This window comes from Micromonospora sp. CNZ303 (genome assembly GCF_004345505.1).
In genome coordinates, this window is record NZ_SLVT01000005.1 from 1 (window position 1) to 115,343 (window position 115,343).

Sequence of the window (115,343 nt, forward strand, 5' to 3'; positions counted from 1 at the left end):
CACCCCCCGGATCATCCAAACGACAGGGGCAGGAAGTCATACCGGGCCGGGCGACCGAGGAGTCCCCGGCTGGGGACGATCAAAAAGGTAACGGGGTCCCGTCCGTACGGGATCCCGGCCCCGGCGGCGGTCACGCTTGGCGTGCCGGGGGTGGCAGCCGCAGCCCGGCGGGCACCCGGACCCCCACCGGCCACAGCGCCGACGCCGGCGGCCGGTGCTCCGCGTCGATCCTCGACAGGTCGACCAGGCCCCCGCTGAAGGTGGCGCCCGCGAAGGAGATGCTGCCTCCGGCGAAGCGGGCACCGTCGAACGAGACGGTTCCGCCGGCGAACGTGGCACCGGCGAACGACAGCGGGCCGGTGATGGTCGCGTCGGCGAAGGTGACGCTGCCCTCGCCGGTGAAGGTCGCCCCGCTGAAGTCCCCGCCGTCCAGGACCATTCCCGTGAAGTCGAAGTCGTGGCCGCGCCAGGTGCGCGGGTCGTCGTCGGGCAGGTGGAGGTTGTCGCGGACGAGCCGGACGACGGTGTGCCTGAGTTGGCGTTCCTGCCTCGGATCCGCGGCGTCCGCCGCCGGGTGCGCGGCGCCGGGGCACTGCTCGGCCCGGTCCTGCCGGTCGGCGCCCACGCCGGGAGCCTCCGGTCGCGGAACCCAGGGCTGGCGAAGGTAGGCGCAGAGCACGTCGATGCTGCCCTGGCGGCTCTCGGGCGCGTCGTTGGCCAGCGCCGCGAAGGCGTAGACGCCAGCGGTGCGGACGGCGACGTCCCGCGCCCCGAGCATTTCGGCCGCCTTGCAGAAGCGGTCGAGCAGGGTCCTGGTCTCCTCGCGGTACGCCTCCACCTCGCTGAGGCGCTGCCGCCGGTAGGCCGCCGTCAGCGCCACCACGGCGCCGACGCCACCGACCAGGGTCAGCACGACCTTCACCGCGTCGAGCGCGTCCCGGGCACTCCACGTCGTGGCCGCCGGTGCGCCCGGCGTCGACCCCGCGTCGGGGCCGGCACCGACCGTCGGCTGCCCGAGGACGTGCCACAGCAGCACCCCGACCACCGACGCGATGGCCGCCGCCAGCACGAGCAGCAGCACGACGTGCACGAGGAACGGCATCGCGGGGGTGCGGGGCCGTCTTCCCACGGCCGTGGTGATCCCCCGGCGTCGACCGTGGCCCCACACCGCCGCCGCCAGCACCACCAGGGCCGCCACCAGCCAGAACCGGCCGACCCAGCGGGCGGCCGAGAGCGCCACGTCGGCCCACCACACCGGCGCGACGAGCACCACCGCGACGACGAGCAGGACCGCCGCCAGCACCTGCCGAACGGGAGGCGTACGGGGGAATCCTCGCACCGCCCGGCTCACCTGCAACCCTGCACGCACCACGCCATCGTGACCGGGCGGCGCCACCCGGCCACCCGGCGCGGCCGGCCGTCGGGGCCGGAGGGCGCCGACGGCGGGGCGTCGTCCCCGCCGACCACCACCGGGCAGGCCGGACGGACCGGTTCGCAGCGGCGGAGGGCCTGGCGGCGGACCTGTCTCAGCCGGCCCGCTCGGCGCGGCGCAGCAGCGCGGCGGCCACGCAGCCGCCCGCGAAGACGGCCACGGCGCCGACCGTCTGCCCGGTCTCCAGGGCGGAACGGAACGCGTCGGAGACGAGCGCGCGCTCCGGCTCGCTCCGCGCGGCGGCCAGCGCGGCGGGGAACGAGCCGGCGCCGGCCACGGCGGCGGGCAGCAGCGCGGCGAAGCGGGCGTTGAGGATCGCGCCCAGCACGGCGACGCCGAGGCTGCTGCCGACCTCCGTCATGGTGCCGTCCACGCCCGCGCCCGCCCCGGCCTTCTCCGGCGGGATGGCGCTCATCACGGCCTCGACGATGGCCGGGTTGGCCACGGCGCAGCCGGCGCCCATCACCAGCAGGCCCGGCAGCAGCACCCCGTAGCCGTCCGACGGGGCGTGGGTGATCAGAGCGAGACCGGCGGCGAGCAGCGTCATGCCGAGGGCGATCGAGTACGCCAGCCCGAGCCGGCGGATCACCCGCGCGGCGACGCCGCCCACGTTCAGCAGGACGATGGAGAGCGCGAACGGCATCATCCGCAGCCCCGCCTCCCAGGCCGGGTAGCCGCGGACGAACTGGAGGTGCTGGGTGAGCAGGAACAGCGCGCCGGTGGCGCCGAAGGTGATCAGGACGACGCCGGAGACCGCGCCCACGAAGCGGGGGTTGCGGAAGAAGTGCATGTCCAGCATGGGGTCGGCGACCCGCCGTTCCCAGGCCACGAAGGCGGCGAGCAGGAGCACCCCGGCGACCGCCGCGCCGAGCACCGGGGTGGCGCCCCAGCCGTGTTCCGGCCCGGCGATGATCGCGTAGACGACCGCGGTCAGGCCGGCAGTGGAGAGCAGCACCCCGCCCAGGTCGAGTCGGCCGCCGGCCGGCTGGCGCGACTCGGGCACCAGCGCCCACGCCGCCACCAGGCAGACCAGCACGATCGGGACGTTGACCAGGAAGATCGCCCCCCACGGCAGGTGGGCTAGGACGAGCCCGCCGAAGGGCGGCCCGGCCGCGAAGCCCAGCGCGCTCGCCGCCGCCCAGAGGCCGATCGCCCGGGACCGCTCGGCGTCGTCGAAGACCTGCATCGCCACCGCGAGGGTGGCGGTGACCAGCAGCGCGCCGCCGATCCCCATGCCGGCGCGGGCCGCGATGAGCTGGCCGCTGGACTGGGCGAGCCCGGCGGCCAGCGACCCGAGCCCGAACAGCACGAGGCCGGCCAGCAGCATCCGGCGGCGGCCGTACCGGTCGGCGGCGCTGCCCGCGGTGAGCAGCAGTCCGCACTGGACCAGCGCGTACGCGTTGATCATCCACTGCACGTCGGCGGTGCTGGCAGCCAGCTCGGTCGTGAGCACGGGGATCGCCACGGTCAGCACCGTGTTGTCGAGCACCACGGTGACCTGCGCGAGGCAGAGCACGGCGAGGATCAGCCACCGGCCCCGCACCCGAGCGTCCGCGCCGCCGGCCGGTGCCCCGGCGGGGGGCGCGAGCGTCGTGCTCGTCATCGGGCGGCCGGGGCGAAGCGGGCGATGGGGTTGGTCAGGGCGCCGACGAGTTGCAGCGCGGCCGACGGGTCGGCGAGGTCGACCATCTGCTGGTTGTTGCGCAGCTGGAGCCGGTTCAGGCAGGACAGCGCGAACTCCGGGGCGAACAGGTCGTAGCGCCGCAGCCGCTCGGCCAGGTGCGGGACGCTGTCGGCGTAGTCGGCGGCGCACCCGGCGACCGTCCGCCAGAAGGTCTCCTCGTCCAGGACGCCCTCGGTGACGAGGATGGCGCTGAGGTAGCGCAGGAAGCCGTCGAAGACGTCGGTGAAGATGGACAGCAGCTTCATGTCCTCCGGCACGTCGGCCCTGACCCGTTCGACCAGCGGGGGCAGGTCGGCGTCCGGGTCCATCACCACGATCTCCTCGGCGATGTCCTTGAAGATCGCCCGCTCGACCGTCCCGCCGTCCAGGACGAGGATGACGTTCTCGCCGTGCGGCATGAACGCCAGGTCGTGGGCGTAGAAGCTGTGCAGCAGCGGGGTGAGGTAGGCGTCGAGGTAGCGGCGCAGCCACACCTGCGGCGCCAACCCCGACCGGGCGATGAGCGCAGCGGCGAACGAGCGGCCCTCGCGGTCGGTGTGCAGCAGGGACGCCATGGTGGCCAGTCGCCGGCCCGGCTCCAGCGCGGGCACCGGGCTCTCCCGCCACAGGGCCGCCAGCATCTTGCGGTACGGGGAGTACCGGTCGGTGGCCGCCTCGTACTCCAGGTGCCGGTACCCGACGGCAGCCCGCTCGCGGATGATCGTCAGCCCGGTGCGCTTGAGGACCTCGTCGCCGTCGATCAGGTCGGCGAGCCAGTCGTTGATGGCCGGGGTGGCCGCCATGTACGCGGCCGACAGCCCCCGCATGAAGCCCATGTTCAGCACGGACAGCGCGGTCTTGACGTAGTGCCGCGACGGGTCGGTGACGTTGAAGAAGGTGCGGATGGACTGCTGGGCCAGGTATTCGTCGGGGCCGGGGCCGAGGCACACGAGGCGGCGCTGCGCCACCTCGGCGGCGAACGTGACGGAGATCCGGTTCCACCACTGCCACGGGTGCACCGGGATGAGCAGGTAGTCGGCCGGGTCGAGACCGAGCCCGGTCAGGGTGTCGGCGAACCCGGCGCGGGTCTCCTCGTCGAGTTCGGCGCGGATCAGGGTGTCGTAGTCGAGGTCGGCGGCGCAGCTGAAGCTCGTCCGGTCCCGGTGCCCGGCCACCCAGAGCAGCCGCAGTGGCTGGCCCGCCTCCGGGGCGTACGCCCGGTATTCGTCGATGCCGAAGCCGATGCGGCCGTTGTTGGCGACGAAGCCCGGGTGGCCCTCGGTCATCTGGGTCTCGATGGCCTGGAAGTCGGCGTCGGCGAGCTCGGCGGCGCTGACCGCCGGCTTGTCGAGCTTGTACGCGGTGCTGGCCAGCGTGGAGCTGATCTCCTCCAGGTAGACGGGGAGGATCTCATCGCTCAGCCCGAGCGCCCGGCGCAGGTCGAGGCAGAACTCCAGGGCGTCGAGCGGCAGCTCGGCGTCGCCGCGGTGGCGGGTGATGCTGTCGGCGTCGATGCGCCAGTGGTCCAGGGCCAGCAGGCTCGCGGTGAACCGGTAGACGACCTCGCCGTCGTCGCCGCGCACCTGGTACTGCCGCTCCCCCGTCGAGGGTGCCGCCTGGTCGGCGGGGACGGGCTCGGGCGCGAGCAGGCGCTCGTGGGCGAACTCGGCCAGCGCCTTGCGGACCAGCAGCCGGTTGGCGTGCGCCCAGTTGGCGGGCGTCAGGTGGGCCACGGATGCGAGCGGGTTCACGCGGGCACGTCTCCTCGGGTTGCGGCGTGGAACTGGTCACGGGTGCAGACGCTGAGCAGCGCGTCCTTCTCGGGCTTGCGGATCGGGCCGACCACGGTGAAGCCGACGGCCGCGTTGAGCGCGTGCACCGCCGTGTTGCGCACGTCGGGCTCCACGACGACCCGCCGGGTGGCCGGGTCGGCGAAGAGCCACGCCATCACGGTGGTGATCACCGCCCGGGTGAAGCCGTGCACGGGGGCGTCGGCGGGGGCGCAGAGGAAGTGCATGCCGACGTCGCCGTCGGCCGCGTCGTACAGGCCGACGAGTTCGACGTGGGCGGGGTCGTACCGCTCGGCGAGGAAGGCCGGCCGGCCCTCGTGCAGGCCGAGGAACGCGTCGTGGTGCGGGTGCGCGGCGATCCGCCGGTACTCCTCGGCGACCCGGGCCACGTCGGCGTCCTGCATGAGCCAGAACGCCGCCTTCGGGTGGGTCACCCAGCGGTGCAGCAGCGGCGCGTCGGCGTCCGGGTCGAGCGTACGCAGGGCGAACTCGCCGAGCCGGTCGTCGACGCGGCGGTGCACGACCTCGGTCACGACGCGGCCCCGGCCGGCGCGCCGAACTCCTGGAAGGCGATGCCCTTCTCGATCGGGTAGTGCTCGCGGCCCAGCAGCTCGCGGATGATCCACGAGTTGCGGTACGGGCCCATGCCCAGGTCGGGCGAGGTGACGCTGTGCGTGTGGGTGCCGGCGTTCTGGAGGAAGATGCCCCGGCCGGTGTGGTCGATGCTGTAGTTGCGGGCCACGTCGAAGCGCCCGTGCGCGTCCCAGCGGATCCGGTCGCGCACCGGCTCCAGGAACTCCGGCGCCCGGTAGTGGTAGCCGGTGGCCAGCACCAGCCCCTCGGTGTCCAGCGTGAAGTCGCGCTCCTGCTCGACGTTGCGCAGGCCGAGCGTGTACGTCCCGCTCGCCTCGTCGTGGGTGGCGGTGGTCAGCGCGGTGTTGGTCAGCAGCCGGGTGCGGACCGGGCCGGGGATGCTCTTGGCGTAGAGCAGGTCGTAGATCTCGTTGATCAGGTCGGCGTTGATGCCCTTGAACAGCCCCTTCTGCTCGGACTCCAGCCGGTAGCGGGTGGGCTCCGGCAGGGCGTGGAAGTAGTCCACGTAGTCCGGCGAGGTCATCTCGAGGGTGAGCTTGGTGTATTCGAGGGGGAAGAACCGGGGCGAGCGGGTCACCCAGTTGAGCTGGTAGCCGCACGTGTCGATGTCGCCGAGCAGGTCGTGGTAGATCTCGGCCGCGCTCTGCCCGCTGCCGACGACGGTGATGCTCCGCTTCGCGCGCAGCGCCGCCCGGTGCTCCAGGTACCGCGAGTTGTGGATCGCGTCGCCGCCGAGGCCCGCGCAGGCCTCCGGCACGTACGGCGGGGTGCCGGTGCCGAGCACCAGGTGCCGGGCCCGGTAGGTGACCGGCTCCCCCGTGGCCGCCACCGTGGCCGTGACGGTGTAGTGCTCGTCGGCCGGGTCGAATTCGACCGCCGTGACCTGCTGCCCGAACCGGACGCTGCCCAGCTTGCCGGCGGCCCAGCGGCAGTAGTCGTCGTACTCGCTGCGCAGCGGGAAGAAGCTCTCCCGGATGTAGAACGGGTACAGCCGCCCGGACTCCTTCAGGTAACTCAGGAAGGAGTACGGCGAGGTCGGGTCGGCGAGCGTGACCAGGTCGGCGATGAACGGCGTCTGGAGCCGGGTCGACTCCAGCAGCATCCCGGGATGCCAGCTGAAGGACTCCCGCGCCTCCAGGAAGATGCCGTCGAGCCCGTCGATCGGCTCGGTCAGGCAGGCCAGGCCCAGGTTGTACGGGCCGAGCCCGACGGCGATGAAGTCGTGCGTCGACATGCGGTTCTCCAGAGCGGGGGGCGGATCGTCAGCCGACGGGGCAGGACAGCTCGGCGGTGGCCCTGGTCTGGGCGTACCAGCCGGCGTGTTCGGCGATGAGGTCGAGGACGTGGGCGATGTCGTCCATCGTGGTCTCGGGGTTGAGCAGGGTGAGCTTGAGGTAGTGCGCGCCGTCGACCTTGGTCCCGGCGACGAGCCCGGCGCCGGAGGCGGCCAGCGCCTCGCGGGCGTACAGGTTGGCGTCGTCGACGACCTCCCGGCCGGCGGCGGCCGGCAGGTAGCGGAAGACCACGGTGCTCAGCTGCGAGCGGGTCACCACCTCGAAGCGGGGGTCCCCGCTGAGCAGCTGCCATGCGGCGGCGGCCCGGTCGACCACCTCGTCGAAGAGCTCGCCGACCGCGTCCGGCCCCATGATCCGCAGGGTCAGCCAGAGCTTGAGGGCGTCGAAGCGGCGGGTGGTCTGGATGCTCTTGTCGACCTGGTTGGGGATGCGCTGCTCGACCATCCGCGCCGGGTTGAGGTAGTCGGCGTGCCAGGTGGCGTGCCGCAGCACGCGCCGGTCGCGCACCAGCAGCGCGCTGGAGCTGACCGGCTGGAAGAAGGACTTGTGGTAGTCGACGGTGACCGAGTCGGCCCGCTCGATGCCGTCGAGCAGGTGCCGCCGGGTCGGCGACACCAGCAGCCCGCAGCCGTACGCGGCGTCGACGTGCAGCCAGACGCCGGCGGCGGCGCAGATGTCGGCGATCTGCGGCAGCGGGTCGATGGTGCCGAAGTCGGTGGTGCCGGCGGTGGCGACGACGGCCATCACCGCCAGCCCCTCCTCCCGGCACCGGGCGATCTCCCGGGCCAGGTCGGCGGTGCGCATCCGCCGGTCGGCGTCCGTGGGCACGGTGACGACCGCGTCGGCGCCGAGGCCGAGCAGCTTGGCCGCCTTCTGCACGCTGAAGTGGCCGGCCGCCGAGGTGATGATGCGCAGTCGCGACAGCAGCTCCGGGCGGGACTGCCGCTCGGTCGTCCGGCCGACGAGGTTCGCGCAGGTCTCCTCGCGGGCCAGCAGCATCGCCTGGAGGTTGGACTGGGTGCCGCCGCTGGTGAAGATGCCGTCGGCGGCCGGCCCCAGGCCGATCCGGTCGGCCGTCCAGTCGATGAGCCGGCGCTCGATCAGGGTGCCGCCGGCGCTCTGGTCCCAGGTGTCCAGCGAGGAGTTGACGGCGGTGAGCACCGCCTCGCCGAGCAGCGCGGGGATGACCACCGGGCAGTTGAGGTGCGCGAGGTAGCGGGGGTGGTGGAAGTAGACGGCGTCGCGCAGGTAGACGTCGTGCAGCTCGTCGAGCGCGGCGCCGCTGTCGCCCAGCGGCCGGTCCAGGTCGATGCCGGCGATCCGCGGCACCAGCTCGTCCGGTGTCACGCCGGTGAACGGCCGGTCCACCTCGGCCATCCGGGTCGCGACCCGGCCGATCCCCTCGGCCAGCACGCGCCGGTAGTCCTCCACCGTGCCGGCGGTGAAGAGGTGGGCGCGGGCGCCGTGGGAGGCGGGGGTCACCCCGGTCGTAGGCACCTGGACGGTGGGTCCGGGCAGGCTCATGCGGGTCCTCAACGGTCGGGAATGGACGGTACGGCGAGATGGCGGGACGTCACCATCCGCCCGCAGTCGGTGATCGAGCGAGCTTAGGTTACCCTAACCTAAGGATGTGTCAACATCGTTGCCCACATTGAGCGATATCACTCAACCCGGCACCTTCGACAACTCGCGCTCCCCCGGCGCCGCAACGGATCGGGGCGGGAACCGCCGCTGGTGCCCGAGGCCCAGCGCGACGCCGAGCGCCACCAGGACGACGGAGGCCACCGCGACCGCGGGATAGCCGAACACCTCGGCCGCGGCCAGCGCGACGGAGGCCGCCACGAACGAGCAGACCAGCCCGAACGACGACAGCACCGTGAAGTCCGTACCGCCCGTGCCGGGCCGGGAGTAGTCCATGTTGACCGTGTAGAGCACGACGTTGGCGATCGTGTAGGCGGCCATGAAGCAGCAGAGCGCGGCGACCGTCCCGGCGAGCGGGGCCCGGCCGTTCAGCAACGGCAGCAGCATCGCCGTGGACAGCGCGAGCGCCACTCCCCCGGCGACGAGCACGCGACCCCGCCCGAACCGGCCGATCGCGGCCCCGGAGACCAGACCGGCCACGATGGCCGGCAGGCTGGTCACCACGCCGGTCACCACGCCGATACGCGCCAGCGACCAGTCCGCGTCCACCAGGGCCGGTGTCACCAGGGCGTACGTCGCGCCCGCGCCGATGTAGACCAGCGGCACCACGCCGAAGGTCCACCGGCGGCAGCCGGGCTGACCCAGCACCGACAGCAGCGCCCGGTACGCCGCACCGGCGCTGGCGACGCGGTCGGTGCGGTCCGGCTCGCGGAACCGCCACACCACCAGCAGGCCGACGGCGGTCAGGGCGGCGAGCAGCAGGATCGCGGGCGCCCAGCCGAACCGGTCGTAGACGACCACGCAGGCGCCGCCGCCGAGCAGGTTGCCGACGTAGCTCGCGGCGACCTGGATGCCGTTGCCGGTGCCCCGCGAGCGCTCGGAGAGCAGCCGGACGGCGACGGCGTCGACGGCGATGTCCTGCGTCGCGGAGAGGAACACGTACGCCACGCAGATCGCGACGACCGGGCCGAGCTGCGCGGCCGGGCGGTCGAACGGCAGCAGGGCCAGCAGGGCCAGCACCAGGCCGGCCTGGAGCACGAGCAGCCAGGACCGGTAGTGACCACGGTGGCGGGAGCCGTACCGGTCGAGGACGGGCGCCCAGAGGAACTTGATCGGCCAGACCAGGCCGACGAACTGCAACAGCGCCAGCGTGTCGAGGGAGGTGCCGCCGTCGCGCAGGATGGCGGTCAGCCCGACGGTGATGAAGCCGATGCCGAGGTACTGCGTGACGTAGAGCGCGGTCAGCGTGCCGAGCCGACCTCTCACCGGGCGCTCCAGTAGGCCAGCGAGGTGAGCTGGTGCTTGCCGACGCCCAGGGTCCGCCGTACGTGCTTGGTGATGCCGCGCGTGCTGGCCGCCTCGCAGGCCACCCAGTAGTGCGCGTCCTCGGCGGCGGGCAGGGCCGCGCAGACCGTCTCGACCAGGTGCTGGCCCTCGTCGCGGCGCGGCACCCAGGTGACCTGGTGCCTGGCGTGGGCGCGCGGCGCCAACTCCTTCTCGCCCTCGTGGGCGTACTCCAGCCAGACCGTCGCCGGGGTGTCGGGGGCCGCGGCGAGCAGGCTGTTCACCGCCGGAAGCGAGGCGGCGTCGCCCACCAGGTACAGGTGCTGCGGGGCGGGGTCCGGCAGGTTGAAGGCGGTGCCCTGCACGGTGGCCTCGATCGTGTCGCCGACCTGGGCGGCGGCGGCCCACCGGGCGGCGCATCCGTCGTGGATGGCGAACTCCAGGTCGAAGCGGCCGGTCTCCGGGTCGGGGTCGACGAGGGTGTACGCGCGCTGGTGCGGCTTGCCGTCGTTGTCGAACCACAGCCGCGCCCACATGGTGGGGTGCACACCGCACGCCTCCAGCAGCCCGCCGCCGTCCATGCGCAGTCGACGGTAGTGCTCGCCGACGGCCTCGGTGCCGAGCACGGTCAGCCGGAAGTCACGGCCGCCCATCGCCTTGAGCACCAGGGCTTCCCAGTTTCGCTTCACGCACCCCTCCAGGTAAGGTCTGCCTCAGTTAGGGGAGGGTAGCCTAAGTTGACATTCCTGTGGCAGGCGGGACGACCGCCCATCCGCCCGGCGCGACGATGACCGGCGTCCATCGCGACCGGTGGGGGGTCCCGCACCTGAGCGCCGACAGCGTCGACGGCCTCGCCCGGTTGCAGGGGCGGGTCGCCGCGGTCGACCGGGCCTGGCAGATCGAAGTGGAACGGTGGCGCTCCGAGGGCCGGCTCGCCGAGCACGTCGGCCCCGCCGAACTGGGCTGGGACCGCTTCGCCCGCCGGGCCCGCCTCGACGACACCGCCCGGCGCTGCTTCGAGCGGCTCGCCCCCGCCACCCGGCAGTGGGTCGGCGCCTACGTCGACGGGGTCAACGAGGGACTCGCCGAGGGCGCCGCCGCGGCACCCGAGTTCGCGGCGGCCGGCTGCGCCCCGGGCCGGTGGCGGCCGTGGTCGCCGCTGGGGGTCTTCCTCGTCCAGCACGTGCTCTTCTCCACCTTCCCCAACAAGCTGTGGCACGCCCACGTCGCCGCCACCCTCGGCCCGTCCGCGACGGACCTGTTCGCCGTCGAGGGCCCCGACGGGTCGGGCAGCAACGCCTGGGCCGTGCCCGGCGACCCCGGCACCGGACGGGCGCCCGTCATCGCCGGCGACCCGCACCGCATCCTCGAACTGCCCGGCATCTACCACCAGGTGCGCCTCGCCTGCCCCGAGTTCGACGTGTTCGGCTTCGCGTTCCCCGGCGTGCCCGGCCTCCCCCACTTCGGACACGCCGGCGAGGTCGCCTGGGCCGTCACCAACGCGATGGCCGACTACCAGGACCTCTACCGCGAACAGCTGCGCCGCGACGGCGACCGGGTGCTGGTCCGCGAGGCGGACGGCTGGGGGCCGGCGCACCGGCACGTCGAGCGGATCGAGGTCCGTGGCGGCGAACCGGAGTCCGTCGAGGTGATCGAGACGCCGCGCGGACCGGTCGTCGACCACGACCGGAACACCGGCGAGGCGATCAGCCTGCGTACCCCCAGCCGGGTCGAGCAGCGGCTGGGCTTCGACGCGCTGCTACCGCTGCTGCGGGCCCGCAGCGCCGACGACGTCGCCGACGCGCTGCGCGACTGGGTCGAGCCGGTCAACAGCGTCCTGGTCGCCGACCGGCGCGGAACGGTCCACCAGTTGGTCGCCGGCCTCGTCCCGCTGCGCGACGACCGGTGCCGCCGGGAGCCGGTGCCCGGCGACGATCCCCGGTACCGGTGGCACGGCGGCTACGCCGGGCCACGCCGGAGCGCCGTCGACGGGTTCGCGGTCTGCGCCAACGACCGCCGCCCCGACGTGGCGGACCTCGGCACCGGCTTCGCCCCGCCGCACCGGGCCCGCCGCATCCGCGCCCTGCTCGCCGACGGCGCCCGGGCGGAGGCCGTACACATGGACACCCGGCTGGCGGCCGGGGCGCTGCGCGGCCTGCTCGACCGGCTCGACCCGGTCGCGCTCAGCGAACCGGCCCGGCGGCTGCGGGACCGGCTGACCACGTGGGACGGGCACATGCGGGCCGAGAGCGCCGACGCCGGCGCCTGGGCCGCCTGGCGCGCGGCCCTGGCCCGCCGGCTGTACGACCACCCGTGCCTGCGCCCGCTGCGCGAGACCCCGAGCGCGTTCGACGGCCTGTTCGCGCCGTGGACCGACCCGCTGTCCCGCATCGGCCACGCCCTCGACGGGGTGGCCACCGGGCTGCACCGCCTCGGCGGCGAAATCGGTCCCGTGGCGGCCGGGGCGCTCGAGGACGTCGCGGCGGGCGACCCGCCGGCGCCGTGGGGCCGGCGGCACGTGCTGCACCCCGTCCACCTCGGCGTGGCGGCGGCCACCGACGAGGCGGTACGGGGCATGCGGGAGCGGGTCGCGCTGGCCGGCGACGCCGACTGCGTGCTGGCCACGTCGAGCGTGCCCGGCGTGTCCGACGCGTGCTGGCGGGGCCCGGTGGCCCGCTACGTGTGGGACCTGACCGACCGCGCCGAGAGCCGCTGGATCGTCCCCTTCGGCGCGTCCGGGCGACCCGGCGACCCGCACTTCGACGACCAACTGCCACTGTGGGCCGGCGGCGAGCTGGTTCCGGTGGTCACCGACTGGCGAGAACTCACCCCAGAACCAGGAGACGCGACACCGTGACATATCAGGAGAACATCCCCGGCTTCGGCGAGCTGTCGCTCGTCGCGCTGGACCCCAAGGCCCACGCCGAGCTGGTGCACGGCTGGGTGACCGAGCCCCGGGCGGCGTTCTGGGGCATGGGTTCGCACTCGGTCGACGAGGTGCGGGAGGTCTACGAGTTCGTCGACGGCCTCGACACCCACCACGCGTACCTGATCATGCTCGACGGCGCGCCGATCGGCCTGTTCCAGACCTACCAGCCGGAGGCGGACCCGGTCGGCGAGCGCTACACCGTGCGGCCCGGCGACGTCGGCATGCACCTGCTGCTCGCTCCCGGGAGGCGCCCGCCGAAGGGCCTCACCACCGCCATCGGCCCCGCCCTCGCCCGCTACCTGTTCGCCGATCCCACCCGGCTCCGGATCGTCGTCGAGCCCGACGTCCGCAACGAGCGCGCGCTCGACCGGCTGCGGCGGGAGGGCTTCACCTTCGCCGACGAGATCGACATGCCCGACAAGCGGGCCCAGCTGGCGTTCCTGACCCGGGAGCGGTTCGAGGCGGACCACGCCGTACCCGCCTGAGCAGAACGGCCCGGACCCCGCCCGACGACGCGGCGAGGCCCCGCCGGGTGCGGCGGGGCCTCGCGAAACGGGATCAGGCGGTCGGGAAGTTGTCCGGCGTACGGATGCGGTCGCGGATCAGGGCGCCCGACTCGGTGAGCACGCCCGGGCCGGTGTAGGTGCTCCCGGCACAGGTGCCCGGCCGCAGTGCGGCGCTGCCCTCGGCCTTGTCCGAGTAGGTCCAGTTCGCGTAGCTGATCTTCAGGCGGTCCAGCAGGTCGAGCCAGGCGTTGCTGCTGGCGACGTCGACCCCGCCGTCACCGGTGTAGTCCACCGTGCCGAACTCGGTGACGAACAGCGGCAACCGGGCGGCGGCCCGCTCCACCTCGGCCCGGTAGTTGTCCCGGTGGGACGCGGCGTAGAAGTGGAACGTGTACATCACGTTGGTCGCGTTCACCGGGTTGTTGATGACCTCGTTGGCGTTGGAGCCGTCGGAGACGCCCAGCGAGGACCAGCCGCGGGTGCCGACCACGACCACCGCGTCCGGGTCGTTGGCGCGGATCACCGGGATGACCTGCTCGGCGTAGCTCTTGATGGTCGCCCAGCTGACGCCGTTGGGCTCGTTGGCGATCTCGTAGATGACGTTCTTCTTGGCGGCGTTGCGGGCGGAGACGGCGGCGAAGAAGGTCTTGGCCCGGGCGAGGTTGTGCATCGGGTCGCCCGGCGTCAGGGTGTGGAAGTCGATAAGCGCGTACATGCCGCGCTGCTCGGCCTCGTCGACCAGGGCGTTGACCCGGTTGGTGAAGCCGGCCGGGTCGGTCTCGTAGCCGTCCTCCTGGACGTACATGGCGATCCGCAGCAGGTCGGCCCGCCAGTCGTCGGCCAGCGCGTCGAGGGAGGCGTCGTTGTAGCAGCGGGCGAACCACTGGATGCCGTGGGTGCTCATGCCACGCAACTGGATCGGCCGGCCGTACTGGTTGCACAGGTTGGCCCCACACACCCGCAGCTGGCCGTTGATCGCGACCGGCGTCTGACCGCCCGGCGGCGGGGTCGTGGGCGGCGGGGTGGTCGGTGGCGGGGTCGTGGGCGGCGGCGTGGTGGGCGCCGGCGGGGTGGTCGGCGTGGTCGCGCCCGTGCAGGCGGTGCCGTTCAGGGTGAACGCCGTCGGCGCAGGGTTGGCGGCGCTCCAGGTGCCGTTGAACCCGATGCTGGTCGACGCGCCGGTCGCCAGCGCGCCGTTCCAGCTCACGTTGCGCGCGGTGACGGCGGCGCCGGCCTGGCTCCAGGTCGCCGACCAGCCCTGGCCGACCCGTTGGCCGGCGTCGGGGAAGGCGAAGCCGAGCGTCCAGCCGTCGACCGCGTCGCCCAGGTTCTTGATCGTGATGTTGGCGGTGAAGCCACCGGACCAGCTGCTGGTGGTGTAGGTGACGGCGCAGCCGGTGGCGGCCTGGGCGCTGGCGACCGGGACGGCGGCCGACGCCGCGACGGTCAGCGCACCGACCGCGCCGGCCATGACCAGGGTGCGCCGGGACGGGCGCGGTAGGAGCTTCATGCGGGTGCCTTCGCTTCCGATCGGTGGTGGGGGTGCCGGCAGCGCAGGGCGGCGGGACGCCACGTCCGCCCGACGGGTACGGCAGTTCGTACGCCGACGGCCCGCAGGCGGGTCGTCGCGCCGGGAGCCTCGCGACAGATCCCCGCCCACAGGCCCGGGAGCGCTCCCACTGACGGCAGCTTAGGCGCGCCCCGGGCTCCCCGCAACATGGACACCCGTCGACCTCTTACGCACGCGCGCCGGCCCCGGGGCGCGGACGCCCCGGGGCCGGTGTGCCGACGGTGTCGGTCAGAAGGTGGGAGCCAGGTAGAGCAGGCGGTTCGGGGAACCGGTGCCGGGGCTGGTGATCACGTTCGGGGTGGCCTGGCTGACGATGTACGAGTGGACCTGGGCGGGCGTCCAGCTCGGGTTGACGCTGAGCACCCGGGCGGCCGCGCCCGCGACGTGCGGCGAGGCCATCGACGTGCCGCTGATGGACGAGGTGGCGGTGTCGCTGGTGGACCAGGCCGACAGGACGCCCACGCCGGGCGCGAACAGGTCGGTGCAGGTGCCCCAGTTGGAGAACGACGCGCGGGCGTCGTTGCTCTGCGACGCGTTGACGGTCAGCGCCGTCGGGACGGAGGCCGGCGAGAAGTTGCAGGCGTTGGCGTTCGAGTTGCCGGAGGCCACCGCGTAGGTGATGCCGTCGGCGATCGAGTTCGCCACGGCGGTGTTCAGGGAGGCGTTGGTCGAACCGCCGAGGCTCATGTTCGCCACCGCCGGCTGGCCCGCCTGGTGGTTCGAGGTCACCCAGTTGATGCCGGCGATGACCTGCGCCCAGGTGCCGCTGCCCTGGCAGTTCAGCACGCGGACGGCCACCAGCCGGACGTCCTTCGCCACGCCGTAGGTGTTGCCGCCGACGGTGCCGGCGACGTGGGTGCCGTGGCCGTTGCAGTCGGCGGCCGGCAGCGCGTTGTCGATCGCGTCGTAGCCGTCGACGGCCTGGCCGGCGAAGTCGACGTGGGTGGTCCGGATGCCGGTGTCGATGATGTACGCCGTCACGCCGGCGCCGCTGCTGTTCCAGGTGTAGGTGCGGCTCAGCGGGAGGTTCCGCTGGTCGATGCGGTCCAGGCCCCACGGCGGGTTGTTCTGGGTGGCCGTCATCGTCACGGTGTGGTTCTGCTCGACGTAGGCGACGTCGGGGTGCGCGGCGAGGCGCTTGGCGGCCCGCTCGGAGAGCTTCACCTCGAAGCCGTTGAGCGCGTCTCCGTAGACGTGCCCGACACTGCCGCCGAAGCGGGCGGCGAGCGAACCGGCGGTGCTCTTCACCTCGCCCTGCCGGGTGCCGGCGCGGCCGCCGACGCTGGTGTCCTTGAGTACCACGATGTAGCTGTCGGCCACGGCGGTCGCGCCACCGGCGCTGAGGATCTCGCCGGTGGCCGAGGCCGCCGCCGGTGCGCCGAGCATGGTGGTGACCATGGCGGCGCTGGCGAACACGCTGGCCGCAGCGGCGAGGGTACGCCGATGAGTGCGAGGGAGTGTCATCTCCCGGTCCTCCTACTGTGGTGGCCCCCGGGTGGCTCGTGGCGCACCCGACAGGCGGTCTGGACGATGAGCAAACCTTAGCCGCCACATTCATGATCGTGAATTTTGTTGATGTTCACGATATGAGGAAGATGTTGAGAAGCATTGGTCGTGAATGCCTTGCGTGAAAAGGGATTCCATTGAGATACGTCGACTTTGCTGGTTGACTGTCGGGGGAGCACCGGGCCGTCACACATTGACCTCTACCTGTGACAGGAGTTCCTCCACCATGCTCCGAAGGCCCCTGCTCCACGCCCTGCTCGCCGCCCTGGCGGCGGTCCCCCTCACCCTCGCCGCCGGGCTCACCGCCCCCTCCCCCGCGCTGCCGGCGGTCGCCGCGCCCGTACGGGTGATGCCGCTGGGCGACTCGATCACCGGCTCTCCCGGCTGCTGGCGCTCCGTGCTCTGGAACCGCCTCCAGGCCACCGGCCACACCGACGTCGACTTCGTCGGCACGCTCGGCCCGCAGGGCTGCGGTCAGCCCCACGACGGCGACAACGAGGGGCACGGCGGCTACCTGGTGACCAACGTGGCCAACCAGAACCTGCTGCCGGGCTGGCTCGCCGCCACCCGGCCCGACATCGTGCTGATGCACTTCGGCACCAACGACGTGTGGAGCAACATCCCGCCCGCCACGATCCTCGCCGCGTACGGCAGGCTGGTGGACCAGATGCGGGCCAGCAACCCGGCGATGAGGGTCCTCGTCGCAAAGATCATCCCCATGGCGCCGCCCACGTGCCCGGAGTGCGGCCAGCGGGTGACCGCCCTCAACGGCGCGATCGACGGCTGGGCGGCGGCGACCGGCACCCCCGCCTCGCCGGTGGTGGTGGTCGACCAGTGGACCGGGTTCAGCACGGCCACCGACACCTACGACGGCGTGCACCCGAACGCGGCCGGCGACCAGAAGATGGCCGACCGCTGGTACCCGGCCCTGGCCGCGGCGCTGGGCGGCGTCACTCCGACGCCCACCGCCAGCCCGACGCCCACCGCCAGCCCGACGCCGACGCCCACCGGTCCGGCCGGCGGCTGCGCCGCGAGCCATCGCGTGGTGGGCCAGTGGCAGGGCGGCTTCCAGGGCGAGGTGACGGTACGCAACTCCGGCGCCGCGCCGATCTCCGGATGGACCGTCCGCTTCGCGTTCACCGACGGCCAGCGGATCAGCCAGTCCTGGAACACCCGGCTGACGCAGGACGGCGCCGAGGTCACCGCCCGCCACGTCGACTGGAACGGCGCCCTCGCCCCCGGCGCGCAGGCCACCTTCGGCTTCCTCGGCAGCACCACCGGGGGCGCCGCCACCACGACGGTGACCTGCGCGCCCGCCTGACCACCGCCACACCCGTACGCCGCACCGGCGCGGTCGGCCCGGACGCCTGAACAGGCGTCCGGGCCGGCAGTCGCCGTCTTCCTAGCCGAATGTCGGCTACATCTCGGCTCACAAATGAGTGACCTTGATCACACTCCCGGGCGCGGCACGCCCAGCGGGCCACACCCGGGGCGGCACAACGGAATTCCCTTCCGGCGGCCCGGATCCACGCGGTCCGCACCCCCCGGACGTTCGGGCATCTCGCCACGTACTGACCCGTAACTCGTACGTAGAGTCACGCGTGACGCCGTCGGTACCGAACTGTGCCTCTATCGAATTCAGCCGCCCATCGTCACGGTTTGCGGCGCTCACTACCCTGATCCCTGATCCCGTGCCTGGGCACACGTCGACAGCGATAAGGGCTTCACATGAGCGACAGTTACCCTCCGTACGGAGGGCAGCAGCCGGACCCGAACGTCACCCCCTGGAGCGGGCCGCCGGCCCCGCAGCAGGGCGGGTACCCGGGTTACGGGCAGCCAGCGCAGGCGCCGCAGTTCGGCGCTCCCTTCCCGCCGCCGAAGAAGTCGAACAAGGGCCTGGTCATCGGACTGGTCGCCGGCGCGGTGGTCCTCGTGCTCGCCATCTGCGGCGCCGGCATCGGCCTCGTGCTCGTCAACGGTGACGACGACGAGCCCACCATCGTCGCGACCGGCGGTCCCAGCCCCGACGCCGGCACCAGCAGCACGCCGGGCACGGACGCCTCCCCCACCCCCGGGCAGCAGGAGACGCAGGAGCCGAGCAACAACGCGGTCACCGCCCGCTACTCCAGCGACCTGTCCAACGTCTGCGACGGCGGCCAGATCCTGAACGCGGCCACCTACAACGGCCCGTCCGGCGCCAAGGCGTACACGTTCTCGAACAACCCCGACCGGCCGAACTTCTGGTCGTCGAAGTCGGTCGCCTCGAACAAGCCGTACTACGCCAAGAGCGCCGACTTCCAGACGGTGTCCGTGGTCGGCTGCCTCAAGTTCGTCGAGGGCAGCGAGGGCGCGCCGAAGAAGTGCCAGTACAAGGACAGCGCCGGCAAGCAGGTCACCATCGACTACATCTCGTCGCGCTACACCCTGACCTTCTACGCCGCGAAGACCGGCGAGAAGATCGGCGACGGCGGCACCATCAGCGCCCCGGCGGCGCGCTGCCCGAGCTTCATCTCGTACAACAAGACCACCATGAAGTCGCACGCGGCGCCGGACTCCGGCAGCATCGAGGCGGCCCTGGACAAGTTCCTGTCCTGAGCGGCACGGTCGACGGTGGGGAGGGACGGTGATCCGTCCCTCCCCACCGTCGTCCGCGCGGGGACGAGCCGTCGTCAGTCCGCGCCGGTGACGTCGAGGACCAGCTCGCTGACGTGATGGTCCGGGCCGGTGCCCGGCGCCATCGGGTCGGGCAGCGCCTCGTCGAAGGAGATCCCGGTGGTACCGGGCCGACGGACCGCGGCGACGAGACCCTGGACCAGGAACCAGCTGTCGAAGTCGAGATAGATCGGCTTGTGCCACTTGTTCCCCGCCCAGTAGGCCCCGGCCGGTCCGACCGCCGGGAGGGGCTCGTCGCCGGAGTCGTCGCGGGAGACCCGGAAGAAGACCCGCCGGGGCAGCTGCTCCGCCCGCCGCCACTGCGCCAGCCGTAGCAGGAAGCGGCCGTCGCTCTCGTGGGGCCGCGGCACGGGTACCCGGTCGGCGGTCAGATGGGTCCGGGACCGGCGGAGGGTGAGCCGGCCCGCGACGAGCCGGGGCCAGTCGCGCCGCCCGTCCCCGGTGCCCACCGTCCGCACCCCGACGACCGGCGGCACGGGCAGGTGCGACGGAAACTCGCCGGAGAGCGTCATCAACAGTTGGGCGAACATCGGCAGGTAGGCCGTCGCCCCCATGCCGGTGTGCACGACACGCACGAAGCGCCGGTGCGCCACCGACCAGAGCGCCAGCAGCCCGCTCTCCTCGTCGTGCCGCACGACCAGGTCACCGACCGCCAACCGTCGGGGCGCGCCCGGCCCGGGCGGCAGGTACGGAACGTCGACGATCTCGTACGGCAGCCGGGGACGGTGATCGTTGATCGACATCCCGAACCGGTTGCGCAGGCCGGCGTAGATCGGGCCGCTGCCGTCGTCGGCGATCAGCCCCGTTCCGGGCACACCGGCGAGGTGATCGATGCGGGCCCGCAGCGAACCGAATCCGGTCCGGACCGAGTTGACCACCGCCCTGGGCCCGCCGGCGTCCTCGCCGGTGAACTGGAGCAGCACGCCGATCGATCGCAGCGGCGGGATCCAGGCGGGGTAGGCAGCGGCTGCCTCCCGCAGCGCCTGCGGCTCGACGTTGACCTGCGATCGGGCCACGCCCGGCTCGCCCGACGCCAGCGGGAAGGGGGCGAGGGCACCGGCGGCGGAGCGCAGCACGCCGCCCAGGCGTCGCACCGACGCGAACGGGCTCTGCCCCCGCCAGGAGGGCATCGTCGGGGCGAGCCAGCGACGCAGCTCCTCGCCGGCCTCACCGTCGGCGCCGAGGGTCGCCTGGAAGTCGCGGTAGACCTCGAGCACCGGCACGGCTCCCCGGGCGGCGACGCGGTCACCGAAGATCTCGGTGAGCGCCAGCCTGACCGGGAGCAGGGGCGACCAGGGGGCGAGCCACCGCCGCAGCGCGTCGAGGTCGTCGAGGACGGGTTGCCAGGCGGCGACGGAACAGGTCCCCAGCGGCTCCGCCGAGACCACCGTGTCGCGCACGTGGATGCCGGCGACACTGGTGAACACCGCCTGTCGCCGGTCGTCCGCGCCAACGTGCGCCGTGAGCCCGTGGATCCGAGCGACCAGCCCCGCGCGGTGGTCACCGTAGGCCACCGGGTCGTCGGTGGACGGCCGTACCGCCAGGGCGTCGGCGAGGGCGGTCAGGTCGGCGGCCAAGGCGGCCCCGGCGCCGGCATGCTCGGCCACGGCGCTGCCGACGGTGCGCTCGGCGAGCCAGGCGGCCGGCGCGGCGGGCACGTCCTCGATGCACGGGACCGGCAGGGCCCGCACGACGAGGCCGTTGCGGAACAGGTGGTCGAGGAAGGTGTCGACCTGGTCGTGCAGGCGGGCGTCGCCGTCGGCGAGGCGGTTCCGCAGCTCCCGGCGGGGCAGCCCGTGCGGTTCCGGGCCGAGCAACGCGAACAGTCTCCGCACCGACGGGCGGGCGGGCACCGCGCAGAGCGCCTCCGAGCCTGCGGAGGGGAGGTAGAGGACGCGCTCGTCGGAGACGTGGGCGGTCGGGTTGAGCGTCAGTGGCGCCTCGTCCCGCACGGCGGGGTGCCCGACGACGAGATTGGCGATCTCCTCGCGCAGGTAGGCGTAGGACAACTCGAACGCGCCGCGACCGGCTCCCGGCCGGACGGCCAGGGCGGGCCCGTACGGGACCCACTCGACCGGCCCGCTGGTCAGGAAGGCACTGAGCGGGCTGGTCTTCGCCGACGCGCGGGCCAGGTAACGGGCGATGCTCAGCGTGGTCCTGGCCCGGGGGATCCGGTGCGGCTGACCGGTCCACTTCTCCAGTTCGGCGGCGAGGGTCGGGCTCGTGCCCCCGAGCGCGACCCGGAAGGCCGGGTCGGTGGCGGCCTTCACCAGGGCGGCCCGCCGCTGCTCGTGCTCGGCGGCGAGGAGCGCGTCGACGGCCTCCTCGGCGGCCCCGAGGGCCGCGAGGTCGCCCGACCAGCGTGAGACCGCCGCCGCGAGTGCCGCCGGCAGGTGGCCGACGACCTCGGGCGTCCACTCCCGGCCGGCCGGGCGCCGGCCGGCGTGCAGGGCGCGGCGCAGGCCGACGATCCGCGGTCGCAGGGCGGACCCGGCCGGAAGCTGACCGACCACCGCGTGCAGCGCGTCGGCGAGGTCCCGGCCCCGCCGGGCGACGTCGGCCCCCAGTCGTACGGCCTCGTCGACCCCCCGCGCCGTACGGGGAAACCGCAACGCGTCGAGGACGGCGACCGGCAGCGCGGCGCGGCGCAGGACCGCGGATGTCCGCGCCGGTGCCGCGCGCCGGCTCACCGCGACTCCCGCCGAACGGTGCCGGGAACGGCTCCGGGCCGGTGAGAGACCGCCGTGATGTGTGCTGTCATCAGTACTGGAAGTAGCACGCGGAACCGCAGCTGCATGCCTGGATCACCGGGGAGTAGTGCCCGGAGGCGCCGTGCTCGGGCATACCGTGCCCGGCGGTCAGGGATTCCACCTCCAGTCCTTCGGTCGACAATTCAAAGACGTCGACCGGCAGGTCGCTGATCGCGTAATCCGGACCGCTCATCTCTTTTTTCATCTTGCCTCCTCCTGATTGTTTTCCGGCCATGACGGGCCCCGGCCCGGCGAGGGTGATACGAAGCCTCCGGGGCGTCCAGGACTGGCGTTGCACACCCGGCGGGCACCGGCGGAACGGGTCCGGTCGAGCGAACTCCCGCCCGACCGGACCCGCCTCAGCGCGTCACCGGCGCACTGTCGGTGCACCGTCGGCGAAGCGGACGACCCGATGCGGTCACCAGACCTCGTGACACGAGCCCGAGCTGCACGCGCACTGCCCGCAGCTGCACGCCAGCACCATGGAGTTGCACGCGTTCGATCCGCCGTGCTCCACCATGCCGTGACCGGCCGTCAGCGACTCGACCTCCAGGCCGGCGGTCGACAGCTCGAAGACGTCCACCGGCAGGTCGCTGATCGCGAACTCCGGCGAGTGCTCGTTCATCGCCATTTCATTCCCCTTTCCCACTTCCGGGAATCCGTAGCCGATTCCGGTGCGCACATCCTGGCAGCCGACCTCACGGTCGTCCATGCGCGCGTTGAACGCCGGAAGGAAACCGCCGGACACGCCGAAGAAAGGGCCCCCGATATCGAATGGGAGCCCTTCCAGGGTGATTCCGGCCGTCAGGGAAAGGGGTGCGGATGCGGATTGATGTCGTCGTCGGCGAGGAGCTTGTCCGTGAGCCCCCACCGGCGGCGGGCCTCCCGCAGGCGCGGCAGATCCGTACGGCGGTAGCGGTGACCGAAGGTCATCGACAGCGTGCCCGGGACGAGGACCTTCGCCGCGTGCAGGCCCGTGTGCCGCAACTCCTCCGGCGTCTGGTCGAAGACGACCACGTCCATCCCGAGCCGGACGTAACGGTCGACGACGGCGCGCGTCAACGCCCCGATGTCGTCGTGGTCGAAGTCGCCGGTGTCGACGCCGACCGCGCCGATGCCCCGGGTGGGCGTACGTCCGGTGAGGAACGACAGCCGCGACGCGGCCCCCGGGTCGTAGTAGAGCACCTGGTGGTCCTCCATCTCCCGCACCGCCGCGGGATCGTCGACCATGCGGGCCGCCCGCGCCAGGACGTCCGGGTCGGCGGACTGCTGCACGGCCCCGATCAGGGTGCCGCCGAGCTCCGCCAGCGCGGCCCGGGTCGCCCGTTCGCCGCTCACGTGGGCACCCGCCGTGCAGACCAGGGCCGCGCCGGTGGACCCGGCCGGGGCGGTGGCCAGCGCCCAGACCGCCGGGATGCCCTGCTCGGCCGTCATGTCGAACAGCCGGATCCGGTAGCCGGTCTCCGCCCGCAGCGACGCCACCTGCAACGCCGCCTCGACGTCCAGCGTGCCGAGGTCGATCTCGGGCAGGGGCAGCCGCGCGTACCAGGCCAGCAGGAAGGCGTCGCGCTCGGCGACCTCCAGCGTCCCGTAGAGGACTGCCTCCTCCAGGCTGCTGCCCAGGGCGCAGCCGTTGGAGATCTCGTAGACGAAGCCGTGGCCGTCCGGCCCGTGCGGGTAGTTGCCGTAGTAGGCGAGCGTCTCGGGGATGAGCAGGGGACCCTGCCGCAGGAACGACCAGCCCCAGGTCCAGCGGTAGGCGCGATCCGGGTCGAAGGGCTCGAACACGACGTCGGGTTCGGCGTACGCCTCGGCCGGGTGCAGCCCGAGGGTACGCGGGTCCAGGGCCCGGTCGGCGAGGTCGTGGTACGAACCCACCGTGACCGACCGGCGGTCCCCCGGCACGGCCGAGAAGCGTTCCAGGGCCTCCAGCAGTGCGGTGGCCCGGCTCGCCCGGCGTTGCGGCGCCCGCCCGTAGCCGTTGCGGTCGCCGACGCTGCCCGCCAGCTCCGCCACGGTGAGGATCTGCCCGCCGATGGTGTGGTCGGCGAGCTTGCGCACGACGCCGGTACGCGGGTCGACGTAGGTGTCCACCAGGGCGTCCAGCTCGGCGACGAGGTCGCGACCCCGAGGGCTGCCCGGCCGGTGGGTCGGGATCACGCGCCGGTCGGCGAGCGCGTGGTCCGGCTCGTCGACCCACTCCGGCCCGCACACCTCGCACCGGGGGTACGGCAGCATCCGGTGCACCGTGACCGTCAGCTCGCGCAGGTCGACCTCCACGATCGCGGCGCGGCTGCGCGGCACCCGCCCCTCGGCGTGGGCGCGCAGGTCGTCGGCGACCAGCGCCGCCGCCACGGTGGCCGCCTCCCGGGTGAGCAGCGGGGACGGCTCGGCCAGCCGCGCGGCGTGCCGGTGCCGGACCTCGATCTCGCCGCGCTGCGTGGGGTTGGCCAGCCCTCGACGCCGCTCGGCGCAGCGGGCGCAGCCCCGTTCCCCCGCGACCTCCCACGGCCCGATGACGAGCCGGTTCAGCTCGGCCCGGACCGGCAGGACCGGTCCTCCGGCCCGCCGCCGCAACTCGTCGGTGACCAGGGGCACCCAGCCGTCCGCCGTGACGACGACCGGCCCGGCCGGCAGCCTCCCGTCCGGTCCGGCCACCCGGGGCGTCACCCCGGCACCGGCGGCGACCGCCTCCGCGATCAGCCCGGTGCCGAGCACCGACACCGTCGTCCGGTCAGCCATTGACGATCACCACCTTCATCGGGTTGGCGGCGATCGCGGCGACCGCCGGGTCGTGGTCGAGCGGCACGACGACCGCGCGTCGTCCGGTCGCGGCGAGGCCGGCCACGGCGGCGGCGACGTCGAACCCGACGTCCACCGGCACCGGCGTCCCCGCACGGGTAGCGTCGGCGGCCGGTGGCCGGTAGCGGCCACCGTGGACCAGTTCCTGCACCACGAACGCCACCTCCAGCAGCCCCTGCCGCCAGGCGTCCACCCCGACGCCGCTGGCGCGGGCCACCGTGACGCCGTCGCGACGGAAGGAGAGTGCGGTGACGCCGTACCGACCGCCGTGGTCGTGCACCTGCGGCACCTCACCGAACTCCGTCAGGAGCGTGAGACACCGTCGGCCGACGTCGTCGAGGTCCGTGGCCTCGACGCCGACGGGCCGCCCCGCCGCGTCATCGGTCAGCTCCGGGTCGTACGACCAGTGGCTGGCCAGGCCGCGGGCGACCGCCGCGTCCCACGAGGGCCCGAAGCCCTCACCGAGCCCGACCGGCGCCGCCCCGGCGCCCGCCACCCGCGTGAAGACCGTGGCGACCGGCACCGGCAGCACGGTCCCGCTGGCGAGGTCGAGCCCGTACACGTGGCCGTCCGGCAGCCCCGCGCGGAGCAGCCGGTGCAGGTCGTCCGCCTCGGCGTCGCCGGGCGCGAGCGGGCGGCCGGCCCCGTCGACCAGCCGGCGCGGGTCGACCATCAGGCCGGCGTACCGGGTCAGGGCGCGCCGGGCCGCCTCGACGCGGGCGGTCGGATAGTCGAAGGCCACGGCGCGGACCGCCGCGCCGGCGGCGTCGCATCCCAGCCCCCGGGCCAGCGGGTCGCGGGCCTGCGCCCGCGCGACCGTGAGCGGGCTCTGCGCGACGGCGTCGTCGGGCAGGTACCGGAAGGGGCCGAGGGTGTCGTCGGCCGCGCGCACGGCGGACGTGGAGAAGTCGCCGTCGGCGACGGCCGGCGATCCGCGCAGCGCGGCGACCCGGGCGAGGAGACCGTCGGGGTCGGGCGCGGCGACGGGGGCGCAGAACGGGTGCGGCAGGCAGTGCAGCCGGCGGGTGACCAGGTCGGGGCCGAGCCGGGCGACCTTCCCGGCCCGCCGCGGGTCGCCGGTGTCGGTCACCCAGCCGAACGCGGCGCGGACGAGTTGGGCGACCGCCACCGTCCGGTGCACCTCGGCGATCGGGGTCGCGGTCTCCGGGGCCTCGGGCAGCCGGGCCAGCAGCGAGGACGGCGCCGGGGCGGCGTCCCCGCCGGAGTCGGGCAGCAGCACCGGCGTCAGCCACACGTCCGCCCCGTCGAGCAGGGCGTACGCGGCGACCGCGCCCCGCCGCCGGGCCAGCCGCTCGACCCGCCGGTGGCTCTCCACGTCGGCGGCGCCGGTCACGTGCAGCAGCAGGTCGACCGGGAGGTCGTCGGCGGGCGGGTCGTCGACAGCGGTGTGCGTGCGCACGTTCACGGCGCCGCAGCGGCGCAGCGCGTCCGCGACCGCCGTCGCCCAGTCGTCGTCGGCGACCACCACGACGGCGAGCCGACGGAACCGGGCCAGCGCGGCCCCGGCGGGTACGCCGTGGGCAGCCAGGTAGGACAGCTCGGCGGCGTCGGCGCTCGGCGGGTCCGCGATCGCCGGGCTGTCGCCGTCCGACACCTCCCGGACCAGGCCGGCCTCGCACAGGCGGGTAATCAGCGACGTCGCCATCGCGGCGTGCGCCTCGGGCAGCCCCGAGGTGATCTCCTCGACGGAGAACCGCCCGTCCAGCCGGGGCGCCAGCGCCTCGATCCAGCGGGCGACGGACGGGCCGGTCAGCGAGACCGGTCCGTCCAGCGTCAGGATGTGCGCCCCGGAGGGGGTCGGTGCCACGTAGACGTGGTCGCGCAGCCGTAGTTTCCGCACACGGGCTCCTATCGCGATGGCTGGGCGACGGTGCCCAGGGTGAACTCGCCGACGACGTCCTCGACGAGCGGGTCGACGCCGGTGAGGTGGGTGAAGGCGTGCGGCGCACCGGCGCCGAGGGCGCAGCCGCCGAGCCCCATGGCGGTCGCCGCGAGGTACATCGTCTGGACGAGCACGCCGAGGTTCTTGAGCACGAGCGCGTACGCCATGCCCTCGTACTTCCACATGAGCCGGCCGAACCGGGCGGTGACGACGAGCAGTGCCTGCGGGGTGCGCTCGGCCCCGGCGCTGTCCCGGGCGGCGTGCAGCAGCCGGCGGGAGGCGCCGTCGGGCGGCCGGACCAGACCGAGCGCGTGGTCGTGCCCGTCGTAGTGGTAGGTGCCCGCCGCCAACCCCGCCACCCGGTCGGCGACCAGGTACACCTCCAGCTCGTGCAGGCCACCACCGCTCGGGTACGGGCGGGCGCGAAGGTCCACCCCGTCCAGGCCGCCGGCCCCCACGGTCCGCGCGCAGCGGAACAGGAACTCGGCGAGCTGCTCGATGGTGATCGGCTGCCCGTCGTGGTGTTCCCGCGCGGAGCGGCGCGCCTCCAGGACGGCCGTCAGGGTCGGGTCGTCGCGCCGCAGCCGGTCCAGGTCGGGGCGGGGCAGCGCGACGACGGGCCGGCGCGCGGGGGGCCGGGCGGGCGGTGGCGGCGCGTACGCCCGGCCCCAGTAGGTGGCCCCGTAGCGCTGCCCGACGCCGATGCCCCGGCTGCGCCGGTGGAACTCCAGGTCCACCGGCGACCACTGCCGGACGTGGAAGTCGTGGTCCTCGTCGCCGGCCACCACGAGGCCGGCCCAGCACAGGTCACGCCGCAGCCGCTGCCACGCGGCGGCGTCCACGCCGGGTGCGGGCCGCTCCGTCGCGGGGTCGGCCAGCACGGCGGCCGTCGCCGGCTCCCGCACGAGCACCTCGGCCCACGCGCGGGGCGAGGTGACCCGCAGCCCGCCGTCGGACGCGGCGGTGATCGAGGTGAACCGGGACAGCCGCAGCCCCGGGGGCACGTCGTCCGGCTCCGGCCGGTCAGGGCGGTGCCGCGGGTCCAGGGTGTGCACGGGGCCGCCGGGACCGTGGGTCGTCACCCGCAGCCAGCCCTCTCGGCGCAGCCGGGCGATCAGCGGGGCGGCGGACGGGGCGAGCGCGTCGGCACGCTGCTCCACCGCCGCCAGCGCGCGCACCACCCCGATTTCCTGCGCGGTCACCGGCTCGTGGTCGGGCAGCCCGACCAGGTGGGTGCCCGCGGCGGTACGCACCATGGACACCCCGGCGCGCAGCCGCAGCGTCTCCCACCGGTCCTGGCTCACGCCGGGCTGCCCAGCGCCCGGACCACGTCCACGGCGGTGCGGCCGGCCCGGGCCTCCGCCGCGCCGGCGACCAGGTGGCAGAGGAAGTAGCGGTTCTCCGGAGTCAGTCCCATCCTGGTGAACTGCAGGTACATCAGGTTCAGCGAGAGCCGGAAGAGCGCGAACTCCACGGACGGCCGCACCACGGTGAGCCAGTGGTCGTTCTCGGCGAGGGCGCGGTGGAACTGGCTGAGCTCGCGGAACCGGGTCCTCACCTCGTCGGTTGCCGTGCTGTCGTCCGCGCCCGCGCCGAGCGGCAGCAGGCCCCGCTCGTGCAGCCCGCGGCCCCGCGCCTGGTAGCGCTCCAGCACCGCGACGAACGACGCCGGGCCGTACGGAGCCGACGCGTCGGCCCCGGCCAGGACGGCGGCGAGGCGGGCCTCCAGCGCCGCCGCGTTCGCCCGGTAGTGCGCGTCCCACGCCCGGCGCCGTCGCCCGCCGTCGGCGGCCTGGGCCAGGTGCGCCTCGGCGTGGGAGCGGTAGCTGAGGTGTCCCGCTCCGGGGCCGTCGATCCCGGGCCCGATCAGCGTGACCATGGTGTCGAAGACCGCCGCGTGCAGGTTCCCGCCGGCCACCACGTCGGCGAGGACCGCGAACGCGTGGTCGTTCGTGTCGGTCAGGAAGTCCGCCGTCAGCGCCGACGCCTCGGCGGTGCCGTGCACGGCCACCCGGTCGTCGTAGCGGTCGACGTGCCACGAGTTGTCGGGACGCCAGGGCGTCAGTGGCCCGTCCTCCAGTTCGAGCCGGGCCAGCCGGCGGTGCAGGGGAAGCACCGCCTCGACGTCGACCTCGACCGTCGGCAGCCCCGGCAGGTACGGGTCGAGCACCGATGCGGTGAGCGGGACGACGACCTCGCGCAGGGCGCGGTCGTCGGCGTCGACGTGCAGCCGGACGTGCGGCCCCCGGCGCCAGTGCCGGGTGAACCAGCTGCGGTGGCCGTGCACGGCGAGCGCGCGGGACAGGGGCCGGGCGGCCTCGACGAGCAGCCGGTCGGTCGCCGTGCCGTGGTGGTGCACGTGGATGCTCTGCCACGACGTCGCGGTCACGCCGGTCTCCCCTGGGTCGTGCGGTCGACGAACGCGCGGTCGACGAGATGCCGCAGCTCCCGCTCCCCGGGCACGGCCACGCCGAGGCGGTTGCAGGTCAGGTGGGCGCAGGTGTCGACGACGCGCCACCGGAGGGTCGGGTCCTCGATCCGCGCGGCCAGGGTGGCGATCGCCCCGGCCCACGTGCCGAGGGTGCCGGTAGGCCCGTCGGGCGGCGCCTGGGCGAGCAGCCCCATCCGGCCGACCAGTTCGCCCAGCACGTGCCGCTGCCGGTGGTAGCGCTCGGCCACGGCGCTCGACGGGGTGCCGGTGGCGTCCGTCGCGGCGACGCCGTCCGCCGCCAGCGGAGCGGCCGTGGGGCAGAGCCACCTGCTCAGCGCCAGCACGGCGACCGCCGCCGTGGTGCGCTGGTTCGCGGTCGCGCCGGCGGTCAGCAGCCGCAGGACGGTGTCGCTGCACGTGACGAAGTGGTCCTCGGCGGCGTGCAGCGAGGCACCCGTGCCGTACCGGTGCGTCTCGGGCCGGTACGGCACGTGCGCGAAGGAGTTGTTCGGCCGGCGGGTCCGCTCGTAGTCGGCCATGCCCTCCGCCGCCGCCAGACCTGGCGCGTACCGGGCGTACTCCTCCTGGGTGAGCAGCGCCGGGGCCGGACGGCGGACGAGGAACGTCGCGGCCTCGTGCTCGACGATGGCGCGCACGTCGTCCTCCCGTCCGGCCCTGGGCAGGACCCGGATCCGCAGGTGCGGCCCGCCCTCCCAGTACCGCAGAAAGAACGTCCCGGCCGAGGCCCCTTCCGCGTCGAGCCGGGTCCGCAGCGCCGCGACCAGGTCGGTGACGACGACGTCGAGGTCGCCGTCGTGGAACACGTGCAGGCTCGTCCAGCGCCGCGGCGCCGGCTCCGCCCGGTCACCCCGCATGCGCCGTACGCTCCGGGTCGGCGAGGTGCTCGGCGAACGCCCGCCAGCTTCCGGCGCAGGCCACCGCGACGGCGTGCAGGGAGCCGCGGCAGTGGCCCGGCACCGCCTCCGCGATGGGTTCCGCCCGGGGAGCGAAGGCGAGTGTCGCGGACGCCAGCCGGAGCAGCGCCCGGCCCTGGTCCGTGTAGCGCAGCGACGGGTCCCGCGCGAGCACCGCCAGCCGCTCCCGGGCGGCGGAGGCCGGCTCGGCTCCCGGGCGCGCGGCACCCACTGCGGCGGTCGGCGCCGGATGCGCGTCGGCGGTGTCGCCCGCGGCGAGTTTGCGGCGCACGTCGAACGCCGTACCCACGGAGATGCCGGTGCGCCGCGCCACCTCGCGCAGGCTGACGTCGGGATGCCGCCGCATGATCTCCGCGGCCAGCCGCCGGCCGGCCGCCGCGGAGACCGGGTGGGAGCGGCCGTCGCGCCCCAGCCGGGCGTTCAGCCGACCATCGTCGTCGGTTGAACCCCGCCGCAGGGCGGCGACGGTCCGTGGGGCCACCCGGCACACCGAGGCGATCCACCGGTCGGACCAGTGTGGATGGGTGGCGAGGATGCGCCGCGCCGCCGCGGCGCGGTCCTGTGCCGGCAGCGGCATGCCGTGTGCGGCGTTGAGCCGTACCGCCGCCACGAAGGCGTCCGCGTCCGAGCCGTCGAAGTACACGACGGGCACGATCCGTTCGCCCCGGGTGCGGGCGGCAGCGAGCCGGTGCGCACCGTCGATCACCCGTCGCGACGACCGGTGCACCACGATCGGCGGAAGGTCGTCGGTGAGACCGGCGAGCCGCTGGACGTGGGCCGGGCTGATCCCGGTGAGGCGGGGAGACAGTCCGTCGCGCAGCGACTCGACCTCCGCCTGCTCGACCTCTTCCGACCTGACGGCGAACAGGTCCGCCGAGCGGCCCGCTCCCCCGTCGTGCCCGCGTTCTGGCTGTCCCGACATCGATGTCGCTCCGATTTCCTCGTCCTCGGCGGCTGGACGGCGGAACGATACGGCGGGCGGCGTACAGGCCCCGTACACGCGAGGTACAGCCGCCGGTCGGACGGGTCCGGAGCGGCGTCGCGGAATCGGCGGGCGCGGCCCCGCCCGGCCGCCGTCCTCGTCCCGGTGACCGGCGACGTCCCCGCCGCGGCTGCCCGGAACCGGCATGTACCCGCCTTGTATCCGCGCGCCCGGCCCGGTCGGGCCCGGCGGCCCGGTCGTCCCGCCGGTCTCCGCGGCGCCCGCGCCCCACGCGGGCCCGCCGTCCAGCCGATCGGCGCACGCGCCCGCACGGCGACCGGTCTGGCACAGCGGAGCGCGGAAGGCCGACGCCCGCGACCCGCGGCGCGGCCGGGGTCCCGCAGGCTCAGAGTCGGCCGAAGTACTCGGCGTACTGCGGCTCCCGGTAGCCGGGCACCGAACCGAGCAGGTCCCGCGCCTCGGCCTCCAGGACGGACGCGGCACTGCGGTCCCCGGCCTCGCGGGCGATCCGGCCCTGTGCCTGCCGCGCGACGGCCCGCAGGTAGCGGTCGCCGATCCGGACGGCCACCGTCCCCGCCTCGTCGGCGTCGCGGGCGGCGGCGGCGTGGTCGGCGAGCCCGAGGTGGGCCGCCGCGCGGGACAGCAACGCGGCGCAGCGCGACGGCAGGTCCTCGGACCACTCGGCGATGGCCAGCGCCTCGTCGAGGCACTCGCGGGCCTCCGACCAGTGCCCGGTGCGGCACAGCAGTTGGCCCCGCGTGCCGAGGGCGGCGCCCCGCAGAGCGACGGCGCCGACGTCGCGGGCGATGCGCACCGCCTCCTCGACGTCCGCGAGCGCCTCCTTCTCGGCTCCCGCGGACAGGCGCACCGGAGCGCCGCTGCTCAGAGCCGCGCCGATCATGAGCGGTTGGCCCGACTCCCGGCGCAGCGCGAGCGCCTCGTCGTGGTGGCGGAGCGCGCGCGGTACGTCGCCCATCCGGTGGCGCAGGTTGCCGAGCGCCTCCAGGCAGATGGAGATCTGCTCCCGGTCACCGAGCGGCCGGAGCAGCTCGAGGCAGCGCAGCAGATCCGCTTCGACCACCGACGGGTCGGCGCTGCCCGTGTGCAACGTCGCCCGGTAGAACAGCGCTGCACAGTGTTCGAGCGTGAGACCGAGCTGCCCGGTGGTGGCGATCGCGCCGTCGATGAGGGTGAGCGCCTCCTGGCGGTAGCCGTACCGCCGCAACGCGGCGACGCTCGCCCAGGCCAGCGCGGCGGCGAGCGTCGCGGTGCCGGTGGAGGAGGTGGACGCCTGCCGGAAGGCGGCCAGGACGTTGAGGTGTTCCTCGGCCAGCCACCGCGCCGCCTGCGCGGGGTTCTCCGGCAGGTCCTGCCAGGCGGGTCGGTCCTGGTCGCCGACGCCGGCCGGAGTCCACCCGCACGCCGGTGTCCCCGCCGGTCCGAAACAGTGCCCGGCGTTGGTCATCCGCTCGAGTTCCCGGGCGCCCTGCACGTACGTCTCCAGCAGCCGCCGCAGCGCGGCCTCCCGGTCGTCCGCCGGCTCGTCCTCGGCCCGTTCGGCGGCGTACAGCCGGACCAGGTCGTGGATGCCGTAGACGCCCGGTTCCCGGGGCTCCACCAACCGCTCGTCGGCGAGCCGTTCCAGGAGGCTCTCGGCGAGCGTGGGTGGCTCGCCGAGGAGGGCGGCGACGGCGCGGGCGGTGACGGTGGGCAGGCGGGTGCTGCCGATCAGCCGGAAGGCCCGGGCGCAGAGCTGCCCCCGGGCGCCGCCGTCGGACAGGGCGGCGTAGGTGAGCGCGATGGACGGCCGGACGCTGAGGTCGTCGAACTCCAGCTCGCTGAGGCGCAGCCCGGGATCGGCCAGGCGCTCCACCAGGCGGGCGATCGGCCACCCCGGCCGGCTGGCCAGGCGGGCGCCGACGATCCGGATCGCCAGCGGCAGCATGCCGCAGAGCTCCACCAGGCGGGCGGCCGCGTCCGGCTCGGCCGCCACCCGGTCGGCGCCGCACTCGCCCGCGAGCAGCCCGACCGCCTCCGTGCGGGACAGCAGCCCCACGGCCAGGTGCCGGCCGTTGGGCAGGGTCGCGAGCATCCGCCGGCTCGTCACCACGACACCGCACGAACCGCCCGCCGGCAGCAGTGCCCTGACCTGGGCGGCGTCCCGGGCGTTGTCGAGGACGACGAGCACGCCCCGGCCAGCGATCTCGGACCGGTAGGCGACGGTGGCCTCGCCGACGTCGGACGGCACCGCACCGCCCGGCACACCGAGCGCGCGGAGGAACCGGCCGAGGACGTCGATCGGCCGCAGGGGTGGCAGGTCGGCGTCCGCACCCTGCAGGTCCACGTAGAGCGTGCCGCCCGGGTACCGGTCGGCGAGTTGGTGCGCGATCCGGACGGCCAGCGCCGACTTGCCGGCCCCTCCCGGGCCGTGCAGGGCGACGACCGGGCTCGCCACGGATCCGTCGAGCCAGCCGCACACGGCGTCGGTCTCGGCCCGCCGGCCGACGAAGGTGTCGACGGCGGGAGGCAGTCCGCGGACCACGATCCGCGCGGGCGGCGGACGCTGCGGCTCGCCGACCAGGTGCGGGCGGTGGTCGAGGATGTCGCGGTAGAGCGCCTCCAGCGAGGGGCTGGGATCGATGCCGAGCTGGTCGGCCAGCACCCGCCGGGCCCGCAGGTACGCGTCGACGGCGCCGGCCACGTCGCCCGTACGGTAGAGCGCGGTCATCAGCTGACCCCAGCCGCGTTCCCGCAGCGGGTGGGTCTCGACGTGCTCGCGCAGCCGACCGACCAGTTCGGCGGAGGCGCCCAGGTCGAGTTTGGCCTGGACGTGTTCCTCCTCGACCATCAGGCGTTGCTCGTGCAGGCGCGTCAGGCGTGCCGCCATCGCACGGGGCAGGGGCAGCCCGGCGAGCGGCGAGTCGCGCCAGAGGGTCAGCGCGTGGGCCAGACTCGCCTCGGCCTGCCGCAGGTCGCCCCGGGCGCGGGCGTCGCGGCCCTGTTGCGCCGACTCCTCGAACTCGTCCAGGTCGCGCTCACCGGGGCGCACCGCGAGCAGGTAGCCGCCGGTGCCGGTGTGCAGCCGGCTCGCGCCGTCCGGCTGGTCGCGCAGCGTCTGGCGCAGCCCGTGGGCGTACGTCCTCAGGTTGGCCGCCGCAGAGGCCGGTCGCGGCTCGTCCCACAGCGTCTCGGCGAGATGTTCGGTGTGCAGCACCTCGTTCGGGTCCAGCAGGAGGGTGGCGCAGAGTAGCCGTTGCTTCACCGTGCCGAGCGGCACGGGCCGGTCGTCGACCTGCACCTCGAGCGGTCCCAGAAGCTGGAATCGCATGCCGGACATCCGGCATTTCTACCACAGGGACACGTCGGCCTCCGATCGTCGCCCGCCGGTCGCGGGATGCCCGCTGACGGCGGGGCCGGCACCGTCCGAGGAAGGTGCCGGCCCCGCCGTCGTGGGTAGCGCGTCAGCGGCGCGCCGGCGCCTCCCGATCGGCGGCGTCCACCGTGACCTGGTCGAAGGCCGGAGCACCGTCGACGGCGTCGGCGGCCACGGCCGTCGACCTGGCGGGATCGGGCAGGTCCAGGCTGCTGCGCAGGCCGACCGGCTTCAACAGGACCGCGGCGATGATGCCGACGACGGCGATCGCGGCGGAGATGAGGAAGATGTGGCCGGTGGCGTCCCCGTACGCCGCGCGGACGATCTGCTGGACCGCGCCGGGCATGGCGTCGAGGTTCAGGCTGCCCGCTCCCGCGCTGCCGGAAGCGGGGATGCCGGCGGCGGAGAGGTCGGCGGTGATCTGGTCGGTCACCCGGCGGGCGAGGATCGCGCCGAGCACCGACACGCCGATCGTGCCGCCGAGCGAGCGGAAGAACGCGACGGTCGAGCTGGCCGCGCCGATGTCCCGGAGCGAGACGGTGTTCTGCACGGCGAGGACGAGGTTCTGCATCGTCATGCCGACCCCGACGCCGACGATGAACATGGCCGCACCGACCAGCACCAGCGAGGTCTCGTGGTCGATGGTGCCGAGCAGGGCGAACCCGATGACGAGCACGACCGCGCCGAACACGATGTACGGCTTGATCTTCCCGGTCTTCGTGATCAGCCGGCCCGCGATGATCGACGATCCGAGGACGCCGGCCATCATCGGGATGGTGAGCAGCCCGGCCTCGGTCGGGCTGTAGCCGCGGCCGATCTGGAAGTACTGGCCGAGGAAGACGGCGCCGCCGAACATCGCCATGCCGACCGCCAGGCTGCCCAGGATGGCCAGGGCGGTGGTCCGCTGGCGGACGAGATCGAGCGGGACGACCGGCTCGTCGGCCCGCGACTCCACCCAGACGGCCAGGGCGAGCAGCGCGACCGCGCCGCCGACCATGGCGGCCGTCTGCCAGGAGGCCCAGGCGAACGAGTCGTCGACGAAGGAGATCCAGATGAGCAGCACGCTGACTCCGGCGGCGATCAGGGCCGCGCCCAGGTAGTCGATCTTGACGTTCTCGCGGCGGACCGTCGGCAGGCGCAGGGTGAACTGGAGGAGGACCAGCGCGATGGCGGCGACGGGGACCCCGACGAAGAAGCACCAGCGCCAGCCGAGCCAGGACGTGTCGACGATGAGCCCGCCCAGCAGCGGGCCACCGACCGTCGCCACCGCCATGACGCCACCGAGGTAACCGTTGTACCTGCCGCGCTCCCGGGGCGGGATCATCGCGGCGATGGCGACCTGGACGAGGGCCTGGAGGCCGCCGACGCCGATGCCCTGGAACGCGCGGGCGGCGATGAGCTGGCCGGCCGTCTGGGCGAAGCCGGCGATCACCGAGCCGACCAGGAAGACGACGATGGCGATCTGGACCAGGAGCTTCTTGTTGAACAGGTCGGCGAGCTTGCCCCAGATCGGGGTGGTCGCGGTCGCGGTGAGCAGGGTGGCGGTGACCACCCAGGTGTACTGGGTCTGCGACCCGTTCAGCGCGCCGATGATGTTCGGCAGCGCCGTCGAGACGACGGTGCCGCTGAGCATGGCGACGAACAGCACCAGCAGCAGGCCGCTGAGGGCCTCCAGCGTCTGCCGGTGTGTCATCGGCGCGTCGCCGGCCGTGGTGGTGGGTGCGCTCATCGCGCGGCCTCCAGGTTGTCGTGGTGTCCGAGGGCGGTCTCGATGTCGCGGGTGAACCGGCCGAGCGCGGTGGCGAACGCCGCCACCTCCGCGGGGGTCCAGTCGGCGAGCGCGGTGTCGAGGATCCGGCCGTACCAGTCGTAGGTGTCGGTCAGGGCGGCCCGCCCGGCCGGGGTGACGGTCAGCAGGCTGGCCCGCTTGTCGGTGGGGTCGGCGCGCCGCTCGACCAGGCCGTGGCTGACGAGCGAGGCGACGGCGCGGCTGACGGTCGACGGGTCGAGCCCGCTGCGGGCCGCCAGCTCCCGGGCGTGGCAGTCGGCGGGCAGCTTCTCGATCTGCATGAGGAGGCCGGCGAGGCCGACCGGCACCGTCGGCCGGACGTCGGCCCGGTGCCGCTTGATGAGCCGTACGCTCCGGATCAGCTCGGAGAGCCTCGCACCGAGCTCGCGGCCGGCAGTTTCCACGCCGCCTCCCCTGTCGCAGATGGTTGCCGCACACAAGCATCTGCCGATCTTGCTCACAGTGCAAGTTTGCGCGATGAGAACTGAGTCACGGCCCCGTAGGCTGTCGCCCATGGAGGAGACCACCGGGCTGCGGGAGCGCAAGAAGGCGGCCACCCGCCTCGCCCTGCACGAGGCCGCCCTGCGCCTCGCCACGGAACACGGGCTCGACCGGGTCACCGTGGAGGCCATCGCCGACGCCGCGAACGTCTCCCGCAGGACGTTCTCCAACTACTTCTCCAGCAAGGAGGAGGCGGTCTTCCACGGCGACGCCGTACGGCTGCGCCGGCTGCTGGAACTGGTTCGCCGGCAGCCGGCCGACGCGCCGCCGTGGGCCGTGCTGAGCGCGGCCGCCGAACGCCTCGCCGTCGAGGCGTACGGCAACGCCCCACCCTCCTGGCTGCTGCACCGCCGCCAGCTCCGCGGGCACCCGGGCCTCGTCGCGCACCAGATCGCGGCCTACACCGCCATCGAACGCGATCTCGCGGACGACGTCGCCCAGCGGTTGACCGGCCCCGACCGGGCGCTGCGGTCCCGGGTCGTGGCGGCGACCTTCCTGGCCTCCCTGCGCGTCGCCATCCAGCACTGGATCGACCACCCCGACGGGCCGCTGCACGACGTCCTGCGCACCGCGCTCGCGGAGACCGCCACCACCCCGCCCGGCACCGCCGCCGCGCAGACGGCCGGCTGACGCCGGACGGCGCCGGGGGATGACGCGGCACGGCCGCGCACCGTCTGCACCGGTACGCGGCCGTCGTTCGGGCGGGGCCGCCGATCACCGGCGGCCCCGCCATCGGGGTTCAGCAGGGACCGTTGTCGGTCCAGACGCCCTGGGCGCCGGCTCCCGGCACTTCACCCTGGGTCCACCACCGGGCGGTCCACCGGTGGCCCTCGTGGGACACCACCGCGCCGCCGGAGTAGGGGGTGCCCGCCGACCAGGCCGGCGCGGCGCAGGCGCCGCCGGTCGGGGTCGGGTCGACCGTCGGCGAGACCGTGGGCGAGACCGTCGGGGACGGCGGGGAGGCGCAGGCCCCCTCGTCCGCCCAGACGGCCGCGCTGCCCGGGGTGTCGCCCTGCGTCCACCACTTCGCACTCCAGGTACGCCCGGCGTGCGACACCCTCGCGCCACCGGAGTACGCGGTGCCCGCCGACCAGGCCGGCGCGGCGCAGGTCCCGCCGCCCGGCGGGGTGCTCGGGCTGGGCGTCGGGTCGACCGGCACGGCCCCACGGGCGTGGTCGCTGGCCAGCGAGTACGTCTGCCCGCCGAAGGAGAGGGTGAAGTTGGCCGGCCCGGCGATCGGCAGCTGGTAGTTGAGGGTCACCTCCGCGTACGCGCCCGGGGCGATGGCGGCCGGTACGGTGAGCCGTACCCGGTTGTAGTCGCCCCTGAGCCCGCCCACGTTGCTGCCGGTGTGCCCGGTGGACACTGTGGTCAGGGCCCAGCCGGACTGCTGGGTGAGGGTCGGTGTGGTGGTCGGGTAGTCGAACTCCAGCTGCGCCCCGGCCGGGACCGGGCTGGCGGTGTTGTTGGTGAGCCGCAGTTCGGGGTTGATCGGGTAGTTGTTGTCGCCGAGAGCGAAGCCCCCGACCGTGGCGGTCACGTCGATGGTCCGGGCCGGCAGGGTGACGGCGGCCCGCCGTGCACCGTACGCGGGCGCCGTGCGGAACTTGTCGTAGAGCAAGGTGGTGAGCGTCTCGCCCATGCCGTACTGGCCCTTGGCCTGGTCGTACGCGTAGTCACCGGCGAGTTCCCAGATCATCACGCCGCCGATGCCCTTGTCCACCACGTAGTCCGCCTTGGCGCCGAGGGACTGCTCATCCTCGGTGGAGAGGAAGACGCCCTTCTGCGCGTTCCACAGCCAGGGTGCGACCAGCGCGGCGGAGTAGTGGCGGGCGTAGCTGCCGCTGATCCGGTCGGTCGGGTCGGTGGCCGGCGTGAGGCCGTACGCGGACAGGTAGTCCGGGGTGATGCCGCGTTCCAGGTTCTTGGCGTGCCACATCGGGTTCGCCCCGGCGGGCACCTCCCCGCCGGCGCCGTCCAGGTCGTGCCAGAGGTTGTCGATCCCGACCGCGCCGTTCCCACAGGGGGTGGTGGAGCCGATCGAGGAGCCGGTGCCCGGCGGGCACTTGGTCTGGTCCGGCAGTGCGGCGCGGCCCCACAGCCCGTTGGTGCCGCCGGTGACACCCTGCCAGCCGCGCGTGTAGTAGGGGACGCCGATGTTGACCCGCCCGCTGGGCAGCGCGCCCCGGAAGTAGTGGTAGGCCCAGTCGGTGTTCAGGTACCCGATGTTGCCGTACGCGCCGTAGACGCCGCCGGCGGCGAGTTCGGCGTCGTCGCCGTTGTCGAAGAGGGCGGCGTTCGGGCCGACATGGTGGTTCCAGGACCCGTGCAGGTCGTACGACATGATGTTGACGTAGTCCAGGTACTGGAGCGCCTGCGAGGACTCCATCCCCCGCAGCAGCCATCCGGAGGCGGGTGCGGCCACCGTGAGCAGGTAGTGCTTGCCGTCCGTGGCGGCGGCCGCGTCGAGCTTCTCCCGCAGCGTCTTCATCAGCACCTGGTAGGAGGCGTTGAGCCCCGCCCGCTTGGCGTCCGCCTGGGCGAAGTCGAGCGGGTTGCCGGCCTTGTTGTTGGAGGTCGGGTACTCGTAGTCGATGTCCACGCCGTCGAAGCCGTAGGTGCGCAGGAAGGCGACCACGGAGTCGGCGAAGGTGGCGATGCCGGCGGTGTTGACGGTGTTGCTGCCGGTGGTGGTCATCCGGTAGAAGCCGCCGGCGTCGACCCGGTCGCCGTTGTCGTCGAGGTAGCCGCCGGTCTCGGCCCAGCCGCCGACGCTGATCAGGGTACGCACGTTCGGGTTCTGCTTCTTGTACTTGTTGAGCAGGTTGAAGTGCCCGGTGTAGGCGTACTGCGGATCCATCTCGGCGCCGGCGACGCCCGGCCAGGTCATGTTGGTGGCCGGATTGTCCGCCGCCTTCGGGTTGCCGACCGAGATCTTGTTGGCGGCGTCGACGTGGGCGAAGGCGTAGTTGATGTGGGTGACCTTGTCCCAGGGGATCTGGTTGGCCAGGTACGCCGGGGCGCCGTTGCGTCCGGTGCGCCAACTGGTGAAGTAGCCGATGATGCGCCGGTTGTGGTCGGCGCCCAGCTTCTCCCGGCCGTCGGTGTCGTAGACGGTGCAGTACGGCACCGCCACGCCTGGCGTCCGGTACAGCCCGTCCGGCCGGCACGCCTCGTCCTGTCCGACGGAGGAGTGTGCGGCGGGGGTCACCATCAGCGCCGTCGCCACGGCCAGCAGACCGACCGCACCGCCGACGAGGAGCTTGCTGAACCGTCTTCGCAACGCGCCCACCTCCAACTCTAAAGAAACTTAACTATTTACGATCCTGAATATATACCTGTCCAGCAGGCCTCTGCGCAAGAGCGCATTGCGGCCGTACGGTCCCCCGGGTCGTGGGCAGGGGCGCGAATGGCCGGATGTGCGGTGCGGCCGTCCTTGTGGTCCCCGGGAGAGGGTGACCAGACTTTCCGGTGTGGACATCCCCGGAAGCCGCGAGGTGGTCGTGGTGGTGCACGACGGCGTCGTGCTGCTCGACGTGGCGGGGCCCGTCCAGGTGCTGCACGGCAGCGGCGGCTTCCAGGTCCGGCTGGCCTCCGTGGACGGCCGCCCGGTACGCACGGACGTGGGCGTGCCCCTCGACGTCGAGCTGGCCCTGCACCAGGTGCGGCACCGGTTCGACACGCTGCTGGTGCCCGGCCTCTCCCTCGCCACCGCGCAGCCTCCGCCGGCGCTCGTCGCCGAACTCCCCCGCGTCAGCGGGCTCGCCCGCCGTACGGCGGCCATCTGCACCGGCGCGTTCCTGCTCGCGGCGGCGCGCCTGCTCGACGGCCGCCGGGCCACCACCCACTGGGCGGCCTGCGCCGACCTCGCGTCGCGGTTCCCCGCGGTCCGCGTCCGGCCCGACGCCCTCTACGTGCGGGACGGACCGCTGTTCACCTCGGCCGGCGTGACCGCGGGCATCGACCTGACGTTGACGCTGGTCGAGGACGACCACGGGCCGGAGCGCGCCCGCACCACCGCCAAGTACCTCGTGGTCTTCCTGCACCGCCCCGGCGGTCAGTCCCAGTTCACCGTCCGCGGCAACACCACGGCCGCCCCCGGCAGCGCGCTACGCCGGGTCCTGGACGCCGTCGCCGCCGACCCGGCCGCCCCGCACACGCTCGCCACGATGGCCGCGTACGCGTCGGTCAGCGAACGGCACCTCACCCGCCTGTTCCGCCGGACGGTCGGGACGACCCCCATCCGGTACGTCGAGCAGGTCCGGGTCGAGGCCGCGAAGACCCTGCTCGAAGCCACCCACGACGGGGTGGCTCGCATCGCCCGCGCCTGCGGCTTCGGCTCGGACGACAGCATGCGCCGCGCGTTCCTGCGCGGCACCGGCATCACCCCGGCCGAGTACCGCCAACGCTTCCGGTCCACGCACCCGACACCCGAAAGATGAGGTACCCGTGACGCCTTCCTTCTCACGGCGCACCGCCATCGGCACCGGCCTGGCCGCCGGCGCCGGCATGCTCACCGCTCTGGTGCCCGCCGCCCCGGCCGCCGCCCACGGTGCGCCGGACGCCGACCTGTCCTTCCCGTCGACCCGGCTGGCCCAGGAGGCGGCCCGACTGATCGACGAGACGCAGGAGGCCTACCTGCGCAACCACAGCCTGCGTAGTTTCCTGTTCGCCCGCGAGGCCGCCGCGCGGGCCGGTCGGCGGCCCGGCCGCGACTACGACGAGGAGGTCGTGTTCCTGATCTGCGCCCTGCACGACATGGGCCTGACCGCACGCGCCAACTCCGACCAACGGTTCGAGATGGACGGCGCCGACTTCGCCGCCCGGTTCCTCGAGGAGCGGGGCGTCACCGACCGCCGGGTCGACACCGTGTGGGACGCGATCGCCATGCACACCACGCGCAGCTTCCGCGACTCACCCGTCTTCCAGCGTCGCCGGCCGCCGGAGATCGGCATCGCCCAGACGGGAATCAGCATCGACCTCATGGGCGTCAACAGCCCGGTCCCACCCGGGTACGCCGACCGCGTCCACCGACGTCATCCCCGCCTCGGCGGCGCCCGGGCCGTCACCGACGCGATCGTGGCGCAGGCACTCGCCAATCCCCGCAAGGCCCCGGCCGCCACCCTTCCCGGCGAGATCCTGCACCAGCGCCACCCCGAACTGCCCTACCTGACCTGGGACATGCTCCTGGACTCCAACGCCTGGGGCGACTGACCCACCGGGGCGGCGGGTCCGTCGGCGGTCGGCGGCGGGATCAACCGGCGGAGTGGGCGTGGCGGGTGGCGCGCTCGGCCAGCCACAGCCACCGGCGCTGCACCTCGCCACCGGTGGCGGCGACCATCGCCAGGGCGTCCTCGCGGACCGCGACGAGGGCGCCCGCCGTCGCCGAGCCGTCGTCCAGCACGGCCGCCCCGTCGCGGAACGCCTCGGCCTCCGCCGCGCCGCCGAAGCGGGGAGCCACCTCGTCGCGCCAGAAGTCCGCCCAGGTCAGGTCGGGATTCCAGGTGAAGCGGGCGTACGCCAGGTAGCTGATCTCGTTGGTCGGGTGGTACGCCGACGCCTCGGCGAAGATGGTCAGTCCGCGCATCCCGGCACCGCCGGCCCGGACGCCCATGTCGGCGTACATCTCGGGAACCCAGGAGTGCCGCTGCCGGTTCCACTGCGAGCCAGCGTGGGTGCGCAGCACGTTCGTGCTGTGCGGGAGCCGGTCGACGTGCGCGGCGGTGAGCCGGTGCCGGTTGTCGTACCAGAAGCCCCGGTTGACGCAGTACTGGTAGGCCACGTCGTCGGGCAGCTCGGCCAGCGGCTGCTGCGCGTCGAGGTCGAAGATGTTGTCCCAGTAGACCTCGACCAGGTGCCGCAGCGGCACCCCCGCCGGGCCCTTGCGCCGGGCGGTCTCCAGCAGGGTGGGGTATACCGACCGCATCGCCTCGTACGACCAGGACGTGCGCTCGCCTCCGGTGCGGGCCGCGCAGCGCTGGCAGGCGCAGCTGCCGTAGTCGCCGGTCTCGAAGTTGATCCCCCCGACGGGCAGGGTGTCCAGCAGCCAGTCCACGGCGTCCCGGTGCCAGGCGAGATTGTCCGGTTGCGAGGGGCAGGCGGCCATCATGTACTCGCTGGCCGGGAAGTGCAGGTCGCCGAAGTCGTCGATGTCGAAGCCGACCTTCTTCGGCAGCTCGGCGGCCAGGTCCGGCCGCTGGCGCAGCCAGGTGGCGAGGTTGTAGCGGTGCCGGCCGTCGAAGTAGATGCCGCCGTAGGCGTTGACGCCGATGCCGGCGATGATGCGCACGCCCCGGGCGTTGGCGTACTCGCACAGCTCGCGGGCCGCCTCGACGCCGCCGTGGGCGTCGCGCAGCAGCCCGTAGACCACGATGCCGCCGATCCGCTCCCGGCTGCAGAAGTCGACCAGCCGGCGGTAGTCGTGGCCGAAGGCGTCGGCGCCCTTGGCGTACGGGTTGAGCGCGCCGATCTCCTGCTGGCCGAGCTGGCGCAGGTCCCAGTTGGTGGAGTGGTCCCAGGTCCACAGTGTCCGCAGCGCCAGCCCGGGCGAGTCGGTCCGCACGCCCACGGGCAGACCTCCTGGCGTGGCCAGGGTGGTCAGTTCCCGGGCGGCGTAGATCAGGCCGGCGAAGGGGTCGCCGGTGAGCCGGATGTCGCCCCGCTCGGGCACCTCGATGCGGTAGCCGCCCTCGGGCAGGGCAGGGTCGACGTCCAGGTCGACCGTGACTCCCTCGGGGTTCTCCCCCCATGCCTGGGTCAGCAGTTGGGCGGCGTACGGCGCGGACGCGGCGCCCCGCACCCGGATTCCGGTGATCTGGCGGTACTGCGACATCATGACCTTCCATGGGGTGGCGGGACGGCGGCCAGGTAGTCGGCCACCTCGATGGCCGTCCACACCCCGTGCCGCCAGTAGGGATCCCGTTCGCACAGGGCGCGGGCGGCGGTGGCGTCGGCGGCCCGCAGGACGAGGACGGAGGCGGCGAGGTCTGCCCGGGCCCCGGCGAGCAGGGCGGTGCCGTCGGCAAGCAGGGCCTCGACGCGGGCGAGGTGCGCCTGCCGGTGGGGTTCGCGCCGGACGGCGGCGTCGGCGGCGAAGGTGGCGGTGACCAGGAAGGAGGGTTCGAACCTCACACGCCACCGCCGACCTCGTCGAACAGCCGCTGCATCTCCACCCGGTACACGGTCTGCGGCCGGCCCGCGCCGGTGCTGACGTGCACGCCGATCTCCTCGGCGTAGCCCGCGGCACGTAGGGAGTTGAGCAGCCTGCGGGCCGAGCGGACCTCCACCCCGTACGCGTCGGCCAGGCCCCGCGCGGTCACCTCGTTCGGGTCAGTCTGGTGCAGCGCCTCGAGCAGCCGGCGGGTGGACAGCGGCCCGAGCCGCAGTTGCTCGCTGATGCGCAGCACCCCGGAGGCGGTCTCGCGCAGCCGTTGCTTGACCGGGCTCTCGCGGCTGGAGTAGATCTCCCCGTCGGGAAAGACCACGTGGGTGTCGCCGCTGGCACGGCCGAGCGCCACCGCCTTACGGGCGTTGTCCTCGGCGGCGGCGATGGTGGTGCCGGCGCCGAAGCCGACGGTGTGCTCGACGTCGACGCCACGCAGGGTGAGCAGCGTCGCGTGGCCGGAGCGCTGCCGGGCGATGGCGCTCTCCACGGTGCCCCGGGTGGTGGTGATCAGCAGCGTCCGGTCGTCGATCGTGCTCAGCCTGCCCCGCATCCGCTCGGCGTGTTCCAGCAGTGCCTCGCGCAACCGCAGCCGCTGCCGTTCCACCTGGTACGGGTCGTGCCCGCGACCGGCCTGCTCGGCCACCTCGATCATCATGACCGCGATCTGGGTGGCCCGGGACTGCCGGATCTCCGCGGCGAGCCAGGCCCGGCGCAGGGCGTCGCGGACCGAGGCGCGGGTGTGTTCGACACGCCAGACCGGCACGCCGCTCTCGCGCAGGTCCCGGTGGACCGCGCCGAGGCAGGTCAGGCACGCCTCGACGGCCCCGGAGGCGTACCGCTCGCGGTGGAAGGCGACGATCTGGTCGAGGCCGGAGAAGAGCAGGCCGGAGGAGTCGGCGATGGGCAGGATCTCGGTGGGCGGGGTCAGCTCGATGTCGTGGTAGGTCTCCCGGACGGTGTCGGCCTCGATGGTGTCCACGCTGACCGTGGGCAGCCGTCCACCGTTGGCCAGCAGCATCCGCGACAGCGTGCGGTAGAGGTCGATGCCGGCGTGCGGCATGTAGTCGATCTCGGCGCGCAGCCCTCCGGCGGAGGCTGCGAAGGCGTGCGGGATGCGCCCGGTGAACAGCAGCACCTGGCACAGTTCGTCGAGCTCGCGGGCCAGCTCGGGGGCCTGCTCGGGTCGGGTGTAGGCGCGGGCTGTGAGATCCCCGGCGCGTCCCTCGCCGGCGGAGACCTCCTGCACGAGCCGGATCGAGTCCTCCGGTCCGATGATGCCGATCACCTTGTCGCCTCCACGTCGTCGCCCTCGGGTCGGCTGCTCAGCCGGTGTGGACGGTGCCCACGACACCGTCACTGACCGGCGATGCCAGCAGGACCAGCGTGGACGCGACGTCCTCCGGCCGACCAAGGGCGGCCTCGATCTCCCCGACCCGGTCCCCGTCCGCGCCGTTGGCCCGTGCCTCGGCCAACGACCTGCGCATCAGCGGCGTGTCGATGTCGCCGGGGCAGAGCGCGTGCACACGGATCCCGTGCGGACGGAATTGTCGGGCCAGGGTGAGCGCCAGGCCGTGCAGCCCTCCCTTGCTCGCGCCGTAGGGTACCGACCCGGATCCGTTCTGTACGCCCGCCTTGGAGCCGACGAGCACGAGCACAGCCGAGCGGCCGGTGAGGTGTCGCACGGCGTGCTTGGCGACGAGGAACGGTCCGGTCAGGTTGACCGCGATCACGTGGGCCCAGAGTTCGGCGGTGACCTCCCGGACGTCCAGGCCCTGCCCGCGCATGACGCCCGCCACGTGCAGCACGGCGTCGATCCCGCCGAGTTCGGCGGCGGCCCCGTCGAGCGCGGCAGCGACCTCGGCCTCGACGGTCACGTCGACCTGCCGGGCGCAGGCGCTCGCCCCGCCCTCGCGGGCCTGCTCGGCGGCTCGGGCCGCGCCGGCGCCGTCGGCGTCCAGCACGGCCACCGACGCGCCGGCGGCGGCCGCGGCCCGGACGGTGGCCAGGCCGATGCCGGAGGCGCCACCGACGACGACCACCCGCCGGCCGGCCAGCAGCCCGGCCGGCGGGGCGTCGACGGTCACGGACGGACCGTCCGGCGTACCGCTGCCACCACGTCGGCGGCCTCGGGCACCACCGCGGCCTGCAGGGCCGGGGCGGCGGGCATCGGCACGTCCGGGGTGGCCACCCGGGCGACCGGGGCGCGCAGGTCGGCGAAGCACTCGGCGGCGGCCCGGGCCGCGATCTCCGCGCCGAACCCGCCGGTCAGGTTCGCCTCGTGGGCGACGACCAGCCGGCCGGTGCGCGCCACCGAGGCGGCAACGGTGTCGAAGTCGAGCGGGTTGAGCCAACGCAGGTCGATCACCTCGGCCTCGATGCCCTCCTCGGCCAGTTCACCCGCCGCGTCCAGGGCAGCCCCGACCATCCGGGACCAGGCGACCACGGTGACGTCGTCGCCAGGTCGGACGACGCGGGCACCGCCGACGGGTTCGACCGGGGCGTCGGTGCGCACGGGTCCGCGCGTCGGGTAGAGCATCCGCGCCTCGGCGACGATCACCGGATCGTCGCTGACCACGGCCGTGCGCAGCATCTGGTACGCGTCGTCGGGGGTGGCCGGCAGGGCGACGCGCAGGCCGGGGGTGTGCGCGAAGTACGCCTCCGGCGAGTGGGAGTGCTGGGCGCAGGCGCCGGGCGAGTAGCCCTGCTGCATCCGGATCACCAGCGGGGCCTTCCACCTGCCGTTGCTGGAGTAGTGGACAGTGGAGATCTGGTTGACGAACTGGTCCATGGCCACGAACGAGAAGTCGGCGTACATGATCTCGGCGATCGGGCGCAGGCCGGTCATCGCCGCCCCGAGGGCCATGCCGAGGAAACCGGTCTCGGAGATCGGGGTGTCGAAGATGCGGGCGGAGCCGAACCGCTTGTGCAGCCCCTTCGTGGCGCCGAACGGCCCGCCGGGCAGGGCGACGTCCTCTCCGAAGTACACGGTGTCGTCGCGGCTGTCCAGGGCCCAGGTGAGCGCGGCGTTGACGGCCTGGATGTAGCGCAGGGACTCAGACATGGACGTGCTCCTTGGCGGTCGCCGGGTCCGGGAACGGCACGGCGCGGGCGGCGGTGACGGCGGCCTCGACCTCGGCGGCCACCTCGGCGTCGATGGCGTCGAGCCGGGCACTGAGCGCGGGGTCGGCGGCCTGCCGGATCCGGGCCAGGGGCTCGCGTCCGCGGGCGGCGGCGATCTCGCCGGCCGGCCGGTAGTGCTGCACGTCGCCGCTGTAGTGGCCGACCAGCCGTTCGGTCATGGCCTCCACGATGGAGGGTCCGACGCCCTCGCGGGCCCGGGTGACGGCCTCGGTGACGGCCTCGGCCACGGCGTCGGCGTCGTTGCCGTCGACGACCCGACCGGGAATGCCGTACCCGGCGGCCCGTTCGGCGAGCTGGCGGACGCGGACCATGTCCTCGATCCGGGACATCTCGGAGTAGACGTTGTTCTCCACGACCAGCACCAGCGGCAGGTCCAGCACGGCGGCGAGGTTGATCGCCTCGTGGACGTTGCCCTGGTTCATCGCGCCGTCGCCGATGCTGACCAGCGACACCGCGCCGCTGCCGGTGCGCTGCGCGGTGAGCGCGGCGCCGGCGGCGACCGGCACTCCGGCCCCGACGATGGAGTTCTCCCCGACGAACCAGCGGCTCGGGTCGGACAGGTACGGCGAGGCAGCCCGGCCGCCGCAGAGGGCGGAGTCGCGTCCCATCATCTCGGCGAAGAGCCCGGCCAGGTCCACGCCCCGGGCGACCGCCCAGCCGTGACCCCGGTAGGTGGCGGTCACGTGGTCGCCGTCGCGTAGCGCCCGGCAGGCGCCGACCGGGATCGCCTCCTGGCCGTTGCACAGGTGGATCGAACCCGGGATCTCGCCGTCGTCCTTGAGGGCGGCCAGCCGCTCCTCGAACCGGCGGATCCGGGCCATGAGCCGATAGTCGTCCGGCAGACCCATCACACCCCCAAAAGCAGTTAGAGCCTTATTGCGGCTCGTTCGTTCCGAAGCCTAGACCAGCCCTACAAGGCTATGGAAGAGTGCAGTAGCAAGTTTCTGGCCGTTATTGGTCTCTAATTTTGGGGGCAGGTATGGAGATCACCGCCGTCGACTCGGTGGTGCTGGGCGACGCGCACTTCGTCCAGCTGCACACATCGGACGGGCTGGTCGGCGTCGGGCAGTCCGCCTGCTGGGGCTACCCCGTCGCGGTGCACGCCGTGGTGGAGGCGTTCCGTCCCCATCTGCTCGGCGCCGACCCCGGTCGCATCGAGCACCACTGGCACCACCTCTACCGGATGGGCCCGTTCCGGGGTTCCGTGCTCTCCGCCGCCGTCGCCGCGGTGGACATCGCCCTGTGGGACCTGCTCGGCAAGCGCCTCGGTGTCCCGGTCTGGCAACTGCTGGGCGGCCGGGTACGCGAGCGGATCCGCCTGCACCTGCTGCTGCCGGGCACCGGCGCGGAGGCGCTGGCAGCGCAGGCGGCGGCGGCCGTGGCCGACGGCTTCACCGCGGTCAAGTTCGACCCGCTGCCGGCCGACTACGCCGACCTGTCGCTGGCCCGGCTGGTCATGTCCACCGAGGCCACCACGGCGGCGGTACGCGACACCGTCGGCCCCGACGTGGACCTGCTCGTCGAGCTGCACCGCAAGCTCACCCCGTTGCAGGCGGAGGCGGTCGTGCCCGCGCTGGCCCGGCACCTGCCGCTGCTGGTGGAGGACCCGATCCAGATCGACAGCGTCAGCAGCCAGGGCGACGTCGCCCGGCGGGCCCTCGGCGTGCCGATGGCCAACGGCGAACGGCTGCACACCATCTGGGAGTTCAAGGAGCTGCTCGCCCAGGGCGGCGCCCAGTACGTCCGCCCCGACCTGGGCCTGGCCGGCGGCATCAGTCACGCCCGCAAGATCGCCGCATTGGCGGAGGCGCACCACGCCGCGGTGGTCAGCCACAACTGCCTCGGCCCGCTGCTGACGATGGCCTCGGTGCACCTCGACACCGCCATCCCCAACTTCGTGGTGCAGGAGTACTCCCCCCTCGACGACCAGCTGGCCGAGGGCCCGGCGCGGGCCTGCGTGCGGCGCGAGGGTGGCTTCCTGCCGGTGCCCGAGGAGCCCGGGCTCGGTGTGACGCTCGACCTCACCGACGCCACGCCCCTGGACCTGACGGGCCGGCCCCTGCACCGCATCCCGCTGCGCGCGGACGGCTCCGTGGCGTACGCGGTCTGAGCACACCCGACCCTCGCCCGGCGGCGTGCGCCGTCGGGCGAGGGTCGTACGGGCCGGCTCGCTCACGCCCGGGGCGGCTGGCCCGCGTGGTGGAAGACCGGGTACGCCCACAGCGGCTCGCCGTCGGCGTCGGCGATCTCGGCGAACAGGTGCGCCAGCGACCGCGTCCACCGCGCCTGCACGGCGGAGGCCCCGGTGACCCGGCGCGCCTGCGGGTACCCGTCGCGGGTGCGCAACACGCAGATCAGCAGCAGCCCGTGCCGGTAGATGTGGTAGTCGTAGACGCCGGCCTCGTCCAGCAGCGCCGACATCTCCGGCCAGATCTCGGCGTGGCGACGCTCGTATTCACCCTCGGCGCCCGGGCGCAGCCGGTAGAGGTGACACAGCTGCGCCCCGGGCCCCGCGGCTTCGGGATCGACCGCCGGCCCGGTGCCGCCGGAGCCGGGCACGATACCGCCGGGACCGCCGGGGCCGACCGGGCCGCCGGGACCGGGGCCCTCCGCTGGTGGGCTCACTTGCCGGAGCCGGCGAGCGCGCCGGAGACGAGCTGACGCTGGAAGACCAGGTAGATGATCAGCACCGGCAGCAGGGCGACGATCAGGCCGGCGCTGACCAGCGGCACCGACACGTCGTACTGGCCGCTGAGCAGGGAGACACCCACCATCAGGGTCTTGCTGTCGGAGCCGCCCATGATGACCAGGGGCAGCAGCAGGTCGTTCCACATCCAGACGAAGTTGAAGATGGCCAGCGCCGCGAGGGCCGGCGCGGCGATCGGCGCCAGCAGCCGGAACAGGATGGTGAAGTGGCCCGCGCCGTCGACCCGGGCCGCCTCGATCAGCTCGTCGGGCACCTGCTGGAAGTAGCCCGCCAGCTGGTAGGTGCCCAGCGGCAGTCCGAACGCCGCGTACGCCAGGATCAGCCCCTGGTACTCGCCGGACATGCCCAGGTCCAGCACGGTCTGGTAGAGCGGGTAGATGATCGCCTGACCGGGGATGGTCAGGGTGATGATGATCAGCAGGAAGACCACCTTGCCGCCGCGGAAGCGCAGTTTCGTCACCGCGTACGCGACCAGCAGCGCGGCGAGCACCGACAGCACCAGCCCGCCCACGGTGGTGATCAGCGAGTTGAGCAGCAGCCGGGGCATGTCCATCCGGCGGAACGCCTCGAGGTAGTTGTCGAGGGTGATCCCGCTCGGCAGGCCCAGCGGGTCCTGGGCGAAGCCGGTCTGCGTCTTCAGCGAGCTGACCACCGTGAACAGCAGCGGGTAGACCGCCGCGACCGCGACGACGACCAGCGCGAACGTGAGCAGGTAGCGCCCGGCGCGGGCGAATTGGCGCTGGTTCATCGCGGCTTCCTGGTCCCCTCTGTGAACATGTGCCGCACGCTGAAGATCGAGAGCACGGCGACGAAGACGAACAGCGCGATGCCGATGGCGGAGCCGTAGCCGCGGTCCAGGAACTGGAAGGTGGTCAGGAAGACCAGGTACTCCGGCAGCATCGTGGCGTCGCCCGGCCCGCCCTGGGTCAGCGCGTAGATCAGCGGGAAGAGCCAGATCAGAACGCCCGAGGCGCACAGCACGCTCCAGTACGCCACGGTGGGCCGAAGCATCGGCACCACCACGGAGAGCAGGCGCCGCCAGAACCCGGCGCCGTCGAGGTAGGCCGCTTCGAGGGTCTCCTCGGGGATGGTGGCCAGCCCGGCCAGGTAGGTCATCACGCCCAGGCCGAAGAAGCTCCACAGCGCGACCGCGACCAGTGAGAACAGCGCGCTGTGGCGGCCGTTGAGCCACTCGATCGCCAGCGGTTCGAGGCCGACGGTACGCAGCAGGGCGTTCAGGGGCCCGTCGGGGGCGAGGATCTGCCGGAACATGATCCCGACGACGATCGGGGCGATGGTGTACGGGACGAAGTAGACGGCCCGGAAGAACTTCCAGCCCGGCGAACGCTGGTGGATCAGCAGCGCCAGCACCAGCGGCAGCACGATCCACACCGGCAGGGTGGCCACCACCAGCAGCGCGTTGCGGAAGCTGGTGAGCACCATCGGGTCGTCGAGCATGCGGGTGTAGTTGTCGGCCCCGGCGAACGAGCTGCCACCGAACCCGCTGGACGACTCGGTGCTGGTGATCACTCCCCGGATCAGGGGCACCACCTTGAACATCACGGCCAGGACCAGCGCGGGCAGCACCAGCACGGCGCCCAGCCACCACTCGCGGGCACGGCCGGGGCGCGGGGGCCGCCGGGCGGGTCGGGTCGGCTTGTCGGCGGCCACCGGCTCCGGCAGCGGCGCGGTGGAGATCGTCATCTGGCTTCCTTCTCCGGCTGGCGGGGCGGGGCGTCGCCGCCCCGCCCCGTACGGCTAGTTGCCCTGCTTCTTGGTGGGGCTGCGCTCCAGCGCCTGCTGCATCTGCTCGGCCCACTTGTCGACGGTGAGCTGACCGAGGCTCACCTGCTGCCAGCCGCGGGCCAGCGCGTCGGCCTCGGGTCCGGAGAGCATCACCCCGGCGTGCAGGGTCGGCTCGGCGACCAGCTCCTGGATCTTCTGGAAGGCCGGCGAGGAGGGCAGCAGCGCCTTGTCGACGTTCTTGTTCAGCGGCTGGCCCTTGGCGTGCTTCACCCACAGCTCGCCGTTCTCCTTGCCGGCGAGCCAGGTGATGAACTCCAGTCCGGCGTCCTTCTTCTCGCTCCACTTCGTCACGCCGTAGACGGCGCCCTCGATGCCGGAGAACTTCTGCGCCAGCGCGGCGCCGGGTTCGGCTGCCGGCCAGCGGGTGACGCCGAGCTTGTCGTCGCCGAGGGCCTTGCCGAACGCCTCCCAGTTCACCGCGTCGGAGATGATCGTCCCGGCGAACGCGGCGTCGCCGCGCTGGAAGATGTCCGCGCCGTCGGGAAGCATCGTGATCGACGGCGCGTTGCTGTTCGCCCAGCCCTTGGTGGTGATCTCGGCGAGCTTCTCCAGCACCGCGACCAGCTTCGGGTCCTTCCAGGACAGGGTGCCGGCCAGCAGGCCGCGGATGTCGTCCTCGCTCAGGTAGCTGCGGGCGATCTCGGGGAAGTCCCAGTACGCGGGGAAGGTGCCCGACAGCCCCAGGGCCAGGCAGGTCTTGCCGGCCTTCTTCACCGCCTCGCAGGCGGCGCTGAACTCCGTCCAGGTCGCCGGCGGCTTCTCGGGGTCGAGTCCGGCGGCGGTCAGGATGCTCTTGTTGTAGTAGAGGACGTTGCCCTGGTACGAGAAGGGCACGCCGTAGCAGGGCTTGGCGGTGTCGAAGCCCTCGCAGGCGCCGCTGTAGGTGACGAGGTCCTTGTTGATCTCGGCCGCCTTGTCGCCCAGCGGCACGTACGCGCCGCGCCGGTCAAACAGCTCCAGGCCGGCGTTGTTGGCCATCACGTCCGGCCCCGACTGGGACGTGATGTAGGGGCCCTGCACCTCGGGATACTTGTCGAACGGCACCGACTGCATGTCCAGCTTGATGTCCGGGTGGCTGGCCTCGAAGCTGGTCTTGACCTGCTTCCAGTACTCGGTGCCGCCCGGCTCCCAGGTCAGCACCTTGAGGGTCACCGGGCCACCCGAGGCGTCGTCACCTCCGCACCCGGAGAGCAACGCGGCGGCGGCCATGCCGGCGGCGACGACGCCGGCGGCCAATCTACGTCGGATCATCAGCAGAAGCTCCTGTCAGCGAGGGGGATGGGGGAACTCGGCGGGGGGCGCCGTCGGCGGTGGCGCTGTCGACGACGGCGGCGGCGATCTGCACCACGTGCAGCCCGTCGGCGAGGGGAACGACCGGGGTGGGTCCGTCGCCGTCCAGCCGGCGCAGGAAGTGCCGCAGTTCGGCGGCGAGCGCGCCACCGCCGTCGGCCGGGGAGAGCAGCCAGTCCGGCGCCTCCGTCCGCTCGGCCTGCACGAGCAGCGTGGGGTGCCCGAGGTCGACGTGGCCGACCCCGTCGGTGCCGTACACCTCGACCAGATCGAAGGTGTGGTGGGGGGTGTGTTCGGGCAGGAGGTAGCTGTTGCGGACCGACGACACGACGCCGTTGGCGTGTCGAAGCTCCGCCCACACCAGCACCGGCATCGCCGATCCCGGGCGGGTCCGGGCCGCCGCGCGGACCTCGACCACCGGCGACTGCGCGTACCACAGCGCCAGGTCGATGTCGTGCACGGCGGTCAGCAGGGCGGGATGTTCCTCGGGGAAGAGCCGGGTCAGGGTGCGGGGGCGGTCCCGGCGCGAGGAGACGGCCAGCACCTGACCCAGCCGGCCGTCGCGGACGGCGTCGTGCAGCGCCCGGTGGGCGGGGCTGTACCGCAGGATGTGTCCCGGCTGGCAGAGCACCCCGTGCGCCTCGGCGGCGGCGACGATGGCGGCGGCGTCGGCGACGGTCGCGGCCAGCGGCTTCTCGACCAGGACGGGCACCCCGGCGGCGATCAGGGCGACGGCGACGGCGCGGTGCGCCGAACCCGGTACGCACACGGACGCGGCGTCCGACGCGCCGGCGGCGAGCAGGTCGGCGACGGTGGGATAGGTGTGCGGGATGCCGTGGCTGACGGCCACCCGCTGCCGGGTGGTCGCGTCGGGGTCGACGAGCGCGTCGACGCGTACGCCCAGGGCCTGGTAGGCGGCCACGTGCCGGATGCCGAACGCGCCCCCGCCGACCACCGCCACCCGCGGTCCGTCGCTCATCCGTCCACCGCCCCGGCGGACGCCGGCGCGGCCTGCGCGACGCCGGCCCGCAGCCGACCGTCGAGAACCGCCCGCGTGAGCCGTTCCAGGGCGGCCACCCCCGTCACGAGGCACCGCTCGTCGACGTCGAACGCGCCGGAGTGCAGCGGGGCTCCGCCGCGCTCGCCGGTGACGCCCAGCTTGACGTAGAGGCTCGGACCGAGCGCGCCGAGCAGCGCGAAGTCGTCCGTGGTCAGGGGCGGTACCGGCAGGTCGACGACGTCGACGGTCCCGGGCAGCTCGGCGTGCGCGAGGGCGACCAGTTCGGCGGCGTTGCGCACGGGGGGCATCTCGTTGGCCCAGGTGAAGCGCACACCGAGATCGAGGGCCGCGGCCTGCTGGCGGGTGACGCGTTCGATCACGGCCTTGAGTCGCTCCCGGACGGCCGGGTCGTGGGTGCGCAGGGTCCCGGTCGCCTCGGCGCTCGCGGCGACCTGGCTCTGGCTCGCCCCGCCGGAGATGGTGCCGATGTTGAAGGCGACCAGTTCCTCGGGGTTGCGGGCCCGGGCGACGGCGGCGTGCAGGGTGGTGACCATGGCGGTGAGGCCGAGGATGGCGTCGCGCCCCAGCGCCGGGGTCGCGGCGTGCGCGGCCAGCCCGAGCACCTCGACGCGGAACGCGTCCTTCGCCGCCATCGCGGTGCTCCGGTCGACGCCGAGCGTGCCCGCCGCCAGGTCGGGCCAGCAGTGCAGGCCGAGCACCGCGGCGAACCGGCGGTCGCGGAACGCCTCGTCGGCGAGCACCGCGGCGGCGCCGGAGTCGGCTCCGAACGGAATCTCCTCGGCGGGCTGGAACAGCAGGGTCACCGAGCCCCTAGCCGGTGGATCGGCGGCGAGCCGGGCGGCGACTCCGTAGGCGACGGTCATGTGCACGTCGTGCCCGCAGGCGTGGCAGACGCCGGGATTGCGGGAGGCGTACGGCTCCTGCTTGGCGTCCTGAACGGGATAGGCGTCCATATCGGCCCGAAGGAGAACCTCGGGTCCGGGCGCAGCTCCATCGATCTCCAGAGTCAGGCCGGTGCCGGCAATTCCGGTCCGGATCCGGCCCAGTGGCCGCAACAACCCCACGAGGGTGGCGGCCGTTTGCCGCTCCGTGAACCGCAGCTCAGGGTGTTGGTGAAGCTGGCGCCGTAGCCGGACCAGCTCATCAACGTCATCGCCTTCCAGCGCCACGCGGTTCACCCCTTGCTCGCGTCCTCAGTTACGGACCTAATTGAGACAAGAACCTAAGTCAGGGGTGCCGTCACGTCAATGGCCTGCGGAAATTTGGGCTAGGGTCCGATCATGCGACGCGCTGACGCCCACCTGCACCTGTTCGCCGACGGCTACCCCGGCCGCTACGGCCGCTCCCCCGCCGGCGGCGACGAACTGGCCGTCTACCAGGGCATACGTCACGAGCACGGCATCGAACGGGCGCTGGTGGTCGGCTACGAGGGCGAGCCGCGCTTCGCGGGCAACAACGACCATCTCGCCCGCCTGGCCGCCACGCACGACTGGATCGCCCCGGTCGCCTACGTCCCACCAGGCGGACGGACGGAAGCGGGCGGGACCGGAACCTGGCTGTCCGCCGGCTTCGTCGGCGTCGCCGCGTACCTGCCCGACGCCGCGGCCGCCGAGGCGTTCGCCGCCTGGACGACGCAGGAGGCGCCGACGCTGAACGGCGCCGGGGCGATGGTGAGCCTCAACGCCACCCCCGCGGCGACCACACGGCTCGGTCCGGCCCTGGCCGCCCTGGACGGCTGCACCGTGCTGTTCAGCCACCTCGGCCTGCCCGGGGAGCACGCCGAGGCGCCCACCCGCGCGACGGCGGAGGCCGTCCTCGCTCCCCTGACGCGCATGGCCCGGCTACCCCACGTCGGGGTCAAGCTTTCCGGCCTGTACGCGGTCAGCCACCCGGCACACGCCTTCCCGCACCGGGCGGCCCGCCCCTTCGTCGACCTGCTCCTCGACCGCTTCGGCCCACGGCGCCTGTACTGGGGATCCGACTTCTCCCCGAGCCTCGACCACGTGTCCTTCGCCCAGGCGGCCGACCCGACCGGTCTCGACGGGCTGTCGGCCGGGGACCGCGACGCCGTCCTCGGCGGCAACCTCCTGCGCGCCCTCGACCGCCACGCCGCCGCCACCGGGCGACAGCCGGCGGCGTCCCCGCCGGAAGCGGGCCGGATACCCTCCCCGTCGTGACCCACGAGAACGAGATCACCGAGCCGGTCGACCTGTGCCTCGCGGGTGGGCGGCTCAATCCCGCCGCCGTGGGCTGGAGCCGCCGCCCGCTGCACCGGGCGAACCTGCGCGGCTGGGGCCGCAACAAGCGCTGGGAGTACTGGGGGGTCGTCACGCCGACCCACATCGTCGGCCTGGTCGCCTCGTCGCTGGACTACGCGGGGGTGCACAGCCTCTACGTGCTCGACCGCGCGACGAAGGCCGAGATCGACAGGAACGCGGTGGTCCCCTTCGCCCGGGGCGCCCTCTTCCCGCCGGTCAGCGGGGCGGGCGCCGTTCGGGCGCGCGGCGGCGGGCTCTCGATCGACATCGGCCAGGCGCCGTCGGGCACCACCATCCGCGCCACCGCCCCCGGCCTGGAGGTCGACCTCGTGGTGCCGCTGCCGGCGGGTCATGATTCGCTCGGCGTGGTGGTGCCCTGGAGCACCCGCCGGTTCCAGTACACCGTCAAGGACCTCGGCCGCCCCGTGCGCGGCACCCTGCGGGTCGACGGCGTGGCCCACCCGATCGCCGGGGCGGACTCCTTCGCCGTGCTCGACCACGGTCGCGGCAGGTGGCCGTACGCGATCCGCTGGAACTGGGCCGCCGGCAGCGGCCCGGGTCGGGCGATCCAGCTCGGCGGTCGGTGGACCGACGGCACCGGCTCGACCGAGAACGGCCTCTTCCTCGACGGCCGGCTGCACAAGATCGGCGACGAGCTGCGCTGGGAGTACGACCGCGCCGACTGGTCGCGGCCGTGGCGGATCAGCGGCGCGCGGGTGGGCGTGGAGTTCCACCCCTTCCACGAGAAGATCGCCAGGACCAACTTCGGTGTGCTCGCCAACGAGACGCACCAGTGCTTCGGGCACTTCACCGGCTGGGCGGCGGCCGACGACGGCGAGCGCGTCGACCTGGACGGGCTGGTCGGCTGGGCCGAGGAGGCACGCAACCGCTGGTAGCGGCGAGGGGGCCGGAGGTGGGCGCCGGGCGCGCCGGGCGCGGCACCTGGCCCTAGGGTGGGCGGTATGGCAAGCCCTGGCCCCTCCGCCGACGGCTCGGCGGCCCGGAATCCGCTCACCCTGCTCACGCTCGACGCACTCCGGCAGCGCACCAGCGTGAAATGGCGCATGTTCCCGCCCGACGTGCTCCCGCTCTGGGTCGCGGAGATGGACGTGCCCCTCGCTCCCCCCGTGGCCGACGCGCTCCGCCGCGCGGTCGACCTCGGCGACACCGGCTACTCGTACGGGACGGCGTACGCGGAGGCGATCGGCGACTTCGCCGCACGGCGTTGGGGATGGCAGGACTTCCGCGTCGCGCACACCTCGGTCGTGCCCGACGTGATGATGGGCGCCGTCGAGGTGCTCCGGCTCGTCACCGACCCCGGCGACGCGGTCGTGGTCTGCTCCCCCGTCTACCCGCCCTTCTACGCCTTCGTCACCCACGCCGACCGGCGGGTCGTCGAGGCCCCGCTCGGGCCCGACCGGCGCATGGACCCCGCCGCCCTCGACGAGGCCTTCCGCCGCGCGCGGGCCCACGGCCGCCGGCCGGCGTTCCTGCTGTGCAATCCGCACAACCCGACAGGCGTCGTCCACCGGCGCGACGAGCTCGAGACCGTCGCGGCGCTGGCCGACCGGCACGGCGTGCGGGTGGTCTCCGACGAGATCCACGCTCCCCTGGTGCTGCCGGGGGCGCACTTCACCCCGTACCTCACGGTGGCCGGCGCCGAGAACGCGTTCGCCCTGGTCTCCGCCTCGAAGGCGTGGAACCTGGCGGGTCTCAAGGCTGCGCTCGCGGTCGCCGGACCGCGGGCCGTGGCCGACCTCCGCCGCATGCCGGAAGAGGTCAGTCACGGGCCCAGCCACCTCGGTGTCATCGCGCACACCGTCGCGTTCCGCGAGGGCGGGCCGTGGCTCGACCTCCTCCTCGACGGTCTCGACGGCAACCGCGCGCTGCTCGCGACGCTGCTGGCGAAGCACCTTCCGTCCGTGCCGTACCACCGGCCCGAGGGCACCTACCTCGCCTGGCTGGACTGCACGGGGCTGGGCGTCGACACGGAGCAGCCGGCCGACGACACCGGCGTGGTCAGCGACGTCGCCGGGCCGGCGAAGATGTTCCTCGACCGCGCGCGGGTCGCCCTCAGCTCCGGGCACGTCTTCGGCACCGGCGGGACCGGCTTCGTACGGCTCAACTTCGCCACCTCGCCGGCGATCCTCACCGAGGCCGTCACCCGCATGGGCGACGCGATCCGCTGAGGACGCCCGCCGTCGGCGCGGGCCGGGCGGCAGCACGTCCGGCGCGGCGTTCGCGGTGTTCGCGCACGGGTCGTCAGCTGGCCCGGCAACCCGAGGCGTTCACTCACCGTCAGCGCCGCCGGAGCGCTCGGCGTCAGCCGGCTGGTCGAACAGCCGCTGGTAGCGCTGCACCGCGAGCAGGACCGCCAGCTGACCGAGCGCGCTGACGGCGGCGGCGAACTGGTCGAGGTAGAACACCAGCAGGTTCACCACGCTCAGTGAGGTGACCAGGCCGGCCCGGGCGAGCTCCACGGCGCGGCGAGCCGTCCCGCGCAGCAGCAGCCCGGCGGCCACGAGGAGCGCGGTGCCCACGCCGGCGTCCAGCAGCGCCCGGACGAGCAGGAGCAGCACCCCGCGGCGGTCCTGGATGTCGACGCGGGCGAACTCGTTGGCGGTGGTGAGCACCCCCTCGGTGGTGCCGTCGCGCAGGTCGACAGCGACGGCGACGATCGTGACGAGGTCGCTGAGCGTGACGAAGCCAAGCAGCCCCAACGCCAGGACCAGCCCGACGCGCAGCCGACCCCGGGTCAACGACCGCGCCACCCAGGCCCGCACGGCGACCGCGAACCGGGCGATCCGTCCGGACCGGTGCTCGTACGGCGGCAGCACACCGGGCTCCGTCAGCTCCAGCAGCGCCGCGGCCAGCGGCTGCAACCGGTCGTCGTCCGGACCCGCGGCGGCGGCGCCGAGTCGTCGCCGCAGCTGGGCCCGGTCCCGTTCGCTGAGCCTCCCGTCGACGGCCTCGCCGAGCAGCTCCAGCGCGGCGTGCAGTTGCGCCCGCGTGCCCTCTACCCGCGTGCTGCGGGCGCGCACGTAGAGCCACACGCCGATGAGGAAGGCCGCGTAGGCGATGGGCGCGGCGGCCGGGAAGAAGTAGTCGTTGTCGGCGGTGATGAACTTGCCGACCTCGTCGATGAAGAGGCCGGTGCCGATCCCGGCCAGCAGCGCCGCCCCGAGCAGCGCGGCCCGGTTGACGACAAGCAGCGGGACGAGCGCGGCAACGAACAACGACAGGCCACCCCACAGGGCGTGCGAGATGTGCAACGTGCCGCCGCCGACCTGCGGATAGCCGGTCAGCGCGAGGAATGCGCGGGTGCCGAGGACCGCACCGCCGAACCCGATCAGCATCAGCAGCATGTAGTGCTCCGCGTCCAGTCGCGCCACCAGGCGGCGAGAGGAGCGACGGTGGGACGGGAAGCTCACGTGGACAGCAAACACCTGACGGCAGGGTGCCGGTGGCACCTCCGCCAAACGCGGGCACGGCCTCGGTCCGTCGACCGGCGGACGGTGCCGGGCGTCAACCGCCGGCGCCGGCGGTCAGGTCGAAGTCGGCGACGACCGGTGCCCGCCCCACCCACACGAGGTTGCCGTCGGTGAACCTGTCCCCGGCCGGGTACCAGCGGCCGGGCCCGAAGGAGCAGTCGCACCGTAGCTTGACCAGTTGCCCGGGGAGCATCGGAAGTCCGTACGACGTGCCGACGTCCACCGCGCCGACGACGTCGCCGGTGAGGGCGTCGAAGGCGACGACCGTGCTGTAGGCCGCCAACTCGTCGGCGCGGATCGACCCACCCACGGTGGTCGGAGACCGCAGGGCCTGGTGAAGCGTGGCGGTGCCGCCGGGGCGCACCCGGACCGTCCGGGCCAGCAGGGCGGCGCCGACACCACCGGACCACTGGGTCGCGATCCCCGTGCCGGAGAACCGCAGGGCCCAGTCGTACGGCCCGAGCCCGGTGATGCTGTAGCGGCCGGTGTCGTCGGTGATCGGCGTGTCGGGGCTGTACTTCGGGTGCGGCACGAACGGCACCACGGCGACGTGGGCACCCGGGACCGGACGCCCGCTCGCCGCGTCGGTGAGTACGCCCGAGATCCGGCCGGGCGGGTCGAGCCGGACCGGTGGGGCGGCGGTCGTGGCACCGGCGCCGACAGTGACCACCCACGCCCGGTGGCGCTCCCCGGTGCCGCCCTGCCCACCGACCCATTGGCGCCCGTACCGTGCTGCCTCGTAGGGCTGGGCGAAGAGCCGGTAGCGTCCCGGCTCCACCCCGGTCACCTCGATCCCGCCCCGGTCGTCGGTGCAGCCACCGACACTGCCGAGTTGACTCTCGCCGATGGACACCCGGGCGAGTCGGTCGCGGTCCAGCGGTACGAGGCTCACGCAGGCGCGGGCCGGCGCACCGGTGCCGGCGTCCTGGACCGTCGTCGTCACGCTGCCGGTGGCCGACGCGGCGCTGGCGGGAGCGGGAGCGACGGGCAGCAGGAGGAGCGCGGCGGCCATGCCGGCGGCTGCCCAATTGCGTCGCCTGAGCTGAGGATCGGTCATCGAGGGCTCCAGTGGGCTGCGGTGACGGCCGACATCCGCCACCGTAGCGGCCACCCGTGGGCCGGGCTGTCGGGTCGGTGACCGCCACGCTGTCAACCCGCGGGATGACACTGACTATGATCGATCGGCCGACGGCTCGAGTCGCGCGGTCCACGAGGATCTGCCCGGCTCGACCGGGGCCTGCCGACCGTCCGGTGCGGGGAGCGACCCGGCCGGCCAGCACCGTCACCCACGCGCCGTCGGCCGATGCGGCCGTGGCGGCGGGCACCCGTGATCACAGAGGGAGTTCCATGAATCAGCATGACGGAACCGGTTGCTGCGGGGGCGGCGACGAGGGCGCACCCGGCATCAGCCGCCGTGGCGTGCTGCGCGCCGCGGCGTGGGGCGCGGGCGCCATGACCGTGGGCGGGGTGCTGACTCCCGGAACCGCGCACGCCGCACCCACGATCTACAACCCGTTCACCGCGTACCCGGTCACCGACACCTGGGAGGGCCACCTCCGCCGGGGCTCGCTCGGCGGCATCGACTACGGCATGGGCGTGGGCACGGCACTGCCGGCCTGCGGCGCCGGCACCGTCCAGAACATCCCCTACAACGGTACGGGTGGACACACCGTCACGATCCATCACGGTGACGGCTACCGCAGCCAGTACATGCACCTGTCGCAGTTCTCGCTCGCCGACGGCGCCAGCGTCGGCGCGGGCACGGTGGTGGGCCGCTCCGGCGGCGCCGCCGGGGCCCCCGGCTCGGGCAGCTCGACCGGTCCGCACCTGCACTGGCACATGATCGATCCGTCGGGCACCAGAATCAGCCCGCTGGTCTACATCGCGCAGAATCCGAGCCAGCAGTCGCGTCAGGTGTTCGAGGCGCCCAGCTTCAACGGCTGGCAGGCCCTACCGATCTCCGGCAGCGCGGGCGCGGTCACCGGCTCGGCGGTGGCCACGATCGGGGTGAGCACCACGAAGATCGTCTACACCCTCAACGGCGGCCGGATCTTCGAGGCGGCCAGCAACGCGGGCTGGCGCAACCTGTGGACCGGCGTCTCCGGCGCACAGGGCACCGCGCTGGCCGCGTTGAGCTGGAAGGGGGTGAAGCTCGTCTACAGCGTGGTCGGTGGCTTGGTGCACGAGGCGAGCAGCGGCAACGGCTGGCGCAACATCAGCACCGGCATCACCGGCGTGAGTTCGTCCTCGATCGCGGCGATCGAGATCGACGGGATCAAGTACGTCTACAGCATCGTCGGCGGTCTGGTGCACGAGGCGAGCAGCGCGAACGGCTGGCGCAACATCAGCACCGGTATCCCGGGCTCGGCGGTGGCGGCGATCGCGGCAGGCACCACGAAGATCGTCTACACCCTCAACGGCGGCCGGATCTTCGAGGCGGCCAGCAACGCGGGCTGGCGCAACCTGTGGACCGGCGTCTCCGGCGCGCAGGGCACGGCCCTGGCCGCGCTGCACTTCAACGGGGCGAAGCTGGTCTACAGCGTCACCGGCGGCTCCGTGCACGAGACGGCCAGCAACACCGGCTGGCGCAATCTGAACAGCGGGGTCCGCGGCTCCACGGCGGCCGTGCTGGCGGTGGGGAACAACAAGTACATCTACGCCGCCTGAGCCACCGGCGGGGGGCCTCCCGGGCGGGAGGTCCCCCGCCGACCGCTGTGATCCAATGCGACCATGGTTCGACAGCGGGTCCTAGCCGTCCTTCTGTTCTTGATCGCGCTTGGGGCGCTGGCAGCCTCGCACACGTTCCCGTTCCTTGACGACCTCCCCGAGCTGGCCGAGTCGGCGATCGCGTTCCTGGGCGCGGCGTGCCTCCTGACCGGGGTGTGGCTGTGGTTGCGGAAGCCACCGAACCGGTCGTCGCATTCGGCCGGCGACGGCGGCAGACACTGACGGACCCGGGTGGGCAAGGATCACCAGGGCCGGTCTGCGACACCCAGGAGGGTTCGCCGTGACCGCTGCCCCGGCACGCTCCCGCAACTACGAACCTCACCCGATCTGACGCGTCACCGTTCGGCGATCCATCCGAGCGCCGACAGGCGGCTGACCAGTCGCTCGACGTCGAGGGTCCGGAACATCCACAGCTCGTCGCGATCATCGACGTCGAACTCCAGCCCGGTGTTTCGCCAGCGCCGGATCGCGATCACATTGTCGACGGTGATCACGAGGGTTCCGGCCCAGATCTCCCGCAGCGTGATGGCGTGCTGATCCGCCCGTAGCCTCGCCGTCGGCCAGCCGGAGTCGGCGCGCACACCGCCCCCGACCTTGGGGACGACCCGGATACCGCCACGCGACGAGAACCCGCCCGAAGGCACTGATCTTGCCATTTCGATGCTTCCACGATGGTCGGGGGCAAGGGCAGGGAGGGCGGATCCGCAGGGCTGCCTCGCCCACGCAGCCATCCGGAACGCCCGGTCTCGCTTCGGAAGTCCGCACGGCGCACCGGCGGGCGCGGGTAGCGTCGCCGGTGTGAGGGTGTTGCTGCGGCACGGCCCTGGCGACGGGCAGGTGGTCGACGGCCGAGGCGAGACGGTGGTGTGAGGTGCCTGCCTGTACGAGCGGACCGGCGACCGCGAGGAACGCCACGGTCACACCCTGATCGTGTTCCGGCACCGGCCGGACTGCTGCGAGCCGTACGGGCGGGGCAGCGAGGACCGCTGCGAATGACGCCGGCGAGGCGCGCGGAGCGGCTGACGGCGGTTCCGCCGGCCTCAGCGGCGGGCGCCGCCGGCCTCAGCGGCGGGCGCCGCCGGGCCGGCCCCGGCCGGTTCCGGAGGCCCGGTGGCCGATGCGCGGAGCCCGTACCACCGCGGTGTTGCCCGCCCCAGGGCGGAAGTCCCGCGCCGCGGCGGCGACCATCTCGTCGGGATCGCCGGCGAGCGCCTGCCGGATGTGCGGCGGCACCACCTCCGACGTCGCCAACGCCATCCGGACCTGCACCGAGCGGTCGTCGACCAGGCGTCGCAGGTCCGCGTCGTCCAGCTCGACCGCGAGCACGAGCGCGACGCGGACGTCCACCACGGGATCCTGGGCGAGCGCGCTGCGCTGGGCGGCGGTGGTCCGCGGGTTGCGGGCGAGCCCCTTGCGTACGCGCGCGGTGCGGTCGGCCATCAGGGCGGTGATCACGTCGGGGTCGTGGGTGTGGGTGGCGAGCCGTTCCCGCACCTCGGGCGAGACGTCGTCGACCAGCCGCGCGGCCAGCTCGGGCTCCAGTTCGCGCGTCTCCGCCAGGAGGCCGCGAAGCTCCTTGTCGGGAGCCTCCGCCATCACCCGGCGGACCGACTCGTTGCAGGCCGGGTTACCGGCGACCGCCCAGCGGACCCACCGGTCGGCGTCCTTGACGAGCACCAGGAGATTGCCGATCGAGGTCGAGGGGTTTCTCGCCACGGCCTCCCGGACATCGCGATCGCGGTCCCGGGTCAGCGGACGCAGTGCCTGCGCGGGCGCGTCGGTACGGGTCGCGACGGCCTTACGGACCACGGCCGACGGGTCGGACGCCAGGTCGATGAGGGTCAGCTGTGGCGTGGTGGGGTCCTGCGCGACGGCGAGCCGCGCGTCGACGCCGCCACCCGTCGCGTCGTCCGCAGCACCTGACCCACTGTGACGGTCGGGTCCGCCGACGTCCTGCTGTTTCCCCATGGGCGCCATCATGTCACGGGCCGTGCCGTGGACCGGCCGGGCCGGGCCGGGTCGGCCGCCCAGGGGTGATCGACGCCACCACCTGGACGGCCGAGGAGCTCGATGGCGTCGCCGTGGCAGCCGGTGCCACGGCGGACGTCTCAGCTCCTGGCGCGGCTGGCCCGGCCGAAGCCGCTCAGTTCTTGGCCTTCGCGTAGTCGAAGAGGTCGGAGACGTCCTCGTCGAAGTACGGGCCGTACATGTTGCCGGAGAACTTGTACGAGGCCACCGAGTTCACGTGCCCGAAGCCCTGCGAGTTGTTCCACGCCCGCAGGAAGGGCCCGCCGCTGGTGCCCTCGTTGAGCGGGCAGTTCATGAGCTTGACCCGCTGACTTCCAGCGGCCTTCGTCGTGCTCTGGCAGTAGTGCTGCCACCTGCCGTCGAAGGGCGCGGCGCCGGGGTAGCCGAGCAGGGTCGCGGCGACGCTGCGGGGGTAGTTGAAGCTGATGCCCTCCCCGCCGGTGACGTCCACCAGTCGTTTGCCGTTGCGCGGCCACACGGTGACGAAACCGTAGTCCCACCACAGGATGTCGTGGTTGACCCAGCCCTTGGTGGAGGTCATGCTCCGGGCGCTCCACAGCCCCCAGGCGGACGGTCCGTCGGCGTAGTTCGGGGCGAACACCCAGTTGGTGTACCAGTTGTCGGAGCCGTCGCCGGGGTGCAGGCAGTGTCCGGCGGTGGAGACCAGGTTCGCCTTGGCCGTGTTGATCGCGCTGGCGGAGCAGAAGTGGTCCTCATTGTTGGCGTCGGTGAAGAAGACCCGCCCGACACCGGGTGAGGGATTGACGGACTGGGTTCCCGCCCCGGCGGAGGCGTTCCGGGCCGAGACCGAGGCCCCGGGGACCGCCGTGCCGGTGCCGCGTGGACCGATCGGCTCCGCGCCCGAGCGCGGTTCGCCGACCCGACCCGGCCGGTCCTCGGCCTCCCCGGCCAGTTCCTCCTCGCCCACCAACGGTTCCAGCGGCGTCGCGGATCGCATCCGCTCCGGCGTCCAGTACGCGTCGGCCAGGGTCTGCGCGGTCGCCGCGTCCCGGATCGGCCGGCCGTGGAACGTCGCCTCCGCCCCGGCAGGGATTCCGTTCGGCGTGGTCGCGCTCGCCTGTGCCGGCGTGCCGGCCAGAGCCAGCCCGCAGAGCATGGCGGTGGTCGCCGAGATGATGCCGTAACGCCTTCGCACCCGTGCCTCCTTAGGAGCCGGCCCGGGTGGCCATCCGCCACGGGCCCGGCAGGGGTGACGCTAGGGCGCTGGCCCGCCGCCGGGCAGCGGTCTGTCGGCATTGATCCAGAGACACGTATCTGCTTGCGGCCGGTCGACCCGGGACGGCGTCGGATCGCCCGGACCGGTCACCGAGTCACGCGCAGGGCTTCCGCCCGCAGACGTCGATCACCTTGCCGGTGAGCAGGAACACCGCCTTCTGTCTCTGGGCCGCAGCCTGGGCGCGCGGGAACTCGTGCGAGTCCTCGCCGTACTCCGGCCCGGCCGGGGCGAGGTTCGTCGATGGTGGCGCGTACGCCGCGCCGCTGTTCCAGACCACCATCGCCGAGCCGGTGTACGGGTACCTGCGGATCGGCGCGATGCCCCAGTACGGCCGCACGTCCGGCGACCAGCCGTCGGCCAGCGCGGGGGTGTGCAGACGGGCGCCGATGGTGCGCGCCTGGACCTCCGCCGCGACCGTGGAGACCTGCTGGTCGCCGAAGGCCACGTGCATCAGCACCTGGTGTGCCGGGGTGCCCGGTAGCGGGCGGTCGGTCATGTGCTGGGCGTACCCGTTGGCCTCGGAGCGGTCCCACAGCATCTGCAGCAGCGCGAGGATCAGCTGCTGGTCGGCCTTGTCCGGGTAGTAGCCGTCCATGATCGTCTGGAACGGGGTGAAGGCCACGCTGCGTTGCAGCAGCGTGGAGTAGTTCATCGCCGGCACGCCGAGCACCGACCGGGTCCAGTCCTGGGCGATGGCGGTGAGCGCGCCGCCGTTGATGCCGCCCTGGCTGTTGCCGTCGTAGTGCAGCCCGCCGGCCACGTCGATCAGCGGCCGTGCGGCGGCGTCCCGGAACGCCGGGTGGGCGGCGAACCCGCCCGGGTGGATCATCGCCCGGCCCAGGAAGAGGAAGTTCAGGTAGCTCTGCTGCAAGCGGTCGGCCACCGCGGGGAAGCCGCTGAGGTCGGTGAAGGCGCCGGCCACGTAGGGGACGTCGGCGGCGGCCATGCCGATCCAGCTGGTCGCGCAGAAGGTGAAGTCGTACGTGTGCGACATGGCCCTGACGTTGCCGGCGTTGATCTCGGTCGGCTTGCCGAGCAGGCCGTGACCGTAGAGCGAGAGGTGTGCCGGCTTCGCGGCGGAGGCACTGCGCGGGATGTTGCAGACGAAGTCGGCCGCCACCGTCGCGCCGGACGGTGTGGGCAGGGCGTTCGGCGTCGGTGGCGTCCCGTCGCCGCCGGCCGGCCCGTAGTGCAGCCGGGAGCCGGGCCCGCCGTCGCCGGTCAGGTACGACGGTACGCCGATGGTGCCGGTCACCTGCCGGGCGATCAGCGGCTCCTGCTCCGGCGGGTAGTCGGTCACCTGGGTGACGGTGAACGACGGTGCGGCCCGGCGGAGGGCGGCGAACGCGCCGTCGCGGATCGCCAGCATCCGCCCGGTCAGACCGTGCCGGCTGGCCACGGTGAAGTCCCAGGCCAGGTGGAGGCTGTGCCGCTTGACGCCGGCCCTGGTCAGGTCGGCGAGGATCCGCTTCATCTGCGGGACGCGACGGTCCCGATGGTCGAGGCCGGCGCCGGTCACGTACGCCGTGAACGCCTTCGGCGCCGGGATCAGCGCCCCGTTGCCGTCGCGCATGCCGCGCAGGCCGACGACGTACCGGGTGCCCTCGGTCAGCGCCACCGCCGGCCGGATGATCAGCACCTGCCGCTCCGGCTGGCCGGCCGCGTGCGCGTCCAGCTCGGCCCAGTACGGCGTGCGCCTGCCCGTCCGGGCGTCGAGCAGCACGATCGGCGCGTCCGGCGCCAACGAGCGGCCGATGTCGGTGACCGGCGCGATCCCGGTCGCCGCCGCGTCGAGGCCGGGCACCCGCACCAGGATCGGCGAGCCGGGGCTGAACCCGTCCTGCCGGTTCCATTCCGTCGGGTCGATCGGGGTTCCCTGCACGTTGGCGGGCATCGCGGAGGCCGGGAACCGCACCCGCTTGCCGGTCGGGCTGCTGCGGTCCGGCACGGTGAAGTAGTCGTTCGGGAACGGCAGCAGGCAGGCCGTCGGGTCGATCGGGTCGCAGCCCTGGTGCCCGGCCGGCGCGGGAGTCGCGGGCGGCGCCGCGGCGGCGGCCGCGCCGAGCAGGACGGCGCCTGCGGTCACCAGCACGGACACGGCGAGACGGAGCCGTCTGGGTGTGGTCACGCGCATCTCCTTCGACACCCGGACCGTGGTCCGAGGCGGGGCCGACGATGGTGGGTGGAGCGTCGTGTACTTCCTACGCTCGTGAATGGATCTCGGCAAGAGGGCCGCTACCCGTCGCACCGGCACCATCGCCCTCCACTTCGTACCGCGCCCAGGCGTCGTCCACGCCGCGCCGGTCCCCCGGCGCGACTCACAGCCGGTGGGCCATCGGCAGCGCGGTCATGCCGCTCGCCGTGCTGGTGGCCCCGTCGACGAGGAATTGCCGACCGTCGTCGGCACCGCCGTTCACGCGGCCACCAGAACAGCCCTTGGTCATGCCCTTCTCCAGGAGAAGAAGATCATCGGCCAAGGGCTGTTTCCGTGCCCGGTCGCGATCCCCGCGGGGCCCCGGGAGTCAGGAATCAAGTTGGTGGCTGGAGAGATGACGACTGCGCGTCGGGCATCCTCACACTCGCCGCAGATAGCCGCCAGGGAACCAGGTGAACATCAGTTCCTCCTTCGACCTGTCGACTTCGAAGCGCTGATCGGGCAGGAATTCCTCGAGCGCCTCCCAGGGCCCGTCGCCCGGTTCCCACGGCCCCGCCTGGACCGGGTGCCCGCTGAGGTTGGTGTCCTGCACGATCAGGTAGCAGCCCGGCGTCACCAGGTCGGCGTACGCCGCGAGTTCCGCGAGGACGTGCTGCTTGCTGTGGTCGCTGTCGAGGATCACCATGACCCGCTCGACGGCCTGCGCCTTTTCCCGCATCTGGGCGACGACGGCAGGGTCGACGGACGACCCGGTCATGGTGTCGACCCGGTCGAAGAACGGCGAGTCGACAGCCATTCCTTCGCCGTCGATCCAGCCGCTCGGTCCGGCGAGATGTTCGGGCTTGACATCGACCGTGGCGACCCGGCCATTGCCGACGAGTCCGAGCATGGTCGCGTAATAGAGTGCGGACCCACCGTGTCGGGTGCCGGTCTCGATGATCAGATCAGGTCGCGTATCGTGAATGATCTCCTGGATCATCCACATGTCCATCGGATTCTGGTGACACGCCACGCCGAGCCATGTCCGGCGACGCCACACCTTGCTCTTGTAAAAGGCCCGCTGGAACGTGTCCACGGCCCCGGAAACATCAGCATCCATGGGGGGAAACTATCACGACAAATGCTGGTCGGTGATCATGCCTCTGACCAAAAAATCACCGGCACGGGTGACCCCTTTTCTCGAACAAAACGCCCAGGAGACACGCCTGGGAAAGGGTCGGGCACTGCGGCTCGTTCCATAACCGTAACCATCGGTCACGGCCGGTTCCGGACCGTGACCGTCTGATCCCCGCCAATGCCGGCAGGCGCGACACGGGATCCGCCGCCCACGTCACCGGCAAGGCGGACGGAGGCGCCTGAGCGAGGTGCCCAAGCGCCTCCTGCCGCCTTACTGGCAGGCCATCGGGCCGCCGACGACATCGTCCAGCTCGTCGTCGGCCATCTCACGGATGTCGACAGCCTCGAAAGTCACCTCGGTCATGTTGATTCACCCCCTCCCCGCATCATCGGTCACTGCACCCGACCAGTTGGTCGGACGAATCACAGCTGGCAGGCGAACGGGCCGCCGACGACATCGTCCAGCTCGTCGTCGGCCATCTCACGGATGTCGACAGCCTCGAACTCTACCTCCGTCATTACGATTCACCCCCTTTCCGCATCATCGGTCCGCCTCCACCCGACGGGTTCGATCCGCAAGCCGCGGCGGCGGGGCTCAAGTCCGCAGGTTCCACACGGATCGACAGCCCTTCCATAGCGGGCTGGGGGCCATAGGATACCTCCGTCATGTCCACGGGTGATGTCGCGTTCGTCGCGTTCAACTGACAACTGTCGAGGGCCTATCGACCCGCCTCCAGATCGGCCTTGACCGCGCGCAGGAACGCCGCCGCCAACCGACCATTGACAAAACGATGGTCGTATGCCAAACCCAGATGGAAATAGTCACTGGTGGTGACCGAACCATCATTCTGAAGCACCAACTCGCGTTGCATCGAGGCAAGAGAGACCGCGCATGTGTGTTCCGGGAAGATGAGCGGCTGCGCATGCACGACGTCCGCGTCCGTATGTATCGTGAGCGCGATGTTCGACCCGGCCAGATCAGCCTCGGCGAATTCCCCGCGCACGGCGGCGCGACGGAACCGCAACAGGTCGGCGGCGACGTCCCGCAGCGGCCGGGTGTCGGCGTCGGCGACGACCGGCAGGTAGAGGCCCCTCCCGACGTCGATGGTGACACCGACGTGCGCTCCCGGCCGGACCGTCGCCGCCTGATCGCCCTCCGCTCGCGCGAAGCACAGCGGGAACTCCGCCCGCCGCGCCGCGATCGCCTCGACCACCAGCTCCGGGACGCCGACGAATCCGATGGTCGCCGCCTCGTCACGCAGGCGTCGTTTCAGTCGATCGGCGACCACCTTGACGACCGTGTACGCGGCGGGGATCTCGCGGTGCGAGGTGGACACCGTACGGGCGACCCGTCGCTGGGCCGCGGACACGGTCACCCGCTCGGTCGTGGCCGGCGGTGCCTGCCCGGCGACCAGCTGTTCGATGTCCGACCGCGCGATGACCGGCTTGCCGATCGACCGTACGGCCGCCTCCGCCACACCGTGTTCGGCCATCAGCCGCCGGGCCGGCTCGGTGATGGTGATCGCATCCGGATCGGCGGCCTGCCGCACCGGCGCCGGGCGGTCGTCCCCGCCGACGGTCGCCACCACCTCCCCGGGGCGGCAGGTCGACGGTGCGGGCGTCCGCTGCCACAGGACGCCGGCGTCGTCCGCGACGAGTTCGTGCGCCGCCTTGGAGGTCTCCACGAGAGCTACCGCGGTGCCCGCCTCGACCGGCGCCCCGTCGCCGACGAGCCACTCGATCAGCGTGTACTCCTCGTCGGTCGCGTTGAGCCGCGGCAGCCGGATGTCACCCACCGGCGACCGCCGTCACCACGGCGCGGATGTCGTCCGCCTGGACCAGCACCGCGCGCTCGAGGTGGGGTGCGGCGGGGATGGTGCTCGGCGGCGCGTGGAGCAGCCGGACGGGCTGGGACAGCAGGTCCCACATCTGCTGGTGGATGGTGTGCGCCACCTCGGCCCCCCACGTCCCGCCGGCCGTCGCGTCCTCGACGACCACCACCCGTCCGGCCCCGGCGATGAGAGCAGCCAGCGGCGCGGGGTCGAACGGGTAGAGCCGCGACGGCACCACCGCACGCACCGCGATCTCGTCACCCAGATAGGCACCCCGCATCCCGCCGAGCACCCTGTCGGTGAGGCCGCCCGGTGCGATGACCACGACGTCGGCCCGGTCGACCCCGCGTACGCCCAGCACGGCGAAGTCGCAGGCGCCGCCGATCCGCTCGCAGTGGAACAGCTCGTCCCCGGCCGCCGCACCGAACCGTCGACGGCCGTAGAGCACCTTGTCCTCGAAGTACATCGCGGGAGCCCCCGAGTCGAGGATCCGGGCCAGTGTGGCGTGCGCGTCGTGCACCGGGCTCAGCTCGTGCACGGCGAGGTTGGGCACGCCCACGAAGTGCTTCTGCAGGCTCTGGCTGTGGGTGGGCCCGTATCCGCGGTTGCCCCCCGTCGGGCACCGGACCACCAGCGGCATCCGCACCGGTTCGCCGTACATGGTGACGGCCTTGCTGGCGAGGTTGACGATCTGGTCGAAGCACAGGGTGGCGAAGTCGGAGAACATCACCTCGACCACCGCCTCCCGGCCCCGCAGGGCCAGGCCGACCGCGAAGCCCACGATCGCCTGCTCGCTGATCGGGGTGCTGAGGACCCGTTCGGGATACCCGGTGGACAGGCCGCGGGTGACGCCGAAGGCGCCGCCGTACGGGTCGGCCATGTCCTCGCCGACCAGATGGAGATCGGGCCTCTCCGCGAGCAGGGCCGCCAGGGCACGGTTGAGGCCCTCCCCGACCCGCTCGGCCACCGGCTCAGCCATGACCGGCACCGATCAGCGGTCGGGCGAGGACCGACTCGACCACGGCGCGGATCCTCCCGGTCGCCGCCGCGTCCAGGCGGTCGACCTGCTCCGGGAACGCCGCGCGGTAGTGCGGGTACCAGTCACGCCCGGCGAGGGCCTCGAGCTCCGCCGACGTGCGGGTGTCGTCGCCCTTGCTGTGCGGGCCGAGCCGCACCGTGTCGAACTCGACCACCAGCGGAGACCCGTCGTGACGTACGGCGGCGACGAGCGGCGCCAGACTGGCCCGGATGACGTCGACGTCGATCCCGGTCACCTCGACGTGACGGATGCCGAAGGCGGCACAGCGGTCGGCGACGCTACCGGCCATCTGTGCCGAGGTCGGGGTGGACTGGGCGATCCCGTTGTGTTCGACGACGACGACCATCGGCACCCGCCACAGCGCGGCGAGGTTGAGCGCCTCGTACACCACCCCCTCGCCCCAGGTGCCGTCCCCGACGTACGCCACGGAGATCGAGTCCGTTCCGGTGCGCCGCATGTCGAAGGCGGTGCCCACCGCGACCGGCACCAGTTGCCCCTGGATGCCGGTGGACATGAAGCCCGGGCGACGGATGTGCTGCGAACCGCCCATCCCGCCGCACAACGCGCCCGCACGGCCGGCGAGCTCGGCGAGCAGGCCCACCGGATCGTCGTACCGCGCCAGGTAGTGGCCGTGTCCCCGGTGGTTGCTGAACACCTCGTCGTCGTGGCGCAGCAGGGACTCGACCACGACCGGGACGTACTCCTGGCCGAGGCAGGTGTGGCTGGTGCCCGGGATCAGTCCCCGGCCGAGCAGGTCGAGGACCGCGTACTCGAAGCGTCGGATGGACAGCATCGCCCCGAGGGTGGAGTCGGCCAGCGGGCGCAGCCGGCTCTCACGCATGGGTGACCTGTCCGCCGGACACGAGGTCCCGGGCCCGTGCGGCGAGCACCCCACGGTCGATCTTGCCGTTCGCCGTGTGCGGGAAGGCGTCGATGTCGCGGCACAGCAGCGGCACCATGTATCCCGGCAGGATCGAGGACATCGGGCGACGGATGTCCACGCCCGGGGTGCCGACGTAGAACACCGCCAGCTCCGTCCGCCCGGCCGCCTCGAACGCCACCGCGACGGCCCGTTCCACCCCCGGCAACTGCCCGACGTGCCACTCCAGCTCGTCCAGCTCGACCCGGTAGCCGCGGACCTTCACCTGCCGGTCGACCCGACCGAGATAGACGAGTTCACCGCCGGCACACTCCCGGACCCGGTCGCCGGTGCGGTACCAGCGCACCGGGTCGCCGTCGTGGAAGCGCCCCTCGTCGTCGGCCGGATCGAGATACCCGGGGAACATCTGCTGCCCGGTCACGCACAGCTCGCCCTCGGTGCCGTCGACACCGTCCTCGACGATGCGGTACCTGAGATGCGGGTACGGCGCGCCGATGGGGACGACCCCGTGCACGGCGAGGTCGGCGGAGTCCTCGGACAACCGGTGCGCGGAGCAGGCGATGGTCAGCTCGGTCGGGCCGTACAGGTTCTCCACCACCGATCCGGCCGCCGCCCGCTGCCAGTCCTGCGCATCCGTCATGCGCAGCGCCTCACCGCAGAAGAGGCTCCACCGCAGCGTCGGCATCGAGCCGGGGGTCAGCCCGCCCCGGCGCCGCACCAGAGCGATGGCGCTGGGCACGGAGAACCAGAACGTCACCCGCTCGGCGGCCAGGAACTCCGGCAGCGCGGTGAACACCTGCGGCGGTGTGGACACCACGGTGGCACCCGCGCCCCAGGCCACGAAGAGGTCGAACATCGCCAGGTCGAAGGTCTGGTCGAAGGTCTGCGAGCACACGTCGCCCGGGCCGAGGTCGTAGCGGTCGAGGTTGTACCGCAGGAAGCTGTCCATGTTGGCGTGCGTGATCGCCGCGCCCTTGGGGCGGCCGGTGGAGCCCGAGGTGAACAGCACGTACGCCACGTCGTCGTAGCCGGCCCGGGGCAGGGCGTCCAGCGGCGTCGCGGCCTGCGTCGCCACGGCGAGGCCGGGCAGGGCCGCCGTGAGGTGCGTGAGCGCCGCCGCCCCCGACCGGTCGACGATCAGCGTGTCCACGCCGGCCTGCGCCGCCATCCGGCAGGTACGCGCGGCGGGGAAGCCCGGGCTGAGCGGCACCGCCGTCGCGCCGGCGTAGAGCGTGGCGAGGAGCCCGGCGTACGACTCGATGCTGCGCACCGCGAGGATGCCGACGGTCCGCGCCCCGCACGCGACCAGCCCGCCGGCCCAGCGCCGGGCCACCTGGTCCAGCTCCGTGTACGTCCACTCCTGGCGGCCGATCCGCAACGCGACCCGGTCCGGCGCCGTCGCCAGGCCGGCGATGAACCACTCGTGCAGCAGACGTTGCGGCAGCTGACCGGTCACCAGGCCACCGCGTCTTCCGTGAAGAGCCCCAACCGGTCGAAGAAGCGGGTGGTCTTGTGCATCACGCTCCGGTGGAACTCCTGACGGTACTGGTCGCCGAGCACCTCGGCGCGGATCCGCCGGGCCCCGGGAAGGGCGGCGTCCGCGTACACCTCGGGGTGGTAGAACGCCCGCAGGCACGAGCTGACGTAGCGGGCCAGGTACGTCCCGGCTCCCGCCAACTCCTCCGGCGTCGCGCTCTGCTTCGCCTCCTCGTACAGCGCCCGCATCATCTGCCGGCCGAACGCGATGTGCCGCGACTCGTCCTGGTGGTGCACGGCGTTGATCTGCTGCGCGATGTGCGGCAGCCGGCCGTCGGTCGCCATCTTCGCGTTGTAGTAGTCGCACAGCTCCTCCGCGATGAGGATGCGACCGAAGATGACGAGGTCACGGATGGCGGGGCCACCTTCGATCGCGGTGCCGGCGACGCGTTTGGTCTTGTAGACCTTCCCCCCGTACCGCTGGCAGAACTGGGCGAAGAACCACATGTGTTCGTTCTCTTCGTGGATGAAGTCGTGGAAGAACTCCGACAGGCCCGGGTACCGCGTGTCGTAGATCCGCCCGGCCACCTCGCCGATCAGCTCACGGATGAGGTGGACGTTGAGACTGAAGAAGTTCACCGCCTCGGCCTGGGTCAGGCGCACCCGTTCGGCGTCCGACAGCCGGTCCCACACCGCGGTGCCGTGACACGTCGTCAGCTCCGGGCTCATCCAGAACTGGTCCGTCGGCAGTTCCGCCGGCCAGTCGAAGATGTCGAAGACGTGGTAGCGCTGGTCCCGCGCCTGGTCGCTCAACCTGGCGGCGACCGTGGTGAGCCGCTCCCACGACTGGTGCACGTCCGCGTGTCTCTCCTCGACGGGGCCGGTCACATCAGGCTCCTGACCGCGTTCCAGATGGTGCCCGGAGTCGCGAAGACCTCCGGCTGCAACAGCTCGGGTGGGATCTCGATGTCGAACTCGGTCTCCAGGTTGACGATCAACTCGACAACTTCCAGCGAGTCGACACCGAGCTCGGTCAGGCTCTGGTCAGGCTCCAGGGGCGAGTCGGCACTGAGCAGCCGACTGCGCTCCCGAATGAGTGGTTCAAAGGCGGGTGGCCAATCCACCATGTCACCCTCCCGTGTCGCGGTAGGTTGGGAATCTCGCGAAAACCGGCTGACCGGCGTGCGTCACCAGGTCGCGCCAGCTGGGTCCGACGCGGCCGAGAATGGCACCGAGCGAGCGGTCGCGGCGCCACTCCGGCCCGGCCATGCCCCACTGCCCCAGGGCGTCCAGGAGCACCGGGTCGACCGGGACCCAGACCCCGTCGACCTGGAACTCCGCCCACGAGTGCGATGCGGAGATCGGTGGGGTCAGGGACCTGCCGAAGGAGAACCGCGCGGTCAGTCCCCGCCTGCGGGCCTCCTCGACCAGCAGGTGGGCCACGCCGACGCAGTCGCCGATGCCGGTGTCACGAACGAAGGCGCTGTCGGCGCGCAACGTCTCCGGCAGCCAGAGGAACCGGATGTGCCGGGTCTCCGCCAGCAGGTCGAGCACCGCCGTCGGCAGTTCCGGCCAGGTCCGCGGCCGGTCGAACGTCACCGAGTGCAGCACGCCGCCCCGGTCCGGTGCCGACGTCGTCTCGTGCCAGGCGTCGTCCGGCACCGCGAGGCGCCACCGGCACGGCTCGTCGTACCCGGGCTCCGGGCACTGCGCCACGTAGTCCATCCGGTAGCGGGCGTGGGCGGTCGGGCGCCCCAGCTCGCGGATCCACCAGGAGAGGACCTTGCGCCCGCGCGAGCGCGGGTCCAGGTGCACCGAGACGTTGCGCAGGTCGGTGGCGTCGAACAGGAGGCCGTCCGCGCCGACCGCCGAGGGCAGACCGGCGGCGACGAGGAGTTCGAGACCCGGCCCGTCGATCTGGTACTCGGCGGCGGCCGCGGCGGCGTCCATCTCGAAGCGCCGATGCGAGTGCGGCACCTGCAGGATCAGCGGCAGCAGGGCGTCGAGCGCCTGCCGGTCGAGCCAACGCCCGGCTGTCACGAGGCACCTCCCACGAGGCGCCGGTACAGACCGTCCTCGGCCATCAGGTCCTCGTGGCGGCCACGCTGGACGAGCCTGCCGTCGCTCATGACCAGGATCTGGTCGGCGGCCTCGGGATGGGAGAGCCGGTGGGCGACGACCACCAGGGAGCGCCCGGTCCGGCGCAGGTTGGCCATGATGCGGTCCTCCGTCAGCCGGTCGAGGGCGCTGGTCGCCTCGTCGAGGATCAGCAGCTCGGAGTTCCGCAGCAGGGCCCGCGCCAGGGAGATGCGTTGGATCTGCCCACCGGACAGGCCCGCCCCGGAGCTGCCGAGCAGCGTCTCGTACCGCATCGGCATCGCGTCGATGTCGTCGTGGACCTCGGCCAGCCGGGCGGCGGCGATGACGTCCTCCAGGGAGCACTCCGGCCGGCCGAGCGCGATGTTCTCCCGGATGGTCCCGCTGAACAGCCGGGCGTCCTGCCGGACGTACGCCATCGACCGCCGCGCCGCCGGCCGGTCCAGCTGGTCGGTCGGCGTGCCGTCGAGGGACACCGTGCCGGCGCTGGGCAGGTAGAGCCCCGCCAGCAGCATGGCGAGCGTCGACTTGCCGGAGCCGGACTCACCGAGGATGAGGGTGAACTGCCCGGGCTCGATCTGTGCGTTGACGTCCACGAGCGCCGGCGTCCGCGCGCCCGGGTAGGCGAACCGCACGTCGTCGAGCGTGATGGCGCCGGTGACGCGGGACGGCGCCACCGCGTCCGGGCCGGCCTCCGGGCGCGCGTCCAGGATGTCGGCGAGCCGGGTCAACGTGGCCCTCAGGCCGGCGACCTCCAGCCCGGTCTGCACCAGACTCGCCAGCGGTACGAACATTCCCATGGCCAGGGCGGAGAAGCCCACCACCCGGGACAGGGAGATCTCGCCGCGACCGAGCAGGACCAGACCGGCGGCGAGCACGGCGAGCGGAGCGAGGAACTGGATCGCGGTGCTGGCGGCCTCGCACACGCCGAGGAACCGCCGGCTGCGGGTCCTGGCGTTCACCTCGGCGACGAACGTGTGGCTCCAGGTCTCCGCCGCGGCGCCCTCCAGCCCGGAGGCCTTCAGCGTCGGCACGCTGTCCAGCAGCTGGAACAGCTCGGTGTGGCTCTTCGCCTGCGCCTCCAACAGCGCCGCGGTCAGGTATTCCTGCTTGCGCCAGCTGAACGCGAGCAGAGCGAGCTGGGCGACGGCGAGGGTGAGCACCAGCGCGCCGAGGCGCCGGTCCGCGACGACGATGAGCCCGCCGTACACGAGCACCAGCACCCCGTCGAGCACGGCCGACAGCGCGGATCCCGTCAGGATCTGACGGACCGCGTTGCTGGTGCGGACCCGCATGGAGAGGTCACCGGTGTGGCGCTGGGCGAAGTAGTCGAACGGCAGGGCGACGAGGTGATGGACCGCTCCGAGGGTCACCGACTTGTCGGCGAGGGTCTGCACGGACAGCAGGGCCAGCCGACGGACGGTCTGCATCCAGAAGTACATCCCGAACAGCACGACCGCCGCGCCGAACAGCAGCCAGGCGCTGACCGGTTCGCCGGGCTGGCTCGCCCGGTGCACGACGTAGGTGGAGGCGGCAGGCACCGCCAGGCCGCACAGGGTCAGCGCGACCGAGGTCAGCGCGAGGGGAACCCAGGCGGCCGTGCGCGGGAAGAACTTCGACAGGTACGGCAGGCGGCTGGCGCCGAGGTTCCGGGCGTCGGCCCCGCGCCGCGACGTCGTGGCGCCGACCGGTGGATGGAACTCCAGCGCCACACCGGTGAACGCCTTGCCGGCCTCGGCCAGGCTGACCTTACGCCGGCCGAAGGCCGGATCGACGATGTACAGGTGGTTGTCGGTCACCCGCTCCAACACGACGAAGTGGATGAAGTTCCAGAAGAGGATGGTCGCCGGGGGGAGGTTGCGCAGCCCTTCGATGGAGACCCGCACCCCGCGCGCGACCAGGCCGCGCCGCCGCGCGGCACCGAGCATCGCGCGGGCCGCGACCCCGTCCCGGCCCGTGTTGGTCTCGGTGCGCAGCTCGTCGAGGGGGACCGGTTGGCCGAAGTAGGCGAGGACCATCGCCAGCGCGGCGGCCCCACACTCGCTCATCTGCGACTGGAGCACGACCGGAACCCGGGTGCGCGAGACCCGCAGCGCGGCCCGCACGTTGCGCCACCGCAGGCCGCGCAACGCGGCCAGGCCGGGTAGCGCCCGCCAGCCGAGCTCCACCGCGTCGCCGGCATCCCGGTTGACGCCGTGGTGACGCAGCGCCTCGCGCCGGAAGCGCTGCCGTCGGTCGGTGAACTCCGTCGGTAGGCTCGTCGCCTCGGGCGGCCGGGGGGCCTGTTCCGCCTGCCCCGTCTTGTCCAGCGTGCTCATCCGCCGCTGCCCGAGTCGACCCGGAGCACCTGCGCGGTGATGGCCTCCGCGGCGGGTGAGAGCAGGAACTCCACCGACCGCGCCACGTCGGCGACGGTGGCGGCCCGGTTGAGCATGTTCCGTCGGTTGATCGCGGCGCGCAGGCCGTCCTCGATCGATGCGGTCATGGCGGTGTCGATGAAGCCCGGAGCGACGCAGTTGACCGTGATGCCCCGGCTGCCGACCTCGGCGGCGAGCACCCTCGAGAACCCTTCCAGAGCGCACTTGGTCGCGGTGTACGCGCCGAGCCCGCGGAAGGTCCGATGGGCCGCGATCGAGGTGATGTTGACGATGCGCCCGCCACGGCGGTACATCGCCTTGACCGCCGCCTGGGACAGGGACATCGGGACCTCGACGTTGAGCTGCCACATCCGGGTCATGTCCGACCGTGCGGCGGCCACGTGCAGAGCCGCGCTCGCCACCCCCGCGTTGTTGACCAGACCGTGGAGATCGGCGCACTCCCGGAGCCGGTTGGCCACCGCGAGCCGATCGTCGCCGCGGGTGAGGTCGGCGGCGACGAACGTCAGCGGGTCACCGACGGACTCCCGCAGGGCCGCGAACTCGCTGGGAGCGGTCCGTGCCACGGCGACCACCCGGTAACCGACGGTCAGCAGCTGCCGGGTGACAGCCAGCCCGATGCCCCGGGTACCGCCGGTGACGAAGACCGTCCCGAGCGCCTCACTCACCGCGGGCCGCCTTTCCGGACGGTGCCATCGGAAGCTGGTCGACGACGTTGACGCGACGCGGTTGTTCCGCCGGGGCCAGTACGCGGCGGGCATGCGCCTTGACCCGCTGCACGACCAGGTCACGGTCGGCGCCCGGCGGCGTGACGACGTCGGCGCCGACGACGGCGCCGAGCACGCTGCTGCGCACCGGGTAGACGCGGACCGCGACGACGTCCGGGAGTTCCCGCAGCAGCCGGGCCACGTGGCCGGGCACGACCTTCACGCCGCCCACGTTGATGACCTCGCCGCGTCGCCCGAGGATGTGCAGGCGCCCACCGTGGATCGCCGCCGCGTCCCCGGTCGGCAGGTACGGTGCGCCGGGCGCCGGGGACAGGAGCAGCTCGCCGTCACGTACCGTCAGCGCCTTCCCGGTGGGCCCGTACCCGTCGAGGACGGAGAGCGGCAGGCCCGGAAGCCCGTCGGAGACGGTGGCGATCCGGCCCAGCTCGGTGCTGGCGTAGAACTGCAGGACGCGTTGCGGCGCGAACGCCGACTCGATCAGGCGTAGCAGCTGGGCGTCCACCGGCTCGCCGCCCATCGATACGGTGTGCACCCGCGGTCGGGCCTCGTCGGTCCCCCGGTGCAGCGCCGCCATCCGCCAGAACGACGGGGTGCCGGCGACGACGTCGTAGCGCGCGCCCGTCCCGGCGGCCAGGTCGGTCGGCGTGAGGAAGTCGATGCTGGCAGCCCTGCCCAACGCCTGGCTCACGGCCTCCACCCCGGCGTAGGTGAAGGGTGCGTAGCCGATCCCCCACCTCTCGTCACGGTGCGCGGTGTCCCAGTCGGCGCCTCGGGTCAGCTCCGGCCAGGGCCAGTAGGTCGGGGTCGGGGTGCCCGTGGTGCCCGACGAGAAGATCCACAGCCCGCCCTGCCCCGCACCGGAGGGCCGGCCGCCGTCCTCGGTGGGCCGGATCCGCCCGCTGGCGACGTTCAGCACGGCCTGCGGGCGCAGCTCCGCCAGCGCCGACGCGGTGACGGTCGGACCCACCACGGCCACGGACGCGTCGAGCGGACGGAGCGCACGCAGTGCGACCACGAGGTCCGGCCCGGAGGCCACCTCGACCGCGAGGTGGCGCAGGCCGGTCGCCGCGACCGCCTCTCGCAGCCGGACGATCCGCTGCGCCAGCGGATCGGCATGGGTAGTCACGGGCATGGCTCAGCCTGCTGCCGGCTGCAGCGCCCGGCAGAGGTCCGCTAGCGTCTCCATCCGGTCGACGGCGACGACGTCCAGCAGTACACCCAGCTCCTGCTCGAACTCGACGATGAGCTCCGCGACGACGAGGCTGTCGATCTCCAGCTCGGCCAGCTGCATCGCGCCGGTGTAGCGCGGCGCGTCGCCGACCGGCGGCACGGTGAGCACCCGCTTCGCCACCGCGTCAAGGGTTTCCTCGTCGATCACCGTGTCGACGTGGACACTCTCCACGCTCAACCAACTCCATCCATGAATAGCTCCTCGGACCGTTCGTCGGCGGCGGTGTCGGACACCACCGCGATGCGCACCGGGACCGCCAGGAACGGCCGGCCGGCGACGTGCGAACGGACGTGGCTGGCGAGATCGTCCGCAGTGACCGCGGCGTCGGCGGTCGTCACCTCGGCGGCGAGCCGCGATCCGCCGTCCTCGGCGACCTCCACCGAGACCCTGGCGGAGGCGACCGCGGGGTGCGAGTCGAGGACCGAGGTCACCTCGGCCAGGTCGACGACCAGCACGACCGCACCGTCGGGTGCGCGAAGTGGTGTGAGCCCGGGGCCGCTCTCCGTCGCCGGCGCGGCGCTGACCGGGTCGTCTCCGGCCAGCAGTGCGCGGAAGGCGGCGACGAACCTGGTGAAGGTGGCCTGCGACATGGTCTCGCCGTCGACGGTCAGCCGGACGCCCAGCCCGTTGGGCCGCTCGTTCGCGGCGATCCGCAGGCCGTCGGCGGTCCTGACCCACGTCGGGGTGTACGCGCCGCGCTCGATGGCGACCGCGCCGCCGTCGGCGTCGTCGCGGTCGGCGGTGTCCTCCAGGTACGTCATCGACAGGGTGTCGTGGACCGGACGGCCCAGGCGGCGGACCGCTGTCGCCCACATGTCGTCCAACGCCTGCCGCGTGACGGTGCGGCGCGAGGTCGCCGACAACAGCTCCCGCCGCACCTGCACCAGCAGGTCGGCGGGCCGGTCCGGCCGGTCCAGCACGACCGGCACGACGACGTCGAACATGCCGACGACGCCCTGGTCGGCGTGACGCCTGCCGTTCAGCTTCATCGAGACGACGAGGCGGTCCTGCGGCGTCAGTTGGAACACGGCGGCCGCGAACAACGTGAGGAGCCACTGGACGGTGCTGAAGCCGGCGGCCTGCCAGCGCTCGCGCACGTCCTTCCACTCGTCCTCGACCAGGGTCAGCAGCTCGGTGTGGACGACGGTCGCGGACGGCCCGCCGAGCCCCGGAAGGAACTGGCACCGGGGCGGCAGCCACGGGCCACGCTGCCGCCAGTACGCGGACACCGCCTGGGCGCGCGCCGAGTCGGCGGCGGCGGCCTGGCCGGTCACCGCGGCGAGGTAGTCGGCGTCCACCGGGTCGGCGTCGGTCCCGCCGCCGAAGTAGGCGCCCCACAGGTCGCGTACGACGATCATCCGGGCGGTGGCGTCGACGGCGTAGTCGGAGAACACCCCGAGCACGGCGTGCAGAGTCGGAGTGAACCGCAGCAACCGCAGCACGAACGGGTACTCGACCGCGAGGTCGAAGGGGCGCCGGAGGTCCGTCGCCAGGACGGAGCGCACGTACCGGGCGAACTGCTCGGTGTCGTTCGCCGTGACCTGGGTCATCGCCACGAGCCGGCGGTCGTCGGGCATCGGCCGGACCCACTGGACGGGTTCGCCGTCGAGCGTCGTGACACCGATCCGCAGCGCCGCGTGCCGGGCGACCGTCGAGCGCACCGCGCCGACGAACGCGGCGACGTCCAGCGGGCCGGTGACCTGGTAGGACATCCAGACTGCCGCGCCCTGCTCCGGCGTCCCCGAGCGGGCGCGGTGGTGCGCGAACTGGCCCGGCAGCAGGGGATGGACAGCGGCGTCGAGATCGGCCGCCTCAGGGCGGGTGGGTCGCGACGACATACGGTCCTCATCCCAGCAGCAGTGGTCACCTACCGGAGGCCAGATTCAAGATCGGCAGATTAGCAACTCCCCCGACACCGTCAAGGAATCCGCACTTGAACGGGGGTCGGCGGTGGGTGCGAACGCGCGATCGCGCGGATCTGTTGACGGTCCACCTTCCCGTGCGGGGTGAGCGGCAGCGCGTGGACCACGACGCAACGCTCCGGCGTCTTGGCCGGTTCGAGGCGGCGCGCCAGCTCCGCCAGCACGACGTTCTCCGGCAGGACGGTGGCCACCACGACGGTGAGCGGGTTCGCGTCGTCCGGCGCGACGGCGGCGGCCCCGTCGACGCCGTCGACGTCCATGGCCGCCGCTTCGATCTCGGCGGTGCTCGACCGCACGCCCCGGTGCTTGAAGACGTCGTCGCCACGACCGTGCAGATACAGGTGGCCGTCGACGTCCAGGTGGCCGCGGTCGCCCGTGTGCAGCCGCCGGCCAGCCGCGGTCGCCCGGAAGGTGGCGGCGCTCAGCTGCCGGTCGCGCCAGTATCCGGCCATGACGTTCGCGCCCTCGACGACGACCTCGCCGACCTCGCCAACGGGTAGTGGTCGGCCCTGGCGGTCGACGACGCGTACGACGGTGCCGGGGATCGCGCGCCCGACGGACCCTGGGCGTTCCAGGTCGCCGTCCGGCTCCAGGATCGTGGCCCGCTTGCATTCGGTCAGTCCGTACATCTGCACCACGGCCGCGCCCGGGAACGCGTCGCGCAGCCCGTCCGCGAGCCGTGGCGGCATCCGGGCGCCGGTGTTCGTGAACATCCGGACCGACCGCGGCACCGGGAGCGCCGTCCTGGCCGCCAGCCGGAGCAACGCGGTGGCGATCTCCGGCACGACGGGCACGATGGTGGCCCCCGCGCGGGTCATCCGTTCGAGGAGGGCGATCCCCTCCCCTGCCTCGAGTGCCTCCCACCGCGAGCCCGCGGCGGTGGCGAGCAGGAGCTGGTAGAGCCCGTAGTCGAACGAGGGCGGCACGCAGGAGAGGACGACGTCGTCCGGTCGGTAGCCGAGGACCTGTCCGATCGCCCGGGTCGCGAAGAGGACGCTGTCGTGCGGACAGACCACCCCCTTGGGCCGCGCGCTGCTGCCCGACGTGTACATCAGCAGGGCGGGCACCGCAGAGTCACCGTCGGCACAGCTGGCGTCGGGCTGGCCCGCGTCCCCGACCGGCGCGTCGAGCGTCTCCAGGATCTCCCCGAACCGTGCCGACGACCAGGTGCGGGCGGGCACCTCGACCGCTGCGGGGTCGATCCCGACCACGAGGGCTGGTTCGATGTCGGCGAGTACCGCCCGAAGCTGGAACGGGCGCATCGCGGCCGACAGCGGCGCCAGCGTCAGGTCCGCGTACGACGCCGCGAACAGGATCGCGGCGAAGCCGGCGCCGCCGGACCGCACGGCGATCCGGTCCCCCGGCAGCAGGCCCAGTGCGCGGAACCGACCGGCCAGGTTGACGCTTCGCTGCCGGAGTTCCTGGTAGCTCCACCGGTGACTCCGGTCGACGACCGCGGCGCGCTGGGGATGCCGTCGCGCGGCGGCGTCCAGCAGGGTGTGGATCCGCATGTCAGGACCGGGCTGAGCTGCCCCTGGCGGCGAGGCTCAACGCCCGACCGTCCGGTGCCGCCTGCGTTCCTCGGGCAGCATCTGGCTGAATTGGTACCAGCCCCCCGCGCAGGCCTGGGCGACAGCCCGAAGCGACTCGTGGCAGTGCGCGGGAACGTTGCCAGCGGTGTTCGACGACTGCGAGATGAAGGCGAGCGTCCCGGTGAGCAGCCGGAGCAGGGCCTTGCCGTGGTCCGTGTAGCGCAGCGCGGGATCCTGGCGGAGCCGCTCCAGCTGTAGCCGGATGTTGGCGGCGAGATCCTGATCCGTCACCGGCAGCCCGTCGGGGGACGAGACGGCTGCCAACTCGGCGAGCGGCGGCGCCGGGGCCTTCTGCCCGGCCGGGACACAGGCGCCGCCGCCGAGCGCCTTGCGGCGGACGTCGAAGGCCGTCCCGACCGAGATGCCTGACCGACGCGCCACCTCGCGCAGGCTGGCATCAGGCTCGCGACGCACGATCGCCTCGGCCAACCGCCGGCCCTCTTCCGTCGAGACCGGGTGCCGGCGCCCGTCCCGGCCGATCCGGACGTCCTGGTGGTGGCCCGTGTCCAGCGAACGCCGCCGCAGGCCGGCGACGGTCTTGGCAGCGACGCCGCACACCGCCGCTATCCGGCGGTCGGACCACTGGGGGTGCGAGGCGAGGATCCGCTTGGCAGCCGCCAGCCGGTCCCGGGCGCTCAGCGGCAGGCCGTCCTCGAGGTTCAACTGCACCGCGGCCACGAAGGCGTCCGCGTCGGAGCCGTCGAAGTAGACGACCGGCACGTGGCGGTCACCCCGCACACGCGCGGCCCGTAGCCGGTGCATGCCGTCCACCACCCGCAACGAGGACCGCTGGACGACGATCGGAGGCAGCTCGGCGGTCAACTCGACGAGGGTCGTGACGTGTCTCGCGCTGATCCCGTCCAGTCTCGGGGAGAAGCCGACCCGCAACGAGCGCACGTCGGCCACGTCGACCTCCGGAGCCGCTGCCTCCCCCGCGTGAGCGGGCTGCGCGGTGGAGTCGCTATCCGGTCGTCTCTTCATTCGTCCCTCGCGCCAAGTCGCCACAGTCAGAATGGCTGCGCTGACGCTGATCGCCCGTGCGCCTGCGACAACGCACGGTCGCACTTACCCGACGATTTAGCCGCCGCCACCATTACCCGTCCGTCACGAAATACCCGTGGCGGCCATGCTACAACCGCAGGCAGACGCCTTCCAGACACCGCCGACAGCAATTCGAACGGTAACGGCGAACGTACCGACAGTTCGGCCTCAAGCAGGGGCGGGACACCTCGGCGGCATCAGGGCGTAAACGCCCCGCAGACGGTCGGTAATTGTCCGGCGCGGAAACCGCCGCAGTCCCTGTCGAATTGCGACCGGGCAACACGGAGGGTGGCGACTCTCTGACGCAAATGGGGTACGGGCATGCTTGTGGATCACCATCACGGTCGGTACTATGCAGGCCCCGAGACCGTTGGCCAGTGTCCGGTCGAAGGCGGGCGCGACGTTCGAGAAATGCCGTCCGTCCTTGCTCGACAAAACACTTCAGAGACACATTAGTACGGGCGGGGCAATGCCACGGAAATTGAAGCTGCCGGCCACTGTCGCCGCGCACCGCCACCCCGCCCGGTCGCCGGCAGGGTCGCCAGGACGCGGGGCACCGGCCGCCGGAGAAGGCGTCCTGCCAGGACACCGGCTCCGGGGGCGGACTCCCGCCGGCCCCGCGACACGGGCTGCGTGGTGAGCCGCACGACGCGGGCACGGACGCGCCTGAGCCCGCCCGACGGACGGTGCGCCGACCGCAGCGCGGGGACAGGCACCCGCGCCGGGTCCGCGACGACAGCTCGCCCGGCACCGGGCACCGGACCGGAGCGGCGGTCGTGACCGAGCGGGAGACCAACCGGGTACTGGTGGTGCGCCCCCTCGCCGTGCTCAAGCTCTACACCGCTGCCTGGCGCCGCGACACCGAGGTGACGGCACTCGCGTCGCTGCGCGGACGCGCGCCGGTACCCGCGGTCATCGGCAGCGCGACGTTCGGGCGGCACAGTGCGGCCCTCATCCGGTACGTGCGGGGCAGCGCACCGGACCCCGCCAGCGCCCTCGACGTGCGGGCATCGGTCGCCGCGCTGCGGGCCGCACACACGATCACGGGACCCGCCTTCGGTCGGCTGCACGCGCCCGACCAACCGAGCTGGGCCGAATTCCTGGCGGGCCGGCTCGACTCGTACGCCGAGACACTGACGACGTTGGGTCTCACCGCGCAGGCGCGGCAGTGCCGGGCCCTGCACCACGCGCTCGACATGCTCGAAGACACGCGCCCCCACCTGCTGCACAGCGACCCGAACCCCGGCAACGTCATCCTGACCGCACACGGCCCGGTTCTTCTCGACTGGGAGCTGGCGACCTTCGGCGACCCCGAACTGGATCTGGTCCGGCTGGCCTGGGAGTGGCGCCTGCCGCCGGCGCGGTGGCCGGAGTGGGTCGGCCTCGACCCACGGTCACCCACCGTCGACCTCTACCTGCGGCTGCACCTGTTCAGCCGCCTGATGAGCGCGAGCAGCAGGCCGGGGGCCGCCTCGGCGGCGCTGGCGCACCGCTGCCTGACCGAGCTGACCGACCTGTACGACGGCGTCCACTCCCCCGGAGGCTCCGATGCAAGCTGACGCGGCCATCGACATCCTGACCTCGGTGGTACCGCAGGCGGCCCCGCTGGGCGCGACACCGGTCACGAAGGGCATCTTCAGCACCGGATGGCGGGTACACACCACCGACGGCGACTACCTGGTCAAGATCAACGAAGACTCCCGGGCCGCGGACGACTTCCTGGGAGCCCGCAGGGCCACCGAGATCGCGCTGGCGCACGGCGTGCCGGTGCCGCGCCTGCTGGGTTCGGGATCGGACGGCGACGGGCACGCCTTCCTCGTCCAGGAGTGGATCGACGGCACGGACGCCGAGGACCACTTCGCCGCCCGGGACGGGCGGGAGCGGCGGCGGGTACTCGAACGGCTGGGCGCGGTGCTGGCCCGGCTGCACGACATCCCCTACACCGCGCAGGGGCCGACCAGCATCCACGACACGGTCGCAGTCAAGATCCGTCGCTACGCCGCCCGGGCAGCCAGGTTGGAGATATTCACCCCCAGCGATCTTGATCGGCTCGTCGCCAAACTGCTGGAACTGGTCACCGAAGTGCTGCCGCCGATGTCTCCGCGGCTGACCCACCTCGATGTGCACCTGCCCAACGTGCTGGTCGACGCAGCCGGCGACGTATGGCTGCTGGACATGGACTTCGCCCGGCCCGGTGACCCGGTGGAGGACTTCGTGAAGCTCGACTGGTGGTGCTTCGCGGACGACACCGAACGGGCGGCGTTCCACACCGCCTATGCGGCGCACCGGACCCATCCGACCCCGCCACGTGACGTCGAAGCCGGGCTGCACCTGCACAAAATCATCACGGCTCTTTCCTACGTCGCCCTCTTCGCCGAGAAGGAGCCGCAGGAAGTGGCCGAATGGAAGCAGCGCCTCAGCGACGAGCGCCGGTCGGCGGCCCGGCTACTCGGAGAGGCAGTGACATGACATTCGAAGGCTACGACCTGGTGGTCGTCGGATCCGGCCTGTTCGGATTGACGATCGCCGAGCGGACCGCCGCCGAGTTGGACAAGCGGGTCCTGGTCCTGGAACGGCGCGACCATCACGGTGGCAACGCCTACTCGGAGGTCGACCCGGACACCGGAATCGAGGTGCACAGATATGGCCCCCATATCTTCCACACCTCGAACGAACGAATCTGGGCCTACGTCAACCGTTTCACCGAGTTCACCGGATACCGGCACAAGGCTTTCACCCTCTATCAGGGGCAGGTGTATCCCCTGCCGGTCAACCTCGCGACGATCTGCCAATTCTTCGGCCGCTATCTCACCCCGGACGAGGCGCGGGCACTGATCGCCGAACAGGCGGCCGAGATCGGTCAACTCCCCCCTGATCCGAGCCACGAGGAAAAGGGCATCTCACTGGTGGGACGGCCCCTCTACGACGCGTTCTTCCGGGGATACACGGCCAAGCAGTGGCAGACGGACCCGAAGGAACTTCCCGGGTCGGTCATCGCCCGGCTGCCGGTCCGGTTCGACTTCAACAACCGGTACTTCAACGACACGTACGAAGGCCTCCCGGTCGACGGGTACACCGCCTGGCTGTCGCGGATGGCGGCCGATCCGCGCATCGACCTGTGCCTGAACACGGACTTCTTCGAGCTGGCCGACGCCATTCCGGACGGGACGCCGGTCGTCTACACCGGGCCGCTGGACCGCTACTTCCGCTACAGCGGGGGTCGGCTCGGCTGGCGCACGCTCGACTTCGAGCGGGAGGTGGCGCCGGTGCGCGACTACCAGGGGACCACGACGATCAACTACGCCGAGGAGTCGGTGCCGTTCACCCGGAACGTGGAGTACCGCCACATGCACCCGGAACGGTCGTACCGCAGCGACCGTACGGTGCTGGTCCGGGAGTACTCGCGCTCCGCCGGCGACCAGGACGAGCCGTACTACCCGATCAACACGGCCGGCGACCGGGACGCGCTGCGGACGTACCGGATGCTGGCCCGGCAGGAGACCGTCGAGCGCAACGTGCTTTTCGGCGGACGGCTCGGCACCTACCAGTACCTGGACATGCACATGGCGATCGGTTCCGCGCTGGCGATGTTCGAGAACCGGATCGTGCCCTACTTCCGCGATCGGCGCCCGCTCGGGTCCACCGGTCCGACCACCGACGACAAAGAGTAGGCACCATCTTGCAGACGCTCACCGTGCTGGGCCGCGTCGTGGCGATCCTGTTCGCCGCGCACGCGGTCTGGGTACTCGTTTGGATCATCGTGGCGGCACGGGCGGTCCGCGACCGCCCTGCGGCGCCGGCCGCGGCCCCCGCGGACCTTCCCGTCATCGTGGTCATGCTGCCGGCCCTGCGCGAGCAGCGACTGGTGCGCGAGACGCTGGAATCGTTCGCCACCGCGCGATATCCCGGGACGTTGATATCGGTCGCCATCACGAGCGAACGCGAGACGGCCGAACGGGCCGCCCAGGAGGCGGCCCTGCCCGCCGTGGTCACCGAACTACGCGGTCTGGCCAGGCGTGGCAGCCGGGAGCGGGCACTGGAGAAGGTTCTCGCGCCATCGGTGATCGCCGCGACCCTCGACGAGCTGGAGCGGACGGCACCGGACGAGTGGCCCGGCGTGCTGCGCCGCGCCTTCGACGCGACGCCCACCACGGAGGAGCTGTGCCGGCAGATCACCGCCGAGTTGAACGGCAGGCCCGGTACGCACCGCTCGTGCCACGTCCACTTCCCCCACACCGACGGGCGCAAGGGTTCCCAGCTCAACTACGCGGTGGAGCTGCTGCCCGAGCTGTTGCCGGGCGTCGACCCGGACAGCGTCTACCTGGCCGTCTACGACTTCGACGCGGTGGCCCACGGGGAGACGTTCGTGGCGGTGGGAGACCTGGTGCGTGCGGCGGTCGCCGCGGGCCGCCGCCCGCCGGCGCTGCTGCACCAGGTGCAGCTGCCGCTGCGGTTCCGGGCCCCCTTCGCCCCCGGTGCCGACGGCGCCCTGATGCGCGGACAGGTGCTGTACTGGCTGCGGCGTGGCCTGGCCGTCGAGGTCGGGCGGATACTCCAGAACGACCTGTTGCGCCGCAGCCCGCGCCTGGTGCGACTGCTCGCCGCGCCCTTCCGCCCGATGATCTACGCGATCGGCTCGGGGACGTTCGTCCATCTCGGCGCGTGGCGCGAGCTCGGCCCGTTCCCGGAGATGCAGGAGCCGGTCGGGCACCGTGCCTCGCTGCTCGGCGTCGAGCAGGCGTTGGTCCCGAGCTTCAACCTGACCGAGCCCTACTACCAGACCAGGTCGATGATGAACGGGTGGGCCAACGTCTGCTACGGCAGCCTGGGGGTCGCCCGGGAACTGGACCACGTACGCCCCTACCCGTCGCCGGTCAGCCGGCCGGGCAAATGGCTGCTGGTGGCGAAGGAGCTGTTCGACATCGCCATCTGGTTCGCCGGAGTGCTGCTCATCCCCGCCGGCCTGGTGATCACGGCGCTGGGCGGCGGCTGGTGGACCGTGCTCGCCGTCGGCGCCAGCCTGGTGGCGTATCCCGTCACCGCCGTCCTGCTGCTGGCGCTGCTGCCGCGACTGGGCGGGATCGACCGCCAGGACCGCTCCGTCAGCTGGTTGACCGGGAGGCGTCCGCGGCTGACGCTCGTGGCGACGTTCGTCGCCGCGCCCTTCGTCAGCGCCACCGGCCCGTGGCTGATGTTCCTGCGCATGCTCCGCTCCTGGCGGGTGGGCACGCCGGTGCTGTCCGGGAAGACCGAACGGTAGGCCGGTCCTCGCGTCGCTCGCGAGGCGGGAGGCGCCTGGGCGGCATCGCCCAAGCGCCTCCCGCCGTCACACGAGTGACTTCGAGGCGGGCAGGTCGCGGTCGGCGTCCGGGTCGAAGAACCGGGTGAGGAAGTCCTGCTGCCAGGCGCGCGGCTCCGGCAGGTCCCACTGGCCGTACTCGCTGAGCAGTCGCTCCGGCTCCGGGCACCGTTGCCGCAGCGCGGCCAGGGCGTCCGCGGGGACGGCGTCCGGGTAGAGCATCCGCAGGTGCGCGAGCCCGTAGAAGACGGGTCCGGCCACCGCGTACTCGTCCACCCGCTCGAGCAACAGGTCCCACGAGAGGTCCGGACCGGCACGGCGTACGACCTCGGCGATGTCGACGTACTTGAGCAGCTGCCGGTGCTTGCCGCGGTTCATGAACCTGAGGGTCGTCGAGGTCTTGTAGATGTGGGCGGAGAGGTCGATGACCGCGTCCTCGGGGGACGGCACGAGGAACGAGGCGTCCCCGTACCGGTGGCGGTCGGCGTGGGCCAGGACGGCACCGACCGGAACGTCGTAGCCCTTGCCGGGCAGCGCCAACGAGACGTTGATGTCGACGCTGACGATCGGCCGGTGGAACTCGCCGAACTTGTTCATCTTGGGCAGGTCACTGCCGTACAGACGCCAGAAGGCCCGCTCCCGCTTGCTCAGCGGGACGATGTCGACGCGCGTCGGGTTGCCTTCCACGTAACCGAGTCCTTCGAGCGCCTTGACCAGGGTGGTGGCCTCCTCCCTGGTGACGAGGACGTCCAGGTCACCCATCGGTCGCGTCCCCGGCTCCTGGTAGACCGCGAAGGCCAGATGGCCGCCCTTGCGCATGAGCACCGTGATGCCCTGGTCCGCTGCGGCGTCGCTGATCGCCCGGACCTCGGCCAGCATGAGCTCGTTGGCACGTTGCGTGTCCCGGTAGGCGGAGTACAGGAGCAGCACGACGGGAGAATCGATGCCCGCGACCCTCTCGGTGGTCAGCAGGCGCCAGAGATGCCAGCCCACGAGGGGGGCGACGCGGTGCCTGGCGGCCTGCACGGCAAAGTGCCCCCAGTCCAGGCGCGGCGCGTCCCGACTGATGATCGTGCGCACCCGGGCCATGTGCGTATCCGTCACATGCTGCCTGCTGAGCAGGAGCAACAACTCCGATTCGGCTGACAACTCGGCCATTCGGCCTCCTTCTCGACGGTGCCCCGGCATTGCACGGCACTGATTCGACATCCGTCCGCAGTGGCCACGAGATCACTCTGCGTGAAGCTCACCCCTGGGCGGGCGGCACAGCTTAACGGTCTCCGGGAAGCGTTTCACCCGCCTGTCGGCCGGACGCGTGCACGGGCGTCGCCGTCGACGGGACGCGTTCCACCGCTGGGTGGGGCGCTGGCGCGGGACCCGGGCCGACAGCGAGGTTGACCAGCGCTCAACTGCTACCCGGCGATCGTTCAGCTGATTAGTGGACTCTCGCTCCGATCTTGATCACTATAACCGTCAGCGGCACAATGGCCGCTGGGTTCGGTGGAGACAGCAGGGGGCGTGGATGGAGTTCCATCAACTGGGCCGCAGCGGCTTGCGTGTGTCCACGGTCACTCTGGGTACCTTCAACTTCGGCGGTCCGACCGACGAGGCCGCAGCAGAGGAGATCATCCACACGGCTCTCGACGCCGGCGTCAACCTCGTCGACACCGCCAACGCCTACCAGGACGGCCGCAGCGAACAGATCCTCGGCAAGGCCATCCGTCACCGCCGCGACGACGTCCTGATCGCCACCAAGTGCTACAACGAGGTCGGACCGGGGCCCAACGACTGGGGCAACTCCGCGTACGCCGTCAAGCGCGAGTGCGAGCGGTCCCTGCGCCGCCTGGGCGTCGACCACATCGACATCTTCCACCTGCACCGGCACGACCTACGGACGCCCGTCGAGGAGACCCTCGGCGCCCTGGCGGACCTCGTGCGGGAGGGGAAGGTCCGCTACATCGGCACGTCCACGATGCCGAGCCCGGAGGAGATGGCCGAGCAGCCCGGCCTCGGCGTGGTGCCGACCTGGCGTCTGGTCGAGATGGCCGTGCTGGCACGAGGCTCGCTCGGCACGCCCGGCCCGATCGCCGAGCAGTCGCCCTACAACCTGCTCGAACGCGAGGTGGAGCGGGACATCCTTCCCATCTGCCGCGAGTACGGCGTCGGCTTCGTCGCCTACAGCCCGCTGGCGATGGGTTACCTCAGCGAACGGTTCCTCGGGGAGCCGCCCGCCGACGCCCGCTTCACGGAATGGTGGTCACCGCGCGGCACGGTCTGGGAGCCGGTGCAGCGGGCCCTGGCCGCGCTGCTGGAGCTCGCCGCCGCGCACGGGCAGTCGCTGCCCGAGTTCGCCCACTCGTGGCTGTCCGGCAACAGTGACGTGACCAGCACCATCATCGGTCCCCGGACCCTCGACCAACTCACGCTCGCGCTCAAGGCGACAGAGACCACCGTCGACGCACAGGCGCGTCAGGCGGTCGACGCGATCGTCGCCCCCGGCAGCAGCCTGTGGTTCCGGACCATCGAGCAGGGCCATCGCGGCACACGTGACAGCGAGGAATCTTGAGCCAGGGCATGAACGACCTCACCTCCCGCCGACCCGTCGTGCTGCTGACCGACGACGGTCTGCTCTCGGAATTCTGGGCGTTCCTGCGCGAACGGCTGGAAGAGCGCCTGTCCCCGACCTGCGACATCCGCTACCTCGACGTACGCGAAAGCGATCTGGCCGCCGTCGACTGGGCCGACGTCGACGCGGTCGCCCTGTTCGGGGGCGAGCTCACCCACGACATGATCGCCGCCGCGACCCGGCTGAAGGTGGTGGCCAGCGAAACCGACACCTGCGGGATCGAGGCCATGGACGCGTTGTGGGACGCGGGCATCCCGTTCGTCGAGGGAACTCCCGGCTGGGGCCAGTCGGTCGCCGAGTGCGGGCTGAGCCTGATCCTGTGCGGGCTGCGCCGCATTCCGCAGTGGCACCACGAGGTCATCACCGGCTTCCGCCCCTGGGACTACCCGTACGTGCAGTTCTGCGACGATCCGCGCTTCGCCAACGGCACCGTGGCGGGCAAGACCGTCGGCATCATCGGGGTCGGCGAGATCGGCGGGCGCATCGCCAGCTGGTGCGCCATGCTCGGCGCGACCGTGCTGGCGTACGACCCGTTCCGCTCCCCGCAGCGCTTCGCCGAGGTCTCGGCGGAGTCGGTGGACCTCGACCGGCTGGTGCGGGACTCCGAGATCCTCGTCGTCGCGGCACCGGACACCCCCAGCGTCACCGGCGTGGTCGACCGCGACCACGTCTTCGCCCTGCGCAAGGGCGCACTCGTCGTGACCGTCACCCGAGCCGCCGCGATCGATGCCGCGGCACTGCGGGAGCGGGTACTCGCCGACGAACTGGCCTGGGCCGCGGACGTGTACGACGTCGAACCGCTGCCGGAGGGCGATCCCCTGATCGGCAGGCACAACGTGGTCCACCTGCCGCACATCGCGGGGCGCACCAGGGACGCCAACATCGCGGTCGCCGACATCGTCGCCGACGACATCCTGCGCGTGCTGGCGGGAGAACAGCCGCGGCACCCGCTGACACCCCAGCGACTGCAGGTCCGGCTCGGCCGAACGCCCGCCGCCCGGCACGGCAAGGACGGTACCGGTGGGTGACCTGGAGAACGGCTGGACGGTCAGCGATGCGTTCCCGGCCGCCGGGCTGAGCCCGGGCGAGCTGACCGCCGGCCTCGACCGCGCGTACGCGGAGACGACCGGTTGGGACGATCCCACGGTGACCCGGCTCGGCTTCGCCATGTCGGCCCCGCACGAGGTGGCCCTCTCCGCCTGGACCCGGTTCCTGGCCCTCAACAGCAACAACGTCGGAGTACACACCCCCTTCGGCGCCGGGCGCGCCGGCACCCGGCGGCTCGAACGCGAAGCTCTGCTGGGCCTCGCCGGCCTGCTGCACGCCGACTCGGCCGACGGCTACATCACCTCGGGCGCGACCGAGGCGGTGCTCCAGGGACTGCGGATCGGACGCAACTCCGTCCGGGCCGACGCGTCGTCGCGGGTCACCCTCATCACCAGCGAGTTCGCCCACCACTCCGTCACCAAGGCCGCCGAGGTCCTCGGCCTCGACCTGCGCACGATCGCACCCGGCCCGAGCTGGGTCATCGAGCCGGAGCAACTGGCGCAGGCCGTCGAGGCGGCGATCGCCGCCGGCGCGACCGGCATCATCGTGGCGCTGACGGCCGGCTACTACAACAGCGGCCTGTGCGACCCGGTCGATCAGCTGGCCGCGCTGCTGCGGCGCCGCGCGGTGCAGCTCGCCGATCAGGTGCGGTTCTTCTGCTACGTCGACGCGGCCCACGGCGGCTTCATCTTCCCGTTCAGCGATCCCGCGCTGGCCTTCGACTTCCGCAACGTCGGCGTGCACGCGATGGCCCTGGACCCGCACAAGTCGGGCCTGCTGCCGTACTCGTGCGGGGTGCTGCTCGTACGCAAGGGCCTGCTGGGGCACGTCACCGAGGCGAGCCCGGTCACCGGGATCGTCGACTCGACCCTGACCGGGTCCCGCCCCGGCGCCGCAGCCGCCGCCCTGTGGGCCACGATCTTCGGCCTCGGCCACTCCGGTTTCACCGCGGCGATCCAGGAGTGCCTGCGTCGCCGGGACCTGATCGCCGACGCGATCCGTGCCGCCGACCCGGAGGCGGAGATCCGGTCGGCACCCGCCTCACCCGTCGTCGTGGCCGGCTTCTCCACACCGGACGGGCTGCTGCCGAAGGAGTTCACCGAGCGCTACCGGCTCCTCGCGGTCAGCGCGCCCGCGCCGCAGGGCGGACGCCGCAGCTACCACCACTTCTACGCCGGACACAGCCTCACCGACGAACAGATCGCCCGATTCGCCACCGGCTTGTCCGAGGCGGTCGCACAGGCCAGGGCCGCACGTGCCAGGCCCGGGCGCGGGAAGGCCGACGCCGGTGTGCCGGAGCAGTTGCGTGACATCGCCGCCGACACCGACTGCTTCCGGCACTACATCGTGCACCCGCCGGGCCGCCGCGACCCGGACGAGCCCGGGTATTCCTTCCACACCTTCCTGCACCGCTCCGCCACCGGCGAGCCCCTCCAGGTGCGGGAATGGGGTGAGACCGCGACGGGTCGCCAGGCGCACGTCTACGCCCCGGATCTCGCCGACCCGTTCGGCAACGAGCTGTTCGGCGTACGGACCGCCGACTACTACGTCGAAGTGCTCGACCGGTCGCAGCAGAAGCTGTCCCTGGTCGGGGGCGTGCACTTCAGCGTCGGCACCGGTGACCCCGGCGAGCGGGTGCTGATGAACCTGGAGAGCACAGGCGAGTTCCGGTCGCTGGAGTACAAGTTCGGCGAGGGCGAGTTCACCGACGAGATCCAGTGTTTCCGGGACCGCGTCGTGGTGAAGCTCGGCAAGAGCGCCCGTGGCTTCCGGCGGCGCGCCCACAGCGACGACTACTCGTTCTCCATCGACACGTCGTTCGAGTGCACCGTCGAACTCGCCGACGACGACCGCCCGGCCCGGTTGGACATGCTCCGGGTCAGCGGCGATCCGCTGCTGCCCCGGCGGACACACCTGCTGCGGCAGGAGTACCAGCGGTTCCCGAACCGCTTCTTCGACATCGAGTGCACGGTCGTGGTGGGCGCAAGGTCGCCGGACGCCTGGCGGTTGTCCGACCTGGTCGCCGCGTCGGCGGCGGACGCGCTCGTCGCCCGGTCGGGCCTGGTCGGCCGCTGCGTACCCGACGTGTCCGGGAGCGCCGGAGAGCTTGTCGTGACCACCGCGTCGCTGCCTGCCGGACGGCGTACCCGGATGGCGGTCGACACCGGCGTGGGCCGGCGCATGGCCCGCCTCCTGCCCGTCTTCGACGTCTCCGAACCGGAACGGTTGCGGGTCGACGATGTCGTCGCCGTCGCTGATCACGGCGCCGACCTGATCCGGGCGCACGCGGCGGTACGGAGCACGGACGGCGGAACCGGGACGGTCCTGGCCACCGCGGTCGGGGTCGCGGCATGACCACTTCCTTTATCGGCGCCGACCAGAACGCCGACGATCTCGCCGTGGCCGCGATGGACCCGCTGCGTGCCGACGACGTCCTCGCCGAACTGCCCGCCGCCAACGAGCGCGCCGACACGGCGTGGATGGTCGACGCGCTGGCGGACCTCAGCGCCGACTTCGATACGGCTGACGTCCACACCGCCCGAGCCGCCCTGCGCGACCTGGGCTTCCTCGCCGCGTCCCTCGTCCGGCACGATCCGGACGCCGACCTGCACGGCATCGAGCCGACACTCCTGCGCCTGGCCGCCGTCGCCGACGAGGTCCCCCGCGACACCGTGTACAGCTACACCACGCGCAACCCGGTCGGCCCCCGCCGCCGTGGCTTCCTGCTCAGCGACGAAGAGCACGTGTTCATCGACTCGGTCGTCGCCGCGACCCAGGCACTGAACCTGGCCGTCGACGACCTGGCCGCCTGCCGCGACCGCGCCGACCTCGACGAGGACGTGCTCCTCGCCGCACTCGGCCAGGTGCACGACGGGGTCGAGGTCCTGCGCAAGAACCTGCGTACGGTCCAGCGGACGATCACCCCCGACTACTTCTCGCACCGGCTACGGCCCTACTTCCCGTCGATGGACATCGGCGGGAAGGCCTACATGGGTCCCGGCGGCGCCCAGATGCCACTGCTCGTCCTCGACGTGCTCCTGCTCGCGCCGAGCGAACCGGGCCAGCTCGGCGCGTGGCACGACGACTATCTCGTGGAGAACGTGCTCTACCTGCCGCCCACCCACCGGGCGGTGTGCGACGACACGCTCCTGGCGTACCGCAGCGGCAACTCGCCGCTGCTGCGCTGCCTGCTCGAGTCGCCCCGGGTGCGCGCGGAGTACGCCGCGCTGCTCAAGCGCATCCTGCGCTTCCGCTACCCCCACCGCCAGGTAGCCCGGGCCAACATGGCGATCCGGGCCGAAGGGTCGCTGGGCAGCGGCGGCTACACCGTCGAGGCCCTCGACCACCTCATCGAGATCACCACGTCCAAGGCCGCGGTGACGCTGCCGTTGCCCCGACAGCGGAGAGGAAGCGCCGATGACCGCGACCGGTAGTGTGGCGGGCTTCGCCCCCGTACGGGTGGGTTCGGTGCGCGGCGCAGTCCCGTCCGTGCCACCCGCCGCCGGGATCGAGGGCCGGGTGCGCCTGCGCTACCCGAACCGGCTGAACGCGATGGCACTGGACCCGAGCAAGGTGCTGCCCGGCGCCGGCTCCTACCCCGCCGGTGAGCTGGTCTTCGTCACCGACCTCTTCACGAGCGTCGAGGTCCAGGGCACGGCGTCCGGCGACGGCGTCGAGATCACCGCCGACAGTGCCCGGCCGGTCCTGGGGCGCCACGCCGCGCTGCTGATGCGCCAGGTCCTGGGCCTCACCGGCGGAATGCGGATCACGATCCGCTCGCACCCGCTGCCTCCGCACGTCGGGCTCGGCAGCAGCAGCGCCGTCCTCTCGGCCGTCGCCGCGGCGATCAACGAACTGTGCGGTCGGCCGCTGGACCACCGGACGCTGATGCGGCTGCTGGTCGACAACCACGGCGAGGAGATCGACGGCAACGACGACGAGATCATGCCGGTCCAGTGCATCGGCGGCTCGGCCGCCGCCGGTCTGGTACCCGGCGCGATCCAGGTGGTCTCCGGAAACGCGGTCGCGCTGCTGGCCGCCCCCGCGCCGGCCGGGCACACGATCGTGCTCGCCGTACCGCCGGACCTGCGCAGCTGGGACGCCTCGGAGAGCCTCCGCGCCGAGGCGGAGAACTTCGACGGGTTCCTGGAGACCGGCCGTCGGTACGCGCCGCAGATCGCCTACCGGTTGCTGCACGAGTGCTGGCCCGACCTCGTCACCGGCACTCCGCGCACCCTCGGGCAGCTCGTCTTCGACTACCGGTTCGAGATGGGCAGCATCCGCAACTGCGCCTTCTCGCACCCCCGCCTGCTGGAGTACGCGGAGCAGGTGCGGCAGCTGTTCGAGTCGGGACAGGCCGCCGTGCTCAGCCTGTCCTCGGTCGGGCCGCTCTTCTTTGCTCTCACCGAGCAGCCCGACGTCGTCGCGGCCGGCTTCGAAGCCGCGGGCCTCACCACGTTCCGCGCGATGCCATGGGACCAGGGCTACCTGATCGACGAGTGCACGGTGAAGCGCCATGCGCGCGACGGGTGACTACTGGAACCGGCCGGACGTGGTGACGGCGTTCGCCACGGCGTCGCCGCCGGGATACCTGGCCGACATCGTGCCGCAGGGCGACCCCGGCGCGGTGGCGCTCGACGTCGGCTGCGGTGGTGGGCGGAACCTGCCGCTGCTGGCCGAACGGGGCTACCGGGTCGTCGGACTCGACCTGCACGCCGAGATGGTGCTGCGCGCACAGGGCGTCGCCCCCGGTGCCGCCTTCTGTCAGGCGGACGTCGCCGCGCTGCCGGTGGCCACCGCGCGGGCCGCGGTCGTGGTGTGTCACGGGGTCCTGCACAACCTGCCCCGGCCGGAACAGGTCTCCGCGGCCATCGGCGAGCTGGGCCGGGTCGTCGCCACCGCCGGCGTGGTGTCGCTGAACCTGTTCAGCGCGGCGCATCTGGACCACCGGCTCACCCCGCTCGCCGACGACCGGCACCGGCTCCCCAACGGACAGGTGATGACGCTGCTGCCGCCGGAGCGGATCGCCGCGCTCTGCCGTACCGCCGGGTTCCAGTTCGTTGACGGCCCGTTCGAATACCTCCACGATGCCGACCCCGGCCAGCGCTCAGTCTGGCGGGCCGTCCTGCGACCGACGGGGACCCGATGATCCAGAGCGAAGCAGCCCTCCTCGACACCGAGCCGGCCGAGCTGGCCGATCCGCACGCGCTGGCGGCACGGCTCGGCGTACGCGCCGGGACCGTCCGGCTGGGCCAGACCAGGATCGCGGTGAGCAGCGCCGACCCGCGAGCCATCACCTACCTGCACGACCTGTTCACCCCGGCGAACGACATCTGGGAGCACCTGCCCGACGACTTCTCGCCCTGTTCGCTGGCCGCCGTGAACCTCGCCGTCTCCGACGCGTGCTTCGCCCGGCTGGTCGAGCACTACGCGGCGCAGGCGGTCCGGCGCCGAGCCGTACACCTGCACGTGGCCGCACCCGGGACCCGCTACGAGCTGGCCGACGGGACCTGCGCCGTGGTCTCGGAGCCCGACGAGATCGACGGCACCAACCTGGTCGTGCAGTCCCCGCGCGGCCTGGTGTTCGTCACGACCGCGCGCCCCTACGCCCACCTGGCGCTGGCCCGGCACCTGCGCGAGTTCGGCTACCGGCGGGGCGAGAGCGACGGTTGGGCCGGGCTGCACGCGTCCTGCGCGGCCACCCCCGAGGGCAACGTGGTGGTGGTCGGCCGCTCCGGTGCCGGCAAGTCCACCACCGCCCTGGCCCTGGCCGCTGCCTCCGGGTGCGCCTTCGTCGCCAACGACCGGGTCATGGTCCGCGCGGACGGAGAGCAGGTGACGGCCTGCGGGATGCCGGTGCCGATCCGCATCAACGGCGGCACCATGCACGCGCTGGGCCTGAAGGACGCGACCAGCTGGCAGCTGGCCCGCCGGCAGCCGGACTTCGTCACCAGCGACTGGCAGAGCTTCTGCGGAGACTCCAAGCTGAACCTGCTGCCCGTCGAGTGGCGTGCGCGCACCGGCACCCCCCTGGTCCCCTCCGTGCGGCTGGCCGCCATCGTGCTGCCCCGCGTCACGAAGGACTCCGCAGTGCTCAGCGTGCGTCGGGTCGATCCGGACCAGGCGCGCGAAGTGCTCACCGAGCAGCTGATGACTCCGGACGACGACGTGTTCGTCGAGGACTGGCTACAGGCCCGCACCCGCGACCGCGACGAGATCGGCACCATGGCGGGGCGGACGTTCGAGGCGCTCATGCGGTTGCCGATCCTGGTCGCCGAGCTCGGCACCCGCAACACGCTGGTGAACCTGTCCAGCTCCATCCGCGAGGCGCTCGGAACGCTGCGTGCCTGACCTCGCCTTCGCCGCGTTCGACCTGGACGGCACGCTGGTCGACGAGCGCGGCGTGCCGATGCCCGGCACGGTCGAGGGGCTCGCCCGGCTGCGCGAGCGCGGTCTGACACTCCTGCTGGTGACGGGACGATCGACGGTGCTGTTCGAGGCGCTCGGTCTACCCGAGCGCCTCCTCGAACTGTTCGGGCCTCGCCTGCTGCTCGACAACGGCAACGTCGAGTACGACCGCGCCGCCGCCCGGGCGACATATCGCCGCGCGCTGCCCCGCGAGGTGCTGCCGACGCTGCTCGCCGCGGGTTTCACCGAGCTGATCGCGGAGCTGGATCACCGCTATGTCGCGACGTCCCGGCGGGCGTCCACGTGGTTCGCGATGGCGCACCGGCTGCCCCGGTCGTCCATCGAGGTCGACCCGCAGCTCGGCGGGAGGGCGCAGGTCGGCTCGGTGCTGGTGCTGGACCGTGTGCCGCTGCCCGAGGGGCTGTTGGGCGCTGCGGTCGAGGCGATCCCGTTCGCCGGCACCGCGGCGAAGCTGCTGCGGCCTGCGGGGACCTGCAAGACTGCCGCGGTGACGGCGTTGCTGGTCGAGCAGGCCGGTGAGGCCGACCTGAAGCGGGTCATCGCGTTCGGCGACGGGCGCAACGACCGGTGCCTGCTGGCCTCTGCGGCGGTCGGGGTCGCGGTGGCCGACAGCCACGCCGACGCCGCTGCACGCGCGACGATGCGGCTGTCGGGCCCGATCGGAGACTTCCTGGCCGCCTTCCACCCGGACACGCTCGTCCGGCGTGACCGGCCCGACGTCGTGGAGGATTGCGCGCACTGACGGTCACCAGCGCCCGAGCAGGACCTCCCGGTCGTCCCGGTTGCGCCAGATCCAGGTGGTGCCGGCCGGCACCTCACCGGTCAGGTAACCGAGGATCGGCTCCCGCTGGTTGTCGCTTTCGAGCTGCCCGATCAGCTTGAGGGCCTCCGGCAGCGGGAAGAACGCCGCCTCGGCGATCTCGTCGTCCTCCGGCAGGGTCTCGCCCTCCCAGTCGTTGATCTCGAACGCGATCGCCAGTGCCGACGGGTACCGCTCGGAATCGATGTGCATCACGAACGCGGTGGCGACCGGATCGCCGACCACCAGGCCGGTCTCCTCCTGCATCTCCCGCCGCAGCGCCTCGTGGAAGACCTCGCCGTCCTGGACGCCGCCGCCGGGGAGCGACCAGAGCATCTCGCCGTTCGCGCCGAGGCTCTCCCGCACCAGAAGGATCTCGTCGCCTCGCCGGACGATGCCGATGACAAGCTGCACGCGGGAAACAGGCGCCCGCGTCGGCGCTTCAGATTCAACAGAGGTCATAAGCAGAGAATCCTACTGGTCCGCCCGGCGGTGACACTCCCCGGGCGTGCACGTCGCCGGCGCCGCGTCGGGCGATGACCGGGGGTGATGCCGCTTCGGGGAAGCACTCCACTCCGGCTCGGCGACAGCTCGTGTACGGTCGACCCTGCCGTGCATGGTTGCCGACCGGGGAGGTGAGTCCAATCAACGCTGTGACAGGTCGGGACTCCCTGCCCCGCATGGTCTAGGGAGCGCCCGCACAAGGCACCCCGAAAGGCCCGCGTTCCCGATGCACATCCACGAAGAGTTCTTCACCGTCGGTGGTGTTCCCGCTGTCAGGTGGACCCAGGACGACGAGACCACCGCCGCCCGCCCGCTGATCCTCCTCGGCCACGGCGGCGGCCAGCACAAGACCGCCCCCGGCATCCTGCACCGCGCCCACCGCTTCGTGACCAGCGGATTCACGGCCGTCTGCGTGGACGTTCCGAACCACGGCGACCGGCCGACCGACGACCGTTACCAGGACATCGCCACCGAGATCCAGGCCCGCGTCGACTCCGGCGACGAGTTGGCCCCGCTGCTCGCCGGATTCCAGGCCCTGGTCGCCGAGCAGACCGTACCGGAGTGGCGGGCCGTCCTGGATCACCTCGGGTCGGAAGCCGTCGGCTACTGGGGAGTGTCGCTGGGATGCGGGCTGGGCGTGCCGTTCGTGGCCGCCGAGCCGCGGGTCCACGCGGCGGTGCTGGGCCTGGGCGGCGCCGCGGCCCCGGCCTCCGCCGCAGCCGCCGCACAGATCACCGTGCCGATCGAGTTCCTGGTCCAGTGGGACGACGAGCGGGTGCCCCGCGAGCAGAGCCTGGCCCTGTTCGCGGCGTTCGGTTCGGCCGAGAAGACGTTGCACGCCAACCCGGGCCGCCACGGCGACCGGCTCCCGGAGCATGAACTGGACAGCGCCGTCCGGTTCTTCACCCGCCACCTCATGCCGCGCTGACCGGCATCGCATCCACCGAGCCCCGCTCGGTCGACACCACGGCAGCGGCCGGTCGAGCGGGGCCTGGTGGATGACGAACTGCACCGACCGGCCGACGACGACCTGAGCGGGCACATCGACGGGTCCGACCGGTCAGAACGGGGCGTCCACCGGGAGTCGACGCACCTGCGTCAGGTAGGGGTCCAGCTCGCCCACCTCGAACCGGCAGGTGCCGATGACGTGCCAGAACTGACCGCCCGGATCACCGTCCAGCTTGTAGCGCCCGTCCGGGCTGCGGCCGAGGGCGCCGGCAGCGGCACGCCGTTCAGCCGCCACCGCTACCGCAGCGTGGCGGCGAACTCCTCGAACCGGGTCGCAGTCGTGTTGCCCTCGTTGCGGCCTTCGATCGGGCGCAGTCGACCGGCGCTGAGCGCCTGGTTGAACTCGACGAGCAGGGCGGCGAAGTCGGGCGAGAACCCGGCGGTCCCGGTGAGGATCGCCGCCATCTCCTCGTCGGACAGCTGGACGTACCGGAGGTCCGGGCGGCCGATCGCCGTACCGATCGCGGTCGCCACCTCTGTGTACGTCAGATCGCGGGGGCCGAGCAGCTCGCGGACCACCACGCCACTCCAGTTCCGCTCGCGTAGCGCTTCGGCGGCGGCCACCGCGACGTCGGCGGTGGCGATCATCGGTACCTTCGCGTCGGGCGCGACGGAGTCGGCGACGACTCCCTCATGACGGATCGTCTCCAGCGCCGAGTGGAAGCCCTCGAAGAAGGCACCGGGACGCAGGAGCAGGACGTCGACACCGTTCAGCGTCCGCAGTCGCTGCTCCTGCCGGTGCAGACTGGCGATGAACCCGTTACCGCCCGCCAGCTCCGCGCCGATCGAGCTGAGCGCGACCACGCGGCGTACCTCCCCGCTCTTGCGGATCGCCGAGACGATGGCCTCCCCGCGTCGGTCCTGGTCGGCGTGGTAGTCGGGCAGGGTCGGGTCGAACGCGGTGAGCGTGTAGACCGCGTCGGCACCGGCGAAGGCGCTCGCCAGGTGGTCGGCGTCGCGGACGTCGCCGACGGCGGTCGCGGCCCCCAGCGCGGCCAACTCGGCGAGCCTCTCGGGCGAGCGGCCGAGCGCACGGACCTCCTCGCCGGCTTCGAGCAGCAGTTCGGTGACCTTGCGACCGGTGTTCCCGGTCGCCCCCATCACGGCGATCATGTCAGTCCCTCTCGGTCGGCGTGCCTTGCTACACGTCCAGCCTCCAGGGGACTTGAGGGACTGACTATGACTTCCTGTCCGTAATACATGCTCCTTCGTCCAGCCGGTCTGGATCGTCGGTGCGTTGCTCCTGGCACACTTGCGGCATGCCCGACGAACGTGGCCCATGGCCCTCGGCCGCCGACCCGCTCGGCGAGGCGCTGCACTTCCTCGAGCTGCGGGGTGCGTTCTACTGCCGTTCGGAGTTCACCGCCCCGTTCGGGCTCGAGCTTCCGCCACTCAAGGGCCACCTCTGGTTCCACGTCATCACGCGTGGGAGCTGCTGGCTCGACGCGCCAGGGGCGCAGCCGCGACGCCTCACCGGGAGCGAACTGGCCCTCGTCCCGCACGGCCAGGGCCACCGGCTGCGCAGCGAACCCGACGCGCCGACACCGAGCATCTTCGAGCTGGAGCGCGAACAGCTCGGCGAGCGCTACGAGATCCTCCGCTACGGCGGCGGCGGTGAGCGCATCGACATGGTCTGCGGGGCCGTACGCTCCGACCATCCGGCGGCAGGAAGACTGCTGGCCCTGCTGCCACAGATCCTCGTCCTCGACCCGGCGACGGACCCTGCCCGACTCGACTGGCTCCACTCCACCCTGCGACTGATGGCGGTCGAGGCCGACGGCCTGCGCCCCGGCGGCGAGACGGTGATCACCCGCCTCTCCGACGTGCTCGTCGTGCAGGCGCTACGCGCATGGCTGGAGAACGACCCGGCCGCCCGGTCCGGCTGGCTCGGGGCCCTGCGGGACCCACTGATCGGCCGCGCGATCTCCCTCGTCCACCGCGAACCCGGCCGGAACTGGACCGTCGCCTCGCTCGCCGACCAGATCCCGATGTCGCGCTCAGCCTTCGCCGCACGCTTCACCGAACTGGTCGGCGAACCCGCGATGAGCTATGTGACCCGCTGGCGGATGCACCTGGCCGCGACGGCGCTACGCGACGAGGGCGCCACCGTGGCCGAACTCGCCGACCGCTTCGGCTACCGCTCGGAGGCCGCGTTCGCCCGGGCGTTCAAGCGTGTGGTGGGCTCTCCACCCGGAGCGGCACGACGGACACTCCCCGCACCCAGCCAAGGAATTCGCCGTCCGAGGGAATCGACGCCGCCGAGCACGCAACCGAGGCCTGAATAAATCGAGGCATGAGCCGCAATCGTCGAGGTTCAACTTCCATTCACACTTGCCTCGCGGCGTTGTCAGACATCGATCTTCGAAAGTTGGACCCCATCGCCCCCGCCGATATACGACCTGCGACATGAGCGGGCGGCGGGATCGAATTGCGGTTGCGGCACATTCAGGTCTGCGCGGTCATGCCGACATTGCCGCCGACAGTCGCCGCGGACCAATCCCTACCGCCGGGAAGAGGCGCGGTCAAACCGCCACCGGGTCGCGGTCGTCCCGTCGGCGCCGTAGCCGAAGGCCTGGACCGGGCAGATCCGATAGAAGGCGTACTCGGGCGATCCGGGCAGGCTCCTGTCGTAGGCTCGGCCGTCCCGGATGTCGAACGACCAGCGGCACTTCGCCTCGAAGGCGGCGGCCACCCGGCGCAGCATGGCGTCGCCGGAAACCCGGTGAGCTTCGCCCTTCACCACCAGGTCGAGATCCTCGTCGCCGACCATGAGGACACTGTGCGGGTTCCGGGCCAGGTTTCGGCCCTTGCGGGTGTTCGGACGGCTCGCGACGCACGGCACCCCGTCCACCAGCACCAGCAGCACCGGCGCGGCGTGCGGATGGCCGTCGGGGCGTACCGTCGACAGCCAGCATTTGGGGGCCGACCGCAGGCACGCCAGTGCCTGACTCCAGGGCTTCACGGTCGCCGCGTCGGTGCTGAACGGTGTCGCGTCCTCCGGCTGGAAGAGCAGCTCAGCGATCGGGGTGTCGACTGTGACGACGGATCCTCGGGCATGTCGTACGCGTCGTGCGGGCGCCAGCCCTCTGGCGAATTCTTCCAGGTCTCCTGCCACGCGCAAGGTTTTCAGCGCGGCACGCCAGTCCTCGGTCGGCATGATCAGCGGATGGTTCACGCGGTCCTCCTTTTCGGCTTTGCGGCTGAAGTGGGGAGGGAAGCAACAGCCACGTCACTTAATGACATTGACTAATGCGAAACTAACACGCACACCTGCCTCGCGCATGGCGACCGGAACCTTCAACCGCGCCTTGCCCATGAGGCGGTGCCGGGATCCGTAGGCATTGGAGGACGAGTTCGCGCCGCTGCCGGACCTGATCCAACAGCAGGCCTATCTGGTCGACAGCGCGGTCAGGAGATCGACTACTCTGCGCGGCTCCTGCTCTTGGACCCCGTCGGAGATGCTCCACCCGCGCAGGAATTCAAGGCGCTATCCGCCGCGGCCCGAACGACTGGTCGCCGCCGATGTCGCCGTTGGCGACCGCTGCATGGCGCCCGTGGGGCGTGACGGCGGACGGCAACGCCGCTAGCCTCGGTCTGTGGACCGGTGCGACGAGTGCGGCTTCTACTATGCCGGCGTCTCCGCCGACGAACTGCCGCCGTTCCTGCGCGCGCTCGGCGGGCGATACTCAGCCGCCCTCGCCGAGGTGCGGCAGGTGCGCCGACGACCGGCCGAGGGGGTGTGGTCGCCGCTGGAGTACGCCTGCCACGTCCGCGACGTGCTCGGCGTGCAGGCCGAACGCCTCGCGCTGGCGCTGCGCGTCGAGGAGCCGGAGTTCGCCCCGATGGGACGCGACGAGCGCGCCGTGGCGGAGGCGTACAACGAGCAGGATCCCGCGACCGTGCTGACGGCGCTGGGCGCGGCCGCCGACGACCTGGCCGCCCGGTTCGGCGTGCTCGGTCCTGCGGAACTCGCCCGCACCGGGGTCTACCCGTGGCCGCGACCGCAGGCCCGCACCCTGCTGTGGCTCGGCCGACACACCATCCACGAGGGCGAACACCACCTGCTCGACATCCGCCGCGCCGCGCGGTCGGAGGCGTCCCGCTAGGTCATCGGGACTGGAGATCGACCTGGCGGGCGCCGTCGAACACCGAGCAGATGGTGGGACGACCTGCTCCCGCCGGCTCGGCCGGCTCGCGGTTGCCGACCCGGCGTCAGACATCCAGGGGGACCGATGATCCGCTCGCCCGGCTCCGGCACCCACGCGCCACCCCACCAGGGCGTCGAGCGGTCAGGAAGCGGCCGGCCGGCAGAGGCCCGAGGGAGCGACACTGACGCATGTCAATGTAGGGTTTCATCGATGTGAAGTGACGGGTCTCGCCGACCTGTCGGGGCAACGCCGCCTCCACCACACGACACCGACGATGTCCAGGGAGAGCAGATCATGAACGAGAATCGGGTGGGGCGGCTACGGACGCGATGGCGGCGGGCAGCCCGAGCCGCCGTCGCGACGGCGGCCGCTGTCGGGATCACCGTGCTGGCAATCGGCGTCACGGCGGGTGCGGCCACGGCGGGCGTCAGTTCTGCCGACCGGGGCACGCCGAACGCCTCGGTCGCCGCCGGGCCGGTGTCCCGGGTCGCCGCGGGCAATCTGCACACCTGCGTGATCCGCACCGATGGCGCACTCTGGTGCTGGGGCAACAACTTCTACGGCCAGCTCGGCGACGGGACCTCCACGGACCGCACCGCTCCGGTCCGGATCGGCGACGCCACCACCTGGGCGCGCATCGACGCCAGCATCAGCACCACCTGTGCGGTACGCACGGAGGGAACGCTGTGGTGCTGGGGCAGCAACAACAACGGGCAGCTCGGCGACGGGACGACCACGAAACGGAGCAGCCCCGTACGGATCGGCGACGGCACCACCTGGGCCAGCGTCAGCACCGCCACCAACCACACCTGCGCCGTCCAGACCACCGGCACCCTGTGGTGCTGGGGCCAGAACCGCCACGGGCAGCTCGGCACCGGCGTGACCCCCTATCAGGCGACCACCCCGGTACAGGTCGGCACGGCGACCACCTGGGCGAGCGTCACGACCGGGTACGCGCACACCTGCGCCACCCGCACCGACGGGACCCTGTGGTGCTGGGGCAGCAGTTCGGACGGGCAGCTCGGTCTCGGCATCCGGGACTACCGGGCGACACCGACGCAGGTGGGCACCGCGACCACGTGGACCGGCGTGACGGCCGGGTACGTGCACACCTGCGCGGTCCGCGCCGACGGGACGCTGTGGTGCTGGGGCGAGAACGGGTACGGCCAGGTGGGCGGGGGCCTCGGCTTCCAGACCACCCCACTCCAGGTCGGCACCGGCACCACCTGGGCGAGGGTCGAGACGAGCATCGACTCGTCGTGCGCGACGCGCACCGACGGCAGCCTGTGGTGCTGGGGCAACAACGCCTCCGGGCAGCTCGGCGACGGCACCACCACCCACCGGTCGAACCCGACCCGGGTCGGTAGCGCCACCACCTGGACGGACAGCCTCGCCGCGTCCTACCACGCCTGCACGATGCGCGCCGACGGCAGCCTGTGGTGCTGGGGCGACAACTCGTTCGGGCAGCTCGGCGACGGCACCACCGCTCACCGGTCGACCCCGGCACAGGTGGCCCTGCCGGGCTGACCGCCACTGATGGACGAACGGTGCCGTCGGTCCGCGCCGCCGCGGACCGACGGCACCGCACCATCGGCCGGTCCCCGAGTCGGTCGCGGCGGCCTCGTCACCGGGCTTCAGACCCTCGATCGGCTTGCTACCGAGCCGGTGACCGGAACCGCGACCGACCGGGGTCGGATCCCGTTGCATCAATACTTAAGTATCTTTATATTTCGATGGCACAGATTCCCTCTCCGACCACCGGAGGTGCCCCGTGCGACTTCGCGGCAGAATAATCCTGGCCGCCGGCCTGCTGGCGGCGGTGGCGCTGGCACCGCTGACCCTGACCGGCACCGCCGGCGCGGCAGCGGCACCGACCGCGAGCTTCACCAAGGTGAACGACTGGGGCTCCGGCTGGGAGGGCAGCTACCGGATCACGAACTCCGGCAGCAGCACGATCACCTCGTGGCGGCTGGAGTTCGACCTGCCCGCCGGCACCACCGTCGGCACCTACTGGGACGCGCTGCTGACCAGCAGCGGCCAGCGCCACACCTTCACCAACCGGTCCTGGAACGGCACGGTCGCCCCGGGCGCCTCCGTCACCTTCGGCTTCGTCGCCACCGGCACCGGCACCCCGACCGGCTGCACGCTCAACGGCCAACCCTGCGCCGGCGGCACGACGCCGCCCACGACCCCGCCGCCGTCCACTCCCCCGCCGCCCACCACTCCCCCGCCGACGACCGCGCCGCCCACGACCCCGCCGCCTACCGGCGTCTCGCCGGTCGCGGCCAACGGCCAGCTCCGGGTCTGCGGTCGCCAGCTCTGCAACCGCGACGGCCGGGCGATCCAGTTGCGCGGCATGAGCACGCACGGCATCCAGTGGTACGCGAACTGCGCCACCCCGGCCTCCCTGGACGTGCTCGCCAGGGAGTGGAACGCCGACGTGCTGCGCATCTCGATGTACATCCAGGAGGGCGGGTACGAGACCGACCCGCGCCGCTTCACCGACATGGTGCACCAGTACATCGAGCTGGCCACCGCCCGGGGCATGTACGCCATCGTCGACTGGCACATGCTCAGCCCCGGCGACCCGAACCACAACCTGACCCGGGCACGCACCTTCTTCGCCGAGATCGCCGACCGGCACAAGGACAAGGTCAACGTGCTCTACGAGATCGCCAACGAGCCCAACGGCGTGGCGTGGAGCGCCATCAAGAGCTACGCCGACCAGGTCGTTCCGGTCATCCGCAGCCGAGACCCGGAGGCCGTGGTGCTGGTCGGCACCCCCGACTGGTCCTCCCTCGGCGTCTCCGGCAGCGGCGGCGGGGTGGACACGATCGCGGCGAACCCGGTCGCCGGCGGCAACCTGATGTACGTCTTCCACTTCTACGCCGCCTCGCACGGCAACGCGTACTACGACACCTTCGCCCGGGCCGCCGACCGGCTGCCGCTGTTCGTCACCGAGTTCGGCACCCAGGACTACTCCGGTGACGGCCCGAACGACTTCGCCATGGCCCAGCGCTACCTCGACCTGATGGCCAGCAAGAAGATCAGCTGGACCAACTGGAACTTCTCCGACGACTTCCGTTCCGGCGCGGTCTTCACCACCGGCACCTGCGGCAGCGGCCAGTTCGGCGGCACCAGCCGCCTCAAGCCGGCCGGTGCCTGGATCCGCGACCGCATCCGTACCCCCGACACCTTCTAGGTGTGCCGTTCACGGAGATTGCCAGCTGGACCTGCCGGGTCGTCCGACCCGCCGCCTACGATCGGGCGATGATCGACGCTACGTTGTTTCAGGCCGATGCCTGGCGTCCGTTCGTGACCGCGCTCCGCAACAGCATGCCCCCCGGGGCAGGGGAGGCCGAGTTCCGCGGCACGATGGCGCCGGACACGTTCGGCGGCTCGATCGCCTACGACGGCGACCACCGCCTCCCCGGGCGGGACCTGGAGTGGGGTGAGCAGCCGACGGACATGCTCGGCTCGCTGGCCGAGCTGACCGGCGGGCAGGCCGTCGCGGTGCGCGGCGTCACGACGCGCTCCGGGGCGGCGACCGTGAGCATCGTCCCCAGCGCGCCGCAGGTGTCGTTCGGGATGGGCAGCGACCTGCTGGAGGACGTGCACCTGGTCGCCGGAGCGCATCCGGAGCCGTACCGCCGCGAGCCGGTCCGCTACGACGTGGCCTCCTCCGCCGGCGCCGACGCGGCCACGGTCACCGCGCTGGTCCGACAGCTGCTGCCGGACGCGCGGGGGGCCGACCCGTCGGAGCTGGCCGCAGCGGAGGCGGGCCTCGGCGTCGCGCTGCCCGATGACGTCCGGGCGCTCTTCCTCGCCGCGGCCGAGGGCACCCTGGTCCTGCGGCCCGCCGACCGGGAGCGTTTCTACGGCTTGCGGATCGTGCCGCTGGCCGACGCCGCCGCCCGCGCCTATCTGGAACCGCAGGCCCGGTACCTGTCCTGGAGCTACGGCGCGACCGAGGTCGTCGCGCCCGATCCGCACGGCCGGATGCAGCAGTTGGCGGCCTCGCCGGCGTGGTTCGTGGTCGGCGAGGACGGCGGCGGCAACCTGTACGTCGTCGACCTCGCCCCCGGGCCGCAGGGGACGTTCGGCCAGGTGCTGTTCGTGGACCACGAGATGTCGGCTGGCGCCCGCTGGCTGGCGCCCTCGCTGACCGAGCTGCTCACCGAGCGGCCCGCCACCCTGGCGGAGCTGGGTCCGGAAGACGGGCTGCTGGTGCGGGTCGGATCGCGCAGCGGAAAGACGCTCGCCGATGTCCAGCCGGCGACGGAGGTGCTGTACGTCAGAGCCGGAGCCGTGCCCTCCGACCTGTCCGCGCTGGCCGGCCACCGGCTGCGCACCCTGGTCACCGAATCCGCCGTCGTCGCCAACCTTTCCGCCGTCACCGAGCTGCCCGCGCTGGAATACCTGCAGCTCGACGTCGCGGGCTGGCAGCAGCTGCTGCGCGCCGGGCAGGTCCCGTCGACCCTGCTGGCCGCCGGCCTGAGTGGCCGTGCCGGCTGGACGGACACGGTCGAAGTGGTCAACGGTCTGCTGGCGGCCTGGGAACAGGAGCCGATCCAGGTGATCGACGTTCCGGTGCAGCTCTGATCGCCGTCGCTCGGGCCCGCAGGCCGTACCCGCTGCTCGTCGCCGCGGCGGTCCTGCTGGCGCTCGGCGCGGCCACGGCCTGGGCGGTCGGCGACACGCTGGGGCTGAGCCACTCCCCCGCCGCCGTGCCGCGCGAGGACGCCGTCGCCGCGCCGGCGCGGACGCCCGCACCGGTCCCGCCGCTGGCGTCCCTCGTCGTGCCCGACGAGCCGCGCGTCAGGAAGGCCGCGGCCGCCGTGGCCGACGCGGTCGTCTCCCGCGGCCTGCCCCGGCCGGTGCTCGCCCCCGCCGCGCCGCCCCCGGCCAGGTCCGCGCCGGCCGCGCCGGGCACCGGCGCGGCCCCGGACCTGTCGGCGGTGACCACGCTGCGGGCGGGCGTGCTGGCCACCCTCGGCGGGGCGCCCGAGTCGTACCGGCTCGACGTGCACGGCGCCGAGCTGGCCGTCCACGGCGGCGACGTCGCGGGCGTGGCAGCCGGGATGTACCGGCTGGCCGACCGGATCCGCTCCGGTGCCGAGGCGCTCCCCGCGGCGGACGCGGGTCGGGTGGTCGTCCCCCGGCTCGGCCTGCGGCTGACCGACGCGGGCTCGGTGGGGCGCGAGCCCGACCCGGCCGCCTTCGCCGCCGGCGACGACTACGGACTGAACACCGACGTGGTCGGGTCGGCGGTGCTGCCTGGCGCGCCGTGGGTGGACGCCGACGCGGTGGCCCGCATCGACGCGCAGTTCCGGCAGTTCGTCGACCACTCGGTGGCACAGGGATTCAACGGGATCGTCGTGCCCGGCTTCCTGGAGTACGTCACGTTCGCGAAGGTCGGCGACGGGCGCGCGGTCTACCCACCCGGCGACCCGCACGTCGACCGCGCGCGGGCGATGGTCGCGGCGTTCGGCCCCGTCTTCCGGTACGCCGAGGACATGGGCGTGCGGGTCTTCCTGCTGACCGACATGCTCGCGGTGTCGCCCCCGTTGGAGGCGTACCTGACGCGGACCGTCGGCGGCCTCGACGTGGCCGATCCTCGGCTGTGGGCGGTCTACCAGGCCGGGCTGGCCGAGCTGTTCGGGAGCATGCCGTTCGTCGACGGCCTGATGGTCCGCGTCGGCGAGGGCGGCGAGGTGTACGCCGGGACCGGCTGGGACTACTCGTCGAGGCTCGCGGTCACCACGGAGACGTCCGTGCGCGCGATGCTGCGGGCGCTGCTGGACACCGCGGGCGCGGCCGGCAAGGAGATCATCTTCCGCACCTGGACGGTGGGCGTCGGCGCCGTCGGCGATCTGCACACCAACCCGGAGTCGTACGCGCGGGTGCTCGGCGGGCTCGACGACCCGCACCTGATCGTGTCCACCAAGTACACCCTGGGCGACTTCTACAGCCACCTGCCGCTGAACACCACCCTGCTGGGCGGCGGGCATCGCCGCATCGTGGAGTTCCAGGCCCGGCGGGAGTTCGAGGCGTTCGGCTCGCTGCCCAACGACCTCGGCCCGCTGCACCGCCAGGCGCTGCGCGCGTTCCTCGCCGCCAACCCGAACGTCGAGGGCGTCTGGAACTGGACCCAGGACGGCGGGCCGCTGCGCGCCGGGCCCATGTCGCTGCACCTGCGCGCCGGCTTCTGGCAGCTCTACGACCTCAACACGTACGCCGTCGGCCGCCTGGCCTGGGACCCGCACGCCGACCCGGCGCAGATCACGGCGGACTGGGCGTACCGCACGTTCTCCGGCGACCCGGCCACCGTCGCCGCGATCGGGCAGGCCATGGCGCTGTCCCGGCAGGCGGTCACCAGGGGCCTCTACATCGGCCCGTACGCCGACCGGTCGGTGCGGGCGCTCGGGCTGGAACCGCCGCCCATGATGTGGATCTTCGAGTGGGACATCCCGACCGGCGACTCCGCCGCGTTGGACAGCATCTACGCGGTGACCGGGGGCCGCGTCGACGAGGCGGTCGAGGAGGGCACGCAGGCCGTCGCGCTGGCCCGGCGCATGCGCGACCTGGTCGCCGCGACCGACCCGGCGACCTGGCGCGACGCCGAACTGCGCGGGCGCTTCACCGCGACGCTCGACTACCAGGTCGACCTGTTCGAGACGCTGGGCGCGTACCGGGCCATGGTGCTGCGGCACGCGCAGTGGCTGGACACCGGCTCCCCCGCCGCCCGCCACGACTGGCGGCTGGCCGCGGCGGCGTACCACGACGCACGCGACGCGCACCGGCAGCGCTACGGCGCCGACCTGGACCTGCCCGCGTACAACTTCACCGCCGCCGACCTCGGGGCGCGGCGCGCCGACCGGGACCCGGCGATGGCCTGGGCGGCCCGGGCGTTGCTCGGGTCGATCCTGCTCGTGGCGCTGCTCGGCCTGCGCGGGCGCGGCTTCGGCGCGGCCGCCGCGCGCGGGTTGCTGCTCGGCGCGCTCCGGCCGTGGCGGGTCGCCGCGCTGCCGGCGCCCGGGGCGCGGGCGGACCGGGTGCTGGTGTGGCTGGTCCCGGCCGTGGTGCTGGTGGCGAGCCGGCTCGTGCTGACCTGGTTCGCCGCGCCGGCGCACCTGCTGGTCACCCTCGGCGGGTGGGCGCTGTTCGCCCTCGTCGTACGCCTCGTCGTCGGCCGGCGGGACCCGTTCCACCTGTGGGCCGTGGTCGGCGGCGTCGCGCTGCTGCGCAGCGTGCTGCTGCTGGCCGCGCTCGCCGGGCGCGGACCGGGCGGGTACTGGTTCGCCTTCTGGACCGCTCCGGGCCTGCGCGCGGCGTACGTCACCGTCGCCTTCGCGGCGTTCTACTGGCTGTTCGTGGCCGCTGCCGTGGTCCTGCGGGACCGGTACGCCCTGCGCCGGCGAAGCGCCGTCGGGCTGACCCTCACCGCCGCGGGCGTGTCCCTCGGCGTGCTGTCCGCCCTGGTCTCGGTGGTGGGCCTGGAACGCGCGCTGACGGTGTGGAACGACCAGCTCGCGCTGCTGCCCTGGGGCCTGTCCCGCATCCTCGGCATCACCGTGCACCTGGGCATCCCCGCCCAACTCCCCGCGTACACCGCCGCCGCCGGAGCCGCCCTCGCCGCCGCCGGCCTGCTGGTGTCCCTCGGCCGGCCGGCGGAGGGCTCCCGCCGGCCGGCCGACGGCGTCACCGGCCGTAGACCTCGAACTCGTGCAGCGAGAACCCGTACGAGGTGGCCCGTTTGAGGCCGTACACCCGCACGTAGCGGGCGGCGACCGGGGCGAATGTGGCGTTGTCGACGCCGCCGTTGCCGGTGGCGGTGGCGAACACCGGCGTCCAGGAGTTGCCGTCGCCGGAGACCTCGATCCGGTACGACGTGCCGTACGCCGACTCCCAGCGCAGCACCGCCCGGCTGACGGTGCGGGCCGCCCCGAGGTCGACCCGGAGCCACTGGTTGTCGTTGTAGCTGCTGGCCCAGCGGCTGCTCAGGCTGCCGTCGACCGCCTTGTCCGGCGTGTGGCTGGTCAGGAACTGGGTGCTCGACGCGGTGGCCGGGCGGCCCTGGGCCAGGTTGGTGACGTCGTCGCCCCGGCGGGCCGGGAACGAGACGACCTGCTGGTAGGTGGGGCGGTTCTGCCAGGCGATCACCGGGTGGGTGATGCCGCCGAGCCCGGAATGGGCGATCGAGTCGGCGCACCACTGGTCGCCGGCGGAGCAGGACTTGTCGCCCGGGTAGACGGTGGTGGCCGGCACGGCCGCCGCCTGTCCGAGCGCGCCGAGCAGCGCCGTCCGGCACGCGGCCAGGTTGCCGCCGCCGCAGTACGCCCGCCCGAGGCCGCCGGCCACCGGGTCGCCGAGCACGGTGCGCACGTCCTTGTCGACGTAGCCCCACCAGCCGTACTGGAACGACGAGCCCTTGTGCGCCTGACCCTGCAACGCCCAGCTCGCGGCGCCGTCGCGCCCGCCGTTCTGGCCGCCCGACGGCGCCTCGTTGATCTCGATGGCGTCGACCAGTGCGGCGTAGAGGTCCGGCCCGAGGCCGGGGCGGAACTGCGCCGAGGCGAGCAGCGGCCACCACGCGTCGAAGATCCGGATGGCGTCGGCGTGCTGGTAGACCTTCGAGCCGGGCGTGGTCTCCACCCGCCGGGCGCCGGCCTGCTGCCAGGCCCGCAGCTTGCCGATCGCGTCGGCCAGCGCCGGGTCGGTGACCGGCGCGCTGTCGAGCACCCGCAGCAGGTCGCCGAGGACCTGCTGGCCGCGCAGGTCGGTCACCGCCGCGTCCGCCATGATCTTCACGACGTCG

94 protein-coding genes and 2 pseudogenes (1 of these 96 running past the window's edge) are annotated in these 115,343 nt (G+C 72.7%); 32 read left to right on the plus strand and 64 right to left on the minus strand.

The genetic code is table 11. The features are described 5' to 3' along the window. Positions 1–130: 130 nt before the first annotated feature. The 8 genes from EV374_RS10405 to EV374_RS10440 all read right to left on the minus strand — a co-directional run bounded on the left by EV374_RS10405 (position 131) and on the right by EV374_RS10440 (position 10,388). Complete coding sequence (locus tag EV374_RS10405) at positions 131–1,369, minus strand: pentapeptide repeat-containing protein (protein WP_132234023.1); 1,239 nt, start codon at positions 1,367–1,369, stop codon at positions 131–133. A gap of 157 nt (positions 1,370–1,526) precedes the next feature. Beyond that, complete coding sequence (locus EV374_RS10410) at positions 1,527–3,035, minus strand: MFS transporter (protein ID WP_132234025.1); 1,509 nt, start codon at positions 3,033–3,035, stop codon at positions 1,527–1,529. After that, positions 3,032–4,846, minus strand: a complete 1,815-nt coding sequence (locus EV374_RS10415; protein WP_132234027.1) for an IucA/IucC family protein — start codon at positions 4,844–4,846, stop codon at positions 3,032–3,034. The genes EV374_RS10410 and EV374_RS10415 overlap by 4 nt, the downstream gene beginning before the upstream one ends. After that, positions 4,843–5,418: a GNAT family N-acetyltransferase gene (locus EV374_RS10420; RefSeq protein WP_207914013.1), complete on the minus strand. Its 576-nt coding sequence runs from the start codon at positions 5,416–5,418 to the stop codon at positions 4,843–4,845. Before EV374_RS10420 ends, EV374_RS10415 begins: the two co-directional genes overlap by 4 nt. Then, complete coding sequence (locus tag EV374_RS10425) at positions 5,415–6,713, minus strand: SidA/IucD/PvdA family monooxygenase (RefSeq protein ID WP_132234029.1); 1,299 nt, start codon at positions 6,711–6,713, stop codon at positions 5,415–5,417. The genes EV374_RS10420 and EV374_RS10425 overlap by 4 nt, the downstream gene beginning before the upstream one ends. A 28-nt stretch (positions 6,714–6,741) precedes the next feature. After that, complete coding sequence (locus tag EV374_RS10430; protein WP_132234031.1) at positions 6,742–8,298, minus strand: pyridoxal phosphate-dependent decarboxylase family protein; 1,557 nt, start codon at positions 8,296–8,298, stop codon at positions 6,742–6,744. Between the two features lie 141 nt (positions 8,299–8,439). After that, the gene (locus tag EV374_RS10435) at positions 8,440–9,681 is read right to left on the minus strand and encodes an MFS transporter (RefSeq protein ID WP_132234033.1); all 1,242 of its coding nucleotides are present in this window, start codon (positions 9,679–9,681) and stop codon (positions 8,440–8,442) included. Then, the gene (locus tag EV374_RS10440; RefSeq protein ID WP_132234035.1) at positions 9,678–10,388 is read right to left on the minus strand and encodes a siderophore-interacting protein; all 711 of its coding nucleotides are present in this window, start codon (positions 10,386–10,388) and stop codon (positions 9,678–9,680) included. The genes EV374_RS10435 and EV374_RS10440 overlap by 4 nt, the downstream gene beginning before the upstream one ends. Positions 10,389–10,486: 98 nt before the next feature. On the opposite strand from EV374_RS10440, the gene EV374_RS10445 reads away from it, so the two are divergent. Beyond that, positions 10,487–12,556: a penicillin acylase family protein gene (locus EV374_RS10445; RefSeq protein ID WP_132234037.1), complete on the plus strand. Its 2,070-nt coding sequence runs from the start codon at positions 10,487–10,489 to the stop codon at positions 12,554–12,556. Next, the gene (locus EV374_RS10450) at positions 12,553–13,113 is read left to right on the plus strand and encodes a GNAT family N-acetyltransferase (protein WP_132234039.1); all 561 of its coding nucleotides are present in this window, start codon (positions 12,553–12,555) and stop codon (positions 13,111–13,113) included. The genes EV374_RS10445 and EV374_RS10450 overlap by 4 nt, the downstream gene beginning before the upstream one ends. A 73-nt stretch (positions 13,114–13,186) precedes the next feature. Here the strand turns inward: EV374_RS10450 and EV374_RS10455 are convergent, their stop codons facing one another. Both EV374_RS10455 and EV374_RS10460 read right to left on the minus strand, forming a co-directional pair. Then, a complete protein-coding gene (locus EV374_RS10455; protein WP_132234041.1) occupies positions 13,187–14,644 on the minus strand; it encodes a cellulase family glycosylhydrolase in 1,458 nt (485 codons plus the stop codon). Positions 14,645–14,932: 288 nt separating this feature from the next. Then, complete coding sequence (locus tag EV374_RS10460) at positions 14,933–16,168, minus strand: S8 family peptidase (protein ID WP_132234043.1); 1,236 nt, start codon at positions 16,166–16,168, stop codon at positions 14,933–14,935. Positions 16,169–16,436: 268 nt separating this feature from the next. Here EV374_RS10460 and EV374_RS10465 point away from each other — a divergent pair, with 268 nt between their 5' ends. Both EV374_RS10465 and EV374_RS10470 read left to right on the plus strand, forming a co-directional pair. Beyond that, positions 16,437–17,531, plus strand: a complete 1,095-nt coding sequence (locus tag EV374_RS10465; protein ID WP_132234045.1) for a cellulose binding domain-containing protein — start codon at positions 16,437–16,439, stop codon at positions 17,529–17,531. A gap of 407 nt (positions 17,532–17,938) precedes the next feature. After that, positions 17,939–18,805, plus strand: coding sequence for a hypothetical protein (locus EV374_RS10470; RefSeq protein ID WP_132234047.1), 867 nt, complete (start codon positions 17,939–17,941; stop codon positions 18,803–18,805). A 74-nt stretch (positions 18,806–18,879) separates the two neighbouring features. On the opposite strand, the gene EV374_RS10475 is transcribed toward EV374_RS10470, so the two are convergent. From EV374_RS10475 to EV374_RS32885, 12 genes are all read right to left on the minus strand, one after another. Next, positions 18,880–21,573 (minus strand): lantibiotic dehydratase family protein, encoded by a 2,694-nt coding sequence (locus EV374_RS10475; protein ID WP_132234049.1) that lies wholly within the window; start codon positions 21,571–21,573, stop codon positions 18,880–18,882. A gap of 70 nt (positions 21,574–21,643) precedes the next feature. Continuing rightward, positions 21,644–21,838, minus strand: a complete 195-nt coding sequence (locus tag EV374_RS10480; RefSeq protein WP_132234051.1) for a thiomuracin/GE37468 family thiazolyl RiPP peptide — start codon at positions 21,836–21,838, stop codon at positions 21,644–21,646. Between the two features lie 213 nt (positions 21,839–22,051). Further along, positions 22,052–22,264, minus strand: coding sequence for a thiomuracin/GE37468 family thiazolyl RiPP peptide (locus tag EV374_RS10485; RefSeq protein ID WP_192581497.1), 213 nt, complete (start codon positions 22,262–22,264; stop codon positions 22,052–22,054). A 173-nt stretch (positions 22,265–22,437) separates the two neighbouring features. After that, the gene (locus EV374_RS10490) at positions 22,438–24,375 is read right to left on the minus strand and encodes a TOMM precursor leader peptide-binding protein (protein ID WP_132234055.1); all 1,938 of its coding nucleotides are present in this window, start codon (positions 24,373–24,375) and stop codon (positions 22,438–22,440) included. Beyond that, positions 24,368–26,296, minus strand: a complete 1,929-nt coding sequence (locus EV374_RS10495) for a hypothetical protein (RefSeq protein ID WP_132234057.1) — start codon at positions 26,294–26,296, stop codon at positions 24,368–24,370. Before EV374_RS10495 ends, EV374_RS10490 begins: the two co-directional genes overlap by 8 nt. Before the next feature lie 8 nt (positions 26,297–26,304). Further along, on the minus strand, positions 26,305–27,642 hold the full coding sequence (locus EV374_RS10500) for a SagB family peptide dehydrogenase (RefSeq protein ID WP_132234059.1): 1,338 nt from the start codon (positions 27,640–27,642) through the stop codon (positions 26,305–26,307). Continuing rightward, the gene (locus EV374_RS10505; protein WP_165947742.1) at positions 27,639–28,727 is read right to left on the minus strand and encodes a thiopeptide maturation pyridine synthase; all 1,089 of its coding nucleotides are present in this window, start codon (positions 28,725–28,727) and stop codon (positions 27,639–27,641) included. Before EV374_RS10505 ends, EV374_RS10500 begins: the two co-directional genes overlap by 4 nt. Beyond that, positions 28,724–29,644, minus strand: coding sequence for a thiopeptide-type bacteriocin biosynthesis protein (locus EV374_RS10510; protein WP_132234063.1), 921 nt, complete (start codon positions 29,642–29,644; stop codon positions 28,724–28,726). The genes EV374_RS10505 and EV374_RS10510 overlap by 4 nt, the downstream gene beginning before the upstream one ends. Continuing rightward, positions 29,634–30,626, minus strand: coding sequence for a ParB/RepB/Spo0J family partition protein (locus EV374_RS10515; protein WP_165947743.1), 993 nt, complete (start codon positions 30,624–30,626; stop codon positions 29,634–29,636). The genes EV374_RS10510 and EV374_RS10515 overlap by 11 nt, the downstream gene beginning before the upstream one ends. Positions 30,627–31,032: 406 nt before the next feature. Then, positions 31,033–33,984: a BTAD domain-containing putative transcriptional regulator gene (locus EV374_RS10520; protein WP_132234067.1), complete on the minus strand. Its 2,952-nt coding sequence runs from the start codon at positions 33,982–33,984 to the stop codon at positions 31,033–31,035. A gap of 124 nt (positions 33,985–34,108) precedes the next feature. Beyond that, entirely contained in the window at positions 34,109–35,749 is a 1,641-nt protein-coding gene (locus EV374_RS10525) for an MDR family MFS transporter (protein WP_132234069.1), read from the minus strand. Further along, complete coding sequence (locus EV374_RS32885) at positions 35,746–36,213, minus strand: MarR family winged helix-turn-helix transcriptional regulator (RefSeq protein ID WP_486485686.1); 468 nt, start codon at positions 36,211–36,213, stop codon at positions 35,746–35,748. Before EV374_RS32885 ends, EV374_RS10525 begins: the two co-directional genes overlap by 4 nt. A 109-nt stretch (positions 36,214–36,322) precedes the next feature. Between EV374_RS32885 and EV374_RS10535 the strand changes: the two genes are divergently transcribed. Continuing rightward, a complete protein-coding gene (locus EV374_RS10535; RefSeq protein ID WP_132234071.1) occupies positions 36,323–36,940 on the plus strand; it encodes an acyl-CoA-like ligand-binding transcription factor in 618 nt (205 codons plus the stop codon). A 109-nt stretch (positions 36,941–37,049) separates the two neighbouring features. On the opposite strand, the gene EV374_RS10540 is transcribed toward EV374_RS10535, so the two are convergent. Continuing rightward, complete coding sequence (locus EV374_RS10540; protein WP_486485687.1) at positions 37,050–39,602, minus strand: glycosyl hydrolase family 18 protein; 2,553 nt, start codon at positions 39,600–39,602, stop codon at positions 37,050–37,052. 181 nt (positions 39,603–39,783) lie between these two features. On the opposite strand from EV374_RS10540, the gene EV374_RS10545 reads away from it, so the two are divergent. Beyond that, positions 39,784–40,752 carry a GlxA family transcriptional regulator gene (locus tag EV374_RS10545; protein WP_486485688.1) on the plus strand — a complete coding sequence of 323 codons (969 nt, stop codon included), beginning with the start codon at positions 39,784–39,786 and terminating at the stop codon, positions 40,750–40,752. Positions 40,753–40,759: 7 nt separating this feature from the next. Then, the gene (locus EV374_RS10550; RefSeq protein ID WP_132234075.1) at positions 40,760–41,524 is read left to right on the plus strand and encodes an HD domain-containing protein; all 765 of its coding nucleotides are present in this window, start codon (positions 40,760–40,762) and stop codon (positions 41,522–41,524) included. Positions 41,525–41,564: 40 nt separating this feature from the next. Here the strand turns inward: EV374_RS10550 and EV374_RS10555 are convergent, their stop codons facing one another. Genes EV374_RS10555 through EV374_RS32895 form a run of 6 tightly spaced genes read right to left on the minus strand, consistent with a single transcriptional unit; the run spans position 41,565 to position 47,464 of the window. Next, a complete protein-coding gene (locus EV374_RS10555) occupies positions 41,565–43,142 on the minus strand; it encodes a hypothetical protein (RefSeq protein ID WP_132234077.1) in 1,578 nt (525 codons plus the stop codon). Beyond that, a complete protein-coding gene (locus EV374_RS10560; protein ID WP_132234079.1) occupies positions 43,142–43,441 on the minus strand; it encodes a YciI family protein in 300 nt (99 codons plus the stop codon). Before EV374_RS10560 ends, EV374_RS10555 begins: the two co-directional genes overlap by 1 nt. Further along, positions 43,438–44,760, minus strand: coding sequence for a hypothetical protein (locus tag EV374_RS10565; RefSeq protein ID WP_132234081.1), 1,323 nt, complete (start codon positions 44,758–44,760; stop codon positions 43,438–43,440). The genes EV374_RS10560 and EV374_RS10565 overlap by 4 nt, the downstream gene beginning before the upstream one ends. Before the next feature lie 37 nt (positions 44,761–44,797). Beyond that, positions 44,798–45,559 (minus strand): SDR family oxidoreductase, encoded by a 762-nt coding sequence (locus EV374_RS10570; RefSeq protein ID WP_132234083.1) that lies wholly within the window; start codon positions 45,557–45,559, stop codon positions 44,798–44,800. Continuing rightward, positions 45,556–46,536, minus strand: coding sequence for a transketolase C-terminal domain-containing protein (locus EV374_RS32890; RefSeq protein ID WP_207914015.1), 981 nt, complete (start codon positions 46,534–46,536; stop codon positions 45,556–45,558). Before EV374_RS32890 ends, EV374_RS10570 begins: the two co-directional genes overlap by 4 nt. Beyond that, entirely contained in the window at positions 46,529–47,464 is a 936-nt protein-coding gene (locus EV374_RS32895; RefSeq protein WP_207914016.1) for a thiamine pyrophosphate-dependent dehydrogenase E1 component subunit alpha, read from the minus strand. Before EV374_RS32895 ends, EV374_RS32890 begins: the two co-directional genes overlap by 8 nt. 131 nt (positions 47,465–47,595) lie before the next feature. Between EV374_RS32895 and EV374_RS10580 the strand changes: the two genes are divergently transcribed. Beyond that, entirely contained in the window at positions 47,596–48,726 is a 1,131-nt protein-coding gene (locus EV374_RS10580; RefSeq protein ID WP_132234085.1) for a mandelate racemase/muconate lactonizing enzyme family protein, read from the plus strand. 62 nt (positions 48,727–48,788) lie between these two features. On the opposite strand, the gene EV374_RS10585 is transcribed toward EV374_RS10580, so the two are convergent. From EV374_RS10585 to EV374_RS10610, 6 genes are read right to left on the minus strand one after another with little or no spacing between them, the layout of a single operon-like run. After that, complete coding sequence (locus EV374_RS10585) at positions 48,789–49,241, minus strand: L-rhamnose mutarotase (protein ID WP_132234087.1); 453 nt, start codon at positions 49,239–49,241, stop codon at positions 48,789–48,791. Further along, positions 49,238–50,071, minus strand: coding sequence for a carbohydrate ABC transporter permease (locus EV374_RS10590; RefSeq protein WP_101409386.1), 834 nt, complete (start codon positions 50,069–50,071; stop codon positions 49,238–49,240). The genes EV374_RS10585 and EV374_RS10590 overlap by 4 nt, the downstream gene beginning before the upstream one ends. Then, on the minus strand, positions 50,068–51,027 hold the full coding sequence (locus EV374_RS10595) for a carbohydrate ABC transporter permease (RefSeq protein WP_132234089.1): 960 nt from the start codon (positions 51,025–51,027) through the stop codon (positions 50,068–50,070). The genes EV374_RS10590 and EV374_RS10595 overlap by 4 nt, the downstream gene beginning before the upstream one ends. 54 nt (positions 51,028–51,081) lie before the next feature. Then, a complete protein-coding gene (locus tag EV374_RS10600; protein WP_486485689.1) occupies positions 51,082–52,380 on the minus strand; it encodes an ABC transporter substrate-binding protein in 1,299 nt (432 codons plus the stop codon). Further along, entirely contained in the window at positions 52,367–53,398 is a 1,032-nt protein-coding gene (locus tag EV374_RS10605; RefSeq protein ID WP_132234091.1) for a Gfo/Idh/MocA family protein, read from the minus strand. The genes EV374_RS10600 and EV374_RS10605 overlap by 14 nt, the downstream gene beginning before the upstream one ends. Continuing rightward, a complete protein-coding gene (locus EV374_RS10610; RefSeq protein ID WP_132234093.1) occupies positions 53,395–54,618 on the minus strand; it encodes a M20 family metallopeptidase in 1,224 nt (407 codons plus the stop codon). The genes EV374_RS10605 and EV374_RS10610 overlap by 4 nt, the downstream gene beginning before the upstream one ends. 102 nt (positions 54,619–54,720) lie before the next feature. Here EV374_RS10610 and EV374_RS10615 point away from each other — a divergent pair, with 102 nt between their 5' ends. From EV374_RS10615 to EV374_RS10625, 3 genes are all read left to right on the plus strand, one after another. Further along, on the plus strand, positions 54,721–55,617 hold the full coding sequence (locus tag EV374_RS10615; RefSeq protein WP_132234095.1) for an amidohydrolase family protein: 897 nt from the start codon (positions 54,721–54,723) through the stop codon (positions 55,615–55,617). Next, on the plus strand, positions 55,614–56,594 hold the full coding sequence (locus EV374_RS10620; protein ID WP_132234097.1) for a DUF2804 domain-containing protein: 981 nt from the start codon (positions 55,614–55,616) through the stop codon (positions 56,592–56,594). The genes EV374_RS10615 and EV374_RS10620 overlap by 4 nt, the downstream gene beginning before the upstream one ends. Before the next feature lie 66 nt (positions 56,595–56,660). Beyond that, complete coding sequence (locus EV374_RS10625; RefSeq protein WP_132234099.1) at positions 56,661–57,887, plus strand: MalY/PatB family protein; 1,227 nt, start codon at positions 56,661–56,663, stop codon at positions 57,885–57,887. A gap of 99 nt (positions 57,888–57,986) precedes the next feature. On the opposite strand, the gene EV374_RS10630 is transcribed toward EV374_RS10625, so the two are convergent. Beyond that, complete coding sequence (locus EV374_RS10630) at positions 57,987–59,129, minus strand: hypothetical protein (protein WP_132234101.1); 1,143 nt, start codon at positions 59,127–59,129, stop codon at positions 57,987–57,989. Between the two features lie 94 nt (positions 59,130–59,223). After that, positions 59,224–60,246, minus strand: a complete 1,023-nt coding sequence (locus EV374_RS10635) for a carboxypeptidase-like regulatory domain-containing protein (protein WP_132234103.1) — start codon at positions 60,244–60,246, stop codon at positions 59,224–59,226. A 290-nt stretch (positions 60,247–60,536) separates the two neighbouring features. Between EV374_RS10635 and EV374_RS10640 the strand changes: the two genes are divergently transcribed. Further along, the gene (locus EV374_RS10640; protein ID WP_132234105.1) at positions 60,537–61,856 is read left to right on the plus strand and encodes a peptidoglycan DD-metalloendopeptidase family protein; all 1,320 of its coding nucleotides are present in this window, start codon (positions 60,537–60,539) and stop codon (positions 61,854–61,856) included. 395 nt (positions 61,857–62,251) lie between these two features. Here the strand turns inward: EV374_RS10640 and EV374_RS10650 are convergent, their stop codons facing one another. Continuing rightward, on the minus strand, positions 62,252–62,497 hold the full coding sequence (locus EV374_RS10650; RefSeq protein WP_132234109.1) for a hypothetical protein: 246 nt from the start codon (positions 62,495–62,497) through the stop codon (positions 62,252–62,254). Between the two features lie 217 nt (positions 62,498–62,714). Between EV374_RS10650 and EV374_RS33320 the strand changes: the two are divergent. After that, positions 62,715–62,912: pseudogene (locus tag EV374_RS33320) on the plus strand (hypothetical protein). Between the two features lie 66 nt (positions 62,913–62,978). On the opposite strand, the gene EV374_RS10660 reads toward EV374_RS33320, so the two are convergent. From EV374_RS10660 to EV374_RS10745, 20 genes and pseudogenes are all read right to left on the minus strand, one after another. After that, positions 62,979–63,884, minus strand: coding sequence for a hypothetical protein (locus EV374_RS10660; protein WP_132234111.1), 906 nt, complete (start codon positions 63,882–63,884; stop codon positions 62,979–62,981). 175 nt (positions 63,885–64,059) lie between these two features. Further along, positions 64,060–65,100: a hypothetical protein gene (locus tag EV374_RS10665; protein ID WP_132234113.1), complete on the minus strand. Its 1,041-nt coding sequence runs from the start codon at positions 65,098–65,100 to the stop codon at positions 64,060–64,062. Positions 65,101–65,275: 175 nt separating this feature from the next. Then, entirely contained in the window at positions 65,276–67,309 is a 2,034-nt protein-coding gene (locus EV374_RS10670) for a hypothetical protein (RefSeq protein ID WP_132234115.1), read from the minus strand. Positions 67,310–67,499: 190 nt separating this feature from the next. Further along, positions 67,500–67,658, minus strand: coding sequence for a hypothetical protein (locus EV374_RS32480; RefSeq protein WP_165947746.1), 159 nt, complete (start codon positions 67,656–67,658; stop codon positions 67,500–67,502). 96 nt (positions 67,659–67,754) lie between these two features. Next, positions 67,755–68,435, minus strand: coding sequence for a CmcI family methyltransferase (locus EV374_RS10675; RefSeq protein WP_132234117.1), 681 nt, complete (start codon positions 68,433–68,435; stop codon positions 67,755–67,757). Between the two features lie 736 nt (positions 68,436–69,171). Further along, positions 69,172–70,038: a 2-oxo acid dehydrogenase subunit E2 gene (locus EV374_RS10680; RefSeq protein ID WP_486485707.1), complete on the minus strand. Its 867-nt coding sequence runs from the start codon at positions 70,036–70,038 to the stop codon at positions 69,172–69,174. A gap of 57 nt (positions 70,039–70,095) precedes the next feature. Beyond that, a pseudogene (locus tag EV374_RS33325) lies at positions 70,096–70,248 on the minus strand (lipoyl domain-containing protein); the annotation flags it as partial. Then, positions 70,241–71,263, minus strand: coding sequence for a transketolase C-terminal domain-containing protein (locus EV374_RS10685; RefSeq protein ID WP_132234121.1), 1,023 nt, complete (start codon positions 71,261–71,263; stop codon positions 70,241–70,243). The pseudogene EV374_RS33325 and the gene EV374_RS10685, both read right to left, overlap by 8 nt. Continuing rightward, positions 71,256–72,164, minus strand: coding sequence for a thiamine pyrophosphate-dependent dehydrogenase E1 component subunit alpha (locus EV374_RS10690; RefSeq protein ID WP_132234123.1), 909 nt, complete (start codon positions 72,162–72,164; stop codon positions 71,256–71,258). The genes EV374_RS10685 and EV374_RS10690 overlap by 8 nt, the downstream gene beginning before the upstream one ends. Further along, positions 72,157–73,659 (minus strand): acyl-CoA synthetase family protein, encoded by a 1,503-nt coding sequence (locus EV374_RS10695; RefSeq protein WP_486485690.1) that lies wholly within the window; start codon positions 73,657–73,659, stop codon positions 72,157–72,159. Before EV374_RS10695 ends, EV374_RS10690 begins: the two co-directional genes overlap by 8 nt. Further along, the gene (locus tag EV374_RS10700; protein ID WP_165947747.1) at positions 73,656–74,567 is read right to left on the minus strand and encodes a diiron oxygenase; all 912 of its coding nucleotides are present in this window, start codon (positions 74,565–74,567) and stop codon (positions 73,656–73,658) included. The genes EV374_RS10695 and EV374_RS10700 overlap by 4 nt, the downstream gene beginning before the upstream one ends. Beyond that, positions 74,564–74,806 (minus strand): phosphopantetheine-binding protein, encoded by a 243-nt coding sequence (locus tag EV374_RS10705; RefSeq protein ID WP_101409372.1) that lies wholly within the window; start codon positions 74,804–74,806, stop codon positions 74,564–74,566. Before EV374_RS10705 ends, EV374_RS10700 begins: the two co-directional genes overlap by 4 nt. A 1-nt stretch (position 74,807) precedes the next feature. After that, complete coding sequence (locus EV374_RS10710; protein WP_132234127.1) at positions 74,808–75,719, minus strand: transglutaminase-like domain-containing protein; 912 nt, start codon at positions 75,717–75,719, stop codon at positions 74,808–74,810. Continuing rightward, positions 75,716–78,094: a peptidase domain-containing ABC transporter gene (locus tag EV374_RS10715; protein ID WP_132234129.1), complete on the minus strand. Its 2,379-nt coding sequence runs from the start codon at positions 78,092–78,094 to the stop codon at positions 75,716–75,718. The genes EV374_RS10710 and EV374_RS10715 overlap by 4 nt, the downstream gene beginning before the upstream one ends. Continuing rightward, positions 78,091–78,819, minus strand: coding sequence for an SDR family oxidoreductase (locus EV374_RS10720; RefSeq protein WP_165947748.1), 729 nt, complete (start codon positions 78,817–78,819; stop codon positions 78,091–78,093). The genes EV374_RS10715 and EV374_RS10720 overlap by 4 nt, the downstream gene beginning before the upstream one ends. After that, positions 78,812–80,011: a class I adenylate-forming enzyme family protein gene (locus tag EV374_RS10725; RefSeq protein WP_132234133.1), complete on the minus strand. Its 1,200-nt coding sequence runs from the start codon at positions 80,009–80,011 to the stop codon at positions 78,812–78,814. Before EV374_RS10725 ends, EV374_RS10720 begins: the two co-directional genes overlap by 8 nt. Before the next feature lie 3 nt (positions 80,012–80,014). Beyond that, positions 80,015–80,281 (minus strand): acyl carrier protein, encoded by a 267-nt coding sequence (locus EV374_RS10730; protein ID WP_089000851.1) that lies wholly within the window; start codon positions 80,279–80,281, stop codon positions 80,015–80,017. Positions 80,282–80,283: 2 nt separating this feature from the next. Continuing rightward, positions 80,284–81,948 (minus strand): condensation domain-containing protein, encoded by a 1,665-nt coding sequence (locus EV374_RS10735; protein WP_132234138.1) that lies wholly within the window; start codon positions 81,946–81,948, stop codon positions 80,284–80,286. Between the two features lie 80 nt (positions 81,949–82,028). Then, complete coding sequence (locus EV374_RS10740; RefSeq protein WP_132234140.1) at positions 82,029–83,543, minus strand: class I adenylate-forming enzyme family protein; 1,515 nt, start codon at positions 83,541–83,543, stop codon at positions 82,029–82,031. Between the two features lie 36 nt (positions 83,544–83,579). Continuing rightward, positions 83,580–84,530, minus strand: coding sequence for a ParB/RepB/Spo0J family partition protein (locus EV374_RS10745; RefSeq protein WP_165947749.1), 951 nt, complete (start codon positions 84,528–84,530; stop codon positions 83,580–83,582). A gap of 911 nt (positions 84,531–85,441) precedes the next feature. On the opposite strand from EV374_RS10745, the gene EV374_RS10750 reads away from it, so the two are divergent. The 4 genes from EV374_RS10750 to EV374_RS10765 are packed head-to-tail and all read left to right on the plus strand — an operon-like array spanning position 85,442 to position 89,925. Then, positions 85,442–86,224, plus strand: coding sequence for a phosphotransferase (locus EV374_RS10750; protein WP_165947750.1), 783 nt, complete (start codon positions 85,442–85,444; stop codon positions 86,222–86,224). Beyond that, entirely contained in the window at positions 86,214–87,134 is a 921-nt protein-coding gene (locus EV374_RS10755; RefSeq protein WP_132234146.1) for an aminoglycoside phosphotransferase family protein, read from the plus strand. The genes EV374_RS10750 and EV374_RS10755 overlap by 11 nt, the downstream gene beginning before the upstream one ends. Further along, the gene (gene glf, locus EV374_RS10760) at positions 87,131–88,336 is read left to right on the plus strand and encodes a UDP-galactopyranose mutase (RefSeq protein ID WP_132234148.1); all 1,206 of its coding nucleotides are present in this window, start codon (positions 87,131–87,133) and stop codon (positions 88,334–88,336) included. The genes EV374_RS10755 and glf overlap by 4 nt, the downstream gene beginning before the upstream one ends. Positions 88,337–88,344: 8 nt before the next feature. Beyond that, entirely contained in the window at positions 88,345–89,925 is a 1,581-nt protein-coding gene (locus EV374_RS10765; protein WP_132234150.1) for a hypothetical protein, read from the plus strand. A 66-nt stretch (positions 89,926–89,991) separates the two neighbouring features. Here the strand turns inward: EV374_RS10765 and EV374_RS10770 are convergent, their stop codons facing one another. Then, entirely contained in the window at positions 89,992–91,122 is a 1,131-nt protein-coding gene (locus EV374_RS10770; RefSeq protein ID WP_165947751.1) for a nucleotidyltransferase domain-containing protein, read from the minus strand. A 364-nt stretch (positions 91,123–91,486) separates the two neighbouring features. Here EV374_RS10770 and EV374_RS10775 point away from each other — a divergent pair, with 364 nt between their 5' ends. From EV374_RS10775 to EV374_RS10810, 8 genes are read left to right on the plus strand one after another with little or no spacing between them, the layout of a single operon-like run. Then, the gene (locus tag EV374_RS10775) at positions 91,487–92,530 is read left to right on the plus strand and encodes an aldo/keto reductase (RefSeq protein WP_132234154.1); all 1,044 of its coding nucleotides are present in this window, start codon (positions 91,487–91,489) and stop codon (positions 92,528–92,530) included. Further along, a complete protein-coding gene (locus EV374_RS10780) occupies positions 92,527–93,618 on the plus strand; it encodes an NAD(P)-dependent oxidoreductase (protein WP_132234156.1) in 1,092 nt (363 codons plus the stop codon). The genes EV374_RS10775 and EV374_RS10780 overlap by 4 nt, the downstream gene beginning before the upstream one ends. After that, a complete protein-coding gene (locus tag EV374_RS10785) occupies positions 93,611–95,992 on the plus strand; it encodes a pyridoxal-dependent decarboxylase (protein ID WP_132234158.1) in 2,382 nt (793 codons plus the stop codon). The genes EV374_RS10780 and EV374_RS10785 overlap by 8 nt, the downstream gene beginning before the upstream one ends. Beyond that, a complete protein-coding gene (locus EV374_RS10790; RefSeq protein ID WP_132234160.1) occupies positions 95,989–97,071 on the plus strand; it encodes a monodechloroaminopyrrolnitrin synthase PrnB family protein in 1,083 nt (360 codons plus the stop codon). The genes EV374_RS10785 and EV374_RS10790 overlap by 4 nt, the downstream gene beginning before the upstream one ends. Then, positions 97,055–98,170, plus strand: a complete 1,116-nt coding sequence (locus EV374_RS10795) for a GHMP family kinase ATP-binding protein (protein WP_132234162.1) — start codon at positions 97,055–97,057, stop codon at positions 98,168–98,170. The genes EV374_RS10790 and EV374_RS10795 overlap by 17 nt, the downstream gene beginning before the upstream one ends. Next, positions 98,154–98,786, plus strand: a complete 633-nt coding sequence (locus EV374_RS10800; RefSeq protein ID WP_132234164.1) for a class I SAM-dependent methyltransferase — start codon at positions 98,154–98,156, stop codon at positions 98,784–98,786. Before EV374_RS10795 ends, EV374_RS10800 begins: the two co-directional genes overlap by 17 nt. Continuing rightward, a complete protein-coding gene (locus EV374_RS32485) occupies positions 98,783–99,988 on the plus strand; it encodes a hypothetical protein (RefSeq protein WP_165947752.1) in 1,206 nt (401 codons plus the stop codon). The genes EV374_RS10800 and EV374_RS32485 overlap by 4 nt, the downstream gene beginning before the upstream one ends. Continuing rightward, the gene (locus EV374_RS10810) at positions 99,981–100,808 is read left to right on the plus strand and encodes an HAD hydrolase family protein (RefSeq protein WP_132234166.1); all 828 of its coding nucleotides are present in this window, start codon (positions 99,981–99,983) and stop codon (positions 100,806–100,808) included. Before EV374_RS32485 ends, EV374_RS10810 begins: the two co-directional genes overlap by 8 nt. Before the next feature lie 3 nt (positions 100,809–100,811). On the opposite strand, the gene EV374_RS10815 is transcribed toward EV374_RS10810, so the two are convergent. Then, entirely contained in the window at positions 100,812–101,279 is a 468-nt protein-coding gene (locus tag EV374_RS10815; protein WP_225851927.1) for an NUDIX hydrolase, read from the minus strand. A 316-nt stretch (positions 101,280–101,595) separates the two neighbouring features. Between EV374_RS10815 and EV374_RS10820 the strand changes: the two genes are divergently transcribed. Continuing rightward, positions 101,596–102,297, plus strand: coding sequence for an alpha/beta hydrolase family protein (locus EV374_RS10820; RefSeq protein WP_132234170.1), 702 nt, complete (start codon positions 101,596–101,598; stop codon positions 102,295–102,297). Positions 102,298–102,429: 132 nt separating this feature from the next. Here the strand turns inward: EV374_RS10820 and EV374_RS10825 are convergent, their stop codons facing one another. Together EV374_RS10825 and EV374_RS10830 are read right to left on the minus strand one after the other, a co-directional pair. Beyond that, positions 102,430–102,612, minus strand: a complete 183-nt coding sequence (locus EV374_RS10825; protein ID WP_132234172.1) for a hypothetical protein — start codon at positions 102,610–102,612, stop codon at positions 102,430–102,432. A 2-nt stretch (positions 102,613–102,614) separates the two neighbouring features. Next, positions 102,615–103,490, minus strand: a complete 876-nt coding sequence (locus EV374_RS10830; protein ID WP_132234174.1) for an NAD(P)H-binding protein — start codon at positions 103,488–103,490, stop codon at positions 102,615–102,617. A gap of 146 nt (positions 103,491–103,636) precedes the next feature. Here EV374_RS10830 and EV374_RS10835 point away from each other — a divergent pair, with 146 nt between their 5' ends. Then, on the plus strand, positions 103,637–104,662 hold the full coding sequence (locus EV374_RS10835; RefSeq protein ID WP_132234176.1) for an AraC family transcriptional regulator: 1,026 nt from the start codon (positions 103,637–103,639) through the stop codon (positions 104,660–104,662). A 215-nt stretch (positions 104,663–104,877) separates the two neighbouring features. On the opposite strand, the gene EV374_RS10840 is transcribed toward EV374_RS10835, so the two are convergent. Beyond that, positions 104,878–105,552 carry a pyridoxamine 5'-phosphate oxidase family protein gene (locus tag EV374_RS10840; RefSeq protein WP_486485691.1) on the minus strand — a complete coding sequence of 225 codons (675 nt, stop codon included), beginning with the start codon at positions 105,550–105,552 and terminating at the stop codon, positions 104,878–104,880. A 421-nt stretch (positions 105,553–105,973) separates the two neighbouring features. Here EV374_RS10840 and EV374_RS10845 point away from each other — a divergent pair, with 421 nt between their 5' ends. The 5 genes from EV374_RS10845 (at position 105,974) to EV374_RS10865 (ending at position 114,285) form a co-directional block, all read left to right on the plus strand. Further along, positions 105,974–106,483, plus strand: a complete 510-nt coding sequence (locus EV374_RS10845) for a DinB family protein (RefSeq protein ID WP_132234178.1) — start codon at positions 105,974–105,976, stop codon at positions 106,481–106,483. 336 nt (positions 106,484–106,819) lie between these two features. Then, a complete protein-coding gene (locus EV374_RS10850) occupies positions 106,820–108,052 on the plus strand; it encodes an RCC1 domain-containing protein (protein ID WP_132234180.1) in 1,233 nt (410 codons plus the stop codon). A gap of 265 nt (positions 108,053–108,317) precedes the next feature. Further along, positions 108,318–109,727 carry a cellulase family glycosylhydrolase gene (locus EV374_RS10855; RefSeq protein WP_207914083.1) on the plus strand — a complete coding sequence of 470 codons (1,410 nt, stop codon included), beginning with the start codon at positions 108,318–108,320 and terminating at the stop codon, positions 109,725–109,727. 68 nt (positions 109,728–109,795) lie between these two features. Further along, a complete protein-coding gene (locus tag EV374_RS10860) occupies positions 109,796–111,127 on the plus strand; it encodes an SMI1/KNR4 family protein (protein WP_132234184.1) in 1,332 nt (443 codons plus the stop codon). Positions 111,128–111,252: 125 nt separating this feature from the next. Continuing rightward, positions 111,253–114,285 (plus strand): hypothetical protein, encoded by a 3,033-nt coding sequence (locus EV374_RS10865; protein WP_486485692.1) that lies wholly within the window; start codon positions 111,253–111,255, stop codon positions 114,283–114,285. On the opposite strand, the gene EV374_RS10870 is transcribed toward EV374_RS10865, so the two are convergent. Beyond that, positions 114,227–115,343: the 3' portion of a penicillin acylase family protein gene (locus EV374_RS10870; protein WP_132234186.1), read on the minus strand. It continues 2,069 nt past the right edge of the window; 1,117 of the gene's 3,186 nt are visible here — the last part of the coding sequence; the start codon falls outside the window, past its right edge — the gene reads right to left on this strand; it ends in the stop codon at positions 114,227–114,229. The two genes, EV374_RS10865 and EV374_RS10870, sit on opposite strands and share 59 nt — an antisense overlap.

Bases quoted from the DNA above. Each gene is read 5' to 3' on its own strand.
- EV374_RS10535 (WP_132234071.1), top strand. From the start codon at position 36,323: ATGGAGGAGACCACCGGGCTGCGGGAGCGCAAGAAGGCGGCCACCCGC.
- EV374_RS10790 (WP_132234160.1), top strand. From the start codon at position 95,989: ATGACCACTTCCTTTATCGGCGCCGACCAGAACGCCGACGATCTCGCC.
- EV374_RS10850 (WP_132234180.1), top strand. From the start codon at position 106,820: ATGAACGAGAATCGGGTGGGGCGGCTACGGACGCGATGGCGGCGGGCA.
- EV374_RS10615 (WP_132234095.1), top strand. From the start codon at position 54,721: ATGCGACGCGCTGACGCCCACCTGCACCTGTTCGCCGACGGCTACCCC.
- EV374_RS10595 (WP_132234089.1), bottom strand. From the start codon at position 51,027: ATGACGATCTCCACCGCGCCGCTGCCGGAGCCGGTGGCCGCCGACAAG.
- EV374_RS10590 (WP_101409386.1), bottom strand. From the start codon at position 50,071: ATGAACCAGCGCCAATTCGCCCGCGCCGGGCGCTACCTGCTCACGTTC.
- EV374_RS10820 (WP_132234170.1), top strand. From the start codon at position 101,596: ATGCACATCCACGAAGAGTTCTTCACCGTCGGTGGTGTTCCCGCTGTC.
- EV374_RS10740 (WP_132234140.1), bottom strand. From the start codon at position 83,543: ATGCGGATCCACACCCTGCTGGACGCCGCCGCGCGACGGCATCCCCAG.
- EV374_RS10705 (WP_101409372.1), bottom strand. From the start codon at position 74,806: ATGGTGGATTGGCCACCCGCCTTTGAACCACTCATTCGGGAGCGCAGT.
- EV374_RS10445 (WP_132234037.1), top strand. From the start codon at position 10,487: ATGACCGGCGTCCATCGCGACCGGTGGGGGGTCCCGCACCTGAGCGCC.
- EV374_RS10835 (WP_132234176.1), top strand. From the start codon at position 103,637: ATGCCCGACGAACGTGGCCCATGGCCCTCGGCCGCCGACCCGCTCGGC.
- EV374_RS10830 (WP_132234174.1), bottom strand. From the start codon at position 103,490: ATGATCGCCGTGATGGGGGCGACCGGGAACACCGGTCGCAAGGTCACC.
- EV374_RS10555 (WP_132234077.1), bottom strand. From the start codon at position 43,142: ATGTCGCAGTACCGCCAGATCACCGGAATCCGGGTGCGGGGCGCCGCG.
- glf (WP_132234148.1), top strand. From the start codon at position 87,131: ATGACATTCGAAGGCTACGACCTGGTGGTCGTCGGATCCGGCCTGTTC.
- EV374_RS10800 (WP_132234164.1), top strand. From the start codon at position 98,154: ATGCGCGCGACGGGTGACTACTGGAACCGGCCGGACGTGGTGACGGCG.
- EV374_RS10470 (WP_132234047.1), top strand. From the start codon at position 17,939: ATGAGCGACAGTTACCCTCCGTACGGAGGGCAGCAGCCGGACCCGAAC.
- EV374_RS10625 (WP_132234099.1), top strand. From the start codon at position 56,661: ATGGCAAGCCCTGGCCCCTCCGCCGACGGCTCGGCGGCCCGGAATCCG.
- EV374_RS10755 (WP_132234146.1), top strand. From the start codon at position 86,214: ATGCAAGCTGACGCGGCCATCGACATCCTGACCTCGGTGGTACCGCAG.
- EV374_RS10605 (WP_132234091.1), bottom strand. From the start codon at position 53,398: ATGAGCGACGGACCGCGGGTGGCGGTGGTCGGCGGGGGCGCGTTCGGC.
- EV374_RS10795 (WP_132234162.1), top strand. From the start codon at position 97,055: ATGACCGCGACCGGTAGTGTGGCGGGCTTCGCCCCCGTACGGGTGGGT.
- EV374_RS10460 (WP_132234043.1), bottom strand. From the start codon at position 16,168: ATGACACTCCCTCGCACTCATCGGCGTACCCTCGCCGCTGCGGCCAGC.
- EV374_RS10410 (WP_132234025.1), bottom strand. From the start codon at position 3,035: ATGACGAGCACGACGCTCGCGCCCCCCGCCGGGGCACCGGCCGGCGGC.
- EV374_RS10640 (WP_132234105.1), top strand. From the start codon at position 60,537: ATGAATCAGCATGACGGAACCGGTTGCTGCGGGGGCGGCGACGAGGGC.
- EV374_RS32895 (WP_207914016.1), bottom strand. From the start codon at position 47,464: ATGGGTCTGCCGGACGACTATCGGCTCATGGCCCGGATCCGCCGGTTC.
- EV374_RS10480 (WP_132234051.1), bottom strand. From the start codon at position 21,838: ATGAAAAAAGAGATGAGCGGTCCGGATTACGCGATCAGCGACCTGCCG.
- EV374_RS10490 (WP_132234055.1), bottom strand. From the start codon at position 24,375: ATGGCTGACCGGACGACGGTGTCGGTGCTCGGCACCGGGCTGATCGCG.
- EV374_RS10455 (WP_132234041.1), bottom strand. From the start codon at position 14,644: ATGAAGCTCCTACCGCGCCCGTCCCGGCGCACCCTGGTCATGGCCGGC.
- EV374_RS10635 (WP_132234103.1), bottom strand. From the start codon at position 60,246: ATGACCGATCCTCAGCTCAGGCGACGCAATTGGGCAGCCGCCGGCATG.
- EV374_RS10735 (WP_132234138.1), bottom strand. From the start codon at position 81,948: ATGTCGTCGCGACCCACCCGCCCTGAGGCGGCCGATCTCGACGCCGCT.
- EV374_RS10515 (WP_165947743.1), bottom strand. From the start codon at position 30,626: ATGTCGGGACAGCCAGAACGCGGGCACGACGGGGGAGCGGGCCGCTCG.
- EV374_RS32485 (WP_165947752.1), top strand. From the start codon at position 98,783: ATGATCCAGAGCGAAGCAGCCCTCCTCGACACCGAGCCGGCCGAGCTG.
- EV374_RS10675 (WP_132234117.1), bottom strand. From the start codon at position 68,435: ATGGATGCTGATGTTTCCGGGGCCGTGGACACGTTCCAGCGGGCCTTT.
- EV374_RS10660 (WP_132234111.1), bottom strand. From the start codon at position 63,884: ATGGGGAAACAGCAGGACGTCGGCGGACCCGACCGTCACAGTGGGTCA.
- EV374_RS10770 (WP_165947751.1), bottom strand. From the start codon at position 91,122: ATGGCCGAGTTGTCAGCCGAATCGGAGTTGTTGCTCCTGCTCAGCAGG.
- EV374_RS10860 (WP_132234184.1), top strand. From the start codon at position 109,796: ATGATCGACGCTACGTTGTTTCAGGCCGATGCCTGGCGTCCGTTCGTG.
- EV374_RS10485 (WP_192581497.1), bottom strand. From the start codon at position 22,264: ATGGCGATGAACGAGCACTCGCCGGAGTTCGCGATCAGCGACCTGCCG.
- EV374_RS10425 (WP_132234029.1), bottom strand. From the start codon at position 6,713: ATGTCGACGCACGACTTCATCGCCGTCGGGCTCGGCCCGTACAACCTG.
- EV374_RS10430 (WP_132234031.1), bottom strand. From the start codon at position 8,298: ATGAGCCTGCCCGGACCCACCGTCCAGGTGCCTACGACCGGGGTGACC.
- EV374_RS32890 (WP_207914015.1), bottom strand. From the start codon at position 46,536: ATGTCTGAGTCCCTGCGCTACATCCAGGCCGTCAACGCCGCGCTCACC.
- EV374_RS10600 (WP_486485689.1), bottom strand. From the start codon at position 52,380: ATGATCCGACGTAGATTGGCCGCCGGCGTCGTCGCCGCCGGCATGGCC.
- EV374_RS10525 (WP_132234069.1), bottom strand. From the start codon at position 35,749: ATGAGCGCACCCACCACCACGGCCGGCGACGCGCCGATGACACACCGG.
- EV374_RS10520 (WP_132234067.1), bottom strand. From the start codon at position 33,984: ATGTCCGGCATGCGATTCCAGCTTCTGGGACCGCTCGAGGTGCAGGTC.
- EV374_RS10580 (WP_132234085.1), top strand. From the start codon at position 47,596: ATGGAGATCACCGCCGTCGACTCGGTGGTGCTGGGCGACGCGCACTTC.
- EV374_RS10465 (WP_132234045.1), top strand. From the start codon at position 16,437: ATGCTCCGAAGGCCCCTGCTCCACGCCCTGCTCGCCGCCCTGGCGGCG.
- EV374_RS10725 (WP_132234133.1), bottom strand. From the start codon at position 80,011: ATGCCCGTGACTACCCATGCCGATCCGCTGGCGCAGCGGATCGTCCGG.
- EV374_RS10690 (WP_132234123.1), bottom strand. From the start codon at position 72,164: ATGCGTGAGAGCCGGCTGCGCCCGCTGGCCGACTCCACCCTCGGGGCG.
- EV374_RS10510 (WP_132234063.1), bottom strand. From the start codon at position 29,644: ATGCGGGGTGACCGGGCGGAGCCGGCGCCGCGGCGCTGGACGAGCCTG.
- EV374_RS10715 (WP_132234129.1), bottom strand. From the start codon at position 78,094: ATGAGCACGCTGGACAAGACGGGGCAGGCGGAACAGGCCCCCCGGCCG.
- EV374_RS10685 (WP_132234121.1), bottom strand. From the start codon at position 71,263: ATGGCTGAGCCGGTGGCCGAGCGGGTCGGGGAGGGCCTCAACCGTGCC.
- EV374_RS10775 (WP_132234154.1), top strand. From the start codon at position 91,487: ATGGAGTTCCATCAACTGGGCCGCAGCGGCTTGCGTGTGTCCACGGTC.